This is a genomic window from Acinetobacter sp. ANC_7512 (assembly GCF_056779935.1).
Genome location: NZ_JBWYIX010000001.1, coordinates 288358 through 403700, shown reverse-complemented (window position 1 = coordinate 403700; position 115343 = coordinate 288358). Strand labels below are relative to the sequence as shown.

The following is a 115343-nucleotide window of genomic DNA, read 5'->3' as shown; positions in this document are numbered from 1 at the left end:
CTATAATAAAGGTAAAAAAGATATTATTTCTACTGTTGATAAGATTAAGACATCTGAAATTTGTGAATACACTACTGGTTATATCAAACAAAATAACGAACAATTCAGAGTCAAACCTATTCTGTGTGGCAACTATAAATGTTATGGAATTAACTTAGATAGACTTGAAGTAATCACTTACCTCCCTGAAAACTATAGTCAATTTTTAAATGTCCCAAATAAATTTAAATAAATGAATACTTCAATAACGGTTAATTAAGCACCTTATTTGGTGCTTTTTTTATATCCAACAAACCCATACCGACTATGCAAAGCAGCTAAACCGCACTTAACATCCATTCTTGAATCTGCTTGAGTACGATTTTCACGTACCATTTCAGACCAAGAATTCCCATAAAAATAACGATCAATGATTGCTTCCATCCAATCATCTAAAATTTCAGATTGTCCCTGCATATCTAATATTAAACGCTGTACGGCGCGTGCTTCATTATCATCAATCTGACACACAATTTTTGTCTGCTTTAATTTTGGTAATTGATAATCACCAGTCAGGAAATCAACAATGATTTTTGATTCCTGTAGATCGGTCAGTTTTTTCTGTTTTATTTTCTTAGTGGCATGATCCATGGCCACTGCAATTGGATTAATACTTTGGCTACATGTACCACTAACTGAATTCATCCATGCGCCGAATTGGTGTAACCATCCTTCTAAATCAAAACGTGACCAATCTATTGTTTGTAAAATATGTTGTTTCGTTGCCTCTGCTACAACCATTACTATTCCCCTACCATCTTCTCAATTTGTTGTATTGCTAAACCTGATTTCACTTGTTCTGTACTAAACCGTAATACCTGGTAACCCATCATTGTTGCTGCGTTGTATTTTTCCATATCGTCGATATAACCTTTGCCTCTAGTGTGTCTACCTCCACTCCATATCCCACCTTCAACCTCGATCAATATTTTTTTGCAGTTTAGATGGAAATCAGCTCTCCATTTACGTTTGGGATGAAACCTAAACTCTCTCTCAAATTCGATTCTGTGCGCCTTAAGTTGTAAAGCTAATATCGACTCTCCCATACTTTCAATTTGCTTATCACGGCGCGGAGATTTTGACTTAATTAAATTTTTACTTTTTGAGCCGTACAAGCTTTTATATTCAGCAAGGGAAATACTTGTCATACTGATTTTCCAAAAGCGATATCAGCAAATAATTCCCTTGCTGATTTGCTCAATCTGAATCCCTGCGGAGTTTGGCCATCCTTTTCCACGAGCCCCCAATTCGCTAGTCCATTCAAATAACGTTGCAGGCTACGGATTGAAATTCCCATGTTCGGTTGAATCTCATCGAAAATTTGTTTCACAGAGACTCTTCCATTCGTTGAAGATATGATTCTCAAGATCATCAGGTTGGTAATCGTGCGATCAGCTTCAGTCACGCTACACCTCCCATTAAAACGCCGTTAAAACCTACCTGTTTCAAATAGGATTCCCACTTTTTCGCCTGTTCAGGTTTTTCAAGTTTTATTGAGATTCGAGCTGCAAGTTTTTCATAGGACTCACCTGGCTCAGCGTACTTACCAGCAAACTCTGGATGATTAGCTAGTTTCTGAGCAAACACCTGAATCTGTTTTTCAGTGAGGTATTTTGGTTCTGCAGTAGAGTTTGATTTCTGATGGCCGTTCGAATTTGAGTACTTGGTGCGGTATGCGTTGATCAACCAATCTGCAAAATGGAAATTCATCAGTTCATCACAGAGATTCTTTCCAGCGTTGTATATTTCAAATGCACGTTTTTCACGATCACCCCAAGTTGCGTTCATGAGCATTTCAAAATCCAAATCGGGATCAGCCAGAAAAATTTCTTCACGAAGTTTTTTGAAGCAAAGCCACCCTTTTTTATTTTTAGATTCTAATGGGAGATTAATTGGGAGATTCTGTGTCCCGTTAACGGCACTATTCAAAGTCCCGTTATTGGCACTATTCAAAGTCCCGTTAACGGAATCATTCCGTTTTTGGTACTGTTCCGTTTCTGGCACTATTTCAGGCAAATTTTTTTCCTGTAATTGTGCCGTTTTAGGCATAGTTTCACGGCTATTTACGCCATTTAGTCGATATACTTTTACACGCTTTGTTGAACCTTTTCGTTCTCCAGTATCTGAGATCAAATGATCTTCCAGAAGTTCAGCAATAATCCTAAGGACGGTTTTACGCTCAAGACCGGTATCTTTCTCAAGACGTTGCATACTTGGAAAGCAGCAATGGTCTTCACCGGCACGATCGGCCAGTGAAAGCAAAATGAGGCGTTTCAGTGGTATACGACAACCACCTTTCTTTTCGCTCAATTCCACTCTCCAAGCCCAGTTTGTTGCATCTAAGCTCATATTATTTCCCGTCCCAGTTTGCATTACTTTCTATCAGTAGCTTTAAATATCTTTTGATATGGTTCATGTACACCACGACATCACCAGTCAAGAAGTCTGTGTTTGGATTGTTTTGAATAAGGTCTTGTGATAGATTTGTTTTCATTCATGATTTCCTAAATTATTGAATGCCTAAAAGCCTGACCTCGACCGTCAGGCTTTTTCGTCTACGCATGCATGAATTTGTGAATCTAGCTTTGCTAAAAATAAGTGCAGTTGATGTATGACTTTGGACATGTCCAAGGCTTCTCCTTGTGTAATTCGTCCATCTGCCATCATTTCTCTAAAGACCTCACATACATCCCCACCACCCTTACCTATGCTTAAAACTAGATCAGTCAACGCCGTATCTCTACATTCAGGAATCTGAGGCAGATCTATTGAGACCTTTCCGTGTTCGGCATTGAGTGCTTGCAGGATCCTGCAATCCCCTGTGATTGCAATTAACTTTGAAGCTTCGACAAGCGTTAGATGATGTGTTTCCGTATTTGGATTGACTTTACTGTTCAGCACAGCAGGACTTTTCATGCCAAGGCGTGGCGCGAGTGCATTTGCTCCGCCTGGATAATCGTGAACTGTGTTATATGCAGCATCAGTGATGTTCATTCGTATTCCCTTTGAACGTGTTTTTAGGCAGATGCTTTATTACTATTTTGGTTGTTTACTTCATTTCTAGGAATCAACCCAAAATGTTGCAAAATCTCGGTTTCAGATACTTGACCATTACTTGCTTGAGCCAAAGATTTTCTAAGATTTTTTCTTGGCTCTTTATATCCATAAAGTAAGTGTGTTTTTAAATAACCCACTGTAGTACCAGCATTTTTTGCATAGATCTCTAAATCACTAGGATTTAATTCATTAATATAATCTCTAAAATTCATAGATTGACCCTCTCATATGAATTCAAATATTACCTTTTAGGTAATGTAAATACAACCTTTTTTCTTGTTTACCTTTTTGGTGATAAATCTACAATTAATAAATGTGTCTCGTCACACAGAAATAGGAATACTATGGACAGCAAATCAATCAGATACAAAAACACTCGCATCCTTGTTGATCAAGTCGGTGGAGTATCCAGTTTTGCTGAGAAAATTGGTAAAGGACAATCCCAAACCAGTCAGTTCGCAGGTACAAATCCTATAAAAGGAATTGGTAATAAGGTTGCTCGTGAAATCGAAGATGCATTCGATAAACCACATGGTTGGTTAGACATTCCGCATGTCGATGAAAAAGCAATATTAGAACCAAATATTTCTTCCCCAATCCCTATCGCTGGTCGCCTAGTTCCAGTTATTTCGTGGGTACAAGCAGGATCTTGGACTTCAGTCGAATCTGTACCAAATGGCACACAATTTGAAGAATGGTTACCCCCTAATCCTAAGTGTGGAAAGAATGGGTATGGATTGGAAGTCGTTGGTGAATCCATGATGCCAGACTTCAAACCAGGCGATAAGATTTATGTAAATCCTGATTTTCAAACGGCGGATTTGAGAACAGGTGATCTTGTGATCGTTTCCTGTGAAGGTGATGCTGAAGCAACTTTTAAAAAATTAATATTAGAAAGTGGAAATGTTTACCTTCAACCGTTAAATCCTCATTGGCCAGAACGAACAATTGCTTTAGTTGATGGCTGTAAGTTAGTAGGTAAAGTTGTTGGGTTGTATAGGGATGTTTGAAAAGTAATTTACCGGTGACTAAAAGCCGCTATACGCGGCCGGGGTGAGATTATTAGGTTGTCTTGGGGTGTATAGTTGAATTATGGGTATTTTAAGAAAAGTATGAATATCAAACTTAAATCAATAAAATTTGGTGAAAATAAATTCAGAAAATTACAGAAGTTGGAAATTATTTTTTCTGACAGGATTACTGTTATTGGGGGGTTAAATGGCATTGGAAAATCGACAATTTTAGGTCTTATTGCTAATTGTAGTGGGATTAGGTCTTCTCAATATAAGAGTTATTTTAATGCTTTATTTCAAGCCAACTTCCAAGAGCTTTTTCATTTAGATGAAAATGATGATTATAAAGAAAAAATCGAAGATAAATCGTATATCGATATCACTTATTTATTTGATAATATTGAATTTACTAAAAGATGTAGCGTTTCACGACATTCTGATAAAAACTCTGAAGGAGATTTAATTACTCGTTTAAAAGTTGTTCCTCGCACTCTTGATAAGCAATTGGGATCACAATTAGAAATTGGTGAATCAGCGAAAGTTCCTCTGCCAACCCTCTACCTTGGAATGAGTCGAATGACTCCAATTGGAGAGTACGAAAAAGATCGTATACGACTTACCAAAGTTAGAAATATAGAAGAAGTAGATAAAATCTATATTCAGCAATTATTTAAAGATGTTATTACTTTTGATGTATCCTCTTCAGAAGATCCTATTATTGATCACGACTTTAAAGGCTCAAAGAAAAGATCAAAACTCCCATCTTTGAAACATAATACTTTTTCAATTTCCTTGGGCCAAGATTCTCTTAGTGGTATCTTTACCGCTTTAGCATCATTTAAAAAATTAAAGCGTGAAATGGAGGTCTATCCTGGTGGGCTATTAATCATTGATGAAATTGATGCAGGATTACATCACATTGCACAAATAAGATTAATGCATTTATTAAAAAAAGAAGCTAGAAAGTTAAACTTGCAAATTGTTTTTACAACACATTCTCTAACTATTTTTAAACATATTTTAACCCTACCAGAATCTCAAATAGAAAAAGGGAGTGTAGAAGACACTGTTGTGTACCTTCATAATACACCAGCTCCCAAAATATTGGTGAATCCAAACTATTTAAGAATAAAAAATAATCAATTATCGCAAAGTAAAGATACTGACATTGCATCTTCAGAGACGCCAATGGTGAAAATATACCTAGAAGATGATGAGGGAAAATTTTTCCTAGAGAAGATATTTTCGTTTAAGAATATTAATGATTTCAAAGCACTATATGGTGCGGAATTGAACTTGATTTCTTTAAAAGTGGGTTGTTCTAGCCTAATGAATCTATTTAAAGCAGACAAATATTTTAGTACTGTGGTTATAGTGCCTGATAATGATATTTTATCTGAAGAGAATAATAGAAAGACTATTAGTCAGCATAAGCAATTTTGCCCACTACCCTCAGATAAATCTTTCAATGAAAACACTCCATCTACAGATAGAAATCCAGAGAAAATAATTTATGATTTTATTAATAAAAAAATCATAAATTATGATAGTGAGGACCCATTTTGGGAAAATATTCTCGATATAAATGATGGAGCATATGATTTTGATTATATTCAAAATACAATACTTCCTATTCCTGATCGCAAACACGATAATTCACAACTTCCAAAAATCAGAGATAAGATGAAGTATTGGTTTAATGTACACAAAAGCTTTATCGAAAATGCTAAGATAATTGAAAGTTGGTGTTTGGAAAATACTGATCAGGTCGATAATTTTTGCAAGGATCTCCAAATGAGTATTGCATTTGTATGCCAAGAAAATTCCACATTAACAAACTAAGTTGTTGCGCTGAAGGTAAATATTTTTGTTAAAAAGATTTAATACTCCTCTACGCTACCCTGGTGGAAAAGCCAAATTTGCGCCTTTTGTGAAAGATTTGATGGAAGTCAACAATCTTTCAGGTGACTATCTCGAGCCATATGCGGGAGGAGCTGGTGTTGCTCTAGATTTATTATTTAATGGGTATTGTAAAAACATTCACATCAATGATTTTGATGTAGCTATTTATAATTTCTGGAAAAGTATTACGGAAGATACTGAAGGTTTTTTAAAGAAGATTTTTGATACTGATGTAACCATAGAGGAGTGGTTTAAGCAAAAAGAAGTCTTGGCTAATCCTGAAATTCATTCAACTCTTGAACATGGTTTTTCTACATTCTTCCTTAATAGAACTAATCGTTCTGGAATTTTAAAAGGTGGTGTCATTGGTGGAAAAACTCAGTCTGGTGAGTATAAGCTTGATGCTCGTTTTAATAAAGTTGATCTTGTTAAACGAATTGAAATGATTGGCCAGTTTGCTAAACATATTAATGTCTACAATAAGGATGCAGTTGAGCTACTAAATGAAGTCGACAACTTGCTCCCCCCAGACTCTCTTATCTATCTAGACCCTCCCTATTATGTCAAAGGTCAAGGCTTATATAGAAATTTCTATATGCATGAAGATCATGTTCAAATACGAAAGGCGCTAGATTCAGTGAAAACAAACTGGATAGTTTCTTATGATAACTGTCAAGAAATTAAAGATATTTATACTGGATATGCGCAAGATGATTATGTTTTGAATTATAGTGCATATCATAAAATGAAAGGCTCAGAAGTCATGATCTATGGCCCTTCCATCAAGTCAGTTGATATCCCCATTCAACAACTAAACCTCAATATTGCGTAAAAAACTTCAAACAACCCACCCCCGCGGTGGGTTTTCTTTTATTAACCAGTCTAATAGACTAACAATAATTTATAAGAACTCAAACATATGGAAACTATCTCATTTTTGTGTCTAATTACTTTCGGAATTTTTGGATGTTATGAACCTGAAAAAGTAGACCCAGAACGTGAAAAACTACTATTGCAGTTTAAAGATCTCGATTCAACGTTTATGTCGTACCAAGCTCAATTGGTTGCACCTGCAACCCCAAATGAGATTCGTAAACAAATTATTTGTAATGAATTCCCTATTACCTATGAACAAGAATACATGCCTTTAATGATCAAACTTGACGGTACTCATGAAAATGAGCATTCAACTGATCTAATAAACGCATTCGACACATACAAAACGAAATACAATATTCAATGTTAGTAAGTTTAAAAGGCCTATTATTTTTAATGGGCCTTTCACATATACATCTTCATGTCTTTAAATTATTTCAAAGAAAGAATTAAACATAACGTGTGAATGATCGGAGTTAATCAAAGAATTAACTCTAATTACAAACCCGACGCAGTCCTTTAGTACAGATGAGGGAGAATAAATTAAATGTATGGCTTTCCGAAACAACCTAATTTTCAGTCAACTAAAATTCCAAAACTCGATTTAACTTTAGATGAAATTAAATCAAAGTCTGATGAAGAGCTTTTGAGATATTTAAGTGGAGAAAATAGCCCTGGAATAATACCAGCACCTTTACTTCAGGCAATCAGTTACGAGCTAACATCAAGACAGATACAAATAGCAAGTAAACCTCACTGGACGGTGACCCCTACATTTATCGTTGGATGTATTGCATCTATCCTTGCGGCTATATCGATTCTTGTTACTATCTATTTTTCAGTTTTTTATAAGGCAGAAAATAATAATAAACATGCAAATCAAAGTTACACTGTTGAAAAAAATAGTAGCCCAAAGCAAGCGCTTAACAATTAAAGATTCATCTTCAGACATCTGAAATAGCTCCATCCAACCCACCCAGTGTGGGTTTTCTTTTGCCTAGTATAAAAGAAAAACACCTTAAAGATAATAAAAAGATAATTTAATAGTTGCAATTAATTACCTTTTAGGTAATATTTATCTCACAAACAACAAAAAAGCACCCCTGCCTTCGAACTCATGGGTGCTTTTACAAACTGCGAGATCAATTATGAATCTAAATTTCACCCCTTTCAATACCGTCGCCGTAAGTTTATTAGTTTCTAGTGTAACGATTGGTGCATTAGTCTTCACTAAACAACCTCAAGCGACAGATTTGAAGCTTAGCTATTCAAGCTATGTACCTAATCAAACATCAGTCGCAGCATTAAAACTGACTTCTGAAACGACTGGCTACGCTGTAATACGTTTTGATGAATACACACTCGATGTGTCATTTGACTACGAAAAATTTACGAATGATTACGGCGTTCCTGGAAGTGAATTTTACGATGCAATGATTACATCGCTGACAATCGACAAAATTCACGATGTATTAGGTAACTCTGTATCAGATTTCACAGATCACAATGACCATTACAACATTAATCAAATGTTGATCACTCACATGCATAAGAATCGCATGTTAGGGGGTGTGTAATGTCGACTGTATTTTTTAAAAAAGCGCAACGTAAAAATGCAAAATTACGCCTTGCTCTTGCTGGGCCTACCGGTTCAGGTAAAACCTTAGGTGCACTTCTTTTGGCTAAAGGAATTGGTGGGAAAATTGCTGTCGCTGATACAGAAAATAGTAGTGCTGAGCTGTATGAAGATATTGTTGAGTTTGAGCATGCGAACATTCAACCTCCCTACACTCCTGAAAAGTTTATTGATGCTATTCATGCTGCAGAAAAAGCAGGTTTCGATACCTTAATTCTGGATAGCATTACTCATGAATGGTCCGGCGTTGGCGGTTGTTTGGAGATTGTAGACAAACTTGCCAGCACAACTTTCAAAGGTAATAGCTGGGGTGCATGGAGCCAAGTTACACCAAGACACCGTAAGTTTATCGATGCAATGCTTCAATCTAGCATCAATATCATTGTGACCATGCGCAGCAAGATGGATACCGTTCAGGTTGATGCAGGTAACGGTAAAAAGAAAGTAGAAAAAGTGGGGATGAAAGCTGAACAGCGTGATGGTATCGAATATGAGTTCACCACCGTTCTGGATCTAACTCACGATAACTATGCAGTTAGAACAAAAGATCGTACCCGCATTTTTAATGAACCCATGCTTCTTTCTGAACAGGCTGGTGTACTACTTAAACAATGGTTGAACTCTGGATCTGCTAATGCGTGTATCAATGGCAATCAATTCTTAGAACTTGAGGCACTTATGCAACAAGCTGGAATTGATATTGAAAAGTATTGTGCCAAACGAGGTCTAAATAGTCTTCACGATGTTCAACAGCAGAAGTTTGATGAAACATGCGCAGGCATTCACGCAATCATCCAGCGTAACCAACAAGCACAACGAGCTAATGAACAGCAGCTACATGCTGAAAATGAAGCACGTCTAGAAAATGATTATCAGGCTGCGTTGAGAGATATTCAGAATGCTAATCACGTCAATGATCTAAATCGGCCTGGGGACTACTTCAAAGGCACAAAGTACGAACAACAAATTTTAAACGCCTGTCAGGCGAAATCAGATATGGAAGGATGGTCAGCATGAAAATTTTAAATGGTAAAGAAGCCTTTGAAGCAATGATGGCTGGTAAAAAAATTCTGTGCCGTGCCATTGGTGAATTACTTGAATTCAACGATCTGGAAAATTTTCCGGCAACTATCTTTGCAATGCCTGGCTATGAGTTCTCTATCAAAGTTGAAACTATGGAGTTGGCAGGTATTACTTTTGCTAAGCCTCTAACGTTTGATGATGTAGTGGAAGATCAGGAAATCTTTATTGTTCATCCTGATCACGTTTCCCTGGTTAAATACAGTAAACAGAATGAGGAATATTTTGCTTGTGTGCGTAATGGTTTTGCTCAAGCAGATAATAAAAATGCAGTGTTACAACTAGAGGCAATCGGTAAGCTATTTGGTCGAGTCATTTGTTATTCACCAACAATCGATAATACAGGTAAGGCCAAAAAGAAACGATCAACCAAAGCTAAGAATGATGTAGACCAGGTCAACACACCAGTTACCCAACAGCCTGAGCAGGAAATTAAAACCATTTATGGATCTGATGTTAATTCTGAAGAAGTTTTTAATACGTATAAATCAGGTATCACTAACACCAGTAGCACTGAAACTATCGATGGATTGGTTTTCCAGGTCAAAACAGACCCAATATTAAGTGCTGACCAGATAAATGAATTGGTGAATTTTGCTGAAACACATCGAAAACAATTGAGTGATGCAGTTGAGCAAGATGAACCTGTGCTTGATGATACGGATCCTGCGATTCGGAGATTTATCGAAGCTATTGATAAATGTAATTCAGATTATGAGTTGCAAGGTGTTGAGCGCAACCTGGAAGGCAATAATGACAAACTTGCTGATGATGATTACCAGGATCTGGTCAATCGTATTGCTGGTAAACGTGAAAGTTTCTTTGGTACCAAGCAATCAGGTGTACATCATACAGAATCATCAACCGGCAATTTAAGTATTGCTGAACTTAAACGACTGCAGGAAGAAGCTGAAAAGCTAACACAAAACAAGGATCAAGATGCAGATGGAGAATATCAATCATTGCTCGCTGATCTAGTTGATCGTGCCAGTAAGGCCAATACACCTGCTGAAGCCAATACCTTAGTTCGATACACCAAAACATGGACAGAAGAGCAACGCAAACCACTGCTTGATGCCATCCATAAACGCTTAGTTCAGCTGAATGATTCAAATGAACAACCATCACTGGCGGTACGTATTCAACGAGCTGAGGATCTGACTGAACTGGATGTTCTAGAGATTGATGTATCTGCATGTGATCCGGTTATTCAACCTAGATTAATAGATCTTATTGAGCAGCGCCGTATTGAGCTTGAATCACTTACTGAAGCTGGTGAGCCACAATGAAATTCAACTATTCCTCTATTACCCGAACACTCACAGTGTTCGGGACGCGAATGACCCATATTTTCGAAAATGTTGGTATTGGTGAAATTGATTCTTTGGTCATCAATGCAAAGTTTAAAGAAGCAACTTGGAGAAAGTAATGAAAAAAATTTATGTATCAGATTTTCAAAATGAAAAACAAATACAAACAACAGAGGTGTTTTCATGGCTTTGAAAAGTTTTAAGAATATCAATGAAGATGAACGATCTAAATTATTAAAACCATTTTTAGATGCACCAGACGATCAAAAGTTTGGACAAGATTTGGTAGCGTTATATTTAGATTGTTCCCCGTGGACATTAGCTAGAATGCGCTGTGATGGGTCTGAACTTCCTTACACCAAAATAGGTCGTCGAGTTGCTTATAGAAAAGCTGATGTACTCGCTTTCGAAAAAAGAAGAACTGTCACCTGCACAGCACAATACGCATAACTAAAAAGGCAGGTTTATCCTGCCTTTAATTGTTTGAGTCTTTCATCCCAGACACTTTCGTAGTTAAAACAATCAATTTTTCCTTGGTATACAGCCTCAATCATATTCATGGAAGCTCTTAATTCCTCCATCGGTATTTGTACATATCCACCTGTGACATCTAAACGCGGTCTAGCAGTATGGTTAAGCAGTCGTTTAGTCACATAGATATTAAATCTTAGTAAGTTACATATCGTCGCGAAGGTGCGTCTAAAATCATGCATCGATACATAAAAATTAACTTGGGTACCTATTTTCTTGAGTGCAGTATCTACTACAGTAGCGTGAATATTATGAGAAGTTGGAAGTTTAGTCGCTGGGAATACCCAATCATTTTCTTTTAGTAAGTATCTTTCTTTAAGTATGGATAGTAAGTGGTCCCCTACTGGAAATTCATGATTTGAACCATTTTTCGTGTCTCTAAAAATAACTATACCTTCTTTAAAATTCACATCTTCCCATTTAAGACCGCATACTTCTTGACGACGACAACCGGTATACATGGTAAATAGGATGATATCTCGATGCGTGTTGGATCGTGCAGTATTTTCTAAATTGAGCTCATCCTCATAATTTAAAACGGCGTTGTAGTATTTATGAATGATACTTTTATCTAAATGCCTATTACGACTTTCAATCTTATTCCAGCCTTTAGTTACAGCAATAATATCTACCGGATTGCTTTTTAAAATTGGGTTTTCATCGGTCGAATAAAGCACATGAATATATTTCCAGACCGTGCCAAGCAATGAAATTGCACCATTGGCTGATGACTTACTGAGATCAGATACTTCGATAAACTTATCCAGGACTTCTTTTTTTGTTATTTCAAAGAGCTTTCGATCTGACCACTTTAAGTATAAATCAAAGTATTTTTTATACTGTCTAATTGTTTTAGGTTTGAAATCATTTCTATCGATATAAATCTTTAATGCTTCATCGACAGTGATATTTAAAAAATTATTTACGCTTACTTTTTCATTTGGACTAATGTATTCCCCATTGGAGATTTGAGCCAAAATCATTTGGGCTTTTGCTCGAGCAGAATTTACGGATATTTCATTCGCTTTCCCAATCACGACTCGATAAAGTTTACCCTCGTGTCTACGTTCAACAATATAGGATTTTGATTTCGTGGTGATTCGAATCGCGAAACCGATCAAATCTGTATCTCTGATAATTTTTTGACCAGAATCCGTCAATGGGATAGCATCAACATTAGACTTGTTGAGTTTCATGATTAATCCAATAAACCTTCAGTAAGTTTATTAAATCATGCTTCTCAACAGTCTACAAATAGTCTACACGTGATTATTTAAGACTTTTATAGCATCGTTAAAATTTATATAAACTACTAATAAATATATAATTTTAAGTTAATAATAATCCACAATGGTGCTATAGAAAAAGTAGAATCCACCTAACCTACTTTGGATTGGGAATGTTTGGTGCATATTGAACCGTGCTTAATTTCGAATAGAACTATAATATTATAAAATAGATAATGAATAGTGTGAGAATGAGTAAGGCAGCTCAAGGCTGCCATTAAATTAATTCAGTGCGATGACTTTAACTAAGATTGTTTGTGATTCTTCAAAGTCATCAAATATTTGCTTTCGATTAAGTTCTTTTGACTTCACTTTAAACTCATGATTCTGGTACTGAATGACTGATGGAATTGAATCGAAATACGCATAGTCTGCCTCGATGGTTTCTTCAAACAATGGAGTGCCCAATTGATAGTCTTTGCTCTTCAGCACCACATATTTCACAGTCGTTTTCATTTCATACTCTTTTATTAACGCTTTATTTTTAGTTATATCACCTTTTGAAAAGTGTTCAATCAAAAATAGAAACGTTTGACCATAAAGGACTCAATCAATTATTTTTTACCACCTTTAAACTTAATTCAAGCAACCTGACAAGCATCACAAAAAGAAAAATAGCAAAACACGACAATAAATATATATTTTTTGATAACTGGTTAACATTTATATAGATTGTATGCTAAATTTAGCATATACAAAAACAACATCTATTAAACTGGTTGATAATAATGAAAGTTCAATTTATATCTATTCTTACTGCTCTTTCACTGAGTGGGTGTATCGTTGTATCCAATAAACCAAATGCAAGTTCTGCAAAAGCTTATGCATCTAATGTTATTGATTTTAAACCTTCAGAAAATGCCAAACGAATTGAAACACGTGGTCAGGTGATTTGTGAACCATCAAAACCATGTACTGAGTTAACATTTGATTGGAAACAGCAGAGCAATAATTTATTTAGAGTACATACCAATCTATTTGATCGAAAATCTTTTGATATCAAGCAAGTGATTTTCACGCTAGATGGTCAAACTTATCCTTACACAACTTTAACTCAAACCAATACACGATCAGTCAACAATTCTGATCTCATTAACTCTACAAATTACATTGATGTACCAATGAATTTTGTCGTTATGTTTGATCAGTCTAAATCTATCGATATTGCTGTAGTGACAGATCAAGGTGCTATTACGCATAGCATTTTAAAAGATGGGCATGCATCGTTTGCCTATCAAACATTTAAAAGTGGCTACCAACAATTTAAGCAAAAGTAAAAAAAGACCCACTATGGGTCTTTTTTTAATCATCGATACAAAACTGCAACGTGTTATTAGACTGCTAGGCATTTCATTTTTTAGAATTTTTCGTTAGATTTAACAAATTGTGTACACAGTTATAATAAACAAGACAATAGGTAAAATCATGAAAATCAAACTAGCGCTTATTTCAGCATTGGTTGTATTAACAGGTTGTGCAGGAAGTTATCCAGAACGTGTTGTAACCAAAGGACCTCTCATCTGTGCTACTGATGAAATTTGCCCTGAGCTTGCACTCCGTTGGAATGATGAAAAGCGTAATGGTTTTAAAATAACTGCAGATGTAAATGACACTATACAGCACGATATAAAACAATTGAACTTTATTGTTGATGGTCAGCCTTATGTCTATTCAACAATTCAACAAACCCAATATGCAACTGCAGCTGGTGTAACGAATTCATCTAATTTTATTGTCGTTCCTGTAAGTTTTTTAAACTCATTTAGAGACGCAAAACAAATTGATCTAAAAATCGTGACAGCTAACGGCGAAGTGACTCGTCCCATCCTGCAAGCTGACGGTCAGAAGTCTTCTGCTTACTTAACATTTATCAAAGGTTATACAGGTCAAACTATCGAATAAATGAATTATTCACTAAAAAGCCAGTTCGTTGAACTGGCTTTTTTTAAGGCTTACAACTTTTTTGATAACTTGTTCCTAAATCTTGGAATGATAACTCAAAAGAATTTCTCATTTTTTTTGCAAATAATGCTTCTTCTTTTGCTTTAGCCATATGAATATTCTTTTGTGCTATTCGCTTTAAAGCATTTAATGCATCTGCATATTCACAAGCTCTTTGAATGATCAACGAAATATTCTGCTTACTATCGACCGATTGATATAATCGAATTTGACTCGCTTCAATTTCGTTATAAATTGACTTCACTTCAATATCAAACTGAGATTGTGTTAAGCCATTCGCATAACTATACGATAATCCGCATAAGACCATCGCCCCAACCAATATCCTTATTTTCAATTGAATTCCCCATAAAACGTTCAATTGCAATTTTAAAATTATATTAAAAAGCCAGATCAATCATCTGGCTTTTTACATCATACGCTTTTTTACTTTGGTTAAATTGGCTCAAATGGCGCAACAACGTCGGCATTTTGGGCACGATGACGCATAAAGTGATCCATTAACACGATTGCAAGCATCGCTTCAGCGATTGGTGTCGCACGAACACCCACACAAGGATCGTGACGACCTTTAGTAAGCACATCCGTATCTTCACGATTAATGGTAATCGTTTTGCCTGGTGTGGTAATAGAAGCAGTAGGTTTTAGTGCAATTGATACACGAATATCTTGACCACTTGAGATACCACCTAATATACCACCAGCGTGATTCGCTAAGAAGCCATCAGTTGTCAGTTCATCACGTGTTTCATGACCAAATTGTTCAGCCACACCAAAACCATCACCAATCTCTACACCTTTAACCGCATTAATTGACATCATCGCATGTGCGATATCAGCATCTAAACGGTCGAAAACAGGTTCTCCCCAGCCTACGGGTACTTTAGAAGCAATAATTTCAAGTCGTGCTCCACAGCTTGTTCCTTTTTCACGCAATGATGTCACAAGTGCTTCAAAGCGTGGTACGGCATCAACATCACCACAAAAGAATGGATTATTCGGCACTTCATTCCAATCTAATTTTGCTGTTTTTTCAGTTCCGATTTGAGTTACATGCCCACGGATTTCAATACCAAATTTTTCAAATAAGAATTTTTTAGCAATTGCACCCGCTGCAACACGCATCGCTGTTTCACGTGCGCTTGAGCGACCACCACCACGGTAATCACGGAAACCATACTTTTGTGTATAAGTATAGTCTGCATGACCTGGACGGAAAGTTTGTGCGATATTACCGTAATCTTTAGATTTTTGGTCTGTATTTCGAATTAAAAGACCAATGGATGTCCCTGTGGTTTTACCTTCGAACACACCTGAAATAATTTCAACTTCATCTGGTTCTTTGCGTTGTGTTGCAAATTTAGAGGTACCTGGTTTACGACGATCTAAGTCTATTTGTAAGTCCTCAGCCGATAACTTCAGACCTGGTGGAACTCCATCTACAATCGCCATCAAACCAACACCGTGAGATTCACCACAAGTTGTTACACGGAACAATTGTCCAATACTATTGCCAGCCATGTTCAACAACTCCTTTAAACTTGAACAGATTGAATGAATAAATCACGATATTGACGGCATTGTGCTGCAGTCAGTGCAAAAATACCTGATCCACCACGTTGGAATTGCAACCAGTAGAAATCAACAGTATTAAAGTTTTGCTTCATCGCCCATTCTGAGTTGCCCACTTCAATGACGATTAAACCATCTTCAGTTAAATAGTCTGCGGCTTGAGCCAGCATTTTACGCACAAGATCCAAACCATCTTGACCCGCTGCCAATGCCAATTCTGGCTCGTGATGAAACTCATCTGGTAAATCTGCCATATCTTCAGCATCGACATACGGCGGATTAGAAATAATTAAATCGTATTGATTTTCAGCAGGTATTTTAGCGAAAAGATCAGATTCCAATAAAGCGACTTGATACTGTTTATTGTGATGCTCACAGTTGATTTGAGCAACCTCAAGGGCTTCTTTTGAAATATCAGTAGCATCAACTTCAGAATCAGGGAATGCATATGCCAAAGCAATCGCGATACAACCAGAGCCAGTACACATATCCAAAATACGCTGTGGAGTTTTAGGATTTGGATTCACTGGCAAATTATTGACCGCTTCACCCATTTCGCCATTTTCAGTCAAACAATAAGGTGCAAAACGATTTTCAATCAGCTCAACGATTGGTGAGCGTGGAATCAGTACACGCTCATCGACATAAAATGGTTTACCAAAGAAATAAGCAAGATTTAATAAATATGAAGTAGGAACACGGTCATTGATACGACGTTCGAGTAAGCTCAAGAATTCCGCAACTTCGCTTGGCAGCAATTTTGAGTCTAAAATCTCAGCATCGGCATTCCAGTCTAGTGACAAAGTTTGTAAAACTAAAGCAGAACTTTCAGCAAAATAATCTTCAGTACCTTGACCTAAGTGTGCATCGTATTGACGTAATGCTGTAACTCCAAAACGAATAAAATCTCGAATAGTTGTTAAGTTTTCAGCGGCTTCCTGTAGATGTTCAGGGCTAATAGTCGGTCGATCCACTTAAGGCGTCTCCAAGGTCAATTTTTTAAAAACGGTCTATGATACCTTGTTTTATCCTATTAATAAAAAGTTCTATCCGTGTTATTCGGCAAATTTGTATTGAAAATTTGAATAGTTAGAATTATCCATTGAATAAGGTCTACTCATTCAGGTTTTAAAATAGCGAGAAAGTTGATTAAAACTAACGATATTGAAAATAATCGTGTATACTCGAAGCCAACTAGAAAATTTATGTTGTTTCATTAAATCTTTTATTTCGCAGTGTTAGTCATAATCCTACGTTTGGTTTCAGATTTTAAGTTTCATTTTTTTTCCAAGTTACATCATTGAGTTCAAACTCATAACATTAAAGTTTTATTAGGATTCCTATTATGTCTAATACTGTTAAAGGTACAGTTAAATGGTTCAACGAAACTAAAGGTTTCGGTTTCATCCAACAAGAAAACGGTCCTGACGTTTTTGCTCACTTTAGCGAAATCAAAGGTTCAGGCTTTAAAACTTTGGCTGAAGGCCAACAAGTTGAATTCAGCGTAACTCAAGGTCCTAAAGGTCCTAACGCTGTTGACATCGTAGCAGTTTAATTAACTGTTAAAAAAAGCGGGCTTTGCCCGCTTTTTTTTGACTCTCGAAAAGCTCACCAGACTTGAAAAAGAAAATTTAGACTCAAACTAATAAAAGTTAAAGTGAATTTCAAAAGTTAAAGTATGAGTTATAAACACAATAATTTAATGGCAATGCGTCAAAATTACTGGAGTGATGATTCTTCCCCTCGTGTCACAACAGAAAAACAATTTCTTAAGCAATTTTTGATGGATCATCAAATTTTTGAAAATCCAAGTTTGGATGATGTTAAATATTTTTTCTTCAGCTTACCTAGCGTCATTATTATCAAAGCATATGCCCTTGGATTTATTCATGAAACTGTTGTCAACTTAATGAAGTTATTCATCTCTGAGTATCGCGTGTCTCTGTCTACTCGAGCTCAACTCCCAGTTAAATATCGACTTTAAAAAGCTTAGGCTATTTAAGTTTGAATAAATTGACCATTTATACACCTGATATTGAAATACTTGAACTATTTTAATACGTTCATAACATGTAATATTCAATACAATGATTTCTCTGCGCGATTCGCTTAAAGGACCTAAACTTCATGTCAGATCAGAATGAAAAGCTTAAACAATTAAAAACTTCTTCAATGGATCGCCGTCTTTCGATTGCGAAAGCTTCTCTACTGGCTGGCACACGCTGGGCTGCTTCAAGTGCGAGTTCTATTTTTTCAAGCGAAGAAGAAAAAGAAAAAAAACGTAAACAAGCGATGAAAGAACAAGCTGACTATCTTGTTGCTGAAATCGGTAAATTAAAAGGCTCTATCGTCAAAATTGGTCAAATGATGGCGTTATATGGTGAGCATTTTCTACCTGAAGAGATCACGCAAGCTTTAAACACTTTAAATAATCAGACCGTTGCCCTCGCGTGGCCTGCCATCCATGAGCAACTGCGCAACCAACTTGGCTCTAAACTCGATGATCTCACCATTGATCATGAGCCTTTAGGCACCGCATCATTAGCACAGGTTCACCGTGCAACACGTAAGTCTGATGGTCTTGAATTGGTGCTCAAAGTTCAATATCCAGGTGTAGCAAGCGCAATTGACTCAGATATGAGCTTGTTTAAGAACATGCTCAAACTTACACGCATGGTTCCTCAAACTCGTGAATTTGATCAATGGTTTGATGAGGTTCGCGAAATGATGCACCGTGAAGTAAATTACAAAATTGAAGCTGAAACAACACGTCGTTTTAGAGCGCGTTTAAAAGATGATCCGCGTTATGTTGTTCCACAAATTATTGATCAATATTGTACAGATCAAGTGCTTTGTATGACTTTTGAGCGTGGTGTTCCGATTAATAGCCCAGTCATGCTTTCACTCCCTCAGGAGCGTCGCAACAAATTAGGTGAAGCATCGCTTGAAATTGCCGTTCGTGAAGTGTTTGAATGGGGCGAGATGCAGACTGATCCTAACTTTGGTAACTACCTAGTACGCTTAGGTGACGGCGCGCAAATTGAAGATAAAATCATTCTTTTAGACTTCGGTGCGATCCGTCAATTTGATGATCAACTCCTCAAGGTAGCTCGTAATTTAATTACCGCGGGCTATCATCATGATGCTCAAGCCATGGTCAATGCTATGACAGGTTATGAGTTTTTCGATGCAATGCCATTAAGCATTAAACCTGACATGGCAAAAGTGTTCCTTCTAGCTACTGAAGCTTTTAGTACTTATAGCAATAATCCAGACCTACCAACAGGCATTATGGATGAACAGCAGCGCTATGATTGGAAACAAAGCCAACTGCATAGCCGTGTGATGCAACGAGCATCCAAGTCGATGGCATCGCGCTATTTTTCAGTTCCACCGAAAGAATTTATGTTCATCAGTCGTAAGTTCATTGGTGCATATACATTCATGACTGTGATCGAAGCAAAAACAAATGTGCGCAAAATGATCCAATCATATGTTTAAGGAACAAAGACCATAGTGATCTATCGTGTCACTATGGTCAATTTATTAAATAAAAAATTTAATTACTAAAAAGAATATATCTTAAATTTCATTAGAATACCTATTCAATTACCATTTATCTGTTTGGTCAAAAAAGTCTTTTAAGCTAGTCATTTTCGACATAGTCATTTCACTAAACACATGTCACGATCTTGTTGTATAAAAAAACCATCAGGGAATTTACAACAATGAATGATATCGCAAACAAAGCGCAAGGTTTAGGCTTAGCCTTGATCACTAAGCTTGCAGGCAGTGATTTAATCGATCAATTAAAACTAAGAAAAATTATCGAACGCTCGCTTTATCAAGGTTCTAAGGCTGGATTTAAAACCTTGGGCTCTACACAGAAAATTTTTAAACAAAAATCCAATACTCCGACTCAACGTCTATCCAATCAGCAAAAAGGGTTATTTGATCTCAGCCTTTCTGAAGAACAACAGATGACTGTTGATGCGATGCAACAATTTGCTCATGAAGTTCTCTACCCCCTAGCACATACAGCCGACCACCAAGCTACTTTTCCAGAAAACTTATGGGCTCAATTTAAAGATTTAGGTGTCAATTATTATGCATTGCCTGAACAATACGGCGGCGTTGCTTCAGAAAAGAATGTGGTTACAAATGTGCTGATCGCAGAGCAACTTGCACAAGGTGACTTCTCATTAACAGCTACATTACTCTCCACGTTCTCAGTCATTAATGCAATTACACAGTGGGGTTCAGCAGAGATTCAAAATAAGTATTTGTCGGCATTTAACGAACAAGATGATCTATTTGCAACTTTTGCTGTTCAAGAAAATACACCTGCTTTCAACCCTTTCCAATTAAAAACAAAAGCGACACGCCAAGGCGATCATTTTGTCATTAATGGTGAAAAAACTATCGTTATCCTAGGTGAGCAGGCAGATCTTTTATTGGTTTCCGCAGATTTAGATGGAACAGCTCAGGTTTTCATTGTTGAGCGAAATGAAACGATTTCATATAAAGCAAATCCAGCAATGGGGCTGAAAGCAACCCAATCTGTGAGCCTAAAATTTAACAACACACCAGCATTTAAACTAAATGAGCAAGATTTTGATTATTCAGCGTTCATTGATCTGGGTAATTTAATGTGGTGTGCAATGGCAGTGGGTACATGCCAAGCGGTTAAACAATATTGCATTCAGTATGCCAATGAACGCACCGCATTTGGTGAACCAATATCCCACCGTCAAAGTGTTGCATTTATGATCGCGGATATGGCTATTGAAATTGATGCTATGAAAATGTTGGTTTTGAATGCTGCAAGCCGCGCAGAATCAGGTTTAAGTTTCCATCGTGAAGCATACTTAGCACGAATTTTGTGTGCAGAAAAATCAATGAAAATTGGCACTGATGGCGTACAACTCTTAGGTGGACATGGCTTTACCAAAGAACATCCAGTTGAACGTTGGTATCGGGATTTGCGTGCTACTGCCATTATGCATTCTGGTTTACATGCTTAATCAAATAATAAAAATTTAAGGACAAAGATGATGAATTTAGAAAATCCGAAAAAATTTAAAATGCTTGTTGATCAAGCTCATCAGACAGCGTTAAACGTGCTTCGCCCTATTTCACGCAAATATGATAAAGCTGAACATGCTTATCCCAAAGAACTCGACATGTTAGCATCCCTATTGGATGGTATGAATGAAGGTGGCGATGGCATGAATGCTGGCGCTGCCGTCAATAAACGTGGAGATACGACTCAAGGCAACAAAAATGGCGTGAACATGTCTACTGCTTTGGGTGTAATTGAGATGTGTTATGGCGATACTGGTTTATTACTTACCATGCCTCGCCAAGGATTAGGTAACTCTGCAATTGCTGCTGTAGCCAATGAAGAGCAACTTGAACGCTTCAAAGGAACTTGGGCTGCGATGGCAATTACCGAGCCAGGCTGTGGATCTGATTCTGCAGCAATACGCACCACAGCGACTAAAGATGGTGATGATTATATTTTAAATGGCGAGAAAATTTTCGTCACTTCTGGTGAACGAGCTGATTCAGTCGTGGTTTGGGCAACACTCGATAAAAAACTTGGGCGTGCAGCAATCAAATCATTTGTTGTTCCTAAAGGCACGCCTGGCATGACCGTTGAACGTCTTGAACATAAACTCGGAATTAAAGCTTCAGATACTGCTGTCATTCGCTTTATCGATTGTCGTGTCCCTGCTGCAAATTTATTAGGCAATGCTGAAATCGATGTTGCAAAAGGTTTCGCTGGCGTCATGGAAACTTTTGATAATACACGCCCTCTTGTGGCCGCAATGGCAGTTGGGTGCTCTAAAGCGTCTTTAGAGCGTATCAAGGAAATTTTTAAAGACCAACTAGATGCTGAATATGCCACCCCCTACCTTCAATCCTCAAATATTGCAGCTCAGATTTATCGTATGGAAGCAGAATGGGAAGCTGCTCGTTTATTAACCCTAAAAGCTGCATGGATGGCTGACAATAAAAAGCCTAACTCGCGTGAAGCTTCAATTGCAAAAGCGAAAGCTGGACGAATTTGTAATGAAATTACATTGAAGTGTGTCGAACTTGCTGCAAGTGTAGGCTATACCGAAGATGAGTTGTTGGAAAAATGGGCGCGTGACTCCAAAATCCTAGATATCTTCGAGGGCACACAACAAATTCAACAGCTTATTGTTGCGCGCCGTGAACTTGGAAAATCATCAAGCGAATTGAAATAAATCACGTTGAATTAAACTCAACTCCGATGAAACTTAGATATACTCTGTGAAGATTTACTAAGTTTCATCGATTATGTACTTTATTCGAACTATTCAACCCCAAGATAATCCCCATATTGCAAAAATCATTCGTGAAGTCTCAGTGGAGTTTGCTCTCGCTGCTGAATCAGGCTTCGCAGTAGCAGATCCAATTCTAGATCAACTCTATGACGTTTATACAAAACCTCACTCCATATATTGGGTTATTAGCAATGACCAACACGAGGTCTTTGGTGGTGGGGGCATTGCACCTTTGCTGTGCCACGAAAACACCCTAGAGATACAAAAAATGTATTTTATGCCCTCAATACGAGGTTTGGGTTTTGCAAAACAAATTCTAGAAAAATGTATCCAATTTGCACGAGATCAGGGTTACACGCAAATTTATCTCGAAACCACAGCATCTCTCTGGCAGGCTGTAAATTTATATGAAAAATTAGGTTTTCAACATCTACAACACCCATTAGGAAATACTGGACATAGTGATGCATGCGAAATACGCATGTTAAAAGTATTATAAAAAAACCGACCCATGGTCGGTTTTTTTATTTTTGAGTGTTAGCCCAATAATTTATCAATAACACCAAATTTTTTAAAAATTTTTGCTCGTCGTTTTGGATGAATATTGGCTTTATTTAAATCGCCACCATAATGGTCAAATACGCGCTTATCCATAATTTTAAACCATAACTTAGGTATTAAAACTGGGATCAACATCGTCGCATATCCACTTGGCAACACTGGCGCTTCTTCAAAGTTTCTCAATGCTTGGAATGGTCGTGTCGGATAAGCATGATGATCCGAATGGCGCTGCAACTGGTATAAGAATAGATTGGTTGTGATGTTATTATTATTCCAACTATGTTCAGGCATAGTACGCGAATAACTTCCATCTTCTTTCTTTTCTCGCAATAAGCCGTAGTGCTCAAGATAGTTGACCATTTCAAATAAAGTCACACCGTAAAGTGACTGTATGGCTAAGAATGGTAAAATTTTCTTACCATACAGTTTTAGCATCGTTGCGTGAAAAGTTGCACTAATGGCTGCGCCGTGAAATAACTCATTTTTCAGTGAAAAGAACGACTCACCCTTACGATTTAATCGATGTTTTTCAATCTGTATTGCTGACTTCAAGCCACCGCTAATGGTTCTTGGAAGAAACTCGTAAAAGGTCTCACCCATCTTAGAAGTCGCTGGATCTTCTGGAGTAGCTGCGCGCTTATGATGCCCATATGGGTGCTCAATACGGAAATGATTGTATCCAAGTGGTGCTAGTGTCACGTGTGACCAATAATGATCTGCACGCTTCGGTCGATGGCATAGTTCATGGGCAGTATTCACACCAATACCGTTGATCAACCCCATAGTACAACCAATCAACAACTGATCCAACAATGGGGTTTCTTTACGAGAGACCACGTACCCAGCAAAAAAATTGGCTGCATATTGTAAAGGAACAAACATTTTTACTATACGATCATAGTAAGGATCACTGACTAATTTTTTGATCTGCTCATCACTCGGATTATTCTCATCAGTACCGACCAAAGCATCAATGGTGGGAATAATTACGTGTAATAATAAAGGTCCACCTAATGCAAACAATTTTTTAGTTGCTTTAGGTCCGTATTGATATCCAGCCAAAAAGCCCATCCCTAATACAGGCAGTGCTGGACTAAGCAACCATAAGTAACGCTTCTTATCCAGTTGTAAGCCTTGCGCTATCGGGTTCTGACTCAATAACTCTTCAACTTTTACCTTTGCATTCACTTGCAATTTTCCTTTTCTATTTCTTATTTTTATCTTTGGTCATTTCAAACTTCAAATACAGTCGTAATCGTCCAAAAAAGCTATTGAGTCGTATTTCCACGATGATTTTGAAGTTAAAATACATTATAGAAATATTTACACATGTTAAGATTCAGCAATTGTAAGCGTATAGGGAATATACAAAAAACATGGATGCCCTCAGTCAAGTTTTTGAAGATATTCACCTCAAAAATACCGAATATCTCTACCTTCAAGCACAAGGTAAATGGGCTTTTGAGTTAAGTCATCAAACAGCCATGATTACCTATATTTTATTATACGGTGAAGCCTTTTTTAAATTTCAAAATGGCGAACAGCTACACTTAAAAGCTGGAGATATGGCAATTATTCCTTCTGGAATGTCACATCAAGCCTATAGCCATCAAGAACAAAGATTAGTCAACATTACTCAAATAGAACATTTATTTAAAGGTTTAAGAGATGATGAAATTATCCTCGGTGACGAAGATGATAAATCTGAGAAATCTCTCATCTTCAGTATACGATCTAACATGGACAGTATTATGGGTGGACCATTGATTCAAGCCTTACCCACTTATATCCATTTAAACAATGCACTGAATGCTAGAGAGCCGGAGTGGTTAAGGATCGGGCTTTATTTCGTAGCTGATGAAACCAAGATGAACCGACCTGGTCGCCATAAGATTATGGATCACGTGGTGAGTATTATGTTAATCGAATGCGTGAGAGATTACATTTCCACGCTTACAGATCAGAATAACTGGTTAAATGCACTGACTCACCCAGAACTGAGCCCTGCATTTTCAGCGATTCACAGCCAACCAGAACGAAACTGGACTGTAGAATCATTGGCAGAAACTTGCTTTATGTCGCGTTCAAAATTCGCTCATTTATTTCAAAATATGGTGAATGAAACACCATTAGCATACTTACAGAAACACCGTTTAAGATTAGCCAGTCAACTTTTACGCTTGAGCCAGCTTTCAATTCAACAAATCGCGCACAAAGTTGGTTATTCATCAGAGACTGCATTTAGCCAAGCCTTTAAAAAACATTATCTATGCAGTCCAAGCCAATATCGTAATACTTATTTGAATTAATCGAATTGAATAAATCATAGCAAAATAAAAAAAGCACCGAAGTGCTTTTTTTATGAAGATAGAATTACTGGTGAGTTACTTGATTTTTGCAACTGACTTTAAATACTCAGTGTAATCTTTAAGTAATTGTGTACCACGATAGTTTTGATAAAGCTGTGCAAGCTGCTGTTTTTCTTCAGCCGAAATCGAATCCATAGATGGTTTTTTTACCTCAGCCACACCGATAATTACCATTTCATTTGGTAATTGAGCTGTAGTCACAGACCACATTCCTGCTTTAGGTGCAGGTACACTAAATGCAGCGCGTTCAATTTCTCGTTTAAGACCTTGAGAACGACTAAAAACACCAGCATTTACGAAAGATTGCTGATGCTTAGTTAAAACCTGCTGCGAAGGTAGTGTTTTAAAATCCTTTAACATTGCAGCAACTTTTGCTTGAGCAGCTTCATATGCCTTTTGATTCAACAGCTTTTCTTTAACCTTCGCTTTTGCTACTGATAAAGGTTGAACACCAGCTTCACGGTATTCACGAACTTTCAACCAAACTGTATCACCATTCGCCAATTGTATATTGCTGGTCGCGTTACGATCACCATTTTTTACATCTTGACTAAAGATCTTAGATTTTACAGCAGGATCCGCTAGGACTGTATTTTGAGTGGCAAGAGTTACATTATTCGCAGTAACCAATTTAGCCGATTTTAATTCCTGAGGGACTACATCTAATGCATCGCTACTTACAACGAGCTCGTTCAAACCATTTACTAGATCAGAATAAGCATTGGCATTTTTAGATTTTAATAAATCAGCTTCAAGACGTGCTTTTTCAGACTCAAAACTAGCAACATTCACTTGATCAGCTTTAGCTTGAATAATATGTACACCAAAATCGGTTTTTACTGGCTTAGAAATCGTACCTTTTGAAGCTTGAACTGCATTATCAAAAGCATCACCGAATACACCGGCTTCATAACCATCAACTCGACCCGCATTATCTTTGGAACTAGAATCTTCAGAATACTGTTGAGCGGCCTCTGCAAAAGATAATCCTGATTTAATTTTTGCATAGACCTCATTGGCTATTTTTTCAGCCTCAAGCGCAGTACGATTATCTGTTGTAATCAAAATATGTTGGACTTCAACTTTGGCATTTTTATTTTGTTGAGCTACATATTGATCATAAGCTTGTTTCAATTCTGCCTCTGTAACAGTTGTTGTGGCATTTGCTACCATAGCAGGCGTTACCAATACATAATCAAGATCAACTGAGGCAGGTTGCTTAAACAGCACTTTATGTTTTTCATAATAAGCCGCGACTTCAGCATCAGTTATTTTTACAGACGTTTTGTAATCATCCAATTTTACAGATGACATAAATAACGTACGTTGCTCACCTTGTAGATTTGCGATTTGCTGAATATCACTTTGGCTTACCAAAGAATTATCACGAATGCTTGAAACTAACATTTGAAGCGCATGATCTTGTCTTAAATTTTGGATTAGACCCTGGCTCGTCATATTAATTGATCGAAGATAGTTTTCATAAGCTTGTTGTGAAAATTTACCATCAACCTGCAGACTTGGCTGTTGAGCAATCATTTGTTCAATCTGAGCATCACTTAAACTGATGCCTAACTTTTCGGCCTGCTGAACCAATAAAGCACGATCAATTAAACTATCTAGAGCCATTTGTTCAATATACGATTGATTCAGAAGTGATTCGTCACCTTGAACCATTTGTAAGAATTGATCTTTATAATTCTTCGTTTGAACTTCTAGCTCTTTATTAGAAATTTCTAAATCATTAACGGTTTTAGCAATCCCATCTTTGTTTCCACCACCGAAATAGCCTTCAATACCGACCAATGCCAATGGTGTCAAAAATAATACTAGAAGGACTTTGCCGAGCCACCCTTTAATGAGTTTACGAAACGATTCCATAGGTATTCCAATATTTTATTTCAAAGCGATTCTAACTGATAATCTAAACCGAATATATCAGATGAAGCCATAAATTTTCTTTTTAATAAAAAACGCGCCAAGTCGGCGCGTTTTGGACTTAATAAGAATTAAGCTACAGAATCTTTTAAACCTTTACCAGCTTTAAAGCTAGGAACTTTGCTTGCTTTAATTTGTAATTCTTCGCCAGTTTTCGGGTTACGACCAGTGCGTGCAGCACGATCTTTAACGCTGAAAGTACCAAATCCTACTAAAGTAACAGAGTCACCCTTTTTCAGCGCTTCGCCAATAGAAGCAATAGTCGCGTCCAATGCCTTACCAGCATCAGTCTTAGACAATCCCCCTTTCTCTGCAATTGCATCAATCAATTCTGATTTATTCATGAAGATTACGTCCTCTTATATCGTTTGTTTAAAATCCAAGGCTTGTATTTTAAAAGGCCATGACGACTTTATAGCAATGCTTTGGGGGGAAACGCAATACTGCTCGACCTGTTTTGATCAAAATAAGCGACAAAAAATACCAAAATTACAGTTTTATCTCTAAATCCATCAATTTTTTTCGAGTTTAGCTCGTAAAGCTTGATTTTCAGCAATGAGCACATCTAATTTCTGGTGAATATCTAAAATCATATTCTCAAGATGTTGTACATCTTTAGTTGAGACGAGCCCAATACGATTAAGCGAAGTACTCACCCCGTGATCTAAAAGTTTTTCCACCTTATCTTTTTTATCCGTAACAGACTCTTTAGTTTTTTCCGCAACTTTGTTTACTGTTTGATCAGTAAATTCAACCGTTTTAGATTCAAGCTCTTCACCAACTTTGACTAAAGAGTCAAACATTTTATTACCTTCTTCCTCTGCGCGAGAAAAAGCACCTAAACCAGCAAGCCAAATTTGTTTAGTATATTTACGAAAATCAAGTGTAGACTTACGTTGATACTTTGTTTTACGTGAGTTTGCAGGTTGTGAGTTGTCCATTAATTCCTGTTCTTTATTGTTATTTACATCTTGATCCACCGTTACACTCCTGTATATTTTAGCCTCTAAACTGACTATTCGTGCATAAAATACATTGATAATATCAAATATCGCTATTGAACCTTGTTCAAAACTGTTCTACAAAGCAACGATAAATGATGTAATCTTAGACTTAATTTAAGTTTGTGTTAATAGAACTTTTTAGATTTATTAAATTTTAATAGGATTTATTTATGAGTGAATCGCAACAACAACAAGGTCATACCCGTTTGTTGCTTAACATTGTTATGTTAGTTTTAGAGACATTCTATTCTTTCGTCTTAAAACATGACCGTGTTGTTCGCCTTCAAGCAAAAAAATTTGTAGAACAACAAATTACAATTAAAATGAATAGCTATATCCCCTATTTTGACTTTTATATCCAATTTACGGATAAAGGCATATTATTTGACCTTCAAGCGCCAGAAAAAGAACCTGACCTCAAGGTAAGTAGTACTTTAGTCGATATCATTCAAATTTTCGGGTTTGCAAACCGCAGAAGTTTGAAAAAAATGCGTATTGAAGGTGATCAAAACCTTAAAGACGAATTCAGAGATTTAGCATTACATCTCTCAACACCGAAATTACTTTCAGATTGGAAAAACTGGTTAACAACAGCTTCTGAAGACCAAAACACAAAGGCTTCGAGAAAACGCATTGCACCATTACTTGAAAAAATTGACTTACAAAGATCTAAAATCAATACACTTCAAGTAGAGGTAAAACAATATAAAAATCGTATTCGTCGCATGCAAACCAACCAAAAACGCACCAATATTGCGTTCGGGATAGTTTCGGTTCTATTCGTGGCTTTAATCGTGTATAATTTATTGAATATTTATTAAAATAATAAAGTTTTATCTGTTTAAATCCTCGCCATATTTAATTCCGATTAATTTAGTTGGTTTTTAGAAAAAATACTTGACTAAATTAGTCGGAATTCATAAAATTTCATCATCTAGCCTTTTACACGTGTATCGAATCATGCGCTTAACCACTCGCGGTCGCTACGCAGTGACTGCATTACTTGATCTAGCTTTGCAGCCGACTGAACAAACCATTACTTTGGCAGAAATTGCTACTCGCCAAACTATTTCTGTGGCTTATTTAGAACAACTATTTGCTAAATTAAAGCGTCATGGCTTGGTTTCGAGTGTACGTGGTGCTAATGGTGGATACCATTTAGCGCGTAATGCTTCTGATATTACGGTCTTAGAAATTATTGAAGCTGTAAACGAAACTGTTGATGCAACACGTTGTGACCACAAAGGTAACTGCCAAAATGGCGCAATGTGTCTAACTCACGATTTATGGCAAGAACTCTCCCTCCACATTGCCGATTACTTAGCTAAAATCTCTCTTGCTGATTTAGTTGCTCGCGATAACGTTCAAACTGTTGCGATCCGCCAGAATACAGCTCCATTAGATTCAGCCCTTTTATCGGTTACAGGTATTTGACATGAAACGTCCAATTTATCTTGATTATGCTGCAACGACTCCAGTCGACCCACAAGTTGCTGAGCGCATGATGGAATGCCTTACATTCGATGGGACTTTTGGTAACCCTGCATCACGTTCGCACGCATATGGTTGGCAAGCTGAAGAAAAAGTTGAATACGCTCGTGAGCAAGTTGCAAATCTTGTAAAAGCAGATCCACGCGAAATCGTTTGGACATCTGGCGCTACAGAATCTGACAACCTTGCACTGAAAGGTGTTGCACAGTTCTACGCTTCAAAAGGCAAACACATCATTACGAGTAAAATTGAACATAAAGCAATTTTAGATACTTGCCGTGAATTAGAACAAGAAGGCTTTGAAATTACCTATCTTGAACCAGAAGCTCAAACAGGTCTAATTACTCCTGAAATGGTTCAAGCTGCTTTACGTCCAGATACAATTCTTGTTTCATTAATGATGGTCAATAATGAAATTGGTACTGTGACTGATGTTGCCGCTATTGGTGAATTAACTCGTGCGAATAAGACATATTTCCACGTAGATGCCGCTCAAGCTGCTGGTAAAGTTGAAATCGATTTATCAACCATGAAAATTGATTTAATGAGTTTCTCTGCTCACAAAATTTATGGCCCTAAAGGTATCGGTGCACTTTACGTACGTCGTAGTCCACGTGTGCGTCTTAAAGCTCAAATGCATGGTGGTGGTCATGAGCGCGGTATGCGTTCTGGTACGCTTGCAACTCACCAAATCGTTGGTATGGGTGAAGCATTTGAACTTGCAGGTAAAAACCTAGTTGCTGAACAAACTCGCTTACGCACTCTACGTGACAAACTTTGGAATGGTCTACAAGATCTTGAACAAGTTTTCTTAAATGGTCATCCGACTCAAAACGTAGCAAACTACTTAAACGTAAGTTTTAACTTCGTTGAGGGTGAATCTTTAATGATGTCACTTAAAGATGCTGCTGTTTCATCTGGTTCAGCTTGTACTTCTGCAACATTAGAACCTTCTTATGTTCTTCGTGCATTAGGCTTATCTGATGAGTTAGCACACAGTTCAATTCGCTTCAGTTTTGGTAAATATACGACTGAAGAAGACATTGATCACGTACTAGAAGTGACAAAAGCTGCTGTAGAAAAATTACGTGACCTTTCTCCACTTTGGGATATGTACAAAGAAGGGATTGATCTGTCGAAAGTTGAATGGACAGAACACTAATTTAAACCAAACACATGCATCTTATTGAGCTTAAATATTGAAATTTAATAAGATGCACCCATATTAAATATTATCAGCCGACCCTGAGGTTTGGAGACGCATCATGGCTTATAGCGAAAAAGTGATTGATCATTACGAAAATCCTCGTAATGTTGGTGTTTTAGATAAAAACGCAGAAAACGTAGGTACAGGTATGGTCGGTGCACCAGCTTGTGGTGACGTTATGCGTCTTCAAATCCAAGTGGATGAGAATGGTGTAATTGAAGAAGCTCGCTTCAAAACTTACGGATGTGGTTCTGCAATTGCTTCAAGTTCACTTGTAACTGAATGGCTAAAAGGTAAAACTTTAGACCAAGCACAGCAAATCAAGAATATTGATATTGCAAATGAACTTGCGCTTCCTCCTGTAAAAGTACACTGCTCTGTACTTGCAGAAGATGCAATTAAAGCTGCTGTAGAAGACTACCGTAGCAAAAAAGCGAAAGCTTAATTTAGCGCTTGATGATTGAATGGAGTTTTCATGATCAATTTAACTGAAAATGCTGCAACTCATATCAGCAATTATTTATTGAATCGCGGTAAGGGTGAAGGTATTCGCGTTGGTGTGAAAACTTCAGGTTGTTCTGGATTGGCTTATGTTCTCGAATTCGTTGATGAAGTTGACGAACATGATCAAGTCTTTGAACAGTTTGGGGTTAAAGTTTTCGTTGATCCGAAGAGCCTTGTTTATCTAGAAGGTATGGAAATGGACTATGTTAAAAATGGTCTAAACGAAGGTTTTGAATTCAACAACCCAAACAAAAAAGGTGAATGTGGTTGTGGTGAATCTTTCACTGTTTAAGATAATCATTCTCTTTTTACCTGATTAAAACAGTGCCCTGCACTGTTTTAATTCTATTCAGCGCCCACTTTTATTTTTCACTATTTTGGAATTTCCAATCCATGAATCATTTTGAGTTGTTTAATCTCCCTGTAGCACTCGATATTGATTTAGCAACTTTGAAAGCTAACTTTCTAAAATTGCAGCAACAATATCATCCAGATAAAGCTGAAAATAAAGACCAAGCCTTGATCAAATCTAGCGAAATCAATCAAGCTTATAAAGTTTTATCTCAAGTTGACAGCCGTGCTGGATATTTACTTACACTCAAAAAACAAGACTATCATTTAGATCAATCCATCAATGATTTCGAATTTTTACAATCTGCATTAGAAATTCGTGAACAGTTAGATGAAGCTCAAAGTTCTGAACAACTTTCATCTTTAAAAACTGAAGTGCAACAATGGATTGATGGTTTAGTTCGCGAATTCAAAATAGACTATGAAGCTGAAGATTGGGCTGAGTCTCGCGATACTGTTCGAAAATTACGTTTCTTCCAAAAAGTGATGAATGATATACATCAAGCTGAAGATCGTATTCTCGATGATGAAGATTTTGACTTAGATGACGAATTCTAATTTTATTTTTTTGTTTTATTTTCAAGGGATTTAACACATGGCACTCTTGCAAATTGCTGAACCTGGACAATCAAGTGCGCCACATGAACATCGCATTGCTATTGGTATTGATTTAGGTACGACCCACTCTCTTGTAGCAACTGTGCTTTCTGGCAAACCTAAAGTTCTAAACGATGAACAAGGTCAAGTGTTACTTCCTTCTATCGTACATTATGCTGAAAACTCTACTGTGCTCGGCAATGACGCAAAACCGTTTATAACTCGTGACCCACAGAATACTATTGTCTCTGTAAAACGTTTTATGGGACGCTCAAAAGCTGATATTAAATTTCAACACCCATATCAATTGGTGGGTGAGGACAATCAGATGCCTGCTTTTGAAACAGCGCAAGGTCGTAAAACACCTGTCGAAATTTCTGCTGAAATTCTAAAAAATCTAAAAGATCGTGCTGAAGCAAGTTTAAAAAATCCCATAAATGGTGCTGTCATTACAGTACCTGCCTATTTTGATGAGGCACAACGTCAAGCAACACGAGACGCTGCACAGCTCGCTGGTTTAAACGTACTGAGATTATTAAACGAACCTACAGCAGCAGCTGTAGCGTATGGTTTAGATCAAGCAACAAATTTAAGTACAGATCAAAATTATGTGATTTACGACTTAGGTGGTGGTACTTTCGACGTCTCCATCCTACGTTTCTCACAGGGTGTATTTGAGGTACTCGCTACAGGTGGACACACTGCACTTGGAGGCGATGATTTAGATCGTCTTATCGTCAAGTGGGCTAAAAAATCACTCAATATCGAGACCTTAGATGATAACGAGTATGCACACTTCCTTGTTGCAGCACGTAAAGCGAAAGAAGCTTTATCGGACCAAGATCAAGTTAATCTTCAGCTTTTAGAAAACGAATTAACTTTGGATCGTTCAACGTTTGAAAGCATCATTAAAGTTGCTCTAGATAAAACGATTTCAGTGTGCAAACGAGTATTACGTGACGCTAAATTGAAATTAGACGATATAAAAAATGTCGTTTTAGTAGGTGGCTCTACTCGCTCTTATGCGGTACAAAAAGCTGTAGCAGAAGTATTTAGTCAAGAACCCCTGTGTACCATTAATCCAGATGAAGTCGTTGCAATCGGTGCTGCAATTACTGCCAACCAATTAATTGGTAATAGTACAGATGGTTCTCTACTACTTGATGTAACACCATTATCACTTGGTATTGAAACCATGGGTGGACTAGTAGAGCGATTAATTTCACGCAATACTGCAATTCCTGTCGCTCGTCGTCAAGAGTTCACCACGTATCAGGATGGTCAAACTGCGATGTTAATCCATGTTGTCCAAGGTGAGCGCGATTTAGTAGAACATTGCCGTAGTCTCGGACGTTTTGTTTTACGCGGCATTCCACCGATGACTGCTGGTCAAGCACGCATTGAAGTGACTTATCAAGTCGATGCTGACGGTCTCTTATCGGTATCTGCTCGTGAAACAACATCTAATGTCTCAGCTCAGATTGATATTAAACCATCGTATGGTTTATCTGATACTGATATGGAGCGCCTACTGGTTGATGGTTTTAAATTTGCAGCAGAAGATAAAGCCCTTCGTCATTTACATGAAACTAAAGTTGAAGCTCAACGAGAACTTGAAGCTCTTTCTCAAGCGCTTAAAGCTGATATTAAACTCTTGACTGAACAGGAAGCTCAGGATTTAATTTCTGCACAAACTCATTTGGCTCAACAACTTGAAACTTCTGATATTGAAGCAATTGAAGCTGCTGTTGCTGCGTTAAAAGTTCATAGTGATGCATTTGCTGCAAAACGAATGAATCAACATATTGATCATGCTCTCAAAGGCACTAAGCTTGACGATTGGTCAAACTCAAACTAAACATAGGTAAAAATTTATGCCACGTATTAAAGTTCTTCCACATGCGCAAATTTGCCCTGAAGGTGCTGAGTTTGAAGTTGAGCAAAATGCCAATCTTTGCGAAAGCCTTCTAAAAAATGGTATTAAAATTGAACATGCTTGTGATATGTCTGCAGCTTGTACGACCTGCCATGTCATTGTTCGTAAAGGTTTTGACGGCCTTGAAGAAATGAATGATGTAGAAGCAGATTTACTCGATCGTGCTTGGGGTCTAGAGCCAGATTCACGTCTTTCTTGCCAAGTAAAAATTGAAAATGATGATTTAGAAGTTGAAATTCCGAAGTACACGATTAACCATGCTTCTGAAAATCATTAATCATTTGTAAAACTATATAAAAAAGGTCACTTAAGTGACCTTTTTATTTATGTAGATATAAAATTCTAATTTAGATATTTTACTTCATCGGACAGTTTTAACTTCACAATACCAGAAGAGTTGGTTAAATCCTGCTGAAGTTTAATACGTTCAATCATTTTTTCTAAAACTTCGATTAATTCAGCATATTCGTAATTTTGTACTTCTTCCATATTCAGGACCAGTTGAAACCCTTTGTACTCATAATCAAACCAATGTTGATGGGTTTGCTTGGTGCTATATTTTTCCATGACCTGCCAACTTTTAATTGAACCATGAATCCCTTTCAGCTCTATAGGTTCCTGAGGTGCACAGAGATAATAGTTTTTAACTAATTTATAAGTTTCATCCGAGATTAAAATTTCATCAATTTCTGCAGCATTTTGAAGTCTTGCAGCTAAATTTGCATCCCGCCCAACAATGGTATATGCCATTCGATGAACTGCGCCATAGTTACCAACGTGACAATAACCTGTACTAATGCCCATACGTATATGCAGTGCTGAGTATCCCATTTTCACCCAGCGTTCACGCAAAAATTTCATTTGTTGACGCATTGCCATCGCCATATCGATGCAATTTTTGGCATCCTGCTCAACCCCTTGCGAATCTGGATCTCCAAAGAAAATGAGAATCGCGTCTCCCATAAACTTGTCAATTGTTCCACCATATTGCTTGGCAATTTCAGTCATATGGCTCAGATAGTCATTCAAAACAAAAGCTAAGTCATCTGGAATAAGAGTCTCTGAAAGCTCAGTAAATCCCTGAATGTCAGAGAAAAAAATCGTAATTTTTTTTCGTTTATATTCAAGTTTCGCTTCAGTTTCACCACGCATGATTGATTGCCACAATTGAATTGGTGCATAGCGGCTTAACTGATTCGATAACTCAATATATCGATTCATTTCTTTAAAATAAGTTTGACGTTGAACATCTAATTTTTTTACACGTCGATTCTGATAATAATTAGCAAAATTCACAAAAAGAATCGCACATATACACGAGACTACGGACAATTCGATTGAAGTTTGCTGGAAATAATCTTCAAAACCAAAAATAAAAATTGTACAAATATAAAAAACAATGATCGCAACTAAAATTGCAATCGAACTCACCATCATCGAAATTTTATTATTAACGGCGGTAAACACCAATCCAAACAGGAAAACAAATGTTGGCAACAAACTTAAATGCACTGCTGCTAAGGCGGTAGCTACAACAACAACATCAATAATAAAGAACGCAAAACGTCTGGTTTTACTACCATAACGATATTGGATACTGTGTGAAATTCGGGGTGCCAATAGAATCAGCAAGAAAATAAATAGAGGGTATAAAATCTGATAATTTTGGTTTTGTGAAGTGAAATAATAGATCACAACAAGAATCGCGATCATCACATACCCCATCATCCTGAGGAGTACTTCAAACTGCTGTGGCTCTTTATCCAGCATTCGTTCAAATGGCAATTGCTATTACCTCAATTCACATTATTTTTATTCTTCCTTGAAATTGACGTATTTACTCCATACGCCAATCGAAAGGCATGTCACCTTGACCACGTAGCGCGAGCATGAGCGTTTGACGCATATGCGCTAAAACATCATTACTGTAAGGAACTGCAGGTGAAGCACCCCAAACAGGCTTAGGCCATGCAGAATCATTCTGATAACGAACTACATGATGAAAATGAAGTTGAGGAACCATATTTCCTAGTGCTGCAACGTTCATTTTATCCGCACGGAAAACTCGAGATAATTGACTAGATAACCAGCTAGATTCTCTTAAAAATTGTTCTTGGTCTGCTTGGCTTAATTCATATAATTCAGTTACACCAGGAACACGCGGTACCAAAATCAACCATGGAAATCGCATGTCATTCATTAAACGACAAGTTGAAAGTGGAAAGTCGCCAACAAAAAAAGTATCTTGAGCAAGTTGTGGATGCAAACTAAACATATATTTATAAATGACGCAAAAATTAAATGGATAGCTAATACTAACACAACAGTTTTAGACTGAGTATTATTAGTCATGTGTTTCGATACAAAAAAATATGTATTTCATTGATTTGAATCTCACTCATTCATTGCAATGCATCGCTAAAAAATCAACCTATAAGGTTGACTGTCAGCCAGTGCATTTTGAGCAATGAACAAGTATTGATTCAAGCCCAACTTAGATCAGTTGAGCCCTCTCATCAATTCATCTAAAAGATCATTAATAAACTGAATTCTTTTGTCATTTTCCTCAAGCATAACCATCACTTTCAGACGTTGACCACCGTCCATTCTAAAAAATGTCGGATGTTTTTGCATCATTTGGATAATACTCATCGCTTGAACAGGAGTATCAGGTGAAAATTCAATTTGGCCACCCTGCTTACTCAAATCAATCTTGGTAATACCTAATTTTTCTGCTTTTATACGCACCTGATGAACAGTAAAAAGATATTTCACTTGTTGAGGTAGCACACCAAAACGATCGATAAGCTCCATACGGATATGATCGAGTTTTTCTTGTGTATCCGTATTACTAATTCGCTTATAGAACAATAAACGCTGATGCACATCACCTAAATATTCATCTGGAATTAATGCAGGCATATGTAAACTAATTTCAGCCGTGAGTGACAAAGGGGCATCAAAGTTAGGAGTCTTACCATTTTGGATAGCTTTAGTCGCTTTCTCAAGCATTTCCATATACAGACTATATCCAATTGCATGCATTGAACCACTTTGTTGCTCACCTAGAAGCTCGCCTGCTCCACGTATTTCTAAATCCTCTGTTGCCAATACAAAACCAGCGCCTAAAGTAGAAGCACGCTGAATGGCATCAAGTCGTTTTTCAGCATCACCTTTTAAGCCTTTAATAGACGGAACCATCAGATACGCATAGGCTTGATGATGAGAGCGCCCCACACGACCACGCAGTTGATGAAGTTGTGCCAAACCTAGCTTGTCTGCTCGCTCGATGATAATTGTATTGGCATTTGGTACATCAATTCCCGTTTCAATAATGGTCGAACACACCAATACATTATATTCTTTATGATAAAACTGCTGCATGACCTGTTCTAACTCACGCTCACGCATTTGACCATGCGCAACTGCAACCCGAGCTTCAGGAACTAACAACCGAATATTTTCAGCCGCTCGTTCAATGGTATCCACTTCATTATGCAAAATATAAACCTGACCACCACGTAATAGTTCACGCAAGATCGCCTCTTTCATCGTGGCATCGGTCTGCTCATTGACAAAGGTCTTAACAGCGAGACGGCGTGCAGGTGGTGTAGCAATAATTGAGAGGTCACGCATACCTGAAAACGCCATATTTAAGGTACGCGGGATTGGCGTAGCGGTTAGCGTCAGCATATCTACATCGGCACGCATCGCTTTAATACGTTCTTTATCTCTCACACCAAAGCGATGTTCTTCATCAACAATCATCAATCCAAGTTGTTTAAACTGGACATTTTCCTGCAAAATTTTATGCGTTCCAATGACGATATCAACTTTACCCTCTGCCAAATCTTCGATCGTTTTTAAGTGTGTTTTATTTGAGCCAAATCGAGATAACACTTCAATACGGATAGGCCAATCAGCAAATCGATCTTTGAAAGATTCATAATGCTGTTGCGCAAGTAAAGTTGTTGGAACTAAAACAGCAACTTGCTTATTGTTCTGTACAGCAACAAAAGCAGCTCTCATCGCTACTTCTGTCTTACCAAATCCAACATCACCACAGACTAAACGATCCATTGGTTTAGCTTGTTGCATGTCGTATAAAGTCGCTTCGATAGCATTCGCTTGATCAAGCGTTTCTTCATAAGCAAAACCACTAACAAACTGCATATAAGTAGTGTGATCTAATTCAAATTGAATACCTGGTTTTGAGTGGCGTCTTGCTTGAATATGAAGAAGTTCGGCTGCAACATCATGTATTTGCTCTAGTGCTTTGCGCTTAGCTTTATTCCAAGCATCAGTACCAAGTTTATGCAGTGGTGCTAAATCAGGATCACCTCCACTGTATCGACTAATCAGATGCAAATTGGTGACAGGAACATAGACTTTGGCATCATCAGCATAATTAAGTTGCAAAAATTCGTGGTCTTGCTCATCAATACATAAAGTCACTAATCCCGCATAGCGACCTACACCGTGATCAATATGAACTACAGGAGCACCTATACTTAATTCAGTTAAACTTTTAACTAAGAACTCTTCAGAAACTTCATGCTGGCGTTTTCTACGGCGTTGTACAACACGATGCTCATAGAGTTGATTTTCTGAAATGACAGATATTTGTCCTTTAATCTCCAAGCCACGTTCAAGTGGTGCATGCGTTACTGCTACTGAATATTGTTGATTAATAAACTCCTGATAATGCTCTACAACAGGAATTTCACCCATACTTGCTCGCAAGGAGTCCTTTAACGATTCACGACGTCCCGCACTTTCAGCAACGAGTAAGACAGGGTGTTGCGCAGCATCAATAAATGATTTTACAGCATGAAATGGCTGTTGATGTTTAGGCTCTACCGCTAAACGAGGTGGCTGTTCAGCAGAGGTATTAATTACACCCGCTTTAGGTTCAAAAACTTCGTCAGATGCGATAATACGAGGAAACTGATTGAGTTGTTCAAAAATTTGATTTTGTTGAAAGAAGATTTGTTCTGGAGCTAATAAAGGTTGATCAACATTATGACGTCGGTCTTCATAACGCTGATAAATATCTTTCCAAAATTGAGTTAATTCACTTTCAATATTTCGATCTGTAATGACAATGGAATGATTTGGTAAGTATGATGTAATGCTACTTTGTTCTAGCATTTCTTTTTTTGAAAAGAACAGCGGAAAGTAATAGTCCAATCCGGGTGAAGATATACCCTCCATTACATCCTGATAAATCGGATTTTTTTTCGGGTTCGCCGTTGGAAACTCTTCAGCATAACGGTCTCGAAATTGAGCTCTACCTTCTTTTAAAGGAAACTCTTTAGCTGGTAAAACCTTAAAATGTTCAAGTTTCGTCGTGGTCCTTTGAGTTTCTGGATCAAAAAATTTTAAAGAATCAATTTCATCATCAAACAAATCTATTCGAATTGGAGCATCTTGCCCTGAAGCAAAAATATCAACTAAACTTCCCCGAACAGCAAATTCTCCATGATCATATACAGTATCGACCAAATGATAACCAGCCTGAATCAGGCGTTGTTTCTGCTTTTCTAAATCAAATTTTTGCCCAACGCTAATATCAAAATGCTCACCTAACACCCAAGACGTCGGCGCAACACGTTGTGCCAAAGTTGTGCTTGAAATGAGTAGTATCCCTTTTGCTGGCATATTAGAGAGCACTGATAATCTTTCTGAGACAATATCTTGATGCGGAGACAACCGATCGTAAGGTAAGATCTCCCAATCTGGAAAGATGGTGGGCTTCACACCATAAAATTCAAGTTCACTCTCAAGTTGAGCTAAATGTTGATTATTTCTAGCTACCAGAACAAAGAGTCGATCAGAGTTTTGACTTATTTCTTTTAAAAGCAAAGCGATGGCAGAGCCTTTAAGCGCCCCTAACCATCTTTTTTCGCCAGATTTTATTTGTGATAGATTAAGTTGAGAAATTTCTTTTTGGAACATGAAGATCGCTTTAAAAGTCTGGTAGGACATTGCACTATTTTATCATGTTCAAAATCGAGAATGAGTTATTTTTAGATATCACAAACATTCAGTCGCAAACATTAGCGCTCACGTTTGAATTCACGATAATAATCATTGAGCAATATCACGAATTTTTTTAACTGTTCTAGATTCTGTTGATTATTACCTAATCTCGTAGTAAAACGACCTGTATTCAACTCGAGATCTATTTTCTCTTTAATCAACATTCCCCGATAAAATAAATTTTCCAAATCATCAAAACGAGTAACCTTTCGGTTCGAAAAATATGTCAATCTTTCATTTAGTTCATTCAAAACAACGTCATCGATAATATATCCTAATTCAGGATCATGACGAATTTGATGGGTCTGTAAATAAACTTGCTCAGCCGATGGTTTTTTTTGAAACAAATCAGAAATTTTTTTAAACATAGTTCGGTAAGAAAAGCTAAAAACTCAAAATAATGTTTTATCTTAGCATTTGGTCACGAATACACCTATATTCATGACCAAAAAGCACTCAAACTAAAATTAACCGTAATTTTTTCTTAAATATTCTACAATCTTCTTCGATTCGAACAATTTTACGCCTGTATTAGGATCAACTAAATACGGGACTTGTATATCCTTCCCCTTGCGATTCATTACCTTTACAACCTGCTCGCGTTTACCGCCAGCCAAAGGAATATATTTCCCAGGCTTCAATCGTAAAATCGCTGGTCCTTGATCCTGCCAACGTTCTTTAGCAACATTATGAAACTTAAATGGTAATTCAAGTTCTGTGAGTTCAGCGCGCACGATTCTGGTGTATGGACTCGCTTCAAACCCCCACAGCTCAATTAAATGCTTGGGTTGTGGTCTCTGCTTAATCGCTTTATTTATAAAAATCCCACGAGCACCATTAATCAGTGTTCCAGCTAGAGCAACTACAGGCAATTTGGGGTAATGTGAGAATTGCTTCGGTGTTTGACCTGTCTCACCATAATGCTTAAAAAGATAGTGAATAATATCCTGAGACTCGTAAAGTTTAGCCCCAGTATTTTCATCAATCAAAAAAGGAAATTGAGTCTTACCCCCAAGTGTTTTTACTTGATCTCGATAGACCCTTCCACCTTTTGGACAAGGATACACTTCGTAATCAAGATTAAGTAAAGTCAACACTTCTCTTACACGACGACAGAAAGGTGATCCTTCAAATTCGTAAAGCTTTAATGCTTTTTCTGGCTGTTTAGGAAAAGGTGTACCTGAAGTCCCACGTCCACCTTCTGCAACTGCTGAAGCTAGCGCTTGAGCCACTTTTAATTGATGAATCACCATACTGATTACCTCGTTTTTGTTTTATTTAAATTTGTTTTATTTAAATTAGTCGACTAATTTTTTCTTGGAAACAATCATTCCATTATTGTCTGCATAGATATAATCACCTGGTTGGATTGTGATATTTCCAATTTGAATCGTGATATTGGTTTCGCCCACCCCTTTACGATTACTTTTTTGAGGTATAGCTGCAAGTGCGTGCACGCCTAGATTTAAACTCGCAATGGCATCAACATCTCTAACACAACCATTAATAATGACACCACTCCATCCATATTTAACGGCAGACTCAGCAATCATATCTCCCATCAATGCACAACGCATGGAAGAACCACCATCTACAACTAAAACTTTGCCTTGCCCATCTGTAGCGAGTAACTCTTTTACTCGTGAATTGTCCTCAAAACATTTAACAGTGACGGCTTCACCCCCAAAGCTTTTTACACCGCCGTAACTTTTGAAGAATTTTCCATCAATAGATGGATACAATACTTGAATATCTAAATCAGGATGGTCATCCAGTAAATCACACGTCACAAATGTTGGCGTTGTCACTTTTTATACCCTCAGTTATGTTTTTGAATCTCTAAATTATCATAAATCTTAATTTTTTCATTTTGAGTTCTTGCGCTCACGACCATAGTATTAGCGACTTGCTCTGCTGTCACTGGCTTATATTTGAATGTATTTGGCAGAAATTGCGATACTCGCTTGAAAATACTCTGAGAAATATCTTCGAGTGTCCTTGTTTCAGCTCTTTCACCAATTAAGAGTGAAGGTCGAATGATCGCCAATTGATAGAGTGATAATGATTTTAGATAATTTTCTAACTTCCCCTTCACTTGATTATAAAAGAATGGAGATCTTTCATTCGCACCTTCCGCACTTACAATTGCAAAAAAAGTATCGGTATTCACGAGCAAATCAGCAAAATGAGCATTTATTTCAAAATCGATATTGTAAAAATTTTCTTTAGAGCCTGCTTTTTTAATTGTACTTCCTAGGCAACTAAACGCATGTGAGAATCCAGAAGCGTCCTCATCATTTAACATTAAAAAGTCATCAATGACCAACTGATCAACTTTGGTGAACTGTTCAAATTGTTCATCATGGTTACGAACAACTACGACAATTCTTTCGCAATCTACCAATTGATTCAAATGATTTACCAAAGATCGACCAACTAAACCAGTTGCCCCTATAACTATTGCACTTTTAATATTTTTAATCATTTTTTCGCCATTCCTTCCAATATTTATATAATCTAACGTGCTAACCGCATTTTATCTGCATCAAAAATGTTGTCAAAGCATGTCAAGACTTGACTTTGCCGCATCATTTAATCACAATATGGCACTTGTTTACGGGCTGGTGTAAATTCTTCTAATGTTTGTATTTAGTTGAAATTTCAGCCCGCCCAGACCAATCAATTTCAAGGAGTGCACGAGTGGCAAACTCTGCTCAAGCAAAAAAACGTGCTCGTCAAAACGTTAAAGCACGTAAACACAACGCAAGCTTACGTTCTATGGTTCGTACTTACCTTAAACGCACAGTAGCAGCGATCGCTGCAGGTGACTATGCAGCAGCTTCTGAAGCTTACAAAACTGCAGTACCTGTAATCGACCGTATGGCTGACAAAGGTATCATCCATAAGAACAAAGCTGCTCGTCATAAGAGCCGTTTAAATGCACAAGTTAAAGCTCTAGCTTCTAACTAAGTTGCGTTAAAAAAAGCCCTTTAAGGGCTTTTTTTATATTTTAAATTTATCAACAATACTTAAATAATATTAAAATTACTATCTTTCTTGCTCTACAAATTCACGAATAGACAGCTCATTACATTCACCACGCCATATCCATTTCAATTTTGCATCTATGAATGCTTCACCTTCAAACCAAACAAACAAACCTTCCATCATTTCTGGCCAATCATGCTGACTAATCTGTGTTTTACCTGAAATCACAGCCAGAATACCAGCAAGAATAGTGTCATGGCTAACCGCCAAACTTAATCCATGATTCTGTTGAGGGTGAGTTTGATAAAGCAAATGTAAAACATCAATCACACCTGTAATTGGCTGCTTCATCCCAGGTAAAGTATTGTTTACAAAGCTATTGATAAAGCCCAAAGCACCTTGTTGCTTAAAATATGGCGCAGCTTGCTCGATATCTAAAACGAAGCTACCAGGCTCGACCAAAAGCCCCTGCTCAACAATTTTAATATGATGGGTATTTGACTTAGGATTGATTTGATCAGCACCTTGAATCATCAGTGCTGCAGTATCAATACAACGTTGAATTGGACTAGAAATACAGTGTTCAATCACACGATCTGTTTGATCAATAAGATAAGCCCCCCAAGCCTGCGCCAGATCCTTACCTTGATCTGTTAATTGCAAATCATATCCAGCGAGTCCTTGGCCCACCACCATTTCACGTATTGAGTGGCGAGTAAATAGTGTAACAGGCACAGCAACATCGGGCAGTAAATCAACCGCTCTGAGCATACTTGGAGGAAGCAACTTCAGCGACATAATAATTCTAATAAATGAAATTAATTTGACTATAACACGATGAAATTATAGTTCCACTCCCCTAAAGTACATTTGACAACGCATCTAAAGCCAATTGCCTCATTTCAGGATCACGATAGGCGATAAAACCATTATTCAAAACAGTATCACGCTGATTATAGGTAAATGGCACAGAATCTAAGGTCAATAAACCACCCCCTATACTCTCTAGCAAGCCTTGTCCAGCACTGGTGTCCCACTCAGAGGTTGGATGAAATCTTGGGTAAATATCTATCTCACCTTCAAGCATCATGCAAAATTTATAAGCACTTCCAGCTTCACGACGTATAACCGGTATTTCTCTTTCAATATAATCAATATAGTGTTGATACTTAGGATTTTTACTACTATGACTCAGTCCAATTTGGATGGCATCGACTGGTGAGGCTTTAAATTTGCAATATTTTTCCCAAATATTGTTCATAAATGAATATTTATAAGGAAGATCCGTCAAATAGCCCATATACATAACTTGCTCTGTCGGCACAACTATAACTGAAAATACAGTTTGATGGTTCTGAATAAGACTCAGATTAATCGTAAATTCATCACGCTCATGAATAAACTCCTTCGTACCATCCAAAGGGTCTAGCATCCAACATTGAGGCCATTCATGTCGCTCTGAATAATCACTTTCTTCAGAAATGATCGGAATATCAGGTGTAAGTTTTGCAAGCTCTCTGAGCAGATATTGATTGACCTTTAAATCTGCTTGAGTTACAGGAGAATGGTCATCTTTTTCGTTGATTTTAAAATCACGTCCAGCACAATAGTTTTGATATTCTTCTAATAATATTTGGCTTGCAACAGCCAAAATCGGAACCAAATTTAACATTTGTTGATCTTGGGGAGCATGCGTTGTGATAAACATGGATAAAACCTATTTTTGTCTTTTGGCGCTACACACTCTAAGCACGACGATCATATTAAGAACCTCAGCCTAAAATGCAGCGTGATTTAATTTGCATTGTTGGATTTATATTTATAGTAGCAAACCTATAAATATAACCACTTTGAAACACATAACCCATTTCAATCATAAGAACTCTAACACTTTTAAAACAAAATCCGAAGCGTGATTGCCAACAACCCTCAATACATCTTAAATAACACCCGCAATAGTTCCAAAAATCAGAGCGCGCCTTAGAGTCAGTATCAACATAAAAAAACAAGCCTTCTTAAAGAAGGCTTGTTTTTTATTTTTGCTCTTTGACTGGACTTTCAGGCTGTTCATTCGGTTTTTTTACAGGCTCTTTATTTTTAAAAGAGTCCTGATTCCCTTTATCCTCATTAGATTCTTTGTGTGGTTTCGAACTATTATCATGTTTTGTCATACGTCAAACGCCTATGCACCATTTTCAAAAAATATGATGCTTTCATAGCGACTTCTATACTATTTTTGTATTCATTATCAAGATCTAAATTTGTGACCTCACACATCTAATTCGATATAATACGAATGGAATGAAATATAGAAGTCACCACGCACACCCTTTCTTGAAGTTCAATTTTAAAATGCTGATGCAAGTCCAGCCTTTTGCATCAAATGATGGTGTAAATCGATATTTAAATAACACCCATTTTGTTGTTTTTATTTGTGCTAAATTGCAACAATACCTGAGGAAAGATGAATGAATAAACCCATCATCATGTTTGACATGGATGGAACCCTACTCGATCTTGCTTTTGACGATTTAATTTGGAATCACAAACTCCCTGAGCGACATGCCAAAACTCATCAAATCAGTTTAGAGCAGAGCAATCAAATTCTATTTAAATTTTATCAAGATCATAAGCACACGCTCGATTGGTATTCTACGCGCTTTTGGACAGCCAAAGTCGGCGTTGATACTTTTCAGCTTCAACACGATCACAAAGAATTCATCAAGCCGAGACAGGGATGCATTGCGTTATTATCAAGCCTTAAGCAAGCTGGATACCGAATATGGTTAGTCACCAATGCTGATGAAAGAGGTTTGGCATTGAAAATGAATCAAGTTGACCTCACCTCTTATTTTGAAGTGATGATCAGTAGTGAAACAATCGGTTTTGCTAAAGAGCGTTTTGAATTTTGGGATCAATTACAGCAAATGCACCCATTTGAACCTCGTCACTGCGTTCTCGTTGATGATACTGCGGTTGTACTCGAAGGTGCTAAATCTTTTGGTATTGAGCATCTAATCACAATTACCCAACCATCTAGCGCTCAACCTGAGCGCGAAAGGTCTAAACTTCAGTATCCTGCAATAAATGATCTAAGATCATTAATCCCCTATTTAGACCAAATTAACCATGAGAAAGAAATGAATGTCAAAACAGCATGAAACTAAAATCACTGATTCAATGCGAATTGATAAGTGGCTTTGGGCAGCACGCTTTTTTAAAACCCGCTCAATTGCCAAAGCAGCAATCGAAGGTGGTAAAGTTCATCACAACAATGATCGTGTTAAAGTTTCCAGAGAAGTACGTGTAGGAATGGAGTTAACGATTCAGCAGGGATTTGAAAAGAAAACCGTCATTGTGAAAGCGTTATCGTCTGTTAGAAGTGGTGCGCCTGCTGCACAATTACTCTATGAAGAAACTGAAGTCAGTATCGCGCGTCGTGAGTTGCTTTCTGCACAAAGAAAATTGCATAATCTTGCACGACCAGATCATCGACCAAGCAAAAAAGATCGACGTGATATTACAAGATTCCGTCAACAAAATGGTCAGCAATATGACGAAGTTTGGTCATAAGATGATGAATAAGTTAAAGCGACAAATATTGTCGTTTTGAAGTTTAAAATTATAGAACAGTCCTATTTTTTCTGTCACTATAATGCCGTGGACATTAGACTTAATTAAAGACATCCACCTAAGTTATCAGTGATTTACAATGTTTTGAGGTTATGAGATGGATGATAATAAAAGCAAAGCACTGAGTGCTGCTTTAAGCCAAATTGAAAAACAATTTGGTAAAAATACGGTAATGCGCCTTGGTGACAATACTGTTCAAGCTGTAGAAGCTGTATCTACAGGCTCTCTTACATTGGATATCGCATTAGGTATTGGTGGTTTACCTAAAGGCCGTATTATTGAAATTTATGGTCCAGAATCATCAGGTAAAACCACCATGACACTTCAAGCGATTGCGCAATGTCAAAAAGCTGGTGGTACTTGTGCATTTATTGATGCTGAGCATGCTTTAGATCCTCAATATGCTCGCAAACTTGGTGTAGATATCGATAACTTATTGGTGTCACAACCTGATCACGGTGAACAAGCACTAGAAATTGCAGATATGCTGGTACGATCTGGCGCTATCGACTTAATTGTTGTCGATTCTGTAGCAGCCTTAACCCCTAAAGCCGAAATTGAAGGTGAAATGGGTGACTCTCATATGGGTCTACAAGCACGCTTGATGAGCCAAGCATTGCGTAAAATTACAGGTAATGCAAAGCGCTCCAACTGCATGGTGATCTTCATTAACCAAATTCGTATGAAAATTGGTGTCATGTTTGGAAGTCCAGAAACCACTACTGGTGGTAATGCGCTCAAATTCTATGCTTCTGTACGCTTAGACATTCGCCGTATTGGTCAAGTAAAAGAAGGTGATGAAATAGTTGGTTCTGAAACACGCGTTAAAGTGGTGAAGAACAAAATGGCACCTCCTTTCCGTGAAGCATTATTCCAAATCATGTACGGTAAAGGTACAAATCAGCTTGCTGAATTGGTCGATCTCGCTGTACAACAAGAACTTGTTCAAAAAGCTGGTGCTTGGTATTCATATCAAGGCAACAAGATTGGACAAGGTAAGAACAACGTGATTCGTCATCTTGAAGAAAATCCTCAACTTGCACAAGATCTTGATCGCATGATTCGTGAACAGTTGTTAACCACAGCGACACCAGCTCCAACTGAAGAAAATGACGAAGAAGCAGATTTATTTGAAGTATAATTTTTCAAAAATTTGAAATCGAAGCGCCCAAATTCTGGGCGCTTTTGTTTAAGTGCATGGATTTAAAATGTCAGAGAAGTTTCCCAAGTTCATTCATTATGAGCAATTAAAATCAATAATGAATGAAGATGAACCTCAACATCTCATCAATGATCAACACTCGGCTAGTCAACACCTAACCGATCAAGCACCAGATGAATGTGATTTAGATGATACTCATTCATCAGTTCTAGCACAGAATAAAGGCTTAACAGGGACTCGTTTGAGATCGTATGCATTTGCAGTCTTAACTCGCAAAGAATACTCAAAAAAAGACTTAATTGATAAACTTGCTTTGTATGCACAAAATAAGGAAGAGGTTTTGAGCTTAGTTGATGAGCTAGCGCGAGAAAATTATCAAAGTGATGCTCGCGTTGCAGAAATGACGGTACGCAGCCAATTACGTAAAGGAAAAGGTCCAAATCGAATAAAGCTAGCGCTTAAAAGCAAACACGTTGATAAAGCGTTGGCTGAACCAGAAATGGAAGAAATAGATTGGTATGAACAAGCATACTTATTGAAGGTCAAAAAATATGGCTATGAAGTTGCTCAGGACGCAAAATTAAAAGCAAAACAAATTCGCTTTTTACAATATAGAGGCTTTGAAATGGATGCGATTATGAAAGCTATAAAACGAAAAGAGAATGAAGAATAAGAAATAAAATTATTATAATGGTGGCAACCCTACTAGCAAAACTCCGGCACATTATAGTTCTGATACCGTTGCTACCTTCCGGTCCTGGCGGGGTTCTCAGAGTACAATTGCGAAGCCACCAGCAGGGCTACCATTGCAAGAACAGAGTATAGAGATTTTTAACGATCTTGCAAGACCATAATGGGCTTTAAAGGCACTAAAAAAGTTCAAGTGAATATTTACTAATCTATTAACAACAAACTTGATATTTTTCATCTAAATAACTTCAACTTAAATTTCTTCATTTATACAGTTTCATTGTAAATTTATATTGATTTTAAATGCTATGACGTTTTTAATGATCTGATTATTAAGAATTGAAAATACTCAAAGTTCAAATTTGAGTATGGACACAAATGGAATAATGAACATGCTCAATAAGCGTACTTTTCTTGCACTAGCATTGATGAGCTCAACATCAGTTTTTGCCAATATTCCTATCGAATCAAAAGGATTAAGCCAAAATTCGAGTTTGAACCAAACAGCAGTCGCAGCGAATAACACCGCTACAGCCCCTACCAACACCAGTTGGCAGCTTATCCAACAAAATCAACGCTTAGAAAATCAAATTCGTGCACTTCAAGGCAAATTAGAAGAACAAGAACATCAAATTAATCAACTGACCAACGAATTAAAAAATCGCTATACAGATCTAGATCAAAGATTAGAACTCCTTCAACAAAAAATTGATCCTGTGGAGGAGTCCAATGCCGAAGATCCTAATACTGCACCACCCATTCCTAATGAGCCAACTGCACCAAGCACTAGCACTAACTCCAATACCACAGCATCACAAAATGCAACGAACTTGAATCAAACCAACCAACAAGAACTTGATAAAGCGGCTTATACAGTTGCCTTAGATGCATACAAACAAGGTGGCGCAAAAAAAGCCATTGCACCTATGCAAAACTTTGTACGTAACAATCCAAATAGTGTGTATACAGGTAATGCCTATTTTTGGTTAGCTGAATTCAATTTAGCAATTGAACCACCCAATTATGAAGAAGCAAGAAAACACTATGAAACTGTCGCTTCGAAGTTTCCAAATTCAGGAAAAGCACCGCGATCTTTATATCAGCTGTATAGCATCGCGAAAGATGTAAATAAAAACGCTCAAACTGCTGAAATTTATAAAAATAAACTACTGAGCACCTATCCTGACTCTGAAGAAGCTGGATATTTCAAAAAAAGTTGAATAAAAAAAGACATCATAAGATGTCTTTTTTTTTCTAGCAAAAGCTCTTAACGAACAATACCGCGCTTAGATTCATTTAAAGAATCAATGAGGAGCTGAGCTTCAGAAACATTTGGTAAAATTTCAGCAGTAATCTGCTCAATGGCTTGTTGTGTCGTTAGACCACTTTTATAAATTAACTTAAATGATTCTCGCAAACCATTGATTACATCTTTTGACCAACCCTTACGACGCATACCTTCTACATTCATTCCAAATGCATGAGCCGGATTACCAGACACCATCACATAAGCAGGAACATCCTTCAAAATCAATGATGCTCCACCAATCATGCTGTATGAGTCGATCTTACAGAATTGATGAATACCGGAGTTGCCACCGACAACAACGAAGTCACCAACATGCACATGACCTGCGACACCAACATTGTTTGCAAAGATGTTGTTATTACCCACCACACAGTCATGCGCAATATGCGTATTGACCATCAACAGATTATTACTACCAATTTTAGTAATACTTTGATCCTGCACTGTACCGCGATGCAGACTGCAATGCTCACGAATTTTGTTGTTGTCGCCAATCTCAAGCCAAGTTTCTTCACCAGCATACTTAAGATCCTGACACACCTCACCCACACTGGCAAACTGGAAAATTTCGTTTGATTTACCGATGCGGGTATATCCACCAACCACCACATGAGAATGTAACACTGTCCCACTATCAATCGTCACATGAGGACCAATAATCGAATAAGGACCAATTTTTACATCAGAAGCAATCGTTGCCGTAGGGTCAATAATTGCTGTAGGGTGGATTAAATCACTGTTACTCATGCTTGCTCTAATTTCTGATGAGAAATAATAATTTCAGCTGTCGCTGCAATTACACCATCAACGCTCGCACTACAAAGATACTTGTAAATACCACGTTTCTGCATTACAAGCTCTGATTTTAACACGAGTTGATCACCAGGAACGACTTGTTTTTTAAAACGAACTTTTTCAGCGCCAGCGAAAAGAAAAAGTGAACCCGGTTTGGGTTTTTCATTGTTCATGATAAAGCCAAGAACGCCAGAAATTTGTGCCATCGCCTCAACGATTAAGACACCCGGCATGATTGGATAACCTGGAAAATGACCTTGCATAAACTCTTCATTTATGGAGACATTTTTAAATCCGACAATTCCATTCTCAGTCACTTCTGTAACACGGTCTACCAATAGAAATGGATAACGATGCGGCAAATATTCACGAATTGTTTGAATATTCATCGGCAATTCAGGAATTGAAAAAGATAAAGTAGACTCTGTCATATTATTTACGCAATTTTAAAGTTGATTCGATTGACTCTAACTGAGCCTGCATATCATCTATTTGTTTGACTAATTTGGTCAATGGCACATCTGCTAATTGTCTTAGACGAACAACTGTTCGTTTCCAACGAGAATTTTCGAGCAATCCCATTCCTGAAGAATATGTACCAGCTTCTAAAATGCTACCTGTGACCATTGACATTCCAGTTAGCGTCACATTATCTACAATTTTTAGATGTCCTGAGATACCACAAGCACCTGCAAGGATACAGTTTTTGCCAATCACAGTACTGCCCGCAATACCGCATTTTGCAGCAATTGCAGTATTTTCACCGATTTGAACGTTGTGTGCGACTTGCACAAGATTATCAATAATCACACCATCATGAAGTATAGTGTCATCCAAAGCGCCACGATCAATACTACAGTTAGAACCAATTCTGACATCATTTCCAATTTGAACAGACCCGAGTTGAGCAATTCGGTTCCACTTACCTTGATAAGGAGCAAAGCCAAAACCCTCTCCTCCAATTACGGTATTCGCATGGATACGAACACGTTTAGCAATTTTAGATCGACCCGTAATCGTGACATGCGAATCAATGAAACAATCCTCACCGATTTCAACATACTCATCAATTTTAGTTTGCGAATGAATTACTGTATTTGAGCCAATCACGGCATGCGGGCCAACCACCACATAATGTCCAATATATACATTATCCCCTATCATAGCACTCGGATCGATTACTGCGGTGGCCTCAATACCACGTTGCACAGTTTTAGATTCGAACACATGAGTTAAAATCGCGAAAGCAAGATACGGATTTTGTACGACAATAAAATTATTATGCTGATTAAGCTGAGCCTGCATCTCAGAAGTGACAATTAAGGCACCTGCTTGAGATGAAATCGCTTCGTCTAAATACTTATCAGAATTTACAAAAGAAATTTGGTTTGAGTTCGCTTGAGTTAAACTTGCAAGACCCTCTAGCAACAGATCTGCATCACCAATAACTTGGCCTTGTACAAGTTTGGCTAAGTGATCGAGACGAAATTGATTTGATTTCATTGACTATTTGATTGCATTAACCTTTTGAATCATTTTAGCAGTTAAATCGTATTTTGGGTCATATGCCAAGGCAGCATTTTTATTTAAAACTAAATCAAGATTATTTTCTTTGCGCAATTGTTCAGCAACTTGTTTAATTCTTGAGTCGAAAACTTTATTTGTATTTTGAATGGTGCTTTGAACACGTGATTGAACAGTCTGTTGCAAAGATTGAAATTCGTTCATCTTCGTTTGATATTGAGAGGATAGTTGCTGGGCATTCGATTGATTGGCTTGAGCTGATTTAGCCAACGCTTCAATTTCTTTACCCAATTGTTCTAATTTTACCGTTTGCGGCTTAATTGTCTGCTCAAGCTGAGTATTCTGCTGTTTTAAGTACGTGCTATTTTCAACGACTTTTTCTAAATCAATTACCCCATATCCTGCTGCATGCGCAAAGCCAACTACAGATGTGAGTAAAACCGTTGAAATCGTTGTTTTAAACATATTCATTATTATTCCTTAAAGGCAAAAGGCCGTACTAGAAAGTACGACCAATTTCAAACTGAACAGACTTAGTTTCATCACCAGGCTTATCATTCAGTGGGTACGCATAGCTTAATGATAGTGGACCAATCATCGTAATCCATGTGAAGCCTACACCAACACTATATCGCATATTTCCAGCATCGAAACCAAAGTTGTCTTTACAATATTGTCTAGCATCGAATGCAGTAGCTGGAGAATTACCAAAATAAATGTCCCCAGTTGGAACATCACATTGAGTGTCGAACACTTGAGCGCCTTCTGCAAAGATCACAGGACGTACTTGGCGTGCCCAATCACCTTTAAAAGGAACTGGTAAGATTAATTCAGTACCAAATTGAACTAATGCATTGCCTCCCACCTCTTCAGGGTTCCTATCTTCTCGAGTTAGAGCAGCATCTGTAATACTCGGATATTTTGGACCTAATGTACTATTATCATAACCACGAACAGACCCATATCCACCAGCGTAATAGTTTTTATAGAATGGTAAATCATTACCGAAACCTACCTTACCATAACCACGCCATACAAAATCCTTTCCTAAAGGAATAAAGGCTTGCGTATCGTATGTTACCTTCTGATATTCAACATCACTACCCGGCAATGCAATCTCTGCATTAACACGATGAAACATACCCGACGTTGGGAAGCGTGGATTATTTAATGTGTCGTAAGACCAACCTAAATTTAAACTATAAGTAAAGAAATCACCTTTAAACTCATTACCGTACTCAACTTCAGGTTCAGAGCATGGTTCATAACCAATTACATTACCGTTATTATCTTTAATTGGTTCTAAGTCGACTGGACAATACTTACCAGTACTTGTTTCCCTACCACCATTGGCAAGTAAATAATCACGCACATAAGTAGAAACAAATGGACCAGTCGTTACTTCAGTTTGATCAATATTAATACCAGCACTTAAGCTCTGATTCTCATCAATTGGGTAACCAAAGCTCAGACCACCACCGAAGCTATCTGTAACATAATTGTTAACGTTATAGTCTTCGTCTAATTTCGTCTTACGATAATAGAGATTGTAACCACGGCTGACACCATCAATCGTAAAGTATGGGTCAGTAACACTTAGGTTATAATAATCTTGTGTCTCAGAACGAGAAAGATCAATCGCTACACGGTTACCTGTACCTAAGAAGTTAGTTTGACTCAAGCCTGCTTGGAACGTAATCCCTCCGTTTTGCGAATAACCCACAGCTAAAGTACTTGATCCTGAGTGTTGCTCTTCAACAGCGATATTCAAATCGATTTGATCAGGGGCTCCTGGAACACGTACCGGCTTAACATCAACTTTGCTGAAAAATCCAGTACGCATCAAACGGACTTTTGAATGATCAATTTTTTCATTACTCGCTAATGCACCTTCCATCTGGCGCATTTCACGACGTAAAACTTCATCAGCAGTCTTGGTATTACCTGTAAAATTAATACGTCTCACCGTAACTTGCTGACCCGGATTGATGTAATAATTCAAATTAACTTTTTTTGTTTCATTGTCAATTTGAGGCACAACATTAATTTCAGCATAGTAATAACCAGCATTACCATACTTACGCTGTAACAACTGTTTTACTGCATTCACCAACTCTTGTGAGTAAGTTGCATCATCTTTATAAATCTTTAGTGCACGAAGATCTTCGTCTTTATATAAAGCATCACCTAAAAATTTGGTTTCACCAAATTTAAATTGCTCACCCTCATTCATTGAAACTTCAATGAAAATATTTTTTTTATCTTCACTGATATTCAAATTAGAGTTGGTAATTTCAAAATTGATATAACCTTTATTAAGGTATAAAGCTCTTAATGCTTCAAGGCTTGCTGCCATTTTTTCACGCGCGTAGCGATCATTTCTGGAAATGACAGATAACCATCCGCTTTCCTTAACAGCAAAGACTTGCTTAATTTCATCGTCTTTAAATACAGTATTACCAATTAAATTAATTTCAAAAACTTTAGCTGGTTTACCTTCAATGAAATTAATATTGACATCTACACGGTTATTGGCTTTTGCAACAGTTTCAACCTGAATATCCGCATTGTAGCGACCTTGTTGTGAATACTGTTGTTCAAGCTCGGTTTCTAGCGTCTGAAGTGCAGATTTAGTGAGCACCTCACCTTCAGCTAGACCCATTTTCTTCAAGCCCTCTTCCAAGGCTTCTTTTGGAATGAGCTTATTACCCTTGAAATTGATTTTAGAAATAATAGGACGTTCAACGACTTTAAAAACCAAAACATCGTTTTCTTTGAAAGCTTGAATATCATCAAACGAATTAGAGGCATACAAGGCACGAATCGCATTCGCAATCACTGGATCATTAATGCGATCCCCAGCATTCACCGGTAACATTGCGAGTACATTAGCCTGCGTTAGTCGAACTAATCCATCAACACGCACATCCCGCGCGATAAACTCGTCTGCTGCATATACTTGTTGTACTGCTGCCATTGCGCTAACGAGTGCCAATGGCATAAATAAATGTTTGTGCTGCATGCCTATTGTTTTCCAGTAAGTTAATTATCCATCTATAACGCTTATAAACGCATAAAATCATTAAATATTGCGAGAAACATCATACTTCCCAGCAACACCATACCAATTTTTAATCCAACCAATTGTATTTGTTCAGAAACAGGTTTACCACGAATTAATTCAATTATGTAATAAACTAAATGCCCACCATCCAACATCGGAATCGGAAGCAAATTTAATATCCCCAAACTTACACTCATTAATGCCATAAATGAAATGAAAGTTTGCCACCCCATTTCAGCACTTTGACCTGCAACTTTAGCAATCGTAATTGGACCCGAGAGATTATCCAACCCAATCAATCCACGAATCATTTTGACAATTGAGCCAAGGATCATAGAAGATAATTGACCCGTTTTTTCAACCGCAACCACAAAAGCTTCCGCTGGATTATATTGAATTGTATGCTTATATTCAGCAGGAATATTGATCTGACCAGATTGAGCTTGCACTCCCAACATTCCTGTCGTATTGCCCATATTGTCACGCTTTCCTTGCGGCATGACCTTTAATTGAACAATCTCGCCTTGACGCATCACTTCAATATTCAATAGTTTTTCTGGTGATTTTTGTACTATATCAACAACTTCAAACCAATCGTGAATTTTTTTATTATCAATCGCGACAATTACGTCACCTTCTTTCATCCCTTGGCGTATAGCAGCACCATCTTCAGATAATTTATGAACAACTGGTTGAATATGAGGTCGATATGGTAAAAACCCCAAGACATCCAAAGGTGATTGAGACTGATCTTTTAGAAATTGCTGAATCGGTAAATTAAAAGTTTGTACCTGACCATCACGATCAGCTTGAATTTGAATCGTACCAGTTTCACCTACGCGATCAATCAGCGCATAATTCAATTTTTCCCAAGTTGGCGTCGCAGTTCCATCCACTGCTATGATTTTATCACCAGAACGCATCTCTACTTGTGCGGCTGGCGTATTTTCAATCACTTTACCAACTCGAGTGTTTAATTGTTCCTGAGCTGGTAAGAACAGAATCCAAAAAAGTAAAACAGCAAAAATTAAATTAACAAGTGGTCCCGCAGCAACGATTGCAATTCGTTTTAAAGGAGATTGCCGATTAAACGCATAAGGTAAATCTTCTGCACTTACATTACCTTCACGCTCATCTAGCATTTTTACATAACCACCTAAAGGTAATGCAGAGAGCTGATATTGAATGCCTGACTTTTTAGAGGTCCACTTTAGAACTGTTGGACCAAATCCAATTGAATACACAAGAACCTTAACGCCAAGTTTTCGTGCTACCCAGTAATGTCCAAATTCATGAATTGCAATCAATGGACCTAGAAGCAAAATAGCCGCGACGATAATGAAAAGTATATTCATCTTAGGTACTCAGTGAATTCGTGAGTTGAATAGCATAGCGACGTGCAAGCGCATCAGTCTCTAAGATTAGCTCTAAAGAATCAGCATTTGAATTTTGAACATGATTCAAAGTGGATTCAACAACTTTAGGAATATCTAAAAATTTGATTTTATCTTCTAAAAATGCTTCAACCGCGATTTCATTTGCAGCATTTAAGATCGCAGGCGCCAATCCTCCAGATTTCATTGCTTCACGAGCCAATTGCAGCGCTGGAAAGCGCACAGTATCAGGCTGCTTAAAATTAAGCGTATCGTTTACAAATAAATCTAGCGGAGGAACATGTGTTTCAATTCGATTTGGCCATGCAAATGCATGTGCAATCGGCGTACACATATCAGGATTACCCATTTGAGCCAAAGTACTACCATCAACATACTGAACCATTGAGTGAATAATACTTTGTGGGTGCACAACCACTGTAACAAAATGTTCTTGAATTGAAAATAAATGACAGGCCTCGATCAACTCGAGACCTTTGTTCATTAGGGTTGCCGAATCAACTGATATCTTCTGCCCCATAGACCAATTAGGGTGCTTACAAGCCTGTGCAGGTGTCACCTTACTGAGCTCATCTAGAGTATGATGCAAAAATGGCCCCCCAGAAGCAGTCAACAAAATTTGTGAAACACCTAACTGAGGTTTACCACCTGTATCTAATTGTAAATAATTTTGAGGCAGGCACTGGAATATTGCGTTATGTTCAGAATCTACAGGTAATAATAAGGCTTTATTCTCTTTAGCGGCCTTCATCATGATGTCACCAGACATCACCAACGATTCTTTATTTGCTAGAAGAACACGCTTACCAGCTTGAACAGCAGCGAGTGTTGGCAATAATCCTGCCGCACCCACTATCGCCGCCATCACGATATCAACCTGAGGATGCTCAGCAACAGCGATTAAACCCGACTCATCAGAGAGAATTTCGGTTGAAGTGATATTTTTTAATTTGAAAAATTGATGTAGTTCATCCACCTTGCCTGAAGGTACAACAGCATACTGTGGATGATATTGTTGACATATTTCGCTTAACTGCTCTACACGACTAAATGCAGATACCGCAAAAACATTGTACTTCTCTGGATGTCGATCAATGACTTTTAAGGTACTTTGTCCAATTGAACCCGTTACACCTAATATACATACTGATTGAGACATCTATAAATCTACACCAACAAGTTTTAAAACAAATATTCCCGCAGCAAAAATAGGTGCGGCAGCAAGCAATGAGTCAATGCGATCTAATACACCACCATGACCAGGCAAAATACGACCTGAATCCTTAATACCTGCACGACGCTTAATCATTGATTCAAATAAATCACCTTGAACTGAGCTAAATACTGTTAGCACAGATAGGAGTAAAAATAGAATATGCTCTACTACGGTTAAATCTAAATAGTTAAATTGTACAAATAAGATAACAATGATGACTGTAATTACACCACCGATTAACCCTTCAATAGATTTATTCGGGCTCACCTCAGGTGCAAGCTTACGCTTACCAAGCTTCCTACCTACAAAATACGCCCCACTATCAGCACCCCACACTAAGAGGAATAGATACATGAGCCACCAAGGTGAACTTATCCAGACTTCGTATATTGCCGATACTGCAGCGCTAATAATCACTACACCAATCCAATTCAGTGAAGTGTTATACCACGCATCATAAAGAGGATATTGCTTAACCCAATAAATGGTAATAACCCAAGTAATAATCGAAGCACTCCACAACAGCAGTACTAGATCATCAAAATAAAGCGCAATTGCAGAAAATACCGCAGTGATTACACCAAAGCATCCTGCTTTAAATTTATTCACTTGATCAGTTTGACGAGGCATGAGTTTAAACCACTCATAGCCAGCCCCCCCGGCAGCGATAATCATTAACGCTAACATTGGATAAATGGATGTAGTTGCAAACATACAGCTCAAGACTACAGCCACTAAAATCAATGCGGTAATTATCCGCTCTAACATTATTAGTTCTCTATTTTCTCTTGTTGGACCTGCTCAGAGGTTTTTCCAAAGCGCCTTTCACGCCCTAAAAACACACCAAAGGCATGATCCAATTCTTCTGTTGTGAATTCTGGCCACAACGTCTCAGTAAAATACAACTCTGCATATGCAGATTGCCATAATAAAAAATTAGACAATCGATAATCACCACCAGTACGAATCAATAAGTCGACTGGAGGTAAGTCACCTAAACTGACATGCTGAGCAAACAAATCAACATCAACTTGATCAACATCAATTTTTTGTTCTTTGACGAGTTGTGCGATTGTTTTAGCAGTTTGTGCGATATCCCACATTCCACCATAGCTCACAGCAATTGTGAGCGTCATTTCTGTGAAAGTAGCAGTCCTTTGTTCTGCTTGCAACATTAATTGTTGCAATTCTGGCGATAAACGAGAGCGATCCCCGATGAATCTAAGCCCAATCTGAAACTTTATCATTCGAGGAATTTGTTCATTAATCGTCTCTTCCAACAGTTTCATGAGCAAATCAACTTCGTATTGAGGTCGATTCCAGTTTTCACTTGAGAAGGCATAAACAGTAAGTGCTTTTACACCCACTTTACGACAATGCTCTACAATCGGATCAAGGACATTTTTTCCTTCACGGTGTCCATCACCTTTTTGTAGATGTTTCTTTTTTGCAAAACGATTGTTGCCATCCATAATGATGGCAACATGTTGAGGCAGAAGCTCTGCTGAGATGGTCATTATATAGCTTAGACCTTCATCAACTCTGCTTCTTTTGCTGCTAAACGCTTTTCAACTTCAGCAACAAATTTATCTGTGATTTTTTGGATTTCATCGCCAGCACGACGCTCATCGTCTTCAGAAATTTCTTTTTCTTTCAACAACGCTTTAATATCACCTAATACATCACGGCGAATATTACGAATCGCAACTTTTGCATTTTCAGCCTCGTTACGTGCCACTTTTTGCATATCACGGCGTGTTTCTTCAGTTAATGCCGCCATTGGTACACGAATTGAATCAGCAGTAATTGGGTTCAAACCTAAATCTGACTCACGAATTGCTTTATCGATTGCAGCAACCATGGTGCGCTCGAAAGGTTGAACAAGCAATGTACGCGAATCTTCAACACCAATGTTAGCAACTTGGTTTAATGGCACATCAGAGCCATAGTAAGGAACCATTACGCCGTTAAGAATTGATGGATGTGCACGACCTGTACGAACTTTAGCAAAACCATGCTCTAATGAGTCTAATGATTTATTCATGCGCTCTTCAGCATCTTTTTTAAGATCGTTAATCATGTGATCTTCCTTACCTAATTCTCAAAATTTAAATCAAAATAGTGTTTAGTATAAATAGCTTTGAAAGCCACGTACATCAATTAGTAACGTGAGTACCTTCTTTTTCACCCATAACCACTGACAATAACGCACCTGATTTATTCATATCGAATACTTGAAGTGGAACATTGTGGTCACGACATAAGCAAATCGCAGTTAAATCCATTACACCAAGTTTCTCATCTAAGACTTGGTCGAATGTTAATGCATCATATTTAACAGCATCTTCATATTTGCTTGGATCTTTATTGTAGACACCATCCACCTTCGTCGCTTTGAGAATTAAGTTAGCCTCAATCTCAATACCACGTAAGCATGCAGCCGTATCTGTCGTAAAGAATGGATTACCAGTACCCGCAACAAACACACAAACTTCACCATTATTTAAATGACGAATCGCATCACGGCTAGAATATGATTCTACTACTGTACCGATTGGTAATGCTGACATTAAACGGGTTTTGATATTACGACGTACCAATGCATCTCTTAGCGCCAAACCATTCATCACAGTTGCTAGCATACCCATTTGATCACCTGTTACGCGACCAACCAACCCATCTTGCTGTAATTGGCTACCACGATAAAGGTTACCACCACCCACAACGATACCAACTTGCACACCTAGACCAACCAAGTGAGCAATAGATAAAGACATTTGATCAAGCACCTGCGCGTCGATACCCATATCTTTATTGCCTGCTAGCGCTTCGCCCGAAAGTTTTAGCAGAATACGACCAAAGCGTGGTTTTTTAGAATCTAACATCACAAACTCCAATATCCGAATTCATTTATATGTAATACTTCAAACAATTATGCGGTTTTAATTTCAATCAATTCTGCATAAAGGTCGTATTCATCCGCATCAGTGATTTTAACAACCAGTAAATCACCTGCTTTAATCTTGCTCTTATCAATATCTTCTACAAAGACATTTCCATCAATTTCTGGAGCATCTGCATAAGAACGCGCCACTGCAACTGGAAACTCTTCTTCTAGATCATCAACCAGCACGGTCATAGTTTGACCAATACGCTTTTGTAGCTTTGCAGCAGAAATTTCTTGCTGAACCTGCATAAAGCGTTCGTAGCGTTCCTGTTTAATTTCTTCAGGCACATGATCTGGCAGATCATTTGCAGTTGCACCTTCAACTGGAGAGTATGTAAAACAACCAACGCGATCGAGCTGAGCTTCTTTCAACCAATCTAGAAGTTGCACGAAATCTTCTTCAGTTTCACCCGGGAAGCCAACAACAAATGTTGAACGAATGACTAAATCAGGACACTTTTCACGCCAAACTTTTAAACGCTCTAGCGTGTTTTCACTATGCGCTGGACGCTTCATTAGTTTTAAAATTTTAGGGCTAGCGTGTTGGAATGGAATATCTAAGTAAGGCAAGATCTTACCCTGTGCCATCAAATCGATAACCGCATCAACATGTGGATATGGGTAGACATAATGCAGACGCACCCAAATACCCAATTGACCTAATGCTTCACACATATCATAGAACTTAGTTTTTACAGGCTGACCATTCCAAAAATCAAGCTTGTATTTTGTATCTACACCATATGCCGAAGTATCTTGAGAAATAACCAAGACTTCCTTTACACCAGATCGTTTTAAAGCCGCCGCTTCTTCTAATACAGAACCAACTGGGCGAGATACGAGATCGCCACGCATACTTGGAATAATACAGAAGGTACAACGGTGGTTACAGCCTTCAGATATCTTCAAATATGCATAATGTTTTGGTGTTAATCGAATACCTTGTTCTGGCACAAGATCAATAAACGGATTATGTTTAGGAGGTTCAGGAACATATTGATGCACAGCTTCCATTACTTCTTGATAAGCTGCTGCACCAGTAACTTTAAGTACGTTTGGATGCATTTGACGAATTTTTTCTTCATCTTTACCCAAACAACCTGTTACGATGACGCGACCGTTCGCACTCATCGCCTCACCAATCGCGTCTAATGACTCTTGTACTGCAGATTCAATAAAACCACAGGTATTAACAACAACTAAATCAGCACCGTCATAATCCGACGCTACATCATAACCTTCAGTTTTTAACTGAGTAAGAATTCGCTCGGAATCTACCAATGCCTTAGGACAACCTAAAGAAACAAAACCGACTTTGGGGGATTTCATGAATCTGCGCTCCACTAGAATCCGCGTATTGTATGTCTTTTCAATTCATAAAAACAGTTGAAAACCCCACTCTTTGCATAACGCACCAAAATATTCCCATAAATTTTAAAAAATATTGCAATCGCACCAATATGATGCATTATTAAATAAACCCAACTTTGCATGAATATTTTGCAATCGCTTCGCGCTTTTTTTCTTAATAAATGAGTTCATTTTAGTTGTTTTTAACGATTTCAAACAAAGTTGGCTCATATTTTGCTTTATTTGAGGACGTTAAAATTAAATAACTCCCTCTTTGTGAGCAGTGATGGAAAAACTCATAGATGCAATTGCTCTATTTTAAGACAGGATTTTGAGGTTAATGAATCAACAACCAACGATTGATTACCGTTTACTCGTAGACAACTTGAGCACTGCGATACTTTTAGTCGATAGTGAATTAAATATTTTTTATTTAAATTCCTCATGTGAAGCACTCTTTGATATCAGCTTATTAAGAGCATCAGGTCAATCTGTGCTCAGTATTTTACAATCTCCAGGTGATTCATTTAACACAGAAGAAGCACTCACGAATACATTACTCACGGGGCAAGCTTATACCCGCCGTGAAGCGACTATTATTGTGAACTTTAAAGATGTACATGTTGACTATTCTGTTGCCCAACTTAACACTGGCAAAAGTTATCACCCCCTCCTTCTGATTGAACTCAATCCAATTGATCGAATGTTGAAAATTTCTAAAGAAGAAAATTTTATTCAACAACATCAGGTCGCACGCCAATTAATCAGAGGTGTCGCGCATGAGATTAAGAATCCATTAGGGGGCATACGTGGCGCAACTCAATTATTGGCACGTAGTTTAAATGATCCTGAATATAAAGAATTTACGGACATTATTATTAGTGAAGTAGATCGCCTGAGAAATCTTGCTGACACAATGCTCGGTTCTCGGCAGTTACCAAGCTATGAACCTGTAAATATTCACGAGCCTTTGGAACGCGTTCGTTCTCTGATTGTAAACCAAACAAAAAAGAAAATTAAAATTACTCGCGATTATGATCTTTCTTTACCTGATGTTGAAGCAGATCGGGATCAACTTATTCAAGTGATGTTGAACATCAGTGTAAATGCTATTCAGGCCATGACTGAAAATAAAGAGTTTTTTCAAGACACTCAACCTGAATTAACCCTGCGTACACGTATTCATCGCCTTGTCACGATTAACGGAACTTTACATCGCTCAACTGTTCGAATTGATATCGAAGATAACGGCCCTGGCGTTCCAGAGGAAATTTTAGAGTCCGTATTTTATCCATTAGTCACAGGACGCGCTAAAGGAACAGGCTTAGGTCTGAGCATCGCACAAAATATTATGCATCAACACAATGGAATGATTGAATGCCAATCTGTTCCAGGCAAAACCGTATTTAGTCTTTATATACCTTGGGAGTTAAACCATGTCGCGAAATAAAATTTGGGTAATAGATGACGATCGCGCCATGCGTTGGGTTCTAGAAAAAACATTTAAAGAAGAAGGTTTAGATGTTACCAGTTTCGAAGAAGCTCAATCTGCACTGGATCAGTTACTTGATGATACACCTGATGTAATTTTGACAGATATACGGATGCCAGGAATTGATGGTCTTACCTTTCTCGCTAAAGTCAAAGGTCATTATCCTGATCTACCTGTGATCATCATGACGGCACATTCGGATCTAGAGTCAGCAGTATCAAGCTATCAAACGGGTGCTTTTGAATATTTACCAAAACCATTTGATATTGATGAGGCTTTAGCACTTGTCAATCGTGCCATCATGCACATTAATAAGCTCCAACAACAAGAATCTGCGAAATCATCCGTACAGCCAATTCAATCAACTGAGATCATTGGAGAATCTCCTGCAATGCAGGAAGTCTTCCGAGCAATTGGACGTTTGTCGCAATCACACATTACGGTATTAATTAATGGTGAGTCAGGTACAGGTAAAGAGTTAGTCGCTCATGCATTGCATCGTCATTCACCACGTAGCAGCAAGCCATTTATTGCGCTTAATATGGCTGCCATTCCGAAAGATTTGATTGAAACTGAATTATTTGGTCATGAAAAAGGTGCATTCACTGGCGCTAATACTCAGCGACAAGGTCGTTTTGAGCAAGCCAATGGCGGTACATTATTCCTTGATGAAATTGGGGACATGCCATTCGAAACCCAAACGCGTTTATTGCGTGTTTTAGCTGATGGCGAGTTTTATCGCGTCGGTGGACACATTCCAGTGCGTGTTGATGTCCGCATTGTCGCTGCGACTCACCAAGATCTAGAAAAATTAGTACATGATGGACGCTTCCGTGAGGATCTTTATCATCGTCTGAATGTAATTCGTATTCATATTCCTAAACTTGCTCACCGCTCGGAAGACATTCCGATGCTCGCACAACACTTTCTCGCACGAGCAGGTAAAGAACTTGGTGTAAGTCCAAAGATTTTACGTACAGAAACTATTGAATACATGAAACAGTTGCCTTGGCAAGGTAATGTACGTCAACTTGAAAACACATGTCGCTGGCTGACAGTGATGATTACTGGAAGAGAGGTTTACCCAGAAGATCTTCCTTCTGAGTTAAAACAACTACCAATCCAAAAATCTGATGATCCAAATCATCCACACAATCAAGCAGATCGTATCGCTATTCAGCATTGGGATGAGTTGCTTAGTCAGTGGGCTGTACAAAAACTCAAAAATGGCGAAATGAAATTATTGGATATCGCCACGCCTATGTTTGAACGCACCTTAATTAATGCTGCACTACAACAAACTCGAGGAAGAAAACGCCATGCTGCTGAGCTTTTAGGTTGGGGTCGCAATACCTTGACTCGTAAGCTAAAAGAATTAGGAATGGATACTGCTGAAGATGATGAAGATGAAGTTGTAAGCACTACTGCCGAGTAAACTTCTAGATTTAGGTTAATCAACACATTTGATTAACCTATTCTTCATCATAATTCTAAAATTTTAAATCATGCTCAATATAAAATACAAAAAGATGAGTCCAAATGAACAATAATCACTTAAAGCATAAAACTTATCTAGGTATCATCTTCTGCCTTATTTCTTCACCCTCCTTTGCCACAGTCGGCGGTCCGGAGACAATTGAAGTACTAGGTTCAGATATTAAAGATCAGAAAATATATTATTTACGCCATTACCATGATGAATCTGGTCGACTACCAACACTTTATTATTATTTGCTCAACAGCAGAAACCCACATAAAGCGATTGAGGTTCAATCCATTTATACCCCATTAAATATCCGAAATCACATTACTGAAACTCAGCATACGCTTCGCAAAATTCAAAGTATTCAAGCTCGCCTTGTCAAACCAGCGCCATTAAGCCCTAAGACTGCTAACCTAAAATTAAATAAACAAAGAGAACAGACTGGAAATTTTTGGTTAAACGTGCCTGAAATTAAAGTAAGTAAATTCCAATCTCAGGTACAACTCAGCCAACGTTCTAAACCTTCAATGTATAAAAGCCAACAATTCGAGAATATTCGATATCATCGTAATTTACCTCAGATCAAAAAACTTTACGCATTTCCTCACACTTTCCCCAATTATCGCGTTGCAGTTATTAGTTATATGGGTATTCCTACTGAAACAGGCTACGAAAAACAAGATGCCATTTTACTCTGCTCAACAAAATAAAAAGCTCCCGAAGGAGCTTTTTATTATGCTTTTCAAGCACGCTGTTCAATTGGTACAACTTTGCGTAATTCAGGTCCTGTGTAATCTGCACTTGGTCGAATAATACGGTTGTCCGCACGCTGCTCCATCACATGTGCCGCCCATCCTGTTACACGAGACATCACAAAAATTGGCGTGAATAGCTTCGTTGGTATACCCATAAAGTGATAAGCAGAAGCATGGAAGAAATCAGCATTACAGAATAATTTTTTCTCTCGCCACATGACTTCTTCACAACGTACTGATACTGGATATAAAACAGTATCTCCTACGTCCTTAGCCAAGCGCTCAGACCATACCTTAATAATCCCATTACGTGGATCATTGTCTTTGTAAATTGCATGACCAAAGCCCATGATTTTTTCTTTGCGTTCGAGCATACCCAGCATTTCGCGCTCAGCTTCTTCAGGAGATTTCCATTGCTCAATCATATCCATTGCCGCTTCATTTGCACCGCCATGCAGTGGACCACGCAAAGAACCAATCGCACCTGTAATACACGAATGTAAATCTGATAACGTCGAAGCACACACACGTGCCGTAAATGTTGAAGCGTTAAATTCATGTTCTGCATAGAGAATTAAAGAAACATTCATGACTTGTTCATGCAATTCATTAGGTTTTTCGCCACGCAATAAATGCAAGAATTGAGCACCAATTGAGTCGTCATCAGTATTTTCTTCGATACGAACACCATCATGGCTATATCGATACCAATAACAAATAATGGCTGGCAATGTTGCCAAAATACGATCAGCTATATCTTGCTGTTCACCAAAGGACTGTTCTGTTTCTAAGTTACCCAACATAGAAACACCTGTACGCATAACATCCATAGGATGTGAATCTGCTGGAATACGCTCAAGCACTTCTTTTAGTGCTTGTGGTAATGCTCTCAGTGATTTTAGTTTTGCTTTATAGTCCGCAAGTTGTTGCGCCGTAGGTAGTTCACCAAAGAAAATTAAATATGCAACTTCTTCAAATTGGCAATTTTCCGCCAAATCCTGAACATCATAACCACGATATGTTAAGCCTGCACCACTTTTCCCAACGGTTGAAAGTGCTGTTTTACCTGCGACTTGTCCACGCAATCCTGCGCCAGTCAATACTTTTCCTTCAGCCATTTTTTTATTTCTCCTGAGTGAATAGCTTATCTAGTGTGTTTTCGAAAGTATGATAATCAAGGAACTCGTATAATTCTTTTCGTTGTTGCATTTTATCAATAACATTCACTTGCGTGCCGTCTTTACGAATAGAATGCATCACTTCTAATGCTGCTTTCTGCATCGCACGTGTCGCAGACAATGGGTATAACACCATAGAAATTCCCTGTTCTGCTAGCTCTTCGGTCGTATAATAAGGGGTATCACCAAATTCAGTGATATTCGCTAGCACAGGCACACCTACAGCATCACAGACTGTTTTATACATCGTTATATCAGTCATCGCTTCCGCAAAAATAGCATCAGCTCCAGCTTCAACACATGCACATGCACGATCAATGACGGCTTGAAGCCCTTCTTTTTGCAGCGCATCCGTACGTGCCATGACCACGAAATTAGAATCAGTTTTTGCATCAACAGCAGCCTTAATACGGTCTACCATTTCTTGTTGTGACACAATTTCTTTATTTGGACGATGTCCGCAGCGTTTTTGCGCAACTTGGTCTTCAATATGAACAGCAGCAGCTCCAGCAGCGATCATTTGCTTGATACTTCGTGCAATATTAAATGCACCGCCCCAACCTGTATCAATATCCACAAGCAAAGGCGTATCTACACGTTCAGTGATACGACGAACATCTTCAAGCACATTATCTAAACTCGTCATTCCCAAATCAGGAAGACCATAGGAATAGTTTGCAACACCTGCGCCTGATAGATAAATTGCCTTATAGCCAACTTGTTTTGCCATCATTGCTGCATATGCATTTACAGTTCCGATGATTTGTAATGGCTTTTCCACTTCTAATGCTTGTCTAAATCTTAAGCCTGCAGACGATTGTTCTGTCATATTCCTTTCCACAGTGTTTACTATAATTATCGAGTTTTTAGTATATCTATAAATTTAGTTTGATATATGACCGTTTAGTATTTTTGCTCTAAAACTTTAGTCATATAAAAATGAATTATCATTCATTTTTTGATTTTGTTATTATTTTGAGTGTCAGGCGTTAAGTGCTTTAATTTGTTATACTCCATCTTCAATTTCATTTTTCGCTATTGTTACTGCATGCAACATCCATTTCCGCATATTGAAACTTCTGGTTGTGATATGCCCCATACTCGCCGTGGTCAAGAACGACGTTTAGCATTATTGCTAAGCGCCAATACGCTATTCTTGGAACGTGGCTACGATGCTGTGTCTTTGGATGATATTGTTCAACATGCTGGAGGCTCCAAAGCATCTATTTATAAATATTTTGGCGGCAAAGAAGGCCTTTTTACTGCTATATGTGATTATCGACGTGAACTCTTTTTTAAAGATATCTGTGTTGCATATGATCCAGATCATGGCGATTTTAGATCTTATCTGATACATACACTACTTAACTTTCATCGCCACATTAAAAAAGAAGATCATACTGCCTTTATGCGCCTCGTGATTGAGCAATCCCAAAAAAATCCAGAACTTGCTCTTTATTTGCACGAAAAAGGCCCTAAACATATCCAGTTAGCGATCGCAAATGCATTAGAAAATGCGCATAAACTTGGTGTGTTAAAATGTGAAAATCCTTTATTTTCTGCTCAATTATATTTCGGAATCTTAAGAAATTTAGAATGGAAAATTTTAATGGGGATACCAGTACTTGAAACCGATCAAGAAACCATCGAATACATCAGCTATTCTGTCGATCGCTTCCTAGATGGGCACCAAAAAGTCTAGTTTTTTTGCAATTCTCTTTACATATAGTATATTAGTCGATTCTCGTTTTTTTTCATCAACCAACAATTATTGGTCGTCTCATTCACTATTTTGACGAAACAATGATTGTGGAGTAACCATGGCTCTACGACATTTTCTTACTTTACGTGACCTTTCAACTGCAGAATTAAATCGCATTATTGATCGTGCTATAGAATTAAAACGCATGCAGCATAATCATGAAGTCTACCAACCCTTTGTTGGTAAAGTAATGGGAATGATTTTTGAAAAATCGAGCACACGCACCCGTGTTTCTTTTGAAGCTGGTATGACCCAATTTGGTGGTAGCGCAATTTTCCTCTCATCCCGGGATACGCAATTAGGTCGCGGCGAACCGATTGAAGATTCAGCTCGCGTTATTTCAAGCATGCTTGATATTGTGATGATTCGTACTTTTGGCCACGATATTGTCACACGTTTTGCAGAATATTCTAAAGTCCCAGTTATTAATGCACTGACCGATGATCACCACCCTTGCCAATTGCTTGCTGATGTTCAAACATTCGTAGAAAACCGTGGCTCTATCCAAGGCAAAACCGTTGCGTGGATTGGTGATGGTAATAATATGTGTAACTCATATATCGAAGCTGCACATATGTGGGGCTTTAAACTTAAGATTGCATCACCAAAAGGTTATGAACCAAAACCTGAATTTCTCTCTGAATTCGCGCACTGCGCCGAAGTTGTAGACTCTGCTGAAGATGCTGCAGTGAATGCCGACCTTATCGTTACTGATGTTTGGGCCAGCATGGGACAAGAAGAAGAGCAAAAAATTCGTGAAAAAGCTTTTGCTGATTTTCAAGTCAATGAACGTCTAATGGATCTTGCTCATCCAGACTGTTTATTTATGCACTGTTTACCTGCCCATCGCGGTGAAGAAATTTCAGAAAATATGCTCGATCACAAAAATGCTGTGGTATGGGATGAAGCTGAAAACCGCCTTCACGCTCAAAAAGCACTTGTTGAGTTCCTCATCAATGAAAGCTTAAAAAAAGATTAATTTCATCCACTAAAAAAGCACCCTCGGGTGCTTTTTTATTTTCTAATTCTTAATAATCATCTTTTAAATATTTAGGTTCTTTGGGAAGTTGCCAACTACAAAAGAAACATACGATTAAAATAATGATCACGTAAATAAAAAATGAATTTTCAATTCCTGCGGCCTTAAACTGCAAGGCAACAGAAGGTGCAGAACCACCAAATACGGCATTACCTATCGCATAAGAGAAACCTACACCCAACGCACGTACATGCGGAGGAAACATTTCAGCTTTTACAATACCGCCAATAGAGGTATACAAACTAAGCAATAGCATCAGGAAAATCAGTAGCATCGCGACAATGAATGGAGTTTCGCTAAAATATCTCATCCCGATTGCCATGACTGGATAGATAAATATAGCCATCAGACCACTAAATAACAGCATAGAATTTCTGCGACCAATACGATCTGACAATGCACCAAAGAATGGTTGCGCCACCATGAGTACAAAAATGCAGGCTGTCATCATCAACCCTACCGTTTTAGGATCTATTCCAATATTGGTAAGGTAAGTTTTTGAGTAAACTGTAATCACATAGAAACTAAGAGAGCCTGCTGAAGTATAACCAACCACCAAAAGGAAAGTTTTCCAGTGATTTTTAAAAAGCTCACGAAGTGTACCAGAATCTTCTTTATCACTTTCATCACTGGATAAAGTCTCTTCTAATCTACTTCTCGCTAATAAAGATAAAATTGCTGCAACACCACCAATAATAAATGGAATTCGCCATCCCCCATCATAAAGCTGCTGTTCAGACATAAAAGCTAAGAATATTACACCCAATAAACTTGCAAGGAGTTGACCACCCGTGAGCGTTACGTATTGAAATGATGAAAAAAAGCCACGTTGACCTTTTAAACCCAATTCACTCATATAAGTCGCCACAGCACCATATTCACCACCAACGGATAAGCCTTGAAGCAATCGAACCATTAATAATAAAAACGGTGCAGCCATACCCACTTGCTCATACGTTGGTAACGCTGCAAACATGAAAGAACTTATAGCCATCAATATAATTGAGATGACCATTGATTTTTTTCGACCGTGTTTATCTGCAATTCGACCAAAAAGCCAACTACCGATAGGTCGCATAAAAAAGCTTGCTGCAAATACACCCCACACATAGATGGCTTGGGTAGAACTATCCATATCTGGCGCAGTTAAAGCTTGGGTAAAATATACAGCAAATACTGCATATATATAAAAATCAAACCATTCAACTAAATTACCAGAAGCTGCACCAATAATTCCTTTGATACGGCTGGTTTTTTCTTGCTTGGAATATGTTGTAGACAAATGAAAAATCCTTATTCTAATTACATTGTTTATTGTCGAATAATGATGAAACTCTGAAGTATTTCAAAATTATAGGCGGAAAATATATGCCTATTTCATGCCAATTTAAAAAGCCTTTATGTAAATTTTATTAAATAGGCTTCTAAATTTTTCTCAAAAATATTCAAGGTCGATTTATTATTAATTTAATTAAACAGACTTTCTCCTATAACAGCTCACCGAATTAAGCCTTGTGGCTGTAAAATGATAATCAGCGCCCCGAAAATAACCACTCCGCCACCAATGATATCCCATTTAGTAAGATCCATTTGATCCACAAACTTTAACCACAACAATGCCGAACAAATATAAATACCTCCATATGCAGCATATATTCGACCTGATGCTGCTGGATGCAAAGTCAATAACCACACAAAAGCAGCGAGTGCGACAAAAGTGGGTAGCCACAACCAATGCGAACGCCCTTGATTTAGGATCAAATATGGAAAGTAACACCCTAATATTTCCATCAGTGCTGTCAGAAAAAATAAAGCTGTCGTAGATATTACTTTTGTAACTTGTATGTCCATACTTTCACCCAAAAATTAAAGCCCGTTTAAATAAACGGGCTTTAATACAATTAATAACACACTATGCTGGTTCAGCTGCAGAATCTTCAAATACTTCCAACTTTAATCCAACAGCTTTGCCATCTTCTTTTTTAACTGTTACTGCTACATTACCGCCGTTTTCAGCCAGCTCACCAAATAAAATCATTTCAGCAAGCGGCTTTTTCAAATGCTCTTGAATCAAACGCTGCATTGGACGAGCACCCATCAGACGATCATAACCATTTTCACTTAACCAATCTCGTGCAGACTGATCTACTTCTAAAACAACTTTTTTGTCATCAAGTTGAGCTTGAAGTTCTGTAAGGAATTTATCTACTACAGAATCGATTACTGTCGTAGGTAGAGCTTTAAATTGAATAACCCCATCTAAGCGGTTTCTAAACTCTGGTGTAAATGCCTTCTTCATTGCTTCCTGATTATCACGACTATTATCTTGCTCTGTAAAACCAATACTTGTACGGGAAATACTTTCAGCGCCAATATTCGTTGTTAACACTATAATGACATTTCTGAAGTCTGACTTACGACCATTATTATCAGTTAATGAACCATGATCCATGACTTGCAGCAATAAATTAAACACATCAGGATGTGCCTTTTCAATCTCATCCAATAACAATACACAATGTGGATTTTTATGTATTGCGTCAGTCAGTAAGCCACCTTGATCAAAACCAACATAACCTGGAGGTGCACCAATTAAACGTGAAACCGCATGGCGTTCCATATATTCAGACATATCAAATCTGACTAGTTCAACACCGAGTAGTTTTGCAAGTTGTTTTGTTACCTCAGTTTTACCTACACCAGTAGGTCCTGCAAATACAAAACTACCAACTGGCTTATCTGGTGCTTTAAGCCCAGCTCGTGACAATTTAATTGCAGAGGATAATGCGGTAATCGCCTCATCTTGACCAAATACAACTCGTTTAAGATCACGCTCTAAGTGCTCAAGTACAGATTTATCATCTTTAGACACAGTTTTAGGTGGAATTCGTGCAATTTTCGAAACAATATCTTCAATATTTTCAACTGTAATCAAAGTGTTATCTTGATCAGCTCTCAAACGTCGTTGTGCCCCTGCTTCATCTATTACGTCAATCGCTTTATCTGGGAGGAAGCGATCATTGATAAATTTAGCCGATAACTCAACTGCAGAAACAAGAGCTGCATCATCATATTGAACTTTATGAAATTCTTCAAATTTAGACTTGAGTCCACGAAGAATATCAATTGTTTCATTAATTGATGGCTCATTAACATCAATTTTTTGGAAACGGCGTGATAATGCATGATCTTTTTCAAAAACTTGACGATATTCTTGAAACGTTGTTGAGCCAATGCAACGTAAAGTACCATTTGCCAATGCAGGTTTGATTAAATTCGATGCATCCATAGTGCTACCCATACTTGAGCCTGCACCAATGATCATATGAATTTCATCTATAAACAAAATTGCTTCGGGCTTCTTCTTTAGGGCATTTAACAATTGCTTCAATCGTTTCTCAAAGTCACCACGGTATTTTGTACCTGCAACAAGTGCACCGATATCCAAACTATAGACTTCCGCATTCAGCAGTGGCTTTGGTGCTTTATTGTTAACAATCAGCCAAGCCAAACCTTCTGCTATGGATGTTTTACCCACACCTGGATCACCCACCAAAAGCGGATTGTTTTTACGACGTCGACATAGAATTTGAGCTGCACGCTCAATTTCTTTTTCACGACCAATCAAAGGATCGGTTTTACCCTTTAAAGCTTCTGCATTGAGATTTAGGGTATAAAGTTCTAATGGACCTGCATTTGCTGAGGCTGAGTTTTCACCATCTAAGTCATCCGTTTCTTCTTCAGCTGGAACATCTTCCTTACGCGCACCGTGTGAAAGATATTGAGTTAAAGTAAGACGATTGATTTGGTGGCGTTTTAGCAAATAAACCGCAAATGAATCTCTTTCTGAGTACATTGCAACCAGTACATCTGCACCTTCAACTGTCCGATCTCCACCACTAGACTGAACATGGAAAATTGCACGTTGCAATATACGATCAAAGCTTTCTGTAGGATGAGGCGCTTGCTCAGCATTATCGCCTAATTTAGGCGTATGTTGCTCTACATACTCTTCAAGTTCTTTACGCAAACTGACAATTTCTGCACCGCAGGCTTTTAGTGCATTCACGGCAGAATCATTATCTAAAAGTGCGAGTAACAAATGTTCAACTGTAAGAAACTCATGTCTCTTTTGACGAGCCATGCTAACAGCCAAACGCAGTGATACTTCTAATTGACGACTGAGCATGTGATCCCCTTATTCTTGTGGCTCGATCTGGCAAAGCAATGGATGACTTTGAGAGCGCGCATAATTGTTGACTTGATTCGCCTTGGTTTCAGCAATGTCTCTAGGATAGACACCTGCGATACCTTTCCCTTGATAATGTACTGTTAGCATTACTTCGGTAGCTTGGTCAAGATTCAATGCAAAGTATTGTTGTAAAATTTCAATTACAAAATCCATTGGCGTGTAATCATCATTCAACAATACCACATTGTATAAGGGAGGTCGCTTAAATTGCGGTGGTGCTGTTGCTACAGCTAAATCGCCATCGGCTTCATCATTTTGTGCATCACTCAATCGTGGATTGAAGTGCCAATCCACCAATCCAGATTGTTGAAATGATAATTTAATGTCATTGAGACATTTATGACGTTTATTACTTCGCATAGCACTCTATAATCTATTATTGAGAATTTGCCGCAGCTTGCGGTACTTCAGCTGCAAATGCAGCAGTTGATTCGATTGCTTCACCACGTTGCCAACTAAAGCGCTTGGTTTGAGCACTTGAGCCTTTTACACGGATTTCAATAAATTGGGGCGTAAAGCCTTTTGGCATCGTCCAACGACCAGTTAATCGCTGATAATGGTCGAAATTGAATGATTTTTCTGAAATTGGAACAACCAAGACTTCCGTACCTTGAATTAATCTGATTTCAATTTCACCAGATGCTTTACGTTTATTCGGACTGACTTGAACTAAATCAACCTGATATTCATATACATTTTCTGGAAGCGACTTAACAGCTAAATTTTGCACTGTTAAACTTAATCCACCACGTTGTCTCAGCACTTCTCGGAAAATCGCACTCTGACCTTCAATTTGAAGTTTTTCAGCGTTGGCTTGATTTAATGCAGCATACATATCATTTGAGTTAATTACAGCAACATCACGCTCTTGAACTGAGGTATTTAATTTCTTATTCAGCTCAGATAATTCTTTTTTTTGTTTTTCGACAACTTCAACCAATTGTTCCGCGTCAGCATCATAACCAACTACAGTTAGACCTTGACGATGACCAACCGTATAGCCCAGAAGTAAACTGCCTGCACATAAGATGATTCCACCCGCCATAAGGGGTTTATTCGATTGAAAAAAACCGATATTTTTTTCATCTTTATGCTGTGACGTATTATTTGATTCTGAGTTTTGCATCGTCATCTCTAATTTATAAAATCAAAACACACATTTAACTGCAAAGTTAAATGTGTGTGAAGTCAAAAAAGGTTTTTTATGGTAATAAACCAATCACGTTAAGGCCTGCATTTTCCGCAAATCCAAACATTAAATTCATGTTTTGAACAGCTTGTCCTGCTGCACCTTTCACCAAGTTATCTTGGGCAACTAAAATGACTAACTTTGTTGGTTGTGGTTTATACAACGCAATACGTAAATCATTTGATCCACGAACAGAACGAGTTTCTGGTGAACTTCCTGCCGGCATAACATCAACAAACTGCTCGTTTTGGTAGAACTGTTCGTAAATTACTTGCAAATCGGCTTGCTGACCTGCTTCTGTTAAGTCGATATATATTGTAGATAACATGCCACGAATCATCGGCACCAAATGCGGAACAAAAAGGATATTGTCAAATACACCTTTCTGTCCCGATATATTTTCAAGCGCTTCAACAATTTCAGGATGATGGCGATGCCCTGCAACACCGTAGGCTTTGAAGTTATCAGCATTTTCAGTATAGATCATGCCTAAACTTGCTTTGCGTCCAGCTCCAGATACACCAGATTTTGCATCAATAATAATACTTTCAGGTTTTACCAATACTTCTGAAGGTCTCAGTACAGGCGCCAAACCAATTTGAACTGTCGTTGGATAACAACCAGGATTACCAATCACTTGAGCTTGTTTAATTTTTTCACGATTGAGCTCAGAAAGCCCATACACTGAATTTTTAAGTAGATCTGGACAAGCATGCTCCATACCGTACCATTTTTCAAATTGCGCTAAATCCTGCAAACGAAAGTCAGCGGCTAAATCGATTACTTTTGTATTCGCTGCTACTAATTCTTCAGCGTGTTTCATCGCTACACCATGTGGTGTCGCAAAAAACACAACATCGCAAGACTTTAATAAATCTAAGCTTAAATCTGAAAACTCTAGATCGGTATGACCACGTAAACTTGGAAACATATCATCGACACGACGACCAGCCTCAGTACGAGAAGTCAGTGCTTTCACTTGAACATTTGGGTGTCGCAGCAAAAGACGCAAAAGTTCAACGCCTGTATATCCTGTACCACCAACAATACCAACTGAAATCACGATATCTACCTCTAAATGACTGTATTCGTTACAGGCAGTAGTATGACAGGAACTTGTGACTTTCTGAACCCTTTCATATGGGAATGCTGTTATTTTATAAGTTTAATAATTTAGATGGCTCTGTTAAGCATCTAATAAAGTCTATCATGTGACTTCATTGATTTACCTGCCAACTCAAATAGCATAAATACAGTGCAAATATAAACCCTGGGAGAGCAAGAAATACGATCGGATCCTGTTTCACAACAAAAGGAGTTACTCCCCATACCGAACATAACCCTCCACTCACGGAAAGCAATTTAGAAATCTTTTTTTTGATTTATCTATAAAGTTGCCATGATCAATAATATCAACCACGCTATAGCCCCGCCAAAAAGCGATAAATAGTTCGTCCAATGAAAGTGAATAGGATTACTCGGGTTCAGTAGAATATACATGAGGATGCTATAAAGCATTAAAGCAGGTACAGACAAAATTAGAATCAAAAAACACACACCAATTCGTCTTATGAGCATATTAGAAACAAACTAACCAAACAGAGCAATCATGATAGCCAAAATTTAGAATACCAGTCGCCAGATCAGACTAATTGACTAGCGCTAAACAATTGATTTTTTAATATCGACAAAGCAATCCCAGCATAATAATTAATTATGCATCCACCAATATGGCAACGGCGTTATTTTTAATTTTTTTCGGTTAAGTTTAAAATCTGGATCATACTTCGCCACTTCCGCCCAAAACTGAGCACTATGATCAAAATGCTTTGTATGTGCTAATTCATGCACACAAACATAGCGTGTTATTTCCTGAGGAAAAAGCACCAAAGCACTATTCAACATAATGTCATGACGTGCTGTACAACTTCCCCACCGCGTTTTTGGCTGACGAATCTTACAGCCATGATAAGCTAAACCACACTGATCAGATACTTGAGCCAGATATACAGGCAGATGCTGTTTAGCATAATCAATAACAAAGGCTTTTAAATATTGTTCAGGCTGACGATCACTCACACACAGCTCATTCATCACTGAATCAAACTTATAGTTGAATTTCTGCTGAATATATTGAATTTGAATAGGATTTTCTAAATTAAATAACTGTAAAGATAAAGGTAAAACGCGATCAATCTGTTGAATTTTACTTTGTTGTGCCTGCCAAGTTTGAACAATCCAAGCTTCTGAATCTTGAACAAACTGTTGTATTTGTTTATGGGTACAAAACCATGGCGCAGTCACACGAATTGACGTTCCATCTATACGTAGACGTAGTCTTTTCGATCGAATACTTTTGTTGATTTCAATATCAGGAAGGTCGGATAAAGTCATTGTTATTCTTTAATTATTAAATCCCCATCTCCCCCTTTAAGAAAGGGGGAAGAAAAGCCCCTCTATTTAAAAAGAGGGAGTTTAGGGAGACTAGCTCGTCAAGGAGTTAAAATTAAATCGCTGTACGCTCTTCAATACCGTTGTTGGTCGCAACAATCGCAATGTCTGCTTTATTCAAAGCAAAGATACCGTTGCATACCACACCAGGGATATCATTCAATGTTTTTTCAAGCTCAAGTGCATTTAAGATATTTAAGTTATGCACGTCTAAAATCACGTTACCATTGTCGGTCACTACACCTTCACGGTACGCTGGGTCGCCACCTAAAGAGACAATTTTACGAGCAACAGCAGAACGTGCCATTGGAATCACTTCAACAGGAAGTGGAAAATCACGCCCCAACTGATCTACCCATTTAGAATCATCTACGATACAGATAAATTTTTTTGCAATCGATGCCACGATTTTTTCACGTGTCAATGCCGCACCACCACCTTTGATCATGTGCATATGACGATCAATCTCATCTGCACCATCTACATATGCATCAAGACCACCCACTGAGTTCATATCTACCACTTCAATACCCAGCTTCTTCAAACGCTGCGCAGTCGCTTCCGAACTTGCAACTGCAGCTTCTAATTGAAGTTCAGGAAGTAAATCAATCAAAAAGTTAACAGTACTGCCTGTGCCTACGCCTAAAATGCCCCCTTTCGGTAAGTGTTTTAAAGCTGCTTGTGCTGCTGCTTGTTTTTTCTCATCTTGGGTTGCATATAGACTCATGACTTCACTCAACTAATTTGGACTTTTGCAGTTATTTTAAACCGCTAAGCCTTATGGTTTGTTACAATAAGCGCCTATTTTAAACTGTTAGATGGAAAATTAACATGCTGTCTCGTTTGGTTCGACAAATTTTACAAGCAACGGTATACGACGTTGCTATCGAAACCCCACTCGAAGCGGCACCACGAATTAGTGAACGTCTTAACAATAATATTCGTTTTAAACGTGAAGACCTACAACCCGTATTCTCCTTCAAACTCCGCGGTGCCTATAACAGAATCAGCCAACTTCCTAAAGCTCAACTAGAACGAGGTGTCATTACCGCTTCTGCTGGTAACCATGCTCAAGGTGTAGCACTCTCAGGAAAAAAATTAGGAATTCGCGCGATTATTGTGATGCCTAAGACAACACCAGACATTAAAGTCCAAGCTGTAAAGCGTTTGGGTGGTGAAGTCGTACTTCATGGTGATTCTTTTGACATCGCAAATAAATACGCAATTCAACGTGCGCAAGAAGAAGGAATGACTTTTATTCCGCCTTATGACGATGAACTCGTTATGGCTGGTCAAGGTACAATTGCCAATGAAATTTTACGTCAATGGCGAGATGTGGATTATGTATTTGTTGCCGTTGGTGGTGGAGGTTTGATTGCAGGTGTTGCTGCTTACCTTGGTGATGTAGCACCGCATGTCAAAGTTATTCCTGTGGAATATGACGAGTCAGCTTGTTTAAAAGCTGCTTTAGAAGCAAATGAACGTGTGATTCTTCCTTCAGTTGGTTTATTCGCCGATGGTACAGCCGTGGCGCAAATCGGTGAAAAACCTTTTGAAGTGATTCGTCTGCAAAAATCTGACAATTCAGGTCCAATCGTAGAACCAGAAGTTGTTCTTGTGAATACTGATGAAATATGCGCAGCAATTAAAGACACCTATGATGAATGCCGTAGTATTGTTGAGCCGTCAGGTGCGATGGCACTTGCAGGGATTAAAAAATATGTGGCTGAGCACGGCTTAGAAGGTAAAAACATCGTTTCAATTGTATGCGGTGCAAATATGAACTTTGACCGTTTACGTTATATTGCAGAACGAACTGAATTAGGTGAACGTAAAGAAGCTATTTTTGCTGTCACGATTCCTGAACAAAAAGGTGCATTCCTCAATTTCTGTCGTGCCCTTCAAGGTCGAAATATTACTGAATTCAACTACCGTGCAAGTAGTGCGACTGCAGCGCAAGTATTTGTTGGAATTAGTTTAAAAAGCGGCGAAAAAGAACGTCAAGAAATATTCGAGACATTAAAGTTTCAGTATGATGTGGATGACTTATCTGACGATGAAGTTGCCAAATTACATATTCGCTACCTGATCGGTGGTCATGCTGATATTGAAAATGAACGTTTATTCCGCGTTGAATTTCCTGAACGTCCAGGTGCATTATTAACATTCTTGGAACGTCTTGGTCCAACGCATAACATTACCCTGTTCCATTATCGTAATCATGGTGCGGCTGAAGGTCGTGTATTGGTTGGACTCGAAGCTGAAGATGCACAACAAAACCCTGATGGTTTAGTTGAAACGTTAGAAAGTATCAATTATCCATACGAAGAAATTACCAATAATCTTGGTTATCAACGTTTCCTCAAATAAAATCAATACAGCCTGTCATTTTGACAGGCTTTTTTAATTCAATAATTGATATACAATTAAAATCGAAAGATAGAAAAAACGATCACTTTAAAATTTTAGATATTAAGATAAATCATGCAAATATGGTTCAGTTTTGTAGTAATTCCTTTTCTCATGTGGATCATCTTTTCCGCACTTCTGTTTATTTCGAAATATCTATATCCTGAAGTTACCACCTTAAGCAAATCCCTCGAAGTTTTTATTTTTTTAGGTTATGCAGCACTCCCCTATATCATGTTGGGATTAGCACCTATTTATCGTTATCGTATGACGTTGATATATATGATGGCAATTGTGCTCATGACAAGTTTCGTTCATGCTAACTTTATGATCGATCATATTCATTTAACTTATATTTACTTAGCACTTTCATGGACATTGATTTCAATTACGATTTACTATTTTTATAGTGATCACAAATAATCCTCAATAAATGAATTGAATCAACTCAGATCAACAAGATAAACTCACTCAAAGCGAAATTAAAATCAAATCATTACTTTCTGATCTTTAAAATTTTAGGATATTCAATGGCGCTATTTGCAGTAATTGGCTTAGGCAGCTTTGGTGGTACAGTTGCATTAGAACTCACTCAATTAAAACATGATGTGATTGGAATCGATACTGAAAAAAAATACGTTGAAAATATCTCTGATAACATCAGTCATGCTGTCATCGCCGATGCCACAGATGAACATGTACTTCGAGAACTGAATGTACAGAATTGCGATGCCGTCGTTGTCGCAATTGGAGAAGATATTGAGGCCAGTATTCTATGTGTCCTCAACCTTAAAAATTTAGGCGTAGAAAAAATCCTAGTAAAAGCAAAATCGAAAGCCCATCATATGATTTTGACGCATCTCGGTATTGGTCAAATTATTCATCCAGAAGAAGACATGGGTATTCGCGTTGCACAATCATTAAGCTACCCAATGGTTAGACGCTATATGGCGTTGAATGATGACCGTTATATTGTCAAAGTGGAGGTGGGTGAAAAACTACAAGGTGTAGAATTTAAAGATATCATGGAGCACAGCGACGGCGTACAAACATTATTATTACAACGTGGCACACATGTAATTTATGACATCGCACCTGGTACATTGCTGCAAAAAAATGACATTTTAATTGTTGAAGGTCCTGTCAATCTTTTACGTAAACTCTCATCGAGATTTATTTCGAAATGATGAAATTTTATGATCAATTGATCAATAAAAAAACGCAAAGTATTAATTTGAGTCCACCAAGTTTGCTTGCTTTGGGCTTTCTCAGTTTTATTATCATTGGAACATTACTGCTAAAACTTCCCTTTGCACACGAAGGAAATGTCTCTTGGCTAGAAGCCTTATTTACCGCCACGTCTGCTGTGACAATTACGGGACTTTCTGTGGTCAATATTGGCGAGGCATATACGACTTTTGGTCAGTTCATCATTATGCTACTCATCCAATGTGGTGGCTTAGGATTCATGACCTTCGCAATTTTGGCTGCATTGAGCCTTTCCACTAAACTTGGTTTAAAGCAACAAGTGATGGCTCAAGAAACAATTGGTCAAACCAGTTTAGCAAGGGCCTCGTTCACTGTTAAAGCCGTCTTATTGTATTCTCTATTTTTCGAAGGGATTGGAACATTCATCCTGACATTTACATGGCTTCAATACTACGATTTTAGTGATGCTCTGTTTTATGCAGCCTTTTACAGTATCTCAGCATTTAATAATGGTGGTTTCTCTCTTTTTCCAAACAGCTTAATGAGCTTTTCAGGTCAATATGCTGTAACACTGACCATAAGTATGTTGTATATCATTGGTGGAATAGGTTTTGTGGTACTTATGGATATCAAACGCGCTCATAAGTGGAAAAAACTCTCAACAAACAGCAAACTCATTCTTTCTACTATCGCAGGACTCAATCTATTTGCCTTTATTATGATTTGGTGTTTAGAAGCAAATAATCCATTGACCCTCGCCCCAATGTCAATTGGAGACCAAGCATTAAATGCTTGGTTTCATGCCACAGTACCGCGATCCTCTGGATTTAATAGTATTGATATGGCCAGTATGAGTGATCCAGCAACCTTGGTGACTATGCTATTAATGTTTATTGGAGGCGGATCTTTAAGTACTGCTGGTGGTATTAAAGTAGGTACATTTATTATTGTAGTATTAAGTGTGATCACGTTTTTGAGACGAGCTGACGAAGTCACTGTTTTTAAACACTCGATTCCTGCAACTGTCACCTATAAAGCTCTTGCGGTCATTAGCATAACTGCTATGCTCATTTTCATTGGTTTCTTTACGCTGTTAATTTTAGAGCCTAATAAACGTTTTCTAGATTTACTATTTGAAGCTGTTTCCGCGGCTTGTACAGTCGGATTATCTAGAGGTATTACTTCAGAATTACAACCTGCAAGTTTATATATGCTCATGATACTGATGTTTGCGGGTCGTCTCGGTCCTTTGACATTGGCTTATTTAATTGCAACCCCTAAAAAAAGCAGGTTGAGTCATCCTAATGCTGAAATCCAAGTGGGTTAGATAGAATTCACTTGGATCTAAGGTGAAGTTGATCGATAAAACACGAACCAATCCAAAAATAGATCAGATGATTATAGCCATAAGTGCGTTTTATGATAGCCATGATTTCTTTATGCAAAGCATTGAACTTATCATGAATTAACACAAACTTAGAACTTTGCAATCAATAACCCAATACAAAGAAATTAAAAGACTCAAGGTAACCCCAAGTCTTTTTACCATATGCGTGTGATTAAAAAAATTATGATTGGAAACCAATATAACGATTGAGGTTGTCGACACCCAATGCAACTTTATAAATTTTAAACTGAGCTAAATCAGAACGTGTAATCTCAGTAAACACATCCGAGTTTTCATCATCTGCATGAATTTCATCTACTGTGCGAGGCATAGTTGCTTCAAATTCATCTGAAATAAATTCAAATCCCAAGTCCATAGCAATAAACAATGTATGATCACAAGGTTGAATATATTGCTCTTCATTCCAGTCGATAACAGCGTGTTGACAATGCGGGCACTGTACATTTTCTTGAGGATCTTGAAGTTCAATTGTTGTATAAGCCATGTCAACCTTAAGTATTACGTGCTATAAAACATAAGTTTAACCATTGCTTTTAGATTTTTAAATAGCCCTCTTTATTCATTACTACATATAACAACCTTAGATTTTAGAGAAAACACAGCAACTCAATTGACTATTCAGAACAATAATGTATTTTTTAACAAAACGTCGCATATATGGAATGAATCCATGCTTTCAGATTTAGATGATTTTTATTGCTTTGCCCTTGTTGTCGAACATGGTGGTTTTAGCGCTGCCGAGCGAGCAACTGACATTCCCAAATCAAAATTGAGTCGACGTGTTTATAATTTAGAAGAAAATCTCGGTGTAAGGCTTATTCAACGTAGTTCACGTCATTTTGCTGTCACTGATATTGGGATGAACATTTATCGCCATGCGCAAGTAATGATGAATGCTGCCCAATCTGCTCATGATTTGGTAGATCATTTAAGTGAACAACCAAGAGGCTTAATTCGTGTCAGTTTACCCGTATCAATTGCCCAGCATGAAATGACCAAAATACTGCCAAATTTCCTTAAGCAGTATCCTGAAATCAAAGTTCAATTGATGGTTACTAATCGACGTGTCGATATCATCAATGAAGGAATTGATTTAGCGCTTCGTGTTCGCTCAAGTTTGGATGATGACCCAAGTTTGGTCATTCGAAAATTTGAAAATATTGAACAACATCTTTTCGCCAGTCAGGCTTATCTTAATGAATTTGGATCTATCAAAAAACCTGAAGAACTCTCAAATCATCGAATATTAAGTATGGTTGATGAACATACTGATCAACAACTCGTTCTACATGATTCAAACAACAAATCGATTAAAGTCAAAGTGAGTCCAGTCGTGATGGGCTCTGATCTACTTATGCTTGCACAACTTGCAAGTGACAATTGTGGGGTAGCATTACTCCCAGACAGTATTGTTGAAGATTATATTAAAGATGGGCGTCTTGTTAAGGTTCTGCCTAACTGGAATGCACCACACGGTATTTTTCATGTGGTTTACCCTTCTCGCCGTGGTTTATTACCAGCTGTACGTGTGTTCATCGACTACTTAGTTGAGCACCTCACCAAAAGATAGTCACAACAGCACAAAGATTTAGAAGAATGTTGGCTTATTATTTGCTACCATTCACTCTGCTTTGTGCTAGTTTTTTTAGATTTTTATGACTTCTATTTATCAACAACAACTTGATGCAAAAATTGAACGTATCCGCAATCAATTTGCTGAATATCAACCACCTGAACTAGAAGTTTTTTCATCTCCTGAAAAACATTTCCGTATGCGAGCTGAGTTCCGTATTTGGCATACAGAAGATGATATGTTTTATGCCATGTTTGAACGCGCGGAAGATGGTATTCAAAAGAAAGTTGTACGTGTTGATGAGTTTCCAATCGCGGATAAATCTATTAATGATTTAATGCCAGTTCTCCTGTCTGAACTAAAATCAAATGCAGTGCTCTCTAAGCGTCTGTTTGAAGTACATTTTCTTTCTACGTTGAACGGTGAAATGCTGGTTTCATTGATTTATCGTTGTCCGCTTGATCAAGACTGGGAACAACTAGCAAAAAATTTATCTTCAAAACTCAATATTAAGATTATTGGTCGCAGCCGTGGTCAAAAAATTGTATTGACGGATGAATATGTAGTTGAAGAATTACAAGTATTTGACCGTAAATTCAAATATAAGCAAATTGAAAGTAGCTTCACGCAACCTAATGCGCAAGTTTGTCAAAAAATGCTGGAGTGGGCATGTAATGCAGCTCAAACCAGTGATAAAGATCTTTTAGAGCTTTATTGCGGTAATGGTAATTTTACCCTTCCATTATCGCTAAAGTTTAATCGCGTTCTAGCAACGGAACTGGCTAAATCATCAGTTTATGCAGCGCAATGGAATATTGAGCAAAATCAAATTAATAATATTCAAGTTGCTCGCCTTTCAGCTGAAGATTTTACCTTAGCATTCAATGCAGAACGTGAGTTTAGACGTTTACAAGAAGCCAATATTGATATTCAAAGTTATGACTTCGATACTGTATTTGTAGATCCACCTCGTGCAGGCATTGATGATGATACCTTGAAGCTGCTTCAACGCTTTAAACGTATTATTTATATTTCATGCAATCCAGATACTTTGCACGACAATTTAAAGATGTTATCGGAAACTCATAAAATCACTAAATTTGCGCTGTTCGATCAATTTCCTTATACCCACCATGTCGAGTCAGGCGTTCTTTTAGAGAAAATTTAAACAATTTATTTCTTACTAAATGGACAGTTCTTACACTGTCCATTTTTTATGCTTTTTGAATTTCACTTAAAAATCATATGAATAAAGAAAAATTTAATTTTTCAATGTCATAATTTCGTTAAACTTTAGGTTTATCATCGAAATATTTATTTTAAAATGTGCCTTAAATCACGATTACAAACTTGCATTAAATTTTAAATCGACTATATTTCGACCTATCTTTGGTTGCAAATGAAGGCTCTATGAGTTTTTGGCAAAAGCTGTTTTCATCAGATTCGCAGCAGAACGAGCATAAAAATCAAATTGCTTGTGTTGAAAATGATTGTTCATGTAAGACTAACGATCAGTTGATCGAGGCTTTACAAAAGGCATCAGATGAAGATGTAATCCGCGGAATCAAAAAAGTTCTTATTTCGCGTGGCTATTCAAAAAAAGATCTTACTGATTTATTGAGTAACAAAATCACCCTTCAGTAAAGAAAAAAAGCACTGCATAGACAGTGCTTTTTTTATGATAAATTTTCTGTTCAATTTAAAAATGTTCAATTAAGATAAGCTCATAGGATAATTAAAAATACATTTGGGGATTCAATGAAAAATATTCTATTCATTATTTTAGGGGCGACTTTCATATCGCTTAGTGGTTGTAATAAGCTACCTTCAGCATGTGAGGAAGTTTGGGGCAACATTGAAAAATTAGCGAAAGAGAGCGGTATTCCTCAAACTGCCATAGATCGTCAAAAAAACGAGTTTGAAGAGCAAATTAAACAGCTTCCTAAAGATGATGCAATTAAAAATTGTGAAGCACAAAATGCTTTCTTCTCATAACTTCATTTGAGTTGAATAAAAAATTTAGGCACCTTTTTTAGAGTGCTTATATTGTATTTATACCTCATTATTTATTTCCAATTCGGTTATACTGTGGACTCTCTTTCAATAAATGTACATCTGTAAAGTTATTGGAATATTTTATAAATGCGGCATAAACACGTCAAAACATTCCCTCTTGGTGCTCACTTAATTGTTAAGCATTTTGGTTATTCACATCATGGTATTTATGTGGGTAAGGGTCGTGTTATTCATTATTCAGGTTTTGCTCATCTCTTTAAAAAACATCCGATCGAAATTACATCTCTGCAAAAATTTGCACATGGCAAAAAAATTACGATTCGGCATTATAGCACCCCCAAATATTCAGGTCGTGCTGTCGTAAGACGAATGCGCTCTCGAATGCATGAAAATAACTATCATCTCATTATTAATAATTGTGAACACTTATGTTCTTGGGCGATCACGGGCATCGAAAGTAGCCCACAAGTCATCAAAATGATGAATAGACTCACCACTATTGGTTATATCAGCTCACTCATGAGCTACTTAAATAGTCTTCTTTTAACTTTAGCAACCACCTGTTTTGCTTTGGTATTTTATATTAAGAAAAAGTTAAATGATCAGCGCAAACTGAAAGGCCCTGTGTATATCGCTTTACAGCAGCATCACAAAATAAAGCAAAAAAAAGCCCCGCTTAAGCAGGGTTTCGAGGAAAACAAAGTTTCAAATTAACCTTTCGGTTGAATTAAATATGCGCTTGAAAATCCAAATAGTCAAATATATATTTGAAATATAATGTTATTTTAGTTTTTATTTATAACTTATTAAATTATTATTAAATACTCACCTTTATCTAATCATATGAATTTAATCACAAAAATTAATTATTAACCTAAATTTGAATAAAAAAAAGCCTGAATCAATCAGGCTTTTTTTGATATTACCAAACTTTATTTTGCAGGCTTAAAACTGTCTTTTAAATCCAAAATACGGTTAAAGACAGGTTTTTCAACAGTATGATCAAATTGATCAGCGACAAAATAACCTTCACGTTCGAATTGGAATCGATCTTCAGGTTTCGCTTGAGCTAAAGCAGGCTCAATTACCGCTTGAACAATTTTTAGAGAATCTGGATTTAAATTCGCTAAGAAATCATCGTCCGCATCAGGTGCGGCTTCAGTAAATAGACGATCATAAATACGAACTTCAGCAGGAATCCCTTTATTTGCAGATACCCAATGAATAACACCTTTGACTTTACGACCTTCTGGATTCTTACCTAAAGTATGCGGATCGATAGAGCATTTCAGTTCAACAACTTCGCCATTTTCATCCTTAATCACTTCATCACATTTAATCACATAAGCATGACGTAAACGGACTTCACCACCAGGAATTAAGCGTTTAAACCCTTTAGGCGGCTCTTCCTCAAAATCTTTACGATCAATATACAATTCAGAAGTCAGTGGAATTACACGATCACCCATATCAACATTTGGATGGCGTGCGTGTGTTAAATCCATATCCTCTGGAAGGTTGGTCAATGTCACTTTAAGTGGATTCAATACCGCCATACCACGTGCAGCAGTATTTTCTAATGATTGTCGAATGCAGAATTCAAGCATTGCAACATCGACAATACCATCAGTTTTAGATACGCCCACACGCTTACAGAAATCACGTAAGCCTTCTGGAGTAAAGCCACGACGACGCATTCCCACGACTGTAGGCATACGTGGATCATTCCAACCATTGACGTAACCACCTTCGACCAGCTTACGTAATTTACGTTTTGAGGTGATGGTGTAATCAACATTCAAACGGCTTGATTCGTACTGGCGTGGAACTGCTGGAGAATTTACCTTAGCGACAACCCAATCATAGAACGGGCGATGGTCTTGGAATTCAAGCGTACATAACGAGTGCGTAATGCCTTCAATCGCATCAGACAAAGGATGAGCATAGTCATACATTGGATAGATTTTCCACGTATCGCCTGTTTGATGATGCTCAGAATGTAAAACACGGTAAAGAATTGGATCACGCATATGTACGTTCGGTGATGCCATATCAATCTTGGCACGAAGTACTGCTTGGCCTTCTCCAAGCTCACCATTACGCATTTGTTCAAAACGTGCTAAGTTTTCTTCAACCGTTGCATCACGTTGCGGAGAATTTTTACCTGGTTCTACAAAATTTCCACGATTCAGCTTAATTTCTTCAGGAGATTGCAAATCGACATATGCATCACCTTGTTTAATTAATTGAATCGCCCATTGATACAATTGATCAAAGTAACTTGATGCGTAGCGTGGTTCACCATTCCAGTCGAAACCGAGCCATTTAACATCGTTCGCAATACCATCTACATATTCTTGTTCTTCTGCATCTGGATTTGTATCGTCAAAACGAAGATTACATAAACCAGAAAATTCTTCTGCAATACCAAAATTCAGGCAAATCGCTTTAACATGTCCAATGTGTAAATAACCATTAGGCTCTGGTGGAAAGCGCGTCACGACTTTATCTGTACGCCCTGCTGCAAGATCTTCTGTAATTACTTGACGTACAAAGTCTAAGCCCGGTTGTTGTTCTTGCTGCGCAGCATCGACTGATGGATTGTTAGTCGTCGGGGTATTTGGCAGGGATGAAACAACATCATTCGGCTTCATAGTTGATAAATCACTTCTATAAGATAAAATAGGATAATTAAAACGCTATCTTCATATTATTAACAAAGAAAATAACGTTTTTGCTTGCCTTGTAGTTTACAGTTTGCTTATGCTTCTCTCAACCACAAACCCATGGCTTTTTGTCCATGATCAGGAGATTATAGAATGAGTTTTCCTCAAGTCGAATTAAACACCAATAAAGGACGTATTGTTCTAGAGCTTAACTCTGAAAAAGCACCTAAAACTGTTGCTAACTTTTTAGAGTACGTTCGTGATGGTTTTTATGATGGCGTAATTTTCCACCGTGTAATTGACGGTTTCATGATCCAAGGCGGTGGCATGGATGAAAACTTCAAAGAAAAAGCAACTCGCGATTCTATTGAAAATGAAGCTGACAACGGTTTAAGCAATGACGAAGGTACGATTGCTATGGCACGTACTCAAGCTCCTCACTCAGCATCTGCACAATTCTTCATTAACGTGAAAAACAATGCTTTCCTTAACCATACTGGTAAAACAGCTCAAGGCTGGGGTTATGCAGTATTTGGTAAAGTTGTAGAAGGTATGGACGTTGTTAATGAAATCAAAGGCGTTCGCACTGGTAACCGTGGCTACCACGCTGACGTTCCACTAGAAAACGTTGTGATCGAATCTGCTAAAATTATCTCTGAATAAAAAACCTACCCCTTAACTTATTAAGTTTTCAAGCACTGCTTTAAAACAAATATCATGTTCAAGGGATTGTTTCACCATCTAAAGTTGATGGGGATGTAGGCAAATAAGGAATATTAAGTGACCTATCTGTTTATTTCAGATTTACACCTGTCACCTGAACACCCTCGACTCGTTCGAGGGTTTTTAGATTTATTAGATCATTATCAAGACCAGCAAACCCAACTCTATATTTTAGGTGATTGGTTTAATGCATGGATTGGTGATGACTATACAGCTCCTTGGCTCGATGAAATCGTTGAACGCTTAAAAAGATTTACTGCTCAGGGAAATCAAGTTTTATTTTCTATCGGCAATCGTGATTTTGCGCTGAATCAAATTTTTTTAAATAAATTTGGTGGTCAGTTGCTACCAGAAATTTCTTATTTACAAATCAACGATGTCAATATTCGTCTCGAACATGGCGATGCCTTGTGTACAGACGATGTCGCCTATCAACGTTTTAAAAAAATAATCAGAAATCCACTCATCATTTGGATACTGCGGAATACCCCACTTTCTTTTCGTACTCAACTTGCAAATGGATTTAGAAAAAAAAGCCACGAATCAAAAGAATTTAAATCTTATGATGTCATGGATGTAAATCAAGATGCTGTCCACGATGCATTGAAAGAAGTTGATTTACTAATTCATGGTCATACGCATCGCCCTCAAATCCATATCTCTCAAGATAAAAGAAGAATTGTTTTAGGCGACTGGCGTTTGGATCAAGCTCAAATTTTGGAAATTAATCAATCGAAATTCTCTAAGCAGTCAATCAATGATCTGACACTGAAAACATGGTCTTATTAGTTCCTCTATTTTTATAATGATCTCATCAACCTTTAAATTGAAATTTCACTCAATGTTTGAATATTAATCAGTATGTTTTGCTTTAAGTTTTTTTGCATATGATAATAACGACTCAATTCAATTCGTGAGTTTGTCATGTCTAATTTCAGCAATATTACTGTTCAACACCATGAAGATGATAAAGTGTCATTATTAATCGATGGTAAAGCAATCTCTGAACGTTATGATGTACGGCTAGATGCCACAATTATTGATGAACTCAAAAATCTTGCTGATGGCGCCGCATTGACAATCTTTGAACAATTTATATTTTCCCATCAAGATCTCAACTTTGAGCATTCATATCAATATGTGACTAACATCGTAAACCATAATAACGATTACGAATTGATCACCCACCTTGTCTACAAAATTAAGGCCGCAGACCAAGCACCGATCGAACATAATATCAGCAAGAATGGTCAACCTATGACTGAAGAAGATGTGCGCGCATTTATCAACCAACAAATTGCAATGTCATTAGAAAAATATACTGATTTAAAATATGCCTATTGATTTAAAGACAAGTCAGATTTTTTCATATCATTTAGCATCAACTATAGAAAATATTTAAGTTCAGAGTCATTTAAAATTTTTAGATGAATATATTGTGAATAATCGGAGGATAATATGGATTTGTTAAACATCTCCCAATCTCGCTACACCACCAAAGCATACGATTCTTCAAAAAAGATCCCTCAAGAAAAGTTTGAAAAATTATTGGAATCTTTAAGGCTCGCACCTTCATCTATCAATATTCAACCGTGGCATTTCTTTGTCATCGAAACTGATGAAGCCAAACAGCGCATTGCTAAAGCACTGGTTGGTAAGTATGTTTATAATGCACCCAAAGTCCTTGAATCTTCACACACAATTCTGTTTTGTACGCATAAAGACATTACAGACTCTCATCTAGATCGATTATTAAATCAAGATGAAATCAGTGGTCGTTTTAAAGATGACCAAGCAAAACAAGCTCAAAAAGATACGCGCTTAGGCTATGTTGATTATTATCGCAACGAAAAAGGCGATATCCAGCGCTGGTCTGAAAATCAAACTTTTATTGCACTTGGGCAAACCTTATTTGCTGCAGGTTTAGAAGGTATCGATGCCACTCCAATTGGAGGATTCGATGAAAAAATTATCGCTGAAGAGTTAAATCTTGACGCAAAAGGCCTGATTCCATCAGTGCTATTGGCACTTGGTTATCGAAGTGAAAAAGATTTTAATGCCAAATTACCTAAATCTCGTTTGAATGCAGATCAAGTTTTCACTCGACTATAAATGTATTTGCCACAATAGTTTTCACGCTATTGTGGCTTTTCATTAAGCCGCTATTTTCTGTGAAATTTCTAAACTGATCATTGCAGCAGTTGCAGCTGACAGCGTCCAACCCAGATGCCCATGACCGGTATTATAAAAGACTCTCGGATGCTTCCCTTGTCTTACCACTGGCATCATATTCGGCATCATCGGTCTTAATCCAGCCCAAGGGACACAATGCTCAGTTGAAATATCAAAATTACGATTCACCCAATGAACCAAAGGTTGTATGCGATCCATACGGATGTCTCGGTTATAGCCATTAAATTCTGCAGTACCAGCAATTCTTAAACGATCTCGACCTAATCTCGACGTCACAATTTTTGCACTTTCATCCAATAAACTTACCCATGGTGCATGTTGTTGGCTATGTTCATCATTCAACTGAACTGTAATCGAGTACCCTTTCACTGGATAAACATTGACACGATCTCCAGCCTGTTGTGCTAAATGATAGCTTCCAACTCCACCACAAATGACCATTGCATCAGCTTGAATAAATCCATCGGGTATATCTCTACTTTTAGGATCACAAGCGCGATATTTAGCTGAAACTTGTTCTGTTGAATGATCCAGATTTAAATCTTCAACTTCTACACCGTATAAAAATTTCCCACCTTTATTCGCCACCACTTGGGCTAAATGCGTGGTGTATTTGTGTATATCTCCTGTGGCATCGTCAGGACAATAAAAACCACCGTAATATTCTCCCTTCAAACTTGGTTCAATACTGTGAATTTCTCCATTTGTAACAGCGTGACGCTCTAATCCACCTTTGCATAACAAATCATTCACTCTTATTGCGACATCATAATCCTGCTGATTATGATAAAAGTGCAAAATTCCACGCTTTTCCAAATCGAATTGAATATTTTCTTTCTGTGCAATTTCGAATAGCCGTTTTCTTGCCAATAATGCCAGCCTTACCGTTTCTTGTGTGTTGGCTTCGTAATGCTTGATATTACCCATAAATTCAATCAGCCAAGCGTATTTATGCAAATCAAAAGATGGGTTGAGTAATAATGGTGCATCTTTTTGGGTCATCCACTTGATACCCTTCAGTACCGTTGCTTTCTGATTCCACACCTCTGCATTACATGCAGAGAGTTGACCTCCATTCGCAAATGAAGTCTCCATTGCTGGGTATAAGTTTTTATCCAAAATCGTGACTTGATAACCAAGTTCTAACAATTCGTAGGCAGTGGTTATTCCTGTAATGCCAGCACCAATCACCATAATATGTGACATAAAAGCTCCTTGAAAATTTTATATTTTCAATGCCCCATCTGTCACGGTACCTGAGAGCTTCGGAAATCTTCATAACATATGATTATTTCCATCCCCTTCGGTGAGTCTAAACATCATTAGACTTCTCTCCAGATGATTGAGAATAATTACAGTCCTTTTGCCTGAGAGATTCCGGGGTCGTTGCTCCTTCGGCGGATCTACAGAAGACCTCTCTCCTGCAATATTCGTTTAATTCTTATTCAGCAATTAATATGCCATAGTTAATTTTTTTATACATCTACGAAAATCAATTTTAAAAAATATTTTTATACAAATGGATCACCAAGTTTAAGACAACAGCTAAGACAGGAATTTTTAGCTTGGGAAACGTTACAAAGATCATTGTTTAGCTCAAATTTTCTCTACCATCGATAAAAATTTAGTTATTACAAAAAAATGAGGAAATAAGTTAATTATTTTAGAGTTACTCTCTCAAATAGCATAGATCAACTTCCATCTACACTTTCATCTTCTTCAGCATAAAAGTGTAATGACTGATTAGAGCAATCATTGAAGCTCAAAGTTTCAATAGATGTGAGAGTAAGCAGAATGTGAGTTGAAAATTTGCTGTCAACCCTAGATGTTTTAGCGATGAGTATGTATAGACATTACAATGCCCATACCTGCAAGCGTTGCAATGACTGCCGTACCACCATAACTCATGAGTGGCAATGGATCACCCGTTACTGGAAGTATTCCACTCACCATTCCACTGTTCAAAAACACAAAGAAAAAGAAAGTTAAACCTGCCGCACCGGCATAAAGACGTCCAAAATTATGGAAGCTGTTCATGGAAATAATCAAACAACGAATAATGATCGCAGCAAAAATAACAAATAATACGAACACACCAAAAAAGCCAAATTCCTCTGCATAAGCAGACATAATAAAGTCTGTATGATGTTCGGGGAGATAACCTAAATGAGACTGTGTTCCTTCATTAAAACCTTTACCAAATAGTCCACCAGAACCAATCGCAATTTTAGACTGAATGATATTCCACCCTGCACCTAGCGGATCTGATTCAGGATCAAATAAAGTTAAAATTCGCTTTTTTTGGTATTCCTGTAGAAAGAAATTCCATAATAATGGTGCAACCACTGCAAACCCAGCGACCACAGCCCCAATCAAACGCCAAGAAATACCACTTAAAAAAATGACAAAAATTCCGGGAATAATTAATCCAATGTTTAAGTCAGGCTGTAATGCGACTAAAACAAAAGGAATCATCATCAGAAATAATGCAAAGAGAATATGCATAAATTTGGGTGGTAAAGTCCGCAGACTGAAAAACCAAGCCATCATGAGTGGCATCGTAAATTTCATAAATTCACTGGGCTGCACACTCCCTAATCCAGGAATAGAAATCCAGCGTTTTGCGCCTAAGCGGACATCACCAATTAGCAATACCAAAAGCAGAAGCACAATCGAAAATGCATACAGATAAGGACTGACAATTTGATAAACTTTTGGAGGAATTTGTGCACAAATAAACAGCAAAATAAAACCGATACCAAAACTGGTCGCCTGACGAATCACCATGCTTGAATCATGATTGGTTGCACTATAAACAACCATGAGTCCAAAAGCTGCGTTTAATATCAAAAAACCAAGTAACCATGGATCTAAATGTAATTTAGTCCAACGTGACGAATCATGTTTGATTGTTCGTCCATCTCTCAAGGCATGACGCAAAAAACGGTACTGTTGTGAAGGTATCATTGGCTGAATTGCATATTCTAAGTGGCGTTATTATAAGACAATGTTTTGGCTATTTAAGCAAAGTCCCAAACATAAAACTAAATTATTTCGAGTCAGACTGTGACTGAAGAATCAGACGAGCAAGTTCTAAATCTTCAGGATAAGTAATTTTAATATTATCAGATCGTCCAATCACCACATCTACTGGATGATGAGCATATTCAAGCGCACTCGCTTCATCCGTGATTGTGATCTTGTAAGTTAATGCATGTTCAATCGAGGTTTTTAGCAATTTAATGGTCGACAATTGTGGAGTTTGTGCTTGCCACAATGCACTTCGATCAACAGTTTTTTCAATGGCACTCGACTGATCTACTCTTTTTAAAGTATCACGTACAGGCGTTGCTAAAATTGCGCTATGCTTAGATTCGATAACATGGCGAATCAAAGATTCTAAATTACTCAAGCTCACACAAGGTCGAGCAGCATCATGCACAAACACCAGATCATTTTCATCTGCAATATTGGTTAAATAATTTAAACCATTAAGTACAGAATCAACCCTCTCCTGACCACCTAAGCAGAAATGAAGGATTTCTGATTTAGCAAATTGAAGTGTCTGAGCAAATTGGTCATGCTCTGAGATTGCCAACACATAGCCAGCAATAGGCAATTGAGCAATACGTTCTACAGTATGCTCAAGTACAGTTTTATTCTGGATAATTTGATATTGCTTTAACGCTGATTTGGAAAATCGACTACCAGAACCTGCTGCCGGAATAATAGCCCATAATTTACGGTTGTTCAGATTCAGGTTGTCTAGACTCATTGGTTCTTAAATCTACGTTAGCATTTGGGTCGATGTAAATCGGCTTGTAATTCGTACTAATTGTACTCATTTGAATAAACGTTTCATGAGGCTTAATTAAGCCAAGATCTAAACGTGCATGTTCTTCAATCGCCTCTACACCATTTTTTAGATCATATACTTCAGCAGCCAGAATACGATTACGCTCTTTTAACTCTTCATTTGTTTCAGCTTGTTGATTCATTTGCTGAAGTAGCGCCTGATGAGGGAAATATCCTCCTTCACCGAGCCAAAAGCGATATTGAAAGATGGCAATTAAAATTATTGCCACCAGCAAAATAACTTTACTTGAAGTAGTTTTAAAGACGTCTAACATTATATTTGAGGCTTAGTTAACATCATGAAATTAGAGCACTAATATACCCTAAAACAAAGAAAGGTAGTATGTGTAACTGTGTTAAATATGCAAATGTTAAACAAATTCACATTGATTGATTTCTTTTAAAAATATGTACTGTTAAATATCAAAAGTTATTGAATATTCTAGAGTCATTATATTTACACTTTTTATTTCATAGCTTAATAACAAAAAAAACCACTCTTTACAGAGTGGTTTTTTGAAATTCAAAATAATCTAAACGATTAATTTAAACCTTTAAACTCAGCTTTACCGCGGTAAATAGCATTCGTTAATTCTTCAATACGAAGTAATTGGTTGTATTTCGCTACACGGTCAGAACGGCAAAGTGAGCCAGTTTTGATTTGACCAGCACCAGTACCTACTGCAAGATCCGCAATTGTAGAATCTTCAGTTTCGCCAGAACGGTGAGAAATCACTGTAGAGTAACCATTTGCTTTAGCAAGATAGATCGCATCTAAAGTCTCAGTCAACGTACCGATTTGGTTATACTTAATCAGGATAGAGTTACCAACTTTTTCGTTGATACCACGTTGAAGGATTTTAGGATTTGTAACAAACAAATCATCACCAACCAATTGAATCTTGTCGCCAAGAATCGAAGTTAGGTAAGACCAACCTTCCCAATCAGATTCATCTAAACCATCTTCAATAGAGATAATTGGATATTGGTTTACAAGACCTGCAAGGTAGTCAGAGAATTGGTTGTTTGTGAATGCTTTATTGCCTTCACCAGCAAGGATGTACTGACCATCTTTGTAGAATTCTGAAGATGCACAGTCAAGCGCAAGCATAATGTCAGAACCTGCTTTGTAGCCAGTTTTTTCAATTGCTTCAAGAATAACTGTAATTGCTTCTTCGTTTGAACGTAAGTTCGGCGCGAAACCACCTTCATCACCAACAGCAGTATTTAAACCTTGTTTCTTTAAAACTGATTTTAAAGAATGGAAGATTTCTGCGCCTGCACGAAGTGCTTCAGAGAATGAAGTGAAGCCAACTGGCTCAATCATGAACTCTTGGATATCAACGTTGTTGTCCGCATGTGAACCACCGTTTAAGATGTTCATCATTGGAACAGGCATTGTTAAAATGCTGTTGTTACGAAGGTCTGCGATGTATTGGAAAAGAGGAATTTTCTTTTCGTCAGCAGCAGCACGCGCAGCAGCCAAAGACACTGCCAAAGTTGCGTTCGCACCTAATTTTTCTTTGTTTTCAGTTCCGTCTAAAGCGATCATCGTATTATCGATGTCTTTTTGTTCGAATACTGATTTACCCACTAACGCGTCACGGATTAACGTGTTTACGTTGTTCACAGCAGTTTTAACACCTTTACCTAAATAACGTGCTTTATCGCCATCACGAAGTTCTAAAGCTTCACGAGAACCAGTTGAAGCACCAGATGGTGCACATGCACGGCCAACTACGCCAGATGCTAAGATAACGTCTGCTTCGATGGTTGGGTTACCACGAGAGTCCAAAATTTCACGTGCACGAATGTCAACGATTTGGCTCATGAACAATTCCTCAGTTGATTAATAAAACGATGCGTCTAACGCTGCATCAGTGTGTATCTAATTTTTTGAAACCTTTAACCAAGGTATCCAATTCTTTAAGCTGAGCTAAGAATGGCTCAAGTTGAGACATTCGAAGAGCGCAAGGTCCATCACATTTTGCTTTTTCTGGATCAGGATGTCCTTCCAGAAAAAGACCTGCTAGACCTGTCGCCATACCCGCACGCGCTAATGTCGTAATTTGTGCGCGACGACCACCTGCTGAATCTGCACGACCACCCGGGGTTTGAAGTGCATGTGTCACATCAAAGAAGACCGGCACATTCATTTCTTTCATGATGTCGAAACCAAGCATATCGACAACCAAGTTGTTGTAACCAAATGCTGAGCCACGCTCACATAAAATTAGCTTGTCATTCCCTGCTTCCAAACACTTATGCAAGATATGACGCATTTCATGCGGTGCTAAGAATTGCGCTTTTTTGATATTGATAATGGCTTGAGTTTTTGCCATTGCCTCAACAAGATCTGTTTGACGGCTGAGGAAAGCAGGTAATTGAATGATGTCAGCCACTTCAGCCACAGGTGCTGCTTGATATGGTTCATGAACATCTGTAATGATGGGTACATTAAAATGTTTTTTAATGTCAGCTAACCACTCAATTCCTTTTTCAAGACCAGGTCCGCGGAAAGAATTTAAGCTCGAACGATTTGCTTTATCAAAGCTTGCTTTGAAAACATATGGAATATCCAAACGTTTGCAAATATCAACATAAGTTTCTGCAATTTCAAAAGCTAAATCTTTTGATTCAAGTACATTCATTCCGCCGAATAATACAAATGGCAAATGATTTGCCATTTGTATATCGCCTAAACGTACAATTTCTTGTGCTTTTAATTGTGACATTTAAACTTCCTAGTTATGTCCTAAGACATTCATTATTTCGATTTTTGATACTGTTTTTTAGCAGCATCAATAAAACCAGCAAATAATGGATGACCATCACGTGGAGAACTTGTAAATTCCGGGTGGAATTGTACAGCAATAAACCAAGGATGTTGAGGAATTTCAACAGTTTCAACTAAACGTTGGATTGGTGAATAACCAGAAATTTTCATACCTTTTTCTTCTAAAGTAGGAATATAACGATTATTCATTTCGTAACGATGGCGATGACGTTCAATAATTTCTACTGAACCATACACTTCTGCAGTTTTAGTGCCTTCAACCAATTCTGATTTTTGAGCGCCAAGACGCATTGTTCCACCAAGATCAGAATCTACAGAACGTTGTTGTACTTCACCACGTTCGTCTAACCATTCCGTAATCAAACCAATTAAAGGCGATTTAGTTGAACGGTTAAATTCAGTTGAAGTTGCATCTACGATACCAGCAACATTACGTGCGTATTCAATGACCGCAAGTTGCATACCCAAGCAAATACCAAGGAATGGAATTCCATTCTCACGTGCGAATTTAATCGCTTGCATCTTACCTTCAGTACCGCGCTCGCCAAAACCACCAGGAACTAAGATTGCGTCAGCATCTTTCAACACTTCCGCTACATCTTGGCTTTCTAGTTCTTCGGCATTGACATAATCAATTTGAACTTTAACGCGGTTTTGGATACCTGCATGTAAGAGTGCTTCGTTTACAGATTTATAAGCATCTGGAAGTTCAACATATTTACCCACCATGGCAACACGAACAGTGTACTCAGGATTTAATAGTGCTTCTACGACATTATCCCAATCTGAAAGATCGGCTTCTGGTAAATCGTTATAACCAAAACGCTCGCAAATTAAATCATCAACGTCTTGTTCATAGAACGTACGTGGAATTTCGTAAATTGTGCGTGCATCTTTACACACCACAACTGCACGAGCTTCTACGTTCGTGAACAACGCAATTTTACGCTTTGTATCAGCATCAACATCGTGTTCAGTACGACAGATCAAAATATCTGGTTGAATACCGATTGAGAGTAATTCTTTCACCGAGTGCTGAGTTGGTTTTGTTTTCAACTCTGCAGCTGACTTGATATATGGCAACAACGTTAAATGCATCAGCATTGTGCGTTTGTGACCAAGTTCAACCATTAACTGACGAACAGATTCCATGAATGGGAGAGATTCAATGTCACCTACTGTACCGCCAATCTCAACAATAGCAACGTCATAGCCTTCGCCAGCGCGAAGAACACGTTCTTTAATATTGTCTGTAATGTGTGGAATAACTTGAACTGTTCCACCAAGGTAATCACCGCGACGCTCTTTATTTAAAACGTCTTGGTACACGCGACCAGATGTAAAGTTATTAAGCTTGGTCATTTTCGCACGACGCAAGAAACGTTCGTAATAACCCAAGTCTAAGTCAGTTTCCGCACCATCCTCTGTGACAAAAACTTCACCATGTTGGAACGGGCTCATCGTCCCTGGATCGACATTAATGTATGGATCCATTTTCACCATGGTTACTTTTAATCCACGGGCTTCTAAAAGTGCAGCAACTGAAGCAGCTGAAATACCTTTACCTAGTGATGAAACAACACCACCAGTAACGAAAATAAAATGGGTCATTGGGTTTCTCGTACAATCGAGCCTAAATCGGCCTGCAATGTTGCGCAATTTTACTTTACTCTGTACCTATAAAGCAAAGTCAATCCGCATCAATTCAAAGAACAATAAACAATTGGTTATTCTATCATCATTTCCAATAAAGATTCACGCACACTTTCAGTGATTTTCATCTGTTAATTTGCTGTTATACTACGTTAGTCGATCTAGCTAGTTTGTTTTGAGCAACTATGAATAAAAAACTTTTAATCTCTGGTGCAATCTTATCTGCACTCCTCGTTACTGCATGTGTAAAAAAAGAAGCGCCTAAGGAAGAAGAACAGGAACAAACTGTTGAAACAACTGAACAGGCAGAACAAATTGAGAACATTGAGATTTCTGAACCAGAAATCGAACCTGAGCCACCAACTCAAGTTGAAATTGAGCATCAGGAAACAAACAATACGTCAGCGACTATTCGTCGTGAATACCGCGATGCTCCTGCACAAACGAATCCTGCCCCAGCACCAGCTGTTGAAAATGTAGAACGCCCTACACCTTCTCCAAGTGCATCAACAGGTGGTTCTCAATCTGAAGATGATGCTGTTGCCGCTGCTATTGCTGCTGCTACCCCTGCTTTAGAAAACTAATTTTCGAATTTAAAAAAACCGAGTGACAAGACTCGGTTTTTTTATGTCAACATGAATGAAAGTCAAATTGTTATTCATTTATAAAAAACAAAAATTGTCAGGCTTTCTCTAATTCTAAAAAAAATTCTGCAATTAATTTGTGTGCCCAAGATTCTGGATTTTTATTACCTTCATAGAAACAGCAATGGCTTCCTTTTTTTGTGGTCACTACTGCCATGTTCGGCATATGTTGAATCACTTCTTTATAAGGCTCTAAATTGCGGATATGGCATACTGGATCGTCTTCCGAATTTAAAATCATCAACGGCACTCTAATCTTCTCAAAGACATAGATGGGATTTGTCGCTTTACAATATGCGTCATAATTTTCAAATCCAGCGAACTGATAATATTTTTTTTCAAAATCAAATAAATCTTTAGCAACACTCAGTTGCTTAAAACTTTCTAAATTTCGCCAATGTTGCTCATATGGTTTTAAAAAATGTGCATTTAACTTTTTTGCCATCAAACGGCTATAAAAAGGATGAACATTTGAAAAACCAGTTTCCGTATTGTATCCAGGACAAAGTGCGAAAGCCGCTTGAATCGGTGTGGAACTTTCTTCCTCCCCTAAATATCTGACCAATAATCCAGTTCCTGCTGAAGACCCAACTGCATACAATTTAGAATATGGCAAGCGCTGTTGAATATGTTCAATCTGCTCTCTTAGATCTTGCGTGTTTCCAAAAAGATTAATTTTAGGAACTGAAAGTGGTAGACCTGCATGCCCTCGTCTTAAACACAATGCGATACGCCAACCAGTTACTTGATGTAAGTCTCTGACCAATTCTCTCATACTGGCTGGACTTCCAGTAATGGTATGTAGCACTAAAATAGTAGGTGTTTCCGCAGGCAGATGCATACCATACCAAGCAATACCCGTCGTTCCCCCATCAGACATTGTTAACTGTTCAATGAAGTCATACTCTAATTTTACGGTTTTCTTTCGAATTTTATCAAAATACACCAAGTGAGCATGCGTATTCGAGAGCCACGGCGTTGGTGTATATTTATAATGCAAACGTTTCAAGTTTGAAATCACATGCGCTAACTCACCTTGCGGATTAAAATAGATTGAAGGTATAGCTGCACCAGTAAAATAATCAAATTGGGTTTGAGTGAATTCCTGCACCCACTTGAAACGCTGATTAAGATTCATACAGACTCCGAATTTACTTACTCCAATTCATAAGCCAAAAACATGCCTAATTTATTTTGGTAGAAATTGAGCCATACGTTGGCCCATTTGCAACGCCAAAGCTTCTAAGCCACTTTTAGGCCGAATCATCACCTCAAAGTCAATAATTTGACCTTGCTCATTAAACTGGATCATATCAATCCCTTTTAATGTTTTTTCACCCACATTTGCGGAAAATTCAAGCACAACACTGAGCCCATCTGCTGTGTAGAACTCACGGTGATAACGAAAATTTTCAAAGATCTCAATCACATTGGTCAAAATAAAAGTAACAACTTGTTGCCTGGATAAGGCTTAAATGCGACGGGTGATTTAAATACGACTTCTTCAGACAAAAGCTCATTCAATAGACTTAAATCATGCGTTTCAAGCATGTGGTGCCAACGTTGAATAGATTTTTGTGTGGTTTCGAGTGTCATTTTTATGTCCTTTTTGTGTATCAGTTCAACCTTTTAGAAGAAAAGGGAGAATACTGCGTCAAGGAGAGGTCTCATTTAATTAAGTACCCTCTCCAAATCCTCTTCTTGCACTTTCATCTATAATATAAGAGAGAAATTTTATGGCTTAAATCTTGACAGCCAATTCAGCACCTTGACGAATCGCACGTTTTGCATCTAGCTCACCCGCTTCTTTCGCCCCACCAATTAAATGAACTTTTTTACCTGCCTGCTCAAGTTGATCAAACATAGCCGTATATGACTCTTGACCTGCACAAATCACCACATGATCCACGTTTAAGACGGTAGTTTGATCATTGATTGTGATATGTAAACCTTGGTCATCAATCTTGTTATACGTTGCACCTGGAATCATTTTTACATCGCGATTTTTTAATCCAGTACGATGAATCCAACCCGTCGTTTTACCCAAGCCTGCACCAACTGAAGTGGCTTTACGTTGTAATAAGTAGATTTCACGTGATGGCTGTTCTACTTGAGCAGGTTTTAAACCTCCTACATTAGAATATGATGTATCAATTCCCCATTCATCATAAAATTTTTGAGGATTCAAGCTTCCACTTTCCCCCTCATGGGTTAGATACTCAGCAGTATCAAAACCAATACCACCAGCACCAATAATCGCAACACGCTGTCCGACTGGTTTTTTCTCTCTTAAAACTTCGATATAAGACAACACTTTTGGATGATCAATTCCTTCAATATCTAAATGTCGAGGTGTCACACCTGTAGCGACTACAATTTCATCAAACTGATCTGTATTGAGCTCTTCAAAAGTTGCAGTATGGTTAAGTTTTAATTGAATTAAAGGCTGCAACTCAATTTTTCGCTTAAAGTAACGCAATGTCTCATAAAACTCCTCCTTTCCTGGAATCGTTTTTGCAATATTAAATTGCCCCCCAATTTGATCGGCTGCTTCAAAAATGGTGACCTGATGACCACGGTCAGCTGCATAAGTAGCAAAACTCAATCCTGCAGGACCTGCACCAATGACAGCAATTTTTTTAGGCGTATGGGTTTCTTTAAAAATGAGTTCAGTTTCATGGCATGCACGTGGATTAACCAAGCATGACGCAATTCTGAGTGAAAAAATATGATCCAAACACGCTTGGTTACAGCCAATACACGTGTTGATTTCGTCACTTCTACCCTGTTCAGCTTTTAGTACAAATTCTGCATCTGCAAGCATTGGGCGAGCCATAGAAATCATATCTGCATGACCTGAAGCTAACACGTGTTCAGCCATTTCAGGGGTATTGATACGATTTGAGGTAATCAATGGAATATTAACTTCACCTTTTAGCTTTTCTGTCACCCATGTAAATGCTGCTCGAGGTACTTTCGTTGCAATCGTGGGTATACGCGCTTCATGCCAACCAATCCCTGTGTTAATGATAGTCGCTCCGGCTTTCTCAATTTCTTTTGCAAGATGGATGACCTCCTCAAGCGTTGAACCGCCCTCAACCAAGTCGAGCATCGAAAGTCTATAAATGATAATAAAGTTTTCACCCACCTCTGCACGGGTACGTTTTACAATTTCAATCGGCAAACGAATGCGGTTTTCATAACTCCCACCCCATTCGTCATCACGGTGATTGGTACGTGCTGCGATAAATTCATTGATGAGGTAACCTTCAGACCCCATAATCTCAACACCATCATAACCTGCATATTGAGCCAGCTTTGCACAGTTAGCAAAATCATCAATGGTTTGATGAACTTCAGCCGAGCTTAAAGCATGAGGTTTAACTGGATTAATTGGTGCCTGAATTGCTGATGGTGCAACGTTTTCAGGCTGATATGAATATCGACCAGTATGCAAAATCTGCATTGCAATCTTACCGCCAGCATCATGTACTGCTTGTGTAATGATTTTATGTTTCTCAGCTTCAGCAATCGAGTCTAATTTTGACCCTCCCGCAAAAGTCACACCAGCATCGTTGGGTGAAATTCCCCCCGTCACGATAAGACCGACCTGTCCTTGAGCACGCTCAGCATAAAATGCGGCCATACGTTCATAGCCACCTTCAACCTCTTCTAAACCTACGTGCATTGAACCCATCAATACACGATTTTTTAAAGTGGTAAAACCTAAATCTAGTGGTGCAAGTAAGTTTGGATAATTTGACATTCTGACCTCATGGCTCGCGTTTGCTTGCTATTATTGTGTGTTTCATGCAACTTGTTGCATAAATATATATTCTAATTTTGCTTTTTATGCAACATGTTGCATAATTAAGTTGATTCAACATTTTACGATATATGATTTATGTCTTTAGCACATGTTTTGTTGACCAGTCTCATTGAAAAACCAAGTACAGGTATTGAACTTGCACGTCGCTTTGACCGTTCTATGGGATTCTTTTGGAATGCAACTCACCAACAAATCTATCGTGAACTCAATGCTATGCAAAAAAAAGGTTGGATTTCGACTATTGATGAAGGTGATCCCAACTCGAGAAAGAAAAAATATAAAGTTGATGCTCTAGGTCGAACTGAACTTGCCAATTGGATGGTACAGCATAGTGAGCCTGCCCAACTCAGAGAAGAATTGATGGTGCGTTTAAGAGCTGAAGCACAACTAGGTGGTAATAATGTGCTGACAGAATTGGAGTCTCATTTAGAAATTCATAAAAATAAGTTAAAAATATACCAAGCGATTTACGACAAAGATTTTGCCAATAAAAATAATGATGATCGTACACTCTATATTCATAAAATGATTCTTCAATTAGGCATTGAATTAGAGCAAGGTTGGATCAGTTGGTTAGAACGTGTAATTCCACAATTGAAAAGAATGAATACAAAATAAAGGATATATCTATGCCATTTTATACCATGCAAGATGACGAAAAATTATATGTTCGTGAAATAGGTCAAGGTGAACCTGTTTTGGTGCTATCTGGTTTAGGAATGCAAAGTTGGCAATGGATTCCTTTTTTTGCATTTAATTTAAAGAAATATAAATTTATTATTCCTGACTGGCGTGGTTTTGGTGGGTCTAAGCATTGTAAAATTCCAGATGCTGATGCTATTTCAAGTCACTGGAACGATATTCAGGCATTGATCAGTCAACGCCCTAGACAACAATATAAAGTGATTGCTTATTCTATGGGGGCAACTACTGCCATGCATGGTATGCAATATGGTCAATTTGCTGATCAAATCCAAGCATACTTGCATATTGATCAAACCCCTAAAATACCTTCTGATGAAACTTGGAGTTTCGGGCTATTGGGCGATCGCTATCCAGAGTTCAAAAAGCTACTCATCGAACTTTCTTCTTTTTTACATCAACATGAAAATTATCAAAACCTGAGTGAATTACCTACTCACTTAAGCCGCGAATTAGTCGAGCTTTGGGTTAAATTTTTATCTTTACAAGATAATCATCAATTGAGCGCTAAAATTTTTAAAACAACACTCAATCAACCGAAAATTCAAAAGTTAATCCTCCCTATGCAACGTCTCGACTATATGCGTTGGTACATTGACAACTATCTAAACCATAAAGAAGATTACAGAGCCGCGATCTCAAAGTTAGAATGTCCAGCAACTTTTTTTATGGGCGCTAAATCCGCACTCTATCCAGCGCAAGGGCAAAAGCTCATTGCTGAATCGGTTAAAAATCATCGTATCGTACTGTTTGAGCGCTCAGGGCATACGCCTTTGATCAATGAACCCATTAAATTCGCACAAGAAATTTCTAAATTTCTGAATCAAACTATATAAGCTCTAATGAATATTTGAATATTAAGTTGATCCAGACGTCATACGTGGGCATAAAATCAATAGGATGGAGATTGGATGAATCAGTCTAAAACAAAGCTTGTGATTTTTTCGGGTGCTGGTATGAGTGCCGAAAGTGGTATCAATACATTTCGAGATAGCGATGGACTTTGGGAAAACCATCGCATAGAGGATGTCGCAACGCCCGAAGCTTGGCGTAACAATCCTGTTTTAGTACAGCGCTTTTACAATGAACGGCGAAAAAAAATTTTAGCATCTGAACCTAATGCAGCACATCTTGCGATTGCAGCACTTGAACAACATTATGATGTACATGTGATCACGCAGAATATTGATGACTTACATGAACGCGCTGGAAGCAAAAAAGTACTACATCTTCATGGAAATATAAGACTGGCCAAAACCTCAGGGCCAGATGCTCAATTCACAGACAAATTTTACACAATTGAAGGTACTGAACTGGATATTTCTCGTGACTTCTGTGACGCTGGATATCCGCTTCGTCCACATGTCGTATGGTTTGGTGAATCCGTTCCCGCTTTTGAAGAAGCAGAAGTGATTTGCCAGCAAGCTGAAATCTTTGTTGTGATTGGAACAAGCTTAGCTGTTTATCCTGTTGCAAGCTTAGTACACAGTATTTCACCAAGCTGTGATGCGTATTATATCGACCCTAAAGCCGATCTCGGCCGTGTGCCACAACACTATACATGTATCTCAAAATCAGCAACCGAAGGAATGCAAGATTTGGCTAAACTTCTTTCTTCAGTTCAGCCAAATTGAGGCATGGGCTTATTTGAGTTTATCAAAATAAGGTTTTAACCATCGATATAACAAGAAGCCAATTAAGACAATCAAATACAAAGGCCAAATCATTAATAAAAACACCAAAAGATCGAGCACAAATTGTCAGCCATATTTGATGCTATTCCAAGCACGCTGAATAAAGTGATCACCATTTAATCGCGCCACTGCATCAATATCAATATCAACCCTTTCTCGGACCAGTGTTGGTTGATTCAGTTGTAAACTGATCGTACTGAATTTAACACGGTCTTGAACTTCGAGTTGAGTGAGCCGTGTGATTTCATTCAAATGAGCTGGTCGTGCTTGACTTGAAATAGTCTGTTCTTGATTCATTTTTTCTTGAAGAAGCTTCAATTCAAAACGTTGTGCACTATAGCGTTGCTGATTCAGAAAAAACATTAAAGGTAAAAGTTGATTAACAACATGTGGGGCACGCTCACTCGGTACACGTAGCACCATAAAAGATATAGGTTCAACTTTTTCAAATACTTTTACTTTACCTTCTGAAATATTCTGACGTTTAAGATCAACCACATTGAAATCAATATCTTTTCTTTCAATAAATCCGCCTGCTTCAAGGGTTATTTTTTCAATCTCTAAACTGCTTTTCACCACATCTTTAACGGTAAAGTTAACTTGCTCCTCTCGAACCATACGACGAGTAAGTTCAACCGGATTAACATCTTGATTTAATATGACCTCAGGTTTTTGCTCCTGGACGGGCAAAGTATTTGGTTCAGCCGCTTCTTGCATATCAACTTGCGTATCAGCAGTATTTTCTTGAACTGCTTCAGCAGAGCGTTCCTCTATTTTTTTGAACAGGATGCCAGCAACATCGAACACAGCAGCGTGCTTATTACTATTCTTTTCATTCATTTTCTCTAAATTATAATTTTGTATTGATGGCTCGTAATTTTAATTATTATAAACATTCAATTAAGAAATTATACTTAAAAGTTTCAATGAAAATGGCATACCTCATTGAATGAAATATGCCATCAATTTATATTCAATTGACTTTCAGATTCTACCTACTCTATTAACTTACTTTGTCCATGTTCATATCATCGACAACATGACCCGCGATCTCAGACACTAAATTTTCAAAAGAGAAAATTTGATTTAACTGCTCTTTCGTCAAAAGATTCTGCTCAATGACAACTTGCTGAATGGTTTTATTTTCTGCAAGACAAACCTTCCCAATTTCATCACATTTGGCATGACCTAGAATCGGATCTAATAATGTGACGATACCAACACTTCGCATCACTGCATCGTAACAAGTCTGTTCATTTGCAGTAATACCTTGAATACACTTGTTTTCAAGTGTTTGCATTGCTTGAATTAATAAATTGGTTGATTCATTCATGGTCAGTGCAATTACAGGTTCCATGACATTTAATTGTAATTGTCCCGCTTCAGCTGCCATGGTCACTGTCAAATCATTACCAATGACTTTAAAAGCAATTTGATTCACTACTTCAGGAATAACTGGATTGATTTTCGCAGGCATAATGGATGAGCCAGCTTGTAATTCAGGTAATCTAATTTCAGCTAATCCCGTACGAGGTCCTGAACTTAATAAGCGCAGGTCATTACAAATTTTTGAGAGCTTGACGGCTAAACGCTTTAAAGTACTTGATAGAATAATAAATACGCCACAATCACTGGTGGCTTCAACATAGTCTTCAGCACCTTGTAATTTCAATCCAGTAATTTGAGAAAGCGTTTGAACCACTTCTAGTGCATATCCATGAGGTGTGTTCACACCCGTTCCAATCGCAGTCGCACCCAAATTTATTTCTAGCAGTAAATGACGCATCTTTTGGATGAGGCGATAGTCTTCTTTTAATAGCGTCGCAAATGCACGAAACTCTTGTCCGAGTGTCATGGGTACAGCATCTTGGAGTTGAGTTCGCCCCATTTTAATTACGTGTTGAAATTCAGATGCTTTGATCTCAATAGCAGCGATTAATGAGCGAACTTGAGACAATAAATCTTCTAAACTGTAATATGTTGCTAGTCTCAATGCAGTTGGATAAACATCATTGGTCGATTGCGATTTATTCACATGGTCGTTTGGATGAATTACATCATATTGACCTTTAGGCAAGCCGAGATGCTCGAGTGCAAGGTTAGCCACCACTTCATTACTATTCATATTAATAGAAGTTCCAGCCCCACCCTGATAAATATCAATTGGAAATGATGATTTCCAACTTTCAGGCTGCTCAATCAGTTGATCACAAGCCCATTGAATCGCTTGGCTGACATCTTGACTTAATTTGGAAAATTTTAAATTTGTCTGTGCTGATGCTTTTTTTACCTGTGCCAATGCACGAATAAAATGTATGTTTTCACCTATTTGTTGATGCGAAATCTGAAAATTCTCCATCGCACGCAGGGTATGAATCCCATAGTAACGATCGAAAGGAACCGCTTTTTCACCGAGCAGATCATGCTCTATTCTTGTTTTATCAAATTGAACCGTAGACACTTTTATTACTCAACAATAATGCACCATTATCGTGCAATATCGATAATAGGCTTCATGCTTATTTTCACTATTGATTTAATACTTCTTTATGCAATAAAAAATTACAACTTCGCTGTTTAAGTGACAAATGTAACTTTATGTTAAAAATAATCATTTATAGAATTGTTTTAAACCTCAAAGTAAACTTTTTTGAAAAAATAGTCTTTGTAACCAAAATTACATTCAGTTTCACTAAACAACTATAAATCTCACTCAAATGTAACAGAGCGTAATTTTCAAAACGTGCTTGAATCAGCTCCTCGAATAATTCGATTAAAAATTCATCTCGGAAAGATGGTCATTTAGGACAGACAAAGGATGGCATAGCAATGAGCCAATTAAATCCTACGCTAATCACATTTATTTTTTATATTGTGGCGATGCTTGGCATTGGGCTTTATGCCTACAAAGCCACGAATAATTTTGATGATTATATTTTAGGTGGTCGGAGTTTAGGCAGTGTCGTCACTGCATTATCCGCAGGTGCATCAGATATGAGTGGCTGGTTACTCATGGGCCTACCTGGTGCAATTTATCTCTCAGGTTTATCCGAAGCTTGGATTGCCATTGGTTTAATTATCGGTGCTTGGTTGAACTGGCTGTTGGTCGCGGGTCGTCTACGTGTTCATACCGAAATACAACATAACGCATTGACTCTCCCCGACTATTTCACCAGCCGCTTTGGTGATCGGAAAAAAGTTCTTCGTATCATCTCAGCTTTTGTAATTTTGATTTTCTTTGCAATTTATTGTGCCTCTGGCATGGTCGCAGGTGCACGTTTATTTGAAAGCCTATTTGGTTGGGATTACAACACAGCCCTATGGATTGGAGCAGTGGCAACGATTAGTTATGTCTGTATTGGCGGTTTCTTAGCCATCAGTTGGACAGATACATTCCAAGCAGGCTTGATGATCTTTGCGCTTTTACTTGCTCCAGTAATGACTTATTTAGCCATTGGTGAAAATGCTCAGCAAGTTAGTGTCATTGTGGAATCCGCACGCCCATTAGCGAATAATTTACTTTCAGATCTCAGCACTGTAGCAATTTTATCTTCAATGGCATGGGGACTTGGCTACTTTGGTCAACCACATATTCTTGTGCGCTTTATGGCAGCAGATTCCGTGAAGTCTATTCCAGCAGCACGTCGAATTGGAATGACATGGATGATTCTATGTCTTGGTGGTGCAGTCGCTGTCGGTTATTTCGGAATCGCTTACTTTGATACGTTTCCTCAACTCAGTGCTGCAGTCAATGCAAATCCTGAAACTGTTTTTATGGAATTAACTAAAATTTTATTTAATCCATGGGTTGCAGGAGTGATTCTTGCAGCGATTCTTGCTGCAGTAATGAGTACCCTAAGCTGCCAACTATTGGTATGCTCTACCACGCTTACAGAAGACTTATACAAAGCATTTATTCGTAAATCTGCCTCACAAACCGAGCTGGTTTGGGTAGGTCGTTTGATGGTATTAATCGTTGCGATTATGGCGATCTTCCTTGCAATGAATCCGAACAGCAAGGTACTCGGTTTAGTTGCTTATGCGTGGGCTGGCTTTGGTGCAGCATTTGGACCACTGATTATCCTTTCTCTCTTCTGGAAGCGAATGACCATCAATGGTGCATTGGCAGGTATGATTGTTGGTGCTGTTACCGTCATTGTATGGAAAAACACCATGGCTGATACTGGCGTCTACGAAATCATTCCTGGCTTTATTTTATCTTGGGTGAGTATTATGGTGGTGAGTTTATTAGGCCGCCCGCCAGCGCAAGATGTGACTGACCGTTTTGATGAAGCTCAACAGAAATATGAAATTGAAATGCAAGAAATCAAAAATGGAAGGTAATGAGAAATAAAAAATTAAGGGGCTTATAGCCCCTTTCTTATACATTTACTTTTTAAATGTTTGCTTAAGTTGCACTTGCGAAGATTCCTTAATAACTTCCATCACTGGATAGCTACGGGTTTCTTTGATGCCAGGCAGTTGCCATAAAACCTGTCCAGAGATCTTACGAAACTCTTCCATGTTGGCGCAACGAATTTTAACTACAAAATCAAACCCACCGCTGATCATGTGACATTCAACAATTTCAGGGTAACTTCTGACTGCATCAGAAAATTCTTCTAATACATTTGGAGTTGTTTTATCTAATAAAATTTCGACAAATACCACAAAACTTCGATTCAGCAGATCTGGATTTAACTTGGCTTCATAACCTGTAATATATCCATCTTTGGTTAGTTTTTGTACTCGAGCAAGCGCTGCTGTGGGAGAAAGATTGACCATTTCAGCAAGTTTTATATTTGATAGACGCCCATCTTTTTGCAAGATATCTAAAATTTTTAAATCTGTACGATCCAAGGTCATCATTTGAGTCTGCATGCGAATTATTCTCTAAATTTAACTCTAATTATAGTGAGTTATGCACCATATTTTCTGTAATTATAAATTAAATAAACCTTAAAGATAAATCTATTTCATTGTCACAGGACGCTGGCGTATATCTCATGGAACAACTTAGCTCACCCCTTTCTCGCCCAATAGACATTCAAGACATTACTGAATTTAAAGATAAATCAGATCTAGAATTAGAAATAAATCGTGCATGGCGCCGTGATGAATCTGAATGTGTCGAAACACTTCTCGAACAGACCGAGATTGATCAAGAAATTTCAGACAAAATTTATCAATTAGCCTTCAATTTAGCGCATTCATTACGTGAACGTAAAGGGTCAGCGGGCAAAGCAGGCATTGTACAGGGTTTATTACAAGAATTTTCATTATCTTCACAAGAAGGTATTGCGCTCATGTGTTTAGCTGAAGCGCTGTTACGTATCCCTGATAAAGCAACACGTGACTTATTGATCAAAGACAAAATCAACCAAGGCAATTGGAAAGATCATTTAGGTCAAAGCAGCCTAATGTTTGTAAACGCGGCAGCATGGGGCTTAATGTTAACTGGTAAGTTAATGGAAACACCTAAAGCAAATAGTCTATCTGGTCTTCTCACAGGCATCTTGGCACGAAGTGGTCGTGGCATTATTCGCAAAGCCGTTGATGTTGCTATGCGTATGATGGGTGAACAGTTTGTGACAGGTGAAACCATTGATGAGGCGTTAAATAATGCCGAACGATTAGAAGAACAAGGCTTCCGTTACTCATATGATATGTTAGGTGAAGCAGCACTTACAGATCATGATGCGGAGCGCTATTATCAAGATTATACAAATGCGATTCATGCGATTGGTAAGGCATCGTCTGACAAAGATGTTTACGAAGGCCCCGGTATCTCAATCAAACTTTCAGCACTTCATTCACGTTATCAACGCTCGCAAATTGACCGTGTACACGATGAGCTTTATCACAAAGTCTTTAATCTAGCGGTTCTAGCGAAACAATATGATATTGGTCTAAATATCGATGCTGAAGAAACTGATCGGCTGGAAATTTCATTGGAACTTCTTGAACGCTTATGTTTCGAACCAAAATTGAATGGCTGGAAAGGCATTGGATTTGTGATTCAAGCTTATCAAAAAAGATGTTTTTACGTGGTCGATTACATCATTGATTTAGCTAAGCGTAGTCAAAAACGTTTAATGGTTCGTTTAGTCAAAGGCGCCTATTGGGACAGTGAAATTAAGAAAGCACAAGTTGAAGGCATGACCGATTATCCTGTCTTTACTCGAAAAGTGCACACAGATTTATCTTATATTGCATGTGCTCGCAAACTTTTAGCCGAACCAGACTTTATTTATCCACAATTCGCAACACATAATGCACAAACCTTAGCCACTATTTATCATTTGGCAAATCCTGAACAATATTATAAGGGACAATACGAATTCCAATGTTTACATGGCATGGGTGAACCACTTTATGAACAAGTCGTCGGTTCTAAAGCAGATGATAAACTTGGCGTACCTTGCCGAATTTATGCACCTGTCGGAAATCATGAAACCCTTTTGGCTTATTTGGTTAGACGATTGCTTGAAAATGGGGCAAACACGTCTTTTGTAAATCGTATTGCTGATAAAACACTCAAAATTGATGACTTGATTGAAAATCCACATCAAACCATTGATGTCACAAGTCGAATCGAAGGCAAAGTTGGATTAAAGCACCCTGCTATTCCATACCCGAAACATTTATATGCTGATCATCGCCCTAACTCTCTTGGAATTGATCTTGCAAATGACCAAGACCTTGAACATTTGAATCATACTTATCAACAATGGTCTAAAGTTCAAATTAAAGCCACCCCAATGGGTCTGAGATTAGATGAATCCGTACACGATACAGAGTCAATTGCAATTCTCAATCCTGCAAACCATCAAGATATTGTCGGTGAAGTGACGGAAACTCATGCCATGCAAGTGGAAATGGCGTTAGTTAATGCGACTGAAGCACAGCAGGATTGGCAAAATTTAGATAAAGATCAACGTGCAGAATATTTAATTACCGCATCCAATGTGATGGAGTCTCGACTTGAAGAGCTGATGGTTCTGCTCAGTCGTGAAAGCGGTAAAACATTTGCCAATGCGATTGCTGAAGTACGCGAAGCAGTAGATTTCTTACGCTACTACGCAGCACAAGTGAAAGATCTAGAACACAAAGCCGTTATTCAACCCTTAGGTACAGTACTGTGTATTAGTCCTTGGAACTTCCCATTGGCAATTTTTACAGGTCAAATCGCGGCGGCACTTGTAACAGGGAATACTGTAATCGCCAAACCAGCGGAGCAGACCCCTTTAATTGCCTCAATTGCAGTTCAGATCCTTTGGGAATCTGGCGTACCACAATCTGTCTTACAGCTCTTGCCAGGACGTGGTGAAACAGTGGGTGCACAACTCAGTAGTGATCATCGTATTCAAGGTATTATGTTTACAGGGTCAACTGAGGTTGCGAAAATTTTGCAGAAAACCGTTGCAAAACGACTGAATCAATTTGGTCAATCAATACCTCTCATTGCAGAAACCGGCGGTCAAAATGCCATGATCGTAGATTCTTCTGCCCTGACTGAACAAGTGGTATTAGATGTTGTCAGCTCAGCATTTGATAGTGCAGGTCAGCGTTGTTCAGCACTGCGAATTTTATGTGTTCAAGAAGATAATGCGCATACCGTGATCAAAATGCTCAAAGGTGCAATGAAGCAATTGCGTGTCGGTATTCCAAGTTTATTAAAAACTGATATCGGACCTGTAATTGATCGAGAAGCAAAACAA

The 115343-nt window shown here is 37.9% G+C and carries 119 protein-coding genes, 1 other RNA gene, 1 pseudogene and 1 riboswitch (2 of these 122 only partly in view); of the genes and pseudogenes, 58 read left to right on the top strand and 63 right to left on the bottom strand.

The features are described from left to right. A protein-coding gene (locus AC1M9H_RS02020; protein ID WP_179998042.1) for a hypothetical protein crosses the window boundary here: on the top strand, nucleotides 1–232 show its final stretch. 452 nt of this gene lie to the left of the window's left edge; only the last 232 of its 684 coding nucleotides appear in the window; the start codon falls outside the window, past its left edge; the stop codon is at nucleotides 230–232. A gap of 32 nt (nucleotides 233–264) precedes the next feature. On the opposite strand, the gene AC1M9H_RS02015 is transcribed toward AC1M9H_RS02020, so the two are convergent. From AC1M9H_RS02015 to AC1M9H_RS01990, 6 genes are all read right to left on the bottom strand, one after another. After that, nucleotides 265–780 carry a hypothetical protein gene (locus AC1M9H_RS02015; RefSeq protein WP_481612625.1) on the bottom strand — a complete coding sequence of 172 codons (516 nt, stop codon included), beginning with the start codon at nucleotides 778–780 and terminating at the stop codon, nucleotides 265–267. Between the two features lie 2 nt (nucleotides 781–782). Next, complete coding sequence (locus AC1M9H_RS02010) at nucleotides 783–1187, bottom strand: DUF559 domain-containing protein (protein ID WP_481612624.1); 405 nt, start codon at nucleotides 1185–1187, stop codon at nucleotides 783–785. Beyond that, a complete protein-coding gene (locus tag AC1M9H_RS02005) occupies nucleotides 1184–1444 on the bottom strand; it encodes a hypothetical protein (protein ID WP_481612623.1) in 261 nt (86 codons plus the stop codon). The genes AC1M9H_RS02010 and AC1M9H_RS02005 overlap by 4 nt, the downstream gene beginning before the upstream one ends. Beyond that, on the bottom strand, nucleotides 1441–2388 hold the full coding sequence (locus tag AC1M9H_RS02000) for a helix-turn-helix domain-containing protein (RefSeq protein ID WP_481612622.1): 948 nt from the start codon (nucleotides 2386–2388) through the stop codon (nucleotides 1441–1443). The genes AC1M9H_RS02005 and AC1M9H_RS02000 overlap by 4 nt, the downstream gene beginning before the upstream one ends. Before the next feature lie 192 nt (nucleotides 2389–2580). Next, nucleotides 2581–3033, bottom strand: a complete 453-nt coding sequence (locus AC1M9H_RS01995) for a phage regulatory CII family protein (protein WP_481612621.1) — start codon at nucleotides 3031–3033, stop codon at nucleotides 2581–2583. Between the two features lie 23 nt (nucleotides 3034–3056). After that, complete coding sequence (locus AC1M9H_RS01990; RefSeq protein WP_481612620.1) at nucleotides 3057–3308, bottom strand: hypothetical protein; 252 nt, start codon at nucleotides 3306–3308, stop codon at nucleotides 3057–3059. 132 nt (nucleotides 3309–3440) lie between these two features. On the opposite strand from AC1M9H_RS01990, the gene AC1M9H_RS01985 reads away from it, so the two are divergent. From AC1M9H_RS01985 to AC1M9H_RS01940, 10 genes are all read left to right on the top strand, one after another. Then, nucleotides 3441–4106 (top strand): LexA family protein, encoded by a 666-nt coding sequence (locus AC1M9H_RS01985; protein WP_481612619.1) that lies wholly within the window; start codon nucleotides 3441–3443, stop codon nucleotides 4104–4106. Nucleotides 4107–4208: 102 nt separating this feature from the next. Further along, nucleotides 4209–5951: an AAA family ATPase gene (locus AC1M9H_RS01980; protein ID WP_481612618.1), complete on the top strand. Its 1743-nt coding sequence runs from the start codon at nucleotides 4209–4211 to the stop codon at nucleotides 5949–5951. Between the two features lie 25 nt (nucleotides 5952–5976). Further along, nucleotides 5977–6843 carry a DNA adenine methylase gene (locus AC1M9H_RS01975; protein WP_481612617.1) on the top strand — a complete coding sequence of 289 codons (867 nt, stop codon included), beginning with the start codon at nucleotides 5977–5979 and terminating at the stop codon, nucleotides 6841–6843. An 87-nt stretch (nucleotides 6844–6930) separates the two neighbouring features. After that, nucleotides 6931–7257 carry a hypothetical protein gene (locus AC1M9H_RS01970; RefSeq protein WP_481612616.1) on the top strand — a complete coding sequence of 109 codons (327 nt, stop codon included), beginning with the start codon at nucleotides 6931–6933 and terminating at the stop codon, nucleotides 7255–7257. A gap of 177 nt (nucleotides 7258–7434) precedes the next feature. Further along, nucleotides 7435–7821 carry a hypothetical protein gene (locus AC1M9H_RS01965; RefSeq protein ID WP_481612615.1) on the top strand — a complete coding sequence of 129 codons (387 nt, stop codon included), beginning with the start codon at nucleotides 7435–7437 and terminating at the stop codon, nucleotides 7819–7821. A gap of 214 nt (nucleotides 7822–8035) precedes the next feature. After that, nucleotides 8036–8464 carry a hypothetical protein gene (locus AC1M9H_RS01960; RefSeq protein ID WP_481612614.1) on the top strand — a complete coding sequence of 143 codons (429 nt, stop codon included), beginning with the start codon at nucleotides 8036–8038 and terminating at the stop codon, nucleotides 8462–8464. Then, entirely contained in the window at nucleotides 8464–9540 is a 1077-nt protein-coding gene (locus AC1M9H_RS01955; RefSeq protein WP_481612613.1) for an ATP-binding protein, read from the top strand. The genes AC1M9H_RS01960 and AC1M9H_RS01955 overlap by 1 nt, the downstream gene beginning before the upstream one ends. After that, nucleotides 9537–10892, top strand: a complete 1356-nt coding sequence (locus AC1M9H_RS01950) for a hypothetical protein (protein WP_481612612.1) — start codon at nucleotides 9537–9539, stop codon at nucleotides 10890–10892. Before AC1M9H_RS01955 ends, AC1M9H_RS01950 begins: the two co-directional genes overlap by 4 nt. Further along, nucleotides 10889–11032, top strand: coding sequence for a hypothetical protein (locus AC1M9H_RS01945; RefSeq protein ID WP_179998060.1), 144 nt, complete (start codon nucleotides 10889–10891; stop codon nucleotides 11030–11032). Before AC1M9H_RS01950 ends, AC1M9H_RS01945 begins: the two co-directional genes overlap by 4 nt. Nucleotides 11033–11096: 64 nt before the next feature. Beyond that, nucleotides 11097–11363 (top strand): helix-turn-helix domain-containing protein, encoded by a 267-nt coding sequence (locus tag AC1M9H_RS01940; RefSeq protein WP_481609597.1) that lies wholly within the window; start codon nucleotides 11097–11099, stop codon nucleotides 11361–11363. Nucleotides 11364–11377: 14 nt separating this feature from the next. Here AC1M9H_RS01940 and AC1M9H_RS01935 read toward each other — a convergent pair whose 3' ends face one another. Together AC1M9H_RS01935 and AC1M9H_RS01930 are read right to left on the bottom strand one after the other, a co-directional pair. Further along, nucleotides 11378–12640 carry a tyrosine-type recombinase/integrase gene (locus AC1M9H_RS01935; protein WP_481612611.1) on the bottom strand — a complete coding sequence of 421 codons (1263 nt, stop codon included), beginning with the start codon at nucleotides 12638–12640 and terminating at the stop codon, nucleotides 11378–11380. A 312-nt stretch (nucleotides 12641–12952) separates the two neighbouring features. Further along, a complete protein-coding gene (locus tag AC1M9H_RS01930) occupies nucleotides 12953–13186 on the bottom strand; it encodes a hypothetical protein (RefSeq protein WP_035270711.1) in 234 nt (77 codons plus the stop codon). A 272-nt stretch (nucleotides 13187–13458) separates the two neighbouring features. Here AC1M9H_RS01930 and AC1M9H_RS01925 point away from each other — a divergent pair, with 272 nt between their 5' ends. Both AC1M9H_RS01925 and AC1M9H_RS01920 read left to right on the top strand, forming a co-directional pair. Continuing rightward, nucleotides 13459–14007 (top strand): hypothetical protein, encoded by a 549-nt coding sequence (locus AC1M9H_RS01925; RefSeq protein ID WP_179998064.1) that lies wholly within the window; start codon nucleotides 13459–13461, stop codon nucleotides 14005–14007. Between the two features lie 148 nt (nucleotides 14008–14155). After that, complete coding sequence (locus AC1M9H_RS01920; protein ID WP_481612610.1) at nucleotides 14156–14632, top strand: hypothetical protein; 477 nt, start codon at nucleotides 14156–14158, stop codon at nucleotides 14630–14632. 43 nt (nucleotides 14633–14675) lie between these two features. Here the strand turns inward: AC1M9H_RS01920 and AC1M9H_RS01915 are convergent, their stop codons facing one another. The 3 genes from AC1M9H_RS01915 to prmB all read right to left on the bottom strand — a co-directional run bounded on the left by AC1M9H_RS01915 (nucleotide 14676) and on the right by prmB (nucleotide 17238). Then, on the bottom strand, nucleotides 14676–15029 hold the full coding sequence (locus AC1M9H_RS01915; RefSeq protein WP_481612609.1) for a hypothetical protein: 354 nt from the start codon (nucleotides 15027–15029) through the stop codon (nucleotides 14676–14678). Between the two features lie 98 nt (nucleotides 15030–15127). Then, complete coding sequence (gene aroC / locus AC1M9H_RS01910; RefSeq protein WP_092766326.1) at nucleotides 15128–16213, bottom strand: chorismate synthase; 1086 nt, start codon at nucleotides 16211–16213, stop codon at nucleotides 15128–15130. Nucleotides 16214–16227: 14 nt separating this feature from the next. Next, a complete protein-coding gene (prmB, locus tag AC1M9H_RS01905; RefSeq protein WP_092766327.1) occupies nucleotides 16228–17238 on the bottom strand; it encodes a 50S ribosomal protein L3 N(5)-glutamine methyltransferase in 1011 nt (336 codons plus the stop codon). A gap of 371 nt (nucleotides 17239–17609) precedes the next feature. Between prmB and AC1M9H_RS01900 the strand changes: the two genes are divergently transcribed. From AC1M9H_RS01900 to AC1M9H_RS01875, 6 genes are all read left to right on the top strand, one after another. Beyond that, nucleotides 17610–17819, top strand: coding sequence for a cold-shock protein (locus AC1M9H_RS01900; RefSeq protein WP_035263597.1), 210 nt, complete (start codon nucleotides 17610–17612; stop codon nucleotides 17817–17819). 123 nt (nucleotides 17820–17942) lie between these two features. Beyond that, complete coding sequence (locus AC1M9H_RS01895) at nucleotides 17943–18248, top strand: hypothetical protein (RefSeq protein WP_481594617.1); 306 nt, start codon at nucleotides 17943–17945, stop codon at nucleotides 18246–18248. Between the two features lie 143 nt (nucleotides 18249–18391). Next, a complete protein-coding gene (locus AC1M9H_RS01890; RefSeq protein WP_092766329.1) occupies nucleotides 18392–19765 on the top strand; it encodes an ABC1 kinase family protein in 1374 nt (457 codons plus the stop codon). Between the two features lie 227 nt (nucleotides 19766–19992). Continuing rightward, nucleotides 19993–21288, top strand: a complete 1296-nt coding sequence (locus AC1M9H_RS01885) for an acyl-CoA dehydrogenase family protein (protein WP_481612608.1) — start codon at nucleotides 19993–19995, stop codon at nucleotides 21286–21288. 30 nt (nucleotides 21289–21318) lie between these two features. Next, a complete protein-coding gene (locus AC1M9H_RS01880; RefSeq protein ID WP_035263603.1) occupies nucleotides 21319–22518 on the top strand; it encodes an acyl-CoA dehydrogenase family protein in 1200 nt (399 codons plus the stop codon). 73 nt (nucleotides 22519–22591) lie between these two features. Then, nucleotides 22592–23077 carry a GNAT family N-acetyltransferase gene (locus AC1M9H_RS01875; protein ID WP_481612607.1) on the top strand — a complete coding sequence of 162 codons (486 nt, stop codon included), beginning with the start codon at nucleotides 22592–22594 and terminating at the stop codon, nucleotides 23075–23077. A 38-nt stretch (nucleotides 23078–23115) separates the two neighbouring features. On the opposite strand, the gene AC1M9H_RS01870 is transcribed toward AC1M9H_RS01875, so the two are convergent. Then, a complete protein-coding gene (locus AC1M9H_RS01870; protein ID WP_035263607.1) occupies nucleotides 23116–24327 on the bottom strand; it encodes an alkane 1-monooxygenase in 1212 nt (403 codons plus the stop codon). Nucleotides 24328–24515: 188 nt separating this feature from the next. Here AC1M9H_RS01870 and AC1M9H_RS01865 point away from each other — a divergent pair, with 188 nt between their 5' ends. Next, the gene (locus AC1M9H_RS01865; protein WP_179998072.1) at nucleotides 24516–25448 is read left to right on the top strand and encodes an AraC family transcriptional regulator; all 933 of its coding nucleotides are present in this window, start codon (nucleotides 24516–24518) and stop codon (nucleotides 25446–25448) included. Nucleotides 25449–25523: 75 nt separating this feature from the next. Here AC1M9H_RS01865 and AC1M9H_RS01860 read toward each other — a convergent pair whose 3' ends face one another. The 3 genes from AC1M9H_RS01860 to AC1M9H_RS01850 form a co-directional block, all read right to left on the bottom strand. Next, nucleotides 25524–27389, bottom strand: coding sequence for a SurA N-terminal domain-containing protein (locus tag AC1M9H_RS01860; RefSeq protein ID WP_481612606.1), 1866 nt, complete (start codon nucleotides 27387–27389; stop codon nucleotides 25524–25526). Between the two features lie 128 nt (nucleotides 27390–27517). After that, nucleotides 27518–27790, bottom strand: a complete 273-nt coding sequence (locus AC1M9H_RS01855; protein WP_035263613.1) for an HU family DNA-binding protein — start codon at nucleotides 27788–27790, stop codon at nucleotides 27518–27520. Between the two features lie 168 nt (nucleotides 27791–27958). After that, nucleotides 27959–28387 carry a phasin family protein gene (locus tag AC1M9H_RS01850; RefSeq protein ID WP_481612699.1) on the bottom strand — a complete coding sequence of 143 codons (429 nt, stop codon included), beginning with the start codon at nucleotides 28385–28387 and terminating at the stop codon, nucleotides 27959–27961. A 233-nt stretch (nucleotides 28388–28620) separates the two neighbouring features. Here AC1M9H_RS01850 and AC1M9H_RS01845 point away from each other — a divergent pair, with 233 nt between their 5' ends. The 8 genes from AC1M9H_RS01845 (at nucleotide 28621) to fdx (ending at nucleotide 34813) form a co-directional block, all read left to right on the top strand. Continuing rightward, complete coding sequence (locus tag AC1M9H_RS01845; protein ID WP_481612605.1) at nucleotides 28621–29271, top strand: hypothetical protein; 651 nt, start codon at nucleotides 28621–28623, stop codon at nucleotides 29269–29271. Between the two features lie 139 nt (nucleotides 29272–29410). After that, the gene (locus AC1M9H_RS01840; RefSeq protein WP_035263618.1) at nucleotides 29411–29884 is read left to right on the top strand and encodes an Rrf2 family transcriptional regulator; all 474 of its coding nucleotides are present in this window, start codon (nucleotides 29411–29413) and stop codon (nucleotides 29882–29884) included. Between the two features lies 1 nt (nucleotide 29885). Beyond that, the gene (locus tag AC1M9H_RS01835; RefSeq protein WP_035263620.1) at nucleotides 29886–31103 is read left to right on the top strand and encodes an IscS subfamily cysteine desulfurase; all 1218 of its coding nucleotides are present in this window, start codon (nucleotides 29886–29888) and stop codon (nucleotides 31101–31103) included. 103 nt (nucleotides 31104–31206) lie between these two features. Beyond that, a complete protein-coding gene (gene iscU, locus AC1M9H_RS01830) occupies nucleotides 31207–31593 on the top strand; it encodes a Fe-S cluster assembly scaffold IscU (protein ID WP_035263622.1) in 387 nt (128 codons plus the stop codon). 30 nt (nucleotides 31594–31623) lie between these two features. Further along, the gene (iscA, locus tag AC1M9H_RS01825) at nucleotides 31624–31944 is read left to right on the top strand and encodes an iron-sulfur cluster assembly protein IscA (protein ID WP_035263624.1); all 321 of its coding nucleotides are present in this window, start codon (nucleotides 31624–31626) and stop codon (nucleotides 31942–31944) included. A gap of 101 nt (nucleotides 31945–32045) precedes the next feature. Continuing rightward, on the top strand, nucleotides 32046–32561 hold the full coding sequence (gene hscB / locus AC1M9H_RS01820; RefSeq protein ID WP_092766335.1) for a Fe-S protein assembly co-chaperone HscB: 516 nt from the start codon (nucleotides 32046–32048) through the stop codon (nucleotides 32559–32561). A 37-nt stretch (nucleotides 32562–32598) separates the two neighbouring features. Further along, on the top strand, nucleotides 32599–34458 hold the full coding sequence (hscA, locus tag AC1M9H_RS01815; protein WP_481587493.1) for a Fe-S protein assembly chaperone HscA: 1860 nt from the start codon (nucleotides 32599–32601) through the stop codon (nucleotides 34456–34458). Between the two features lie 16 nt (nucleotides 34459–34474). After that, nucleotides 34475–34813, top strand: a complete 339-nt coding sequence (gene fdx / locus AC1M9H_RS01810; RefSeq protein ID WP_035263630.1) for an ISC system 2Fe-2S type ferredoxin — start codon at nucleotides 34475–34477, stop codon at nucleotides 34811–34813. Nucleotides 34814–34878: 65 nt separating this feature from the next. On the opposite strand, the gene AC1M9H_RS01805 is transcribed toward fdx, so the two are convergent. The 7 genes from AC1M9H_RS01805 to AC1M9H_RS01775 all read right to left on the bottom strand — a co-directional run bounded on the left by AC1M9H_RS01805 (nucleotide 34879) and on the right by AC1M9H_RS01775 (nucleotide 43063). Beyond that, nucleotides 34879–36321 (bottom strand): adenylate/guanylate cyclase domain-containing protein, encoded by a 1443-nt coding sequence (locus AC1M9H_RS01805; protein WP_481612604.1) that lies wholly within the window; start codon nucleotides 36319–36321, stop codon nucleotides 34879–34881. 52 nt (nucleotides 36322–36373) lie between these two features. Further along, entirely contained in the window at nucleotides 36374–36811 is a 438-nt protein-coding gene (locus AC1M9H_RS01800) for an HIT domain-containing protein (RefSeq protein ID WP_481612603.1), read from the bottom strand. A gap of 224 nt (nucleotides 36812–37035) precedes the next feature. Next, nucleotides 37036–40494, bottom strand: coding sequence for a transcription-repair coupling factor (gene mfd, locus AC1M9H_RS01795; protein ID WP_481609590.1), 3459 nt, complete (start codon nucleotides 40492–40494; stop codon nucleotides 37036–37038). Nucleotides 40495–40595: 101 nt separating this feature from the next. Beyond that, on the bottom strand, nucleotides 40596–40946 hold the full coding sequence (locus AC1M9H_RS01790) for a hypothetical protein (RefSeq protein WP_481612602.1): 351 nt from the start codon (nucleotides 40944–40946) through the stop codon (nucleotides 40596–40598). Nucleotides 40947–41045: 99 nt separating this feature from the next. Beyond that, entirely contained in the window at nucleotides 41046–41831 is a 786-nt protein-coding gene (locus tag AC1M9H_RS01785; RefSeq protein ID WP_481612601.1) for a glutathione S-transferase N-terminal domain-containing protein, read from the bottom strand. A 45-nt stretch (nucleotides 41832–41876) separates the two neighbouring features. Continuing rightward, complete coding sequence (gene rraA / locus AC1M9H_RS01780) at nucleotides 41877–42386, bottom strand: ribonuclease E activity regulator RraA (protein WP_481612600.1); 510 nt, start codon at nucleotides 42384–42386, stop codon at nucleotides 41877–41879. A gap of 11 nt (nucleotides 42387–42397) precedes the next feature. Then, nucleotides 42398–43063, bottom strand: a complete 666-nt coding sequence (locus AC1M9H_RS01775; RefSeq protein ID WP_481612599.1) for a Rossmann-fold NAD(P)-binding domain-containing protein — start codon at nucleotides 43061–43063, stop codon at nucleotides 42398–42400. A gap of 215 nt (nucleotides 43064–43278) precedes the next feature. Here AC1M9H_RS01775 and rpsT point away from each other — a divergent pair, with 215 nt between their 5' ends. Next, a complete protein-coding gene (rpsT, locus tag AC1M9H_RS01770; protein WP_035263646.1) occupies nucleotides 43279–43548 on the top strand; it encodes a 30S ribosomal protein S20 in 270 nt (89 codons plus the stop codon). A 78-nt stretch (nucleotides 43549–43626) separates the two neighbouring features. On the opposite strand, the gene AC1M9H_RS01765 is transcribed toward rpsT, so the two are convergent. From AC1M9H_RS01765 to AC1M9H_RS01755, 3 genes are all read right to left on the bottom strand, one after another. Continuing rightward, the gene (locus tag AC1M9H_RS01765) at nucleotides 43627–44364 is read right to left on the bottom strand and encodes a histidine phosphatase family protein (RefSeq protein WP_481612598.1); all 738 of its coding nucleotides are present in this window, start codon (nucleotides 44362–44364) and stop codon (nucleotides 43627–43629) included. 61 nt (nucleotides 44365–44425) lie between these two features. Next, a complete protein-coding gene (locus AC1M9H_RS01760; RefSeq protein ID WP_481587497.1) occupies nucleotides 44426–45274 on the bottom strand; it encodes a 3'(2'),5'-bisphosphate nucleotidase CysQ family protein in 849 nt (282 codons plus the stop codon). A gap of 325 nt (nucleotides 45275–45599) precedes the next feature. Beyond that, the gene (locus AC1M9H_RS01755; RefSeq protein ID WP_171076720.1) at nucleotides 45600–45737 is read right to left on the bottom strand and encodes a hypothetical protein; all 138 of its coding nucleotides are present in this window, start codon (nucleotides 45735–45737) and stop codon (nucleotides 45600–45602) included. 297 nt (nucleotides 45738–46034) lie between these two features. Between AC1M9H_RS01755 and AC1M9H_RS01750 the strand changes: the two genes are divergently transcribed. The 4 genes from AC1M9H_RS01750 (at nucleotide 46035) to AC1M9H_RS01735 (ending at nucleotide 49034) form a co-directional block, all read left to right on the top strand. After that, nucleotides 46035–46727, top strand: coding sequence for an HAD-IA family hydrolase (locus AC1M9H_RS01750; protein ID WP_481587498.1), 693 nt, complete (start codon nucleotides 46035–46037; stop codon nucleotides 46725–46727). Next, on the top strand, nucleotides 46711–47139 hold the full coding sequence (locus AC1M9H_RS01745) for an RNA-binding S4 domain-containing protein (RefSeq protein ID WP_481612597.1): 429 nt from the start codon (nucleotides 46711–46713) through the stop codon (nucleotides 47137–47139). Before AC1M9H_RS01750 ends, AC1M9H_RS01745 begins: the two co-directional genes overlap by 17 nt. A gap of 157 nt (nucleotides 47140–47296) precedes the next feature. Continuing rightward, nucleotides 47297–48340, top strand: coding sequence for a recombinase RecA (recA, locus tag AC1M9H_RS01740; protein WP_035263652.1), 1044 nt, complete (start codon nucleotides 47297–47299; stop codon nucleotides 48338–48340). Nucleotides 48341–48407: 67 nt separating this feature from the next. After that, nucleotides 48408–49034, top strand: coding sequence for a regulatory protein RecX (locus tag AC1M9H_RS01735; protein WP_035263653.1), 627 nt, complete (start codon nucleotides 48408–48410; stop codon nucleotides 49032–49034). 27 nt (nucleotides 49035–49061) lie between these two features. Here the strand turns inward: AC1M9H_RS01735 and ffs are convergent. Then, nucleotides 49062–49158, bottom strand: an RNA gene (gene ffs, locus AC1M9H_RS01730) — signal recognition particle sRNA small type. A gap of 285 nt (nucleotides 49159–49443) precedes the next feature. On the opposite strand from ffs, the gene AC1M9H_RS01725 reads away from it, so the two are divergent. Continuing rightward, entirely contained in the window at nucleotides 49444–50271 is an 828-nt protein-coding gene (locus AC1M9H_RS01725; RefSeq protein WP_481607409.1) for a YbgF trimerization domain-containing protein, read from the top strand. A gap of 47 nt (nucleotides 50272–50318) precedes the next feature. Here the strand turns inward: AC1M9H_RS01725 and lpxA are convergent, their stop codons facing one another. From lpxA to rimO, 12 genes are all read right to left on the bottom strand, one after another. Then, entirely contained in the window at nucleotides 50319–51107 is a 789-nt protein-coding gene (gene lpxA, locus AC1M9H_RS01720; RefSeq protein ID WP_035263657.1) for an acyl-ACP--UDP-N-acetylglucosamine O-acyltransferase, read from the bottom strand. Next, nucleotides 51104–51586: a 3-hydroxyacyl-ACP dehydratase FabZ gene (gene fabZ / locus AC1M9H_RS01715; protein WP_035263658.1), complete on the bottom strand. Its 483-nt coding sequence runs from the start codon at nucleotides 51584–51586 to the stop codon at nucleotides 51104–51106. The genes lpxA and fabZ overlap by 4 nt, the downstream gene beginning before the upstream one ends. 1 nt (nucleotide 51587) lies before the next feature. Beyond that, on the bottom strand, nucleotides 51588–52658 hold the full coding sequence (gene lpxD, locus AC1M9H_RS01710; protein WP_092766345.1) for a UDP-3-O-(3-hydroxymyristoyl)glucosamine N-acyltransferase: 1071 nt from the start codon (nucleotides 52656–52658) through the stop codon (nucleotides 51588–51590). Nucleotides 52659–52661: 3 nt separating this feature from the next. Next, a complete protein-coding gene (locus tag AC1M9H_RS01705) occupies nucleotides 52662–53150 on the bottom strand; it encodes an OmpH/Skp family outer membrane protein (protein ID WP_373683274.1) in 489 nt (162 codons plus the stop codon). A gap of 28 nt (nucleotides 53151–53178) precedes the next feature. Continuing rightward, nucleotides 53179–55701 carry an outer membrane protein assembly factor BamA gene (gene bamA / locus AC1M9H_RS01700; protein ID WP_481612596.1) on the bottom strand — a complete coding sequence of 841 codons (2523 nt, stop codon included), beginning with the start codon at nucleotides 55699–55701 and terminating at the stop codon, nucleotides 53179–53181. 41 nt (nucleotides 55702–55742) lie between these two features. Further along, complete coding sequence (gene rseP / locus AC1M9H_RS01695; protein ID WP_481612595.1) at nucleotides 55743–57098, bottom strand: RIP metalloprotease RseP; 1356 nt, start codon at nucleotides 57096–57098, stop codon at nucleotides 55743–55745. 1 nt (nucleotide 57099) lies between these two features. Then, nucleotides 57100–58296, bottom strand: a complete 1197-nt coding sequence (gene ispC / locus AC1M9H_RS01690; protein ID WP_481612594.1) for a 1-deoxy-D-xylulose-5-phosphate reductoisomerase — start codon at nucleotides 58294–58296, stop codon at nucleotides 57100–57102. Continuing rightward, a complete protein-coding gene (locus AC1M9H_RS01685; protein WP_481592677.1) occupies nucleotides 58297–59121 on the bottom strand; it encodes a phosphatidate cytidylyltransferase in 825 nt (274 codons plus the stop codon). Between the two features lie 2 nt (nucleotides 59122–59123). Further along, nucleotides 59124–59870 carry a polyprenyl diphosphate synthase gene (uppS, locus tag AC1M9H_RS01680; protein ID WP_481587503.1) on the bottom strand — a complete coding sequence of 249 codons (747 nt, stop codon included), beginning with the start codon at nucleotides 59868–59870 and terminating at the stop codon, nucleotides 59124–59126. 8 nt (nucleotides 59871–59878) lie between these two features. Continuing rightward, entirely contained in the window at nucleotides 59879–60433 is a 555-nt protein-coding gene (gene frr / locus AC1M9H_RS01675; protein WP_035263669.1) for a ribosome recycling factor, read from the bottom strand. Nucleotides 60434–60509: 76 nt separating this feature from the next. Further along, the gene (gene pyrH / locus AC1M9H_RS01670) at nucleotides 60510–61238 is read right to left on the bottom strand and encodes a UMP kinase (RefSeq protein WP_035263670.1); all 729 of its coding nucleotides are present in this window, start codon (nucleotides 61236–61238) and stop codon (nucleotides 60510–60512) included. A 47-nt stretch (nucleotides 61239–61285) separates the two neighbouring features. Continuing rightward, nucleotides 61286–62629 (bottom strand): 30S ribosomal protein S12 methylthiotransferase RimO, encoded by a 1344-nt coding sequence (gene rimO, locus AC1M9H_RS01665; RefSeq protein ID WP_035263671.1) that lies wholly within the window; start codon nucleotides 62627–62629, stop codon nucleotides 61286–61288. Nucleotides 62630–62990: 361 nt separating this feature from the next. Here rimO and glnL point away from each other — a divergent pair, with 361 nt between their 5' ends. From glnL to AC1M9H_RS01650, 3 genes are all read left to right on the top strand, one after another. Beyond that, complete coding sequence (glnL, locus tag AC1M9H_RS01660) at nucleotides 62991–64100, top strand: nitrogen regulation protein NR(II) (protein WP_180027802.1); 1110 nt, start codon at nucleotides 62991–62993, stop codon at nucleotides 64098–64100. Beyond that, nucleotides 64087–65577 (top strand): nitrogen regulation protein NR(I), encoded by a 1491-nt coding sequence (gene glnG / locus AC1M9H_RS01655; RefSeq protein ID WP_481591044.1) that lies wholly within the window; start codon nucleotides 64087–64089, stop codon nucleotides 65575–65577. Before glnL ends, glnG begins: the two co-directional genes overlap by 14 nt. Before the next feature lie 104 nt (nucleotides 65578–65681). Beyond that, nucleotides 65682–66335 (top strand): aminotransferase, encoded by a 654-nt coding sequence (locus AC1M9H_RS01650; RefSeq protein ID WP_481612593.1) that lies wholly within the window; start codon nucleotides 65682–65684, stop codon nucleotides 66333–66335. 32 nt (nucleotides 66336–66367) lie between these two features. Here AC1M9H_RS01650 and prpC read toward each other — a convergent pair whose 3' ends face one another. Then, a complete protein-coding gene (prpC, locus tag AC1M9H_RS01645) occupies nucleotides 66368–67498 on the bottom strand; it encodes a bifunctional 2-methylcitrate synthase/citrate synthase (protein ID WP_092766353.1) in 1131 nt (376 codons plus the stop codon). A gap of 4 nt (nucleotides 67499–67502) precedes the next feature. Further along, nucleotides 67503–68387 carry a methylisocitrate lyase gene (gene prpB / locus AC1M9H_RS01640; RefSeq protein ID WP_035263679.1) on the bottom strand — a complete coding sequence of 295 codons (885 nt, stop codon included), beginning with the start codon at nucleotides 68385–68387 and terminating at the stop codon, nucleotides 67503–67505. Nucleotides 68388–68606: 219 nt separating this feature from the next. On the opposite strand from prpB, the gene AC1M9H_RS01635 reads away from it, so the two are divergent. After that, entirely contained in the window at nucleotides 68607–69260 is a 654-nt protein-coding gene (locus tag AC1M9H_RS01635) for a TetR/AcrR family transcriptional regulator (protein WP_092766355.1), read from the top strand. A gap of 118 nt (nucleotides 69261–69378) precedes the next feature. Continuing rightward, nucleotides 69379–70299 carry an ornithine carbamoyltransferase gene (gene argF / locus AC1M9H_RS01630; RefSeq protein ID WP_481612592.1) on the top strand — a complete coding sequence of 307 codons (921 nt, stop codon included), beginning with the start codon at nucleotides 69379–69381 and terminating at the stop codon, nucleotides 70297–70299. Nucleotides 70300–70348: 49 nt separating this feature from the next. Here the strand turns inward: argF and AC1M9H_RS01625 are convergent, their stop codons facing one another. The 8 genes from AC1M9H_RS01625 to rpiA form a co-directional block, all read right to left on the bottom strand. Next, nucleotides 70349–71641: an MFS transporter gene (locus tag AC1M9H_RS01625; RefSeq protein ID WP_481612591.1), complete on the bottom strand. Its 1293-nt coding sequence runs from the start codon at nucleotides 71639–71641 to the stop codon at nucleotides 70349–70351. A gap of 215 nt (nucleotides 71642–71856) precedes the next feature. Beyond that, the gene (locus AC1M9H_RS01620) at nucleotides 71857–72210 is read right to left on the bottom strand and encodes a YnfA family protein (protein ID WP_092766358.1); all 354 of its coding nucleotides are present in this window, start codon (nucleotides 72208–72210) and stop codon (nucleotides 71857–71859) included. 61 nt (nucleotides 72211–72271) lie between these two features. Continuing rightward, complete coding sequence (gene clpA, locus AC1M9H_RS01615; protein WP_035263687.1) at nucleotides 72272–74548, bottom strand: ATP-dependent Clp protease ATP-binding subunit ClpA; 2277 nt, start codon at nucleotides 74546–74548, stop codon at nucleotides 72272–72274. Between the two features lie 9 nt (nucleotides 74549–74557). Next, nucleotides 74558–74971 carry an ATP-dependent Clp protease adapter ClpS gene (clpS, locus tag AC1M9H_RS01610; protein ID WP_035263688.1) on the bottom strand — a complete coding sequence of 138 codons (414 nt, stop codon included), beginning with the start codon at nucleotides 74969–74971 and terminating at the stop codon, nucleotides 74558–74560. A 16-nt stretch (nucleotides 74972–74987) separates the two neighbouring features. Further along, complete coding sequence (locus AC1M9H_RS01605) at nucleotides 74988–75737, bottom strand: DUF6776 family protein (protein WP_481612590.1); 750 nt, start codon at nucleotides 75735–75737, stop codon at nucleotides 74988–74990. Nucleotides 75738–75813: 76 nt separating this feature from the next. Continuing rightward, complete coding sequence (argC, locus tag AC1M9H_RS01600; RefSeq protein ID WP_481612589.1) at nucleotides 75814–76863, bottom strand: N-acetyl-gamma-glutamyl-phosphate reductase; 1050 nt, start codon at nucleotides 76861–76863, stop codon at nucleotides 75814–75816. Nucleotides 76864–77510: 647 nt separating this feature from the next. Continuing rightward, nucleotides 77511–78194, bottom strand: coding sequence for a M48 family metallopeptidase (locus tag AC1M9H_RS01595; protein ID WP_481612588.1), 684 nt, complete (start codon nucleotides 78192–78194; stop codon nucleotides 77511–77513). A gap of 112 nt (nucleotides 78195–78306) precedes the next feature. Continuing rightward, nucleotides 78307–78978: a ribose-5-phosphate isomerase RpiA gene (rpiA, locus tag AC1M9H_RS01590; RefSeq protein ID WP_481612587.1), complete on the bottom strand. Its 672-nt coding sequence runs from the start codon at nucleotides 78976–78978 to the stop codon at nucleotides 78307–78309. A 104-nt stretch (nucleotides 78979–79082) separates the two neighbouring features. Here rpiA and ilvA point away from each other — a divergent pair, with 104 nt between their 5' ends. The 4 genes from ilvA (at nucleotide 79083) to AC1M9H_RS01570 (ending at nucleotide 83196) form a co-directional block, all read left to right on the top strand. Next, the gene (gene ilvA / locus AC1M9H_RS01585; protein WP_481595349.1) at nucleotides 79083–80621 is read left to right on the top strand and encodes a threonine ammonia-lyase, biosynthetic; all 1539 of its coding nucleotides are present in this window, start codon (nucleotides 79083–79085) and stop codon (nucleotides 80619–80621) included. A 114-nt stretch (nucleotides 80622–80735) separates the two neighbouring features. After that, entirely contained in the window at nucleotides 80736–81083 is a 348-nt protein-coding gene (locus AC1M9H_RS01580) for a hypothetical protein (protein ID WP_481587510.1), read from the top strand. 107 nt (nucleotides 81084–81190) lie between these two features. Next, a complete protein-coding gene (locus tag AC1M9H_RS01575; protein ID WP_035263698.1) occupies nucleotides 81191–81847 on the top strand; it encodes a potassium channel family protein in 657 nt (218 codons plus the stop codon). Beyond that, a complete protein-coding gene (locus AC1M9H_RS01570; protein WP_481588561.1) occupies nucleotides 81847–83196 on the top strand; it encodes a TrkH family potassium uptake protein in 1350 nt (449 codons plus the stop codon). The genes AC1M9H_RS01575 and AC1M9H_RS01570 overlap by 1 nt, the downstream gene beginning before the upstream one ends. A 241-nt stretch (nucleotides 83197–83437) precedes the next feature. Here the strand turns inward: AC1M9H_RS01570 and AC1M9H_RS01565 are convergent, their stop codons facing one another. After that, entirely contained in the window at nucleotides 83438–83761 is a 324-nt protein-coding gene (locus AC1M9H_RS01565) for a hypothetical protein (RefSeq protein ID WP_180027794.1), read from the bottom strand. Between the two features lie 186 nt (nucleotides 83762–83947). Between AC1M9H_RS01565 and AC1M9H_RS01560 the strand changes: the two genes are divergently transcribed. From AC1M9H_RS01560 to AC1M9H_RS01540, 5 genes are all read left to right on the top strand, one after another. Continuing rightward, the gene (locus AC1M9H_RS01560; RefSeq protein ID WP_035263702.1) at nucleotides 83948–84847 is read left to right on the top strand and encodes a LysR substrate-binding domain-containing protein; all 900 of its coding nucleotides are present in this window, start codon (nucleotides 83948–83950) and stop codon (nucleotides 84845–84847) included. Nucleotides 84848–84932: 85 nt separating this feature from the next. Beyond that, a complete protein-coding gene (gene trmA, locus AC1M9H_RS01555) occupies nucleotides 84933–86018 on the top strand; it encodes a tRNA (uridine(54)-C5)-methyltransferase TrmA (protein WP_035263704.1) in 1086 nt (361 codons plus the stop codon). 242 nt (nucleotides 86019–86260) lie between these two features. Continuing rightward, nucleotides 86261–86494, top strand: a complete 234-nt coding sequence (locus AC1M9H_RS01550; RefSeq protein ID WP_035263705.1) for a hypothetical protein — start codon at nucleotides 86261–86263, stop codon at nucleotides 86492–86494. A 114-nt stretch (nucleotides 86495–86608) separates the two neighbouring features. After that, nucleotides 86609–86845 carry a hypothetical protein gene (locus AC1M9H_RS01545; RefSeq protein ID WP_481612586.1) on the top strand — a complete coding sequence of 79 codons (237 nt, stop codon included), beginning with the start codon at nucleotides 86609–86611 and terminating at the stop codon, nucleotides 86843–86845. Between the two features lie 147 nt (nucleotides 86846–86992). After that, on the top strand, nucleotides 86993–87580 hold the full coding sequence (locus AC1M9H_RS01540; RefSeq protein WP_481612585.1) for a lecithin retinol acyltransferase family protein: 588 nt from the start codon (nucleotides 86993–86995) through the stop codon (nucleotides 87578–87580). 218 nt (nucleotides 87581–87798) lie between these two features. On the opposite strand, the gene AC1M9H_RS01535 is transcribed toward AC1M9H_RS01540, so the two are convergent. Further along, entirely contained in the window at nucleotides 87799–89520 is a 1722-nt protein-coding gene (locus AC1M9H_RS01535; protein WP_035263709.1) for a glutamine--tRNA ligase/YqeY domain fusion protein, read from the bottom strand. Nucleotides 89521–89685: 165 nt separating this feature from the next. Between AC1M9H_RS01535 and AC1M9H_RS01530 the strand changes: the two genes are divergently transcribed. From AC1M9H_RS01530 to nfsB, 4 genes are all read left to right on the top strand, one after another. After that, nucleotides 89686–90195, top strand: coding sequence for a peptidylprolyl isomerase (locus AC1M9H_RS01530; protein ID WP_035263711.1), 510 nt, complete (start codon nucleotides 89686–89688; stop codon nucleotides 90193–90195). A gap of 117 nt (nucleotides 90196–90312) precedes the next feature. Then, on the top strand, nucleotides 90313–91044 hold the full coding sequence (locus AC1M9H_RS01525) for a UDP-2,3-diacylglucosamine diphosphatase (protein ID WP_481612584.1): 732 nt from the start codon (nucleotides 90313–90315) through the stop codon (nucleotides 91042–91044). Nucleotides 91045–91179: 135 nt separating this feature from the next. Beyond that, nucleotides 91180–91599, top strand: coding sequence for a hypothetical protein (locus AC1M9H_RS01520; protein WP_035263715.1), 420 nt, complete (start codon nucleotides 91180–91182; stop codon nucleotides 91597–91599). Between the two features lie 114 nt (nucleotides 91600–91713). After that, nucleotides 91714–92367, top strand: a complete 654-nt coding sequence (nfsB, locus tag AC1M9H_RS01515; RefSeq protein WP_035263717.1) for an oxygen-insensitive NAD(P)H nitroreductase — start codon at nucleotides 91714–91716, stop codon at nucleotides 92365–92367. A gap of 42 nt (nucleotides 92368–92409) precedes the next feature. On the opposite strand, the gene AC1M9H_RS01510 is transcribed toward nfsB, so the two are convergent. The 7 genes from AC1M9H_RS01510 to AC1M9H_RS01480 all read right to left on the bottom strand — a co-directional run bounded on the left by AC1M9H_RS01510 (nucleotide 92410) and on the right by AC1M9H_RS01480 (nucleotide 100711). Further along, nucleotides 92410–93654, bottom strand: coding sequence for a D-amino acid dehydrogenase (locus AC1M9H_RS01510; RefSeq protein WP_481607419.1), 1245 nt, complete (start codon nucleotides 93652–93654; stop codon nucleotides 92410–92412). A gap of 139 nt (nucleotides 93655–93793) precedes the next feature. After that, nucleotides 93794–93882: riboswitch (glycine riboswitch) on the bottom strand. A gap of 396 nt (nucleotides 93883–94278) precedes the next feature. After that, complete coding sequence (gene rodA / locus AC1M9H_RS01505; protein WP_092766373.1) at nucleotides 94279–95415, bottom strand: rod shape-determining protein RodA; 1137 nt, start codon at nucleotides 95413–95415, stop codon at nucleotides 94279–94281. Between the two features lie 82 nt (nucleotides 95416–95497). Next, on the bottom strand, nucleotides 95498–96223 hold the full coding sequence (gene ispD, locus AC1M9H_RS01500) for a 2-C-methyl-D-erythritol 4-phosphate cytidylyltransferase (RefSeq protein WP_481607421.1): 726 nt from the start codon (nucleotides 96221–96223) through the stop codon (nucleotides 95498–95500). Then, a complete protein-coding gene (ftsB, locus tag AC1M9H_RS01495) occupies nucleotides 96189–96578 on the bottom strand; it encodes a cell division protein FtsB (RefSeq protein WP_035263725.1) in 390 nt (129 codons plus the stop codon). The genes ispD and ftsB overlap by 35 nt, the downstream gene beginning before the upstream one ends. A gap of 266 nt (nucleotides 96579–96844) precedes the next feature. Beyond that, the gene (gene eno, locus AC1M9H_RS01490) at nucleotides 96845–98134 is read right to left on the bottom strand and encodes a phosphopyruvate hydratase (protein WP_180027787.1); all 1290 of its coding nucleotides are present in this window, start codon (nucleotides 98132–98134) and stop codon (nucleotides 96845–96847) included. Between the two features lie 46 nt (nucleotides 98135–98180). Beyond that, the gene (kdsA, locus tag AC1M9H_RS01485; RefSeq protein WP_035263729.1) at nucleotides 98181–99038 is read right to left on the bottom strand and encodes a 3-deoxy-8-phosphooctulonate synthase; all 858 of its coding nucleotides are present in this window, start codon (nucleotides 99036–99038) and stop codon (nucleotides 98181–98183) included. Nucleotides 99039–99070: 32 nt separating this feature from the next. Next, nucleotides 99071–100711, bottom strand: coding sequence for a CTP synthase (locus AC1M9H_RS01480; RefSeq protein WP_035263731.1), 1641 nt, complete (start codon nucleotides 100709–100711; stop codon nucleotides 99071–99073). Between the two features lie 227 nt (nucleotides 100712–100938). Here AC1M9H_RS01480 and AC1M9H_RS01475 point away from each other — a divergent pair, with 227 nt between their 5' ends. Continuing rightward, nucleotides 100939–101337 carry an internalin gene (locus AC1M9H_RS01475; RefSeq protein WP_481612583.1) on the top strand — a complete coding sequence of 133 codons (399 nt, stop codon included), beginning with the start codon at nucleotides 100939–100941 and terminating at the stop codon, nucleotides 101335–101337. 97 nt (nucleotides 101338–101434) lie between these two features. Here the strand turns inward: AC1M9H_RS01475 and AC1M9H_RS01470 are convergent, their stop codons facing one another. The 3 genes and pseudogenes from AC1M9H_RS01470 to AC1M9H_RS01460 form a co-directional block, all read right to left on the bottom strand. Next, complete coding sequence (locus AC1M9H_RS01470; protein ID WP_481612582.1) at nucleotides 101435–102535, bottom strand: YheT family hydrolase; 1101 nt, start codon at nucleotides 102533–102535, stop codon at nucleotides 101435–101437. 51 nt (nucleotides 102536–102586) lie between these two features. Continuing rightward, a pseudogene (locus tag AC1M9H_RS01465) lies at nucleotides 102587–102993 on the bottom strand (nuclear transport factor 2 family protein). A 145-nt stretch (nucleotides 102994–103138) separates the two neighbouring features. Beyond that, complete coding sequence (locus AC1M9H_RS01460) at nucleotides 103139–105163, bottom strand: 2,4-dienoyl-CoA reductase FMN-binding domain-containing protein (RefSeq protein ID WP_481612581.1); 2025 nt, start codon at nucleotides 105161–105163, stop codon at nucleotides 103139–103141. A 138-nt stretch (nucleotides 105164–105301) separates the two neighbouring features. Here AC1M9H_RS01460 and AC1M9H_RS01455 point away from each other — a divergent pair, with 138 nt between their 5' ends. The 3 genes from AC1M9H_RS01455 (at nucleotide 105302) to AC1M9H_RS01445 (ending at nucleotide 107562) form a co-directional block, all read left to right on the top strand. Next, nucleotides 105302–105844: a PadR family transcriptional regulator gene (locus tag AC1M9H_RS01455; RefSeq protein ID WP_481612580.1), complete on the top strand. Its 543-nt coding sequence runs from the start codon at nucleotides 105302–105304 to the stop codon at nucleotides 105842–105844. 11 nt (nucleotides 105845–105855) lie between these two features. Beyond that, complete coding sequence (locus AC1M9H_RS01450) at nucleotides 105856–106764, top strand: alpha/beta fold hydrolase (RefSeq protein ID WP_481612579.1); 909 nt, start codon at nucleotides 105856–105858, stop codon at nucleotides 106762–106764. Between the two features lie 75 nt (nucleotides 106765–106839). Next, on the top strand, nucleotides 106840–107562 hold the full coding sequence (locus AC1M9H_RS01445; RefSeq protein ID WP_035263745.1) for an SIR2 family NAD-dependent protein deacylase: 723 nt from the start codon (nucleotides 106840–106842) through the stop codon (nucleotides 107560–107562). Between the two features lie 126 nt (nucleotides 107563–107688). On the opposite strand, the gene AC1M9H_RS01440 is transcribed toward AC1M9H_RS01445, so the two are convergent. Beyond that, nucleotides 107689–108462: a DUF4349 domain-containing protein gene (locus AC1M9H_RS01440; RefSeq protein WP_481597004.1), complete on the bottom strand. Its 774-nt coding sequence runs from the start codon at nucleotides 108460–108462 to the stop codon at nucleotides 107689–107691. A gap of 163 nt (nucleotides 108463–108625) precedes the next feature. After that, the gene (locus AC1M9H_RS01435; protein WP_481597003.1) at nucleotides 108626–110083 is read right to left on the bottom strand and encodes an aspartate ammonia-lyase; all 1458 of its coding nucleotides are present in this window, start codon (nucleotides 110081–110083) and stop codon (nucleotides 108626–108628) included. 368 nt (nucleotides 110084–110451) lie between these two features. On the opposite strand from AC1M9H_RS01435, the gene putP reads away from it, so the two are divergent. Next, nucleotides 110452–111966, top strand: a complete 1515-nt coding sequence (gene putP, locus AC1M9H_RS01430) for a sodium/proline symporter PutP (protein ID WP_481591069.1) — start codon at nucleotides 110452–110454, stop codon at nucleotides 111964–111966. A 45-nt stretch (nucleotides 111967–112011) separates the two neighbouring features. Here putP and AC1M9H_RS01425 read toward each other — a convergent pair whose 3' ends face one another. Next, complete coding sequence (locus tag AC1M9H_RS01425) at nucleotides 112012–112503, bottom strand: Lrp/AsnC ligand binding domain-containing protein (RefSeq protein WP_035263751.1); 492 nt, start codon at nucleotides 112501–112503, stop codon at nucleotides 112012–112014. Between the two features lie 125 nt (nucleotides 112504–112628). On the opposite strand from AC1M9H_RS01425, the gene putA reads away from it, so the two are divergent. Continuing rightward, a protein-coding gene (gene putA, locus AC1M9H_RS01420; RefSeq protein WP_481597001.1) for a trifunctional transcriptional regulator/proline dehydrogenase/L-glutamate gamma-semialdehyde dehydrogenase crosses the window boundary here: on the top strand, nucleotides 112629–115343 show its 5' portion. The gene runs 1035 nt beyond the window's last position; 2715 of the gene's 3750 nt are visible here — the first part of the coding sequence; its start codon is at nucleotides 112629–112631; the stop codon falls past the right edge of the window.

Coding starts and splice junctions, on each gene's coding strand:
- AC1M9H_RS01940 (WP_481609597.1), top strand. CDS start 11,097: ATGGCTTTGAAAAGTTTTAAGAATATCAATGAAGATGAACGATCTAAA.
- AC1M9H_RS01790 (WP_481612602.1), bottom strand. CDS start 40,946: ATGTTTAAAAAAATTTCTGATTTGTTTCAAAAAAAACCATCGGCTGAG.
- putP (WP_481591069.1), top strand. CDS start 110,452: ATGAGCCAATTAAATCCTACGCTAATCACATTTATTTTTTATATTGTG.
- AC1M9H_RS01985 (WP_481612619.1), top strand. CDS start 3,441: ATGGACAGCAAATCAATCAGATACAAAAACACTCGCATCCTTGTTGAT.
- AC1M9H_RS01475 (WP_481612583.1), top strand. CDS start 100,939: ATGAATAAAAAACTTTTAATCTCTGGTGCAATCTTATCTGCACTCCTC.
- AC1M9H_RS01580 (WP_481587510.1), top strand. CDS start 80,736: ATGCAAATATGGTTCAGTTTTGTAGTAATTCCTTTTCTCATGTGGATC.
- fabZ (WP_035263658.1), bottom strand. CDS start 51,586: ATGACAGAGTCTACTTTATCTTTTTCAATTCCTGAATTGCCGATGAAT.
- AC1M9H_RS01920 (WP_481612610.1), top strand. CDS start 14,156: ATGAAAATCAAACTAGCGCTTATTTCAGCATTGGTTGTATTAACAGGT.
- glnG (WP_481591044.1), top strand. CDS start 64,087: ATGTCGCGAAATAAAATTTGGGTAATAGATGACGATCGCGCCATGCGT.
- AC1M9H_RS01635 (WP_092766355.1), top strand. CDS start 68,607: ATGCAACATCCATTTCCGCATATTGAAACTTCTGGTTGTGATATGCCC.
- AC1M9H_RS01935 (WP_481612611.1), bottom strand. CDS start 12,640: ATGAAACTCAACAAGTCTAATGTTGATGCTATCCCATTGACGGATTCT.
- AC1M9H_RS01775 (WP_481612599.1), bottom strand. CDS start 43,063: ATGATTAAAAATATTAAAAGTGCAATAGTTATAGGGGCAACTGGTTTA.
- AC1M9H_RS01650 (WP_481612593.1), top strand. CDS start 65,682: ATGAACAATAATCACTTAAAGCATAAAACTTATCTAGGTATCATCTTC.
- AC1M9H_RS01800 (WP_481612603.1), bottom strand. CDS start 36,811: ATGTTTAGTTTGCATCCACAACTTGCTCAAGATACTTTTTTTGTTGGC.
- AC1M9H_RS01470 (WP_481612582.1), bottom strand. CDS start 102,535: ATGAATCTTAATCAGCGTTTCAAGTGGGTGCAGGAATTCACTCAAACC.
- AC1M9H_RS01835 (WP_035263620.1), top strand. CDS start 29,886: ATGAAACGTCCAATTTATCTTGATTATGCTGCAACGACTCCAGTCGAC.
- kdsA (WP_035263729.1), bottom strand. CDS start 99,038: ATGTCACAATTAAAAGCACAAGAAATTGTACGTTTAGGCGATATACAA.
- AC1M9H_RS01860 (WP_481612606.1), bottom strand. CDS start 27,389: ATGGAATCGTTTCGTAAACTCATTAAAGGGTGGCTCGGCAAAGTCCTT.
- AC1M9H_RS01995 (WP_481612621.1), bottom strand. CDS start 3,033: ATGAACATCACTGATGCTGCATATAACACAGTTCACGATTATCCAGGC.
- AC1M9H_RS01540 (WP_481612585.1), top strand. CDS start 86,993: ATGCGGCATAAACACGTCAAAACATTCCCTCTTGGTGCTCACTTAATT.
- AC1M9H_RS01705 (WP_373683274.1), bottom strand. CDS start 53,150: ATGAATATGTTTAAAACAACGATTTCAACGGTTTTACTCACATCTGTA.
- AC1M9H_RS01685 (WP_481592677.1), bottom strand. CDS start 59,121: ATGTTAGAGCGGATAATTACCGCATTGATTTTAGTGGCTGTAGTCTTG.
- AC1M9H_RS01560 (WP_035263702.1), top strand. CDS start 83,948: ATGCTTTCAGATTTAGATGATTTTTATTGCTTTGCCCTTGTTGTCGAA.
- AC1M9H_RS01595 (WP_481612588.1), bottom strand. CDS start 78,194: ATGACTTTATCCGACCTTCCTGATATTGAAATCAACAAAAGTATTCGA.
- bamA (WP_481612596.1), bottom strand. CDS start 55,701: ATGCAGCACAAACATTTATTTATGCCATTGGCACTCGTTAGCGCAATG.
- AC1M9H_RS01480 (WP_035263731.1), bottom strand. CDS start 100,711: ATGACCCATTTTATTTTCGTTACTGGTGGTGTTGTTTCATCACTAGGT.
- AC1M9H_RS01950 (WP_481612612.1), top strand. CDS start 9,537: ATGAAAATTTTAAATGGTAAAGAAGCCTTTGAAGCAATGATGGCTGGT.
- AC1M9H_RS01575 (WP_035263698.1), top strand. CDS start 81,191: ATGGCGCTATTTGCAGTAATTGGCTTAGGCAGCTTTGGTGGTACAGTT.
- iscU (WP_035263622.1), top strand. CDS start 31,207: ATGGCTTATAGCGAAAAAGTGATTGATCATTACGAAAATCCTCGTAAT.
- hscB (WP_092766335.1), top strand. CDS start 32,046: ATGAATCATTTTGAGTTGTTTAATCTCCCTGTAGCACTCGATATTGAT.
- rodA (WP_092766373.1), bottom strand. CDS start 95,415: ATGATACCTTCACAACAGTACCGTTTTTTGCGTCATGCCTTGAGAGAT.
- AC1M9H_RS01460 (WP_481612581.1), bottom strand. CDS start 105,163: ATGTCAAATTATCCAAACTTACTTGCACCACTAGATTTAGGTTTTACC.
- AC1M9H_RS01890 (WP_092766329.1), top strand. CDS start 18,392: ATGTCAGATCAGAATGAAAAGCTTAAACAATTAAAAACTTCTTCAATG.
- argF (WP_481612592.1), top strand. CDS start 69,379: ATGGCTCTACGACATTTTCTTACTTTACGTGACCTTTCAACTGCAGAA.
- AC1M9H_RS01745 (WP_481612597.1), top strand. CDS start 46,711: ATGTCAAAACAGCATGAAACTAAAATCACTGATTCAATGCGAATTGAT.
- AC1M9H_RS01925 (WP_179998064.1), top strand. CDS start 13,459: ATGAAAGTTCAATTTATATCTATTCTTACTGCTCTTTCACTGAGTGGG.
- rseP (WP_481612595.1), bottom strand. CDS start 57,098: ATGAATATACTTTTCATTATCGTCGCGGCTATTTTGCTTCTAGGTCCA.
- AC1M9H_RS01425 (WP_035263751.1), bottom strand. CDS start 112,503: ATGCAGACTCAAATGATGACCTTGGATCGTACAGATTTAAAAATTTTA.
- AC1M9H_RS01785 (WP_481612601.1), bottom strand. CDS start 41,831: ATGGTGATTCATCAATTAAAAGTGGCTCAAGCGCTAGCTTCAGCAGTT.
- AC1M9H_RS01930 (WP_035270711.1), bottom strand. CDS start 13,186: ATGAAAACGACTGTGAAATATGTGGTGCTGAAGAGCAAAGACTATCAA.
- AC1M9H_RS01845 (WP_481612605.1), top strand. CDS start 28,621: ATGAGTGAATCGCAACAACAACAAGGTCATACCCGTTTGTTGCTTAAC.
- AC1M9H_RS01550 (WP_035263705.1), top strand. CDS start 86,261: ATGAGTTTTTGGCAAAAGCTGTTTTCATCAGATTCGCAGCAGAACGAG.
- AC1M9H_RS01760 (WP_481587497.1), bottom strand. CDS start 45,274: ATGTTTATCACAACGCATGCTCCCCAAGATCAACAAATGTTAAATTTG.
- AC1M9H_RS01570 (WP_481588561.1), top strand. CDS start 81,847: ATGAAATTTTATGATCAATTGATCAATAAAAAAACGCAAAGTATTAAT.
- AC1M9H_RS01755 (WP_171076720.1), bottom strand. CDS start 45,737: ATGACAAAACATGATAATAGTTCGAAACCACACAAAGAATCTAATGAG.
- rimO (WP_035263671.1), bottom strand. CDS start 62,629: ATGAAATCCCCCAAAGTCGGTTTTGTTTCTTTAGGTTGTCCTAAGGCA.
- rpiA (WP_481612587.1), bottom strand. CDS start 78,978: ATGAGTCTATATGCAACCCAAGATGAGAAAAAACAAGCAGCAGCACAA.
- AC1M9H_RS01725 (WP_481607409.1), top strand. CDS start 49,444: ATGCTCAATAAGCGTACTTTTCTTGCACTAGCATTGATGAGCTCAACA.
- glnL (WP_180027802.1), top strand. CDS start 62,991: ATGAATCAACAACCAACGATTGATTACCGTTTACTCGTAGACAACTTG.
- AC1M9H_RS01970 (WP_481612616.1), top strand. CDS start 6,931: ATGGAAACTATCTCATTTTTGTGTCTAATTACTTTCGGAATTTTTGGA.
- AC1M9H_RS01875 (WP_481612607.1), top strand. CDS start 22,592: ATGTACTTTATTCGAACTATTCAACCCCAAGATAATCCCCATATTGCA.
- AC1M9H_RS01545 (WP_481612586.1), top strand. CDS start 86,609: ATGAAAAATATTCTATTCATTATTTTAGGGGCGACTTTCATATCGCTT.
- mfd (WP_481609590.1), bottom strand. CDS start 40,494: ATGTTCCAAAAAGAAATTTCTCAACTTAATCTATCACAAATAAAATCT.
- prpC (WP_092766353.1), bottom strand. CDS start 67,498: ATGGCTGAAGGAAAAGTATTGACTGGCGCAGGATTGCGTGGACAAGTC.
- AC1M9H_RS01765 (WP_481612598.1), bottom strand. CDS start 44,364: ATGTCGCTGAAGTTGCTTCCTCCAAGTATGCTCAGAGCGGTTGATTTA.
- AC1M9H_RS01455 (WP_481612580.1), top strand. CDS start 105,302: ATGTCTTTAGCACATGTTTTGTTGACCAGTCTCATTGAAAAACCAAGT.
- pyrH (WP_035263670.1), bottom strand. CDS start 61,238: ATGTTAGATTCTAAAAAACCACGCTTTGGTCGTATTCTGCTAAAACTT.
- AC1M9H_RS01520 (WP_035263715.1), top strand. CDS start 91,180: ATGTCTAATTTCAGCAATATTACTGTTCAACACCATGAAGATGATAAA.
- uppS (WP_481587503.1), bottom strand. CDS start 59,870: ATGACCATCTCAGCAGAGCTTCTGCCTCAACATGTTGCCATCATTATG.
- AC1M9H_RS01955 (WP_481612613.1), top strand. CDS start 8,464: ATGTCGACTGTATTTTTTAAAAAAGCGCAACGTAAAAATGCAAAATTA.
- aroC (WP_092766326.1), bottom strand. CDS start 16,213: ATGGCTGGCAATAGTATTGGACAATTGTTCCGTGTAACAACTTGTGGT.
- AC1M9H_RS01735 (WP_035263653.1), top strand. CDS start 48,408: ATGTCAGAGAAGTTTCCCAAGTTCATTCATTATGAGCAATTAAAATCA.
- AC1M9H_RS01885 (WP_481612608.1), top strand. CDS start 19,993: ATGAATGATATCGCAAACAAAGCGCAAGGTTTAGGCTTAGCCTTGATC.
- AC1M9H_RS01530 (WP_035263711.1), top strand. CDS start 89,686: ATGAGTTTTCCTCAAGTCGAATTAAACACCAATAAAGGACGTATTGTT.
- AC1M9H_RS02000 (WP_481612622.1), bottom strand. CDS start 2,388: ATGAGCTTAGATGCAACAAACTGGGCTTGGAGAGTGGAATTGAGCGAA.
- AC1M9H_RS02010 (WP_481612624.1), bottom strand. CDS start 1,187: ATGACAAGTATTTCCCTTGCTGAATATAAAAGCTTGTACGGCTCAAAA.
- iscA (WP_035263624.1), top strand. CDS start 31,624: ATGATCAATTTAACTGAAAATGCTGCAACTCATATCAGCAATTATTTA.
- clpS (WP_035263688.1), bottom strand. CDS start 74,971: ATGCGAAGTAATAAACGTCATAAATGTCTCAATGACATTAAATTATCA.
- AC1M9H_RS01440 (WP_481597004.1), bottom strand. CDS start 108,462: ATGAATGAAAAGAATAGTAATAAGCACGCTGCTGTGTTCGATGTTGCT.
- ftsB (WP_035263725.1), bottom strand. CDS start 96,578: ATGTTAGACGTCTTTAAAACTACTTCAAGTAAAGTTATTTTGCTGGTG.
- AC1M9H_RS01895 (WP_481594617.1), top strand. CDS start 17,943: ATGAGTTATAAACACAATAATTTAATGGCAATGCGTCAAAATTACTGG.
- AC1M9H_RS01960 (WP_481612614.1), top strand. CDS start 8,036: ATGAATCTAAATTTCACCCCTTTCAATACCGTCGCCGTAAGTTTATTA.
- fdx (WP_035263630.1), top strand. CDS start 34,475: ATGCCACGTATTAAAGTTCTTCCACATGCGCAAATTTGCCCTGAAGGT.
- frr (WP_035263669.1), bottom strand. CDS start 60,433: ATGATTAACGATCTTAAAAAAGATGCTGAAGAGCGCATGAATAAATCA.
- eno (WP_180027787.1), bottom strand. CDS start 98,134: ATGAGCCAAATCGTTGACATTCGTGCACGTGAAATTTTGGACTCTCGT.
- nfsB (WP_035263717.1), top strand. CDS start 91,714: ATGGATTTGTTAAACATCTCCCAATCTCGCTACACCACCAAAGCATAC.
- lpxD (WP_092766345.1), bottom strand. CDS start 52,658: ATGAAATCAAATCAATTTCGTCTCGATCACTTAGCCAAACTTGTACAA.
- AC1M9H_RS01990 (WP_481612620.1), bottom strand. CDS start 3,308: ATGAATTTTAGAGATTATATTAATGAATTAAATCCTAGTGATTTAGAG.
- AC1M9H_RS01900 (WP_035263597.1), top strand. CDS start 17,610: ATGTCTAATACTGTTAAAGGTACAGTTAAATGGTTCAACGAAACTAAA.
- AC1M9H_RS01980 (WP_481612618.1), top strand. CDS start 4,209: ATGAATATCAAACTTAAATCAATAAAATTTGGTGAAAATAAATTCAGA.
- AC1M9H_RS01880 (WP_035263603.1), top strand. CDS start 21,319: ATGAATTTAGAAAATCCGAAAAAATTTAAAATGCTTGTTGATCAAGCT.
- AC1M9H_RS01620 (WP_092766358.1), bottom strand. CDS start 72,210: ATGGACATACAAGTTACAAAAGTAATATCTACGACAGCTTTATTTTTT.
- AC1M9H_RS01510 (WP_481607419.1), bottom strand. CDS start 93,654: ATGTCACATATTATGGTGATTGGTGCTGGCATTACAGGAATAACCACT.
- prpB (WP_035263679.1), bottom strand. CDS start 68,387: ATGACAGAACAATCGTCTGCAGGCTTAAGATTTAGACAAGCATTAGAA.
- ispD (WP_481607421.1), bottom strand. CDS start 96,223: ATGAGTCTAGACAACCTGAATCTGAACAACCGTAAATTATGGGCTATT.
- AC1M9H_RS01535 (WP_035263709.1), bottom strand. CDS start 89,520: ATGAAGCCGAATGATGTTGTTTCATCCCTGCCAAATACCCCGACGACT.
- AC1M9H_RS01945 (WP_179998060.1), top strand. CDS start 10,889: ATGAAATTCAACTATTCCTCTATTACCCGAACACTCACAGTGTTCGGG.
- AC1M9H_RS01855 (WP_035263613.1), bottom strand. CDS start 27,790: ATGAATAAATCAGAATTGATTGATGCAATTGCAGAGAAAGGGGGATTG.
- AC1M9H_RS01565 (WP_180027794.1), bottom strand. CDS start 83,761: ATGGCTTATACAACAATTGAACTTCAAGATCCTCAAGAAAATGTACAG.
- AC1M9H_RS01750 (WP_481587498.1), top strand. CDS start 46,035: ATGAATAAACCCATCATCATGTTTGACATGGATGGAACCCTACTCGAT.
- hscA (WP_481587493.1), top strand. CDS start 32,599: ATGGCACTCTTGCAAATTGCTGAACCTGGACAATCAAGTGCGCCACAT.
- AC1M9H_RS01840 (WP_035263618.1), top strand. CDS start 29,411: ATGCGCTTAACCACTCGCGGTCGCTACGCAGTGACTGCATTACTTGAT.
- AC1M9H_RS01605 (WP_481612590.1), bottom strand. CDS start 75,737: ATGCAAAACTCAGAATCAAATAATACGTCACAGCATAAAGATGAAAAA.
- AC1M9H_RS01445 (WP_035263745.1), top strand. CDS start 106,840: ATGAATCAGTCTAAAACAAAGCTTGTGATTTTTTCGGGTGCTGGTATG.
- AC1M9H_RS01865 (WP_179998072.1), top strand. CDS start 24,516: ATGGATGCCCTCAGTCAAGTTTTTGAAGATATTCACCTCAAAAATACC.
- clpA (WP_035263687.1), bottom strand. CDS start 74,548: ATGCTCAGTCGTCAATTAGAAGTATCACTGCGTTTGGCTGTTAGCATG.
- ilvA (WP_481595349.1), top strand. CDS start 79,083: ATGCTGTCTCGTTTGGTTCGACAAATTTTACAAGCAACGGTATACGAC.
- AC1M9H_RS02015 (WP_481612625.1), bottom strand. CDS start 780: ATGGTTGTAGCAGAGGCAACGAAACAACATATTTTACAAACAATAGAT.
- recA (WP_035263652.1), top strand. CDS start 47,297: ATGGATGATAATAAAAGCAAAGCACTGAGTGCTGCTTTAAGCCAAATT.
- AC1M9H_RS01450 (WP_481612579.1), top strand. CDS start 105,856: ATGCCATTTTATACCATGCAAGATGACGAAAAATTATATGTTCGTGAA.
- ispC (WP_481612594.1), bottom strand. CDS start 58,296: ATGTCTCAATCAGTATGTATATTAGGTGTAACGGGTTCAATTGGACAA.
- AC1M9H_RS01965 (WP_481612615.1), top strand. CDS start 7,435: ATGTATGGCTTTCCGAAACAACCTAATTTTCAGTCAACTAAAATTCCA.
- lpxA (WP_035263657.1), bottom strand. CDS start 51,107: ATGAGTAACAGTGATTTAATCCACCCTACAGCAATTATTGACCCTACG.
- trmA (WP_035263704.1), top strand. CDS start 84,933: ATGACTTCTATTTATCAACAACAACTTGATGCAAAAATTGAACGTATC.
- AC1M9H_RS01850 (WP_481612699.1), bottom strand. CDS start 28,387: ATGGACAACTCACAACCTGCAAACTCACGTAAAACAAAGTATCAACGT.